The sequence below is a fragment of the Streptomyces sp. NPDC107538 genome, from assembly GCF_055657445.1.
In genome coordinates this window covers 513,107-625,482 of record NZ_JBVKAY010000003.1, presented here as the reverse complement: position 1 = coordinate 625,482, position 112,376 = coordinate 513,107, and the positions used below count along the sequence as shown (strand labels likewise).

Genomic DNA, 112,376 nt, shown 5'->3' with positions numbered 1-112,376 from the left:
GTACTCGTCGAGGTCGAACGTCGTCAGCACCAGCACCCTCGCCCCGCCGTCCGACGCCACGATCTCCCGGGTGGCCTCGATGCCGTTCAGCTCGGGCATCCGAATGTCCATCAGGACGACGTCCGGCGACAGCTCCCGGACCCGGTCGACCGCGTCCCGGCCGTTCACCGCCTCGCCGACCACCTCGATGTCCGGCATCGCGCCGAGCAGCACGGAGAAGCCCTCGCGGACCATCATCTGGTCGTCGGCGATCAGCACACGGATCGTCATGCGTCGGCCTCGCTCGCACTGGACACCGGCAGGAACACCGTCACCTCGTAGCCTCCGTCCTCCGTCTCGGCCGTCGTCATCTCGCCGTTCAGCATCGTGACCCGCTCGCGCATCCCGGTGAGGCCGTGGCCCGTGCCGTGGGTGGACTTCACCAGGGTGACCTCCGGCGACGGGCCGTTGACTATGCGCAGGCCGAGCCCGCCCAGGACGTAGCCGATCTCCACGCGGGCGGTCGCGCCGGGGGCGTGCCGCAGAGTGTTGCTGAGGGCCTCCTGCACGATGCGGTACGCCGACAGCTCCACGCCCTGCGGGAGTTCACGAACCGCTCCGGTGACCGCCTTGTCGACCGTGAGGCCGGCCTCCCGCACATTGGCGAGCAGGGCGTCGAGGTCGGCGAGGGTGGGCTGCGGGGCGTCCGGGGCCTCGTAGTCCTCGGCGCGGACCACGCCGAGGACGCGGCGCAGCTCGGTGAGCGCGGCCACCGCGTTCTCCCGGATCGTGGCGAAGGCCTGCTCCAGCTCCGGCGGCGGGTTCTCCACCCGGTAGGGCGCCGCCTCGGCCTGGATGGCGACCACCGACATGTGGTGGGCCACCACGTCGTGCAGCTCTCGGGCGATGGTGGTGCGCTCCTCCAGGAGGGTGCGCTTGGACCGCTCGTGCTCGGTCACCGTCTGCTGCGCGGTCACCTCGCGCTGGGCGTTGCGGCGTATGGTCAGCGCGGAGGCGGCCAGCAGGGACATCGCGGAGACGACCAGCAGCGGGCCCGTGTTCGACGCGTAGTGCCCGGCTCCGGGGAGGATCTCGGCGATCACGCCGTAGGCCGCGGTCAGTCCCCACATCCAGGCGGCTATGCGCGGCCGGGTGCGCAGGGCCACGACCGTCATCACCACGAGATGGGCAGCGAAGCTGCCGGGCGCCCACGGCCAGTCGCTCCACATGGTGCCGAACGCGGCGGTGAACGGGGTCGCCGCCATGGACACCCAGAAGGCCCCCACGGGCCGGATCAGCGTCAGCAGGACCGGGCAGAAGGCGAGGAGAGCCACCAGCAGCCCGCCGAGGTCGCCCGCGCTCTCGCTGGACGAGGCCGCGATGGTCGCCGTGAACAGGCCGGCCACCACGACGGCCGCGTGCGGCGCCCAGGCCGCGTACTCGCGGAGGCGGCCGGAGAGGCGTCCGGTGAACGGGCCGTCCATCTTCAGCGGCGGCAGTGGTCGGTAGGCGAACGCGTCGTGGAACAGGTCCTGCCGCAGCCTGCGCCACGCGTCCATCGCCATCTGGAACTCCGGGCTGCTCGGCCTGCCCCCGCCGCGCGAGGGCATCGTCTGCGTCTGGGTCGTCTCGGTCACATGGAAAACGGTAGGCGGAGGGCCGGGGCGGCGTCGTCACCAGTGAGGAGGGTCTGTCCGGGTCCGTCTCAGGTACTACGGGTACGGCGGGTACGACGGGTACGGGTACGCGAGTGGCTGTTCCTCAGTAGCCCGTGGGGCGGACGAGGCCCGACTCGTAGGCGAAGACGGCCGCCTGGGTGCGGTCGCGCAGGCCCAGTTTGACCAGGATGCGGCCCACGTGGGTCTTCACGGTCTGTTCGGCGACGACGAGGCGCTGGGCGATCTCGGCGTTGGACAGTCCCTGCGCGATCAGGCTGAGCACCTCCGTCTCCCGCTCGGTCAGATCGCCGACACGCTCCTTCAGCGGGGCGCGGGGTGTGGTGCCGAGACGGGAGAACTCGGCGATGAGCCGGCGGGTGATCCCGGGGGCGAGCAGGGCGTCGCCCGCCGCGACGACCCGTACCGCCTCCGCCAGCTGGTCGGCGGAGGCGTCCTTGAGGAGGAAGCCGGACGCGCCCGCGCGCAGCGCCTCGTACACGTACTCGTCGAGGTCGAAGGTGGTGAGGACGAGGACTCTGATGTGCGGGTGCTCGGTGGTGATGCGCCGGGTGGCCTCGATACCGCCCAGCTCGGGCATGCGGATGTCCATCAGGACGACGTCCGGGGCGAGTTCGGTGACCTTGTCGATCGCGTCGAGGCCGTGCACCGCCTGGCCGACGACGTCGATGTCGGGCTGGGTGTTGAGCAGCACCGAGAAGCCCTGCCGGACCATCTGCTGGTCGTCGGCGATCACTACACGAATGGCGCTGCTGGTCATGGACTCTGTTCTCCTGTCGTGTCCGGTGCGCGTTCCGAGGGATCGCCACCGGGGCCGCCGTTGCGGGGGAGGAAGGCCACGACGGCGAAGCCGCCGTGAGAGGTCTCGGTCGCCATGAGGGTGCCACCGAGCATGGCGACCCGCTCACGCATACCGAGCAGCCCGTGCCCGGCGCCGGGCGACGGCGGCGCCCTGTGCACGGGACGGGAGTTGATCACCCGCACCTGCAGCCCGCGCGGGAAGTGGGTCAGCTCCACCCGAACGGTCGACCCGGGCGCATGCCGCAGCGCGTTGCTCAATGCCTCCTGCACTATCCGGTACGCCGACAGCTCCACACCCGGCGACAGCGGTCTCACCTCCCCCTCGATCTCGGTGACGACCCGCAGACCGGCCGCGCGAGTGTTGTCGATGAGCGCGTCGAGCCGGTCCAGGGTGGGCTGCGGGGCGTGCGGGGCGGTGCCCTCGGCGGCGGCCGCCGCGCCGTGCGGGTCGTCGGGGCCGGTGTCCGACACGTTCTCGGAGCGCAGGACACCGAGGACCCGGCGGAGTTCGGTGAGGGCCTCCAGCGCGTTCTGCCGGATGCCTTGGAGGTTCTCCCTCAGCTCCTCGGAGGGGTTCTCCACGAGGTGCGGGGCGACCTGGGCCTGGATCGAGATCACCGACATGTGGTGGGCGACCACGTCGTGCAGCTCGCGCGCGATACGGCTGCGCTCCTCCAGGACGGTGCGGCGGGCGCGCTCCTCGGCGGTGATGCTCGTCTGCTCGACGAGCTGGGTGCGGGCCTCGCGACGGCCGCGCATGGCACTGCCGAGCAGGGCGGCACCGGCGAACAGGGCCAGCGCCAGCGGGCTCGTCGACGCGTACGGACGGGAGCCGGCGAGGCTCTGGAGGGCGAAGGTGCCCAGCGTGGTCAGCACCAGCACCTCGATCACCACGCGGTTGGGCAGGCGCAGCGCGAGGAGGAAGAGGATCAGCGCGTGGGCGACCAGCCCCATCGGACTCCACGGCCACGGCACGTCGTGGTCGACCGTGCTCTGGGGAAGCGGGTTGGTGAGGCCGGTGCCCGTCTCGGGGAAGTCCGGCCGCTGGAAACGCGAGCCGGTGTCGGTCTGTTCGGCGAAGAGCCGGGCCCGGACACCGAGGGCCACCACCGTGGTGACGACCATGGAGCCCCACCACGCCGGCACCGGCCACCACAGCGCGAGCACCACGGCCGCCGCCTGGGCCAGTGAGCACAACAGCGTGTACTCGCCGCCCAGTTGGTAGCGGTCGTCCATCTGGTCGATGTTGCCGAGCATGGTGACGAACGCGAGGACGACGACCAGACCGTGCGGAAGCCGGCGCAGCCGGGCGGAGGGTGGCAGCGGGTGCGGCCTGGCGCTCCCCAGGTCCTCGCGCAGCAGCCGTAGCCCTCCGGTCAGCCGCTTCTCCACCCCACTCATTCCCCACACCCTAGGCATGGCGCACCGCTTGGGCCGGTGAGTTCTGCGGTTGGGGGGTCGTACGGGACCGGGTCGTACGGGACCGGATCGCCCGGGAGGTCCGGCGCGGGCGGCGGTTCTCGTAGCCGTGGAACGCGGACCAGCAGAGCAGGAGCGCGAGCGTGAACACCGGCAGCCAGGCCAGGCGGGCGGCCACCCAGGTCAGGTCGTCGGGGAGGGTGTGCAGGCCGGGGAGGCGGCCCGCCGCCAGGCCCGTGGCGGTCGTCGCCATCATCGCCGTCTGGTGCCAGAGGAACACGGTCATCGCCGAGAGGTTGACCAGCGCCACCGCCGCCCAGGCCACCGGACGGCGGCGCAGCGTACGGCGGAGGGGGCCGCGCAGGAGCAGGGCCAGGCCGCACTGGGCCAGGCCGAAGGTGACGGCGGCCAGGGTGGGTGGGTTCAGGTTGGAGATCTGGGCGCCGGGGACGCCGACCATCGACGCCGGGTAGCCCGCCCAGAGGATCAGGGCGGCCGTCGCCGCCGTGCCGGACAGCAGCAGGGTCCAGCCCGCGCGCAGGCGTTCCAGTTCGCCTCGGGTCCAGGCCGCGCCCAGGGTGTACGGGACCAGCCAGCCCGCGGCCAGGTTGAGCCAGCCGACGGCCTGGGGGCCACCGAGGCCGAAACGGACGAGGTCGACGTGGAGGACCACGGCCAAGGGCCAGAGCGGGTTGAGGCGGGTGAGGAGAGGGGTTGCCGCGGTCAGCGCCGCGAAGACCAGGAGGAACCACAGCGGGGACAGGGCCAGCTTCAGGAGGGTGTGGACCGTGTCCATGCGGGTGCCGGTGGCCAGGAGGGTGAGCGTGATCGCCGTCCAGAGCGTCAGGAGGGCGGCGGCCGGGAGGAACAGGCGGGTCAGGCGGGTGCGGAGCCAGTGGGTGTACGGGGTGCCTCGGGATCGGGCGGAGGTGTAGCTCCTCGTGGCCACGTGGCCGCCCACCAGGAAGAAGACGGCGAGGGTCTGGAACAGCCAGGAGATGGGGGCGAGTTGGGGCATGTGCTGGAGGGGGCTGGTGGTGTGGAGGGTGGTGCCGTCGGCTACCAGGGCGGTGACCAGCCAGTGGCCCAGGATTATGCCGAGTATGGCGAGGGCGCGGAGGGCGTCTATGGCGCGGTCTCGGTGGGGTGGGGTGGTGGTGTCGATGTGGTGGACGGCTCGGTGGAGGGGGGTGGGGAGGAGCTTGGGGTTCTTGGGTGGCTTGGGGTGCCTGGGGTGCCTGGAGGGCTTGGGGTGGGGGGTCTGTGCGGGTGCGTTGGGGGGCATCCGGCCTTCGGCCGGATCTGGTTTCCCACCCGCACCGCCCGTGCGGGAATCGTCGTCGGGTGCGGGTGGCCCCTGTGGGGGTTGAGCGCCGTCGGCGACTGCGGGTTCGGGGCGGGTGCGTGCTGCGGGTTCGGGGTGGATGCGTGCTGCGGCTTCGGTTTCTCTGACCGGCGCAGTCCCAGGTGCGTTGTTCGTCGCGGTCCCGAGTGCGTCGTCCGTTGCGGGCTCAAGTGCGTTGTTCGTCGCGGGCTTGTGTGCCTTGCTCGTCGCGGGCTTGCGGGCGTTGTTCGTTGTCGGGTGGTGGTGGGCTGTAGCCGTTGGCGTTGGGGCGTGGGGGTTATGCATGGGTGGGCTCCGGGAGGGTGCCTTGGGCTATGTGGGCGAGGTTGTCGAGGGAGGTGGAGTGGGGGGTGAAGTAGTCGCTGTGGCCGGCGGAGCCCGCGGGGAAGACGTGGGCGCCGAAGGAGGGGGACGTGGGGTCGGGGCCGAAGCCGATGGTGGTGCCGAAGAGGGCGGCTCGGGTGTGGGGGACCATGGCGATCCAGTCGTCCGTGCCTCTGGCCGCCCAGACGCGGGCCGAGGTGTGCAGGGCCGCCGCGCTGTCCGCGCCCGTGCCGGGGCTGCCGATCAGGACCAGGTCGTCCATGTCGTCGAGACCGGTGGCCGCTCGGGCGCAGACGACCGAGCCGTAGGAGTGGCAGAGCAGGGCGATGCTGGTCGAGTCGCCCACCAGGCCCCGTAGTTCGCGGACGAACGTGCGCAGGTGAGGCGCCGCCCGGTCCGCCCGGGTCGGTGTGAGGACCGTCGTGCTGATCGTGCCCGGCGTCTCGTAGCCGAGCCAGGCGATCACCGCTGTGTCCGGGCCCGTGCGGTCGTGCAGGGCCGCCGCGGCCTCGTGGAAGCGGTCGTACGTGTCCAGGCTGGTGTCCGATCCCGGGACCAGGATCGCTATGTGGCGGGCCGTCAGCAGATCGCCCAGGACCTCCACGGCCTGGCCCGCGCCTCGGCCGTCGAACGCCAGGAGCTGTCGGGCGGGTGCCGCCAGCCACCGGTCCGTCGCTGCCCGGCTGCGGTCGCCGTGGGTGTCGGCCATACGGGACGCCTCCTCCGCGTTCGCGCGGTTGGCCTCGTACGTCGACCGGAGGGTCGTCGAGGTCGGTGGGGCGAGCGATGCCGGGAGCGGGGCGGGGATCCGGGGGTGGGCCGCGGCGGAGACCGGGACGGTCACGGCCGTGGCCACGAGGAGGGCGAGGAGTGTGCGGCGGAGGCGGGCCGGCCAGGGGGTGCGAGCGGACGGCGTTCGCGGTGGTGCCGGTTGCGGGCTCGGTTCCGTGGGTGGTCGGAGGTCCGCCTCCGGCCATGTCGCGACCCCCATGTCACCCGCCCCTTCCCCTCCGCGCCGCCCGTCCTTCGGGCCGCTCTGGGAAGGAAGTTATGGATCGGGGGGCGTCGTCGGCGTCCCGCCCGGGAGCTCACCTTGGAGGTAGCTCTCAGGTACTACGGGTATCTGCGGGGAGGAGTTGAGAAGGGGCTGAGGAGTCGGGAGGGGGCGGGAGGGCTGGGGAGGGGTGGGGAGGGGTGGGGAGGGGTGGGGAGGGGTGGGGGCGGTAGCTGGTCACCACGCCAGTTGTGCGATCTCCTCCACCACCACCGCGCATGCGTCCGCCGCCGGGTCGATGAGGGGGAAGTGGCCGACCTCCTCCAGCAGGGTCAGGCCCACGACCTCGCCCGCCTTGGCCGCGGCGTCGGCGTACGCCTCGGCGACGGCCTGGGGGACGACGATGTCGGAGCGGCCCTGTACGAGGGTGGTGGCGATGCCGGTCGGGAGCAGGAGGGCGGGGTCGGCGTAGGGGCGGCGGTCGGTGAACTTGTCCTGGCCGCCGAGGAGTTGGAGGGCCGCGCCGTTGCAGACGTCCAGCTTCTCGGCCACGGTGAGGTCGGCGATGGGGGCGAGGGCGACGACGCCGCGGAGGGGGGTGGGGCGGGGGGTGCGCCACGGGGAGTCGGGCGGGAGTACGTGGCGGGCGGCGGCCCACAGCGCGAGGTGGCCGCCGGCGGAGTGGCCGGTGAGGACCGTGCGGCGGGGGTCCGCCTGGGGCAGGGCCCGGCGTACGAGGTCCGGCAGGGCGTCCAGGGCGGTGGCGATGTCGTCGAACGTCTCCGGCCAGCGGCCCGCGACCGGGGTGGGGGCGCCGGTGGGGCCCGACTGGGTGGGGAGGGAGCTGCCCCGCCGGTACTCGATGTTGGCCACCGCGAAGCCGTGGCGGGCGAGGAAGTCGGCGAAGGGGGTGATGTGGTGGCGGTCGTGGGGGGTGCGCCAGGCGCCGCCGTGCAGGACCACGACGACGGGGGCGGTGGCGGTGTCTGTGCCTCCCCCGGTGCCTGTGCCTTCGGCCGGGGTGGGGGTGCGGGGGGCGTAGAAGTCGATCACCTGGTCGGGGTGGTCGCCGTAGGGGGCCGTGGCGTCGGGGGTGACCGGTGGGTGGGAGAAGGCGGATGCCTCTTCGGCGGCATCGCGGAGTGCGGCGTCGTCGTCGGGCATGCGCCCACCTCTCGGGGAAACTGATTTGGAAGGGTTTGGGTGGGCGGGTGCCTGGGAAAGGGGCGCCTGCCGTTGGCGGGGACGGTATCAGGCCCGTGACGTGCGCCTACACGGGGATGTGACGCTGGGTCAGGGGGTGGGGTCGGGGGTTGAGGGGTGGGCTCGGGGGTTGGGGAGCGGGGCGGAGGTGGGGCGGGGTGGAAGCGGTGCCCTCCGTCGGGGCTGGGCGGAGGGTGGTTTCGCTCACCGGCGCTTGCCGGGTGCCGCTGCGCCCACCCGTGCCGCCCCTAGCGGCACGACTGCCCGCAGTGAGGACGGGGCGGGGGCGGGGGGACGAGGCGACTGGCCCGAGTGAGGGCGGACCGCTGCTCCCAGCGCACCGGTTCGGCGGCCGCCTCGCCCGCCCCCGGCTAGCCCATCGACTTCAGCGTCTCCCCCAGTACTCTCGCGGCTCGTTCCACGTCGGTGAAGGTGACGTAGAGGGGGGTGAAGCCGAAGCGGAGGACGTCGGGGTGGCGGAAGTCGCCGATGATGCCCTGGTGGATGAGGCGTTTCATGACCTCGCCGGCGTCGTCGCAGCGGAGGGCGACCTGGCTGCCGCGTTCCTCGTGGGCGGTCGGGGTGAGGGACTCCACCCGGCCTTCGGGGACGTACGCCGCCACACAGCGCAGGAAGAAGTCCGTCAGGGCGAGAGACTTGGCGCGGACCGACTCGATCGTCACCGAGGTCTCGCCGACGGAACCACCGCCCCGCCCCGCAGCCCCACCGGCCGAAGCACCATCCCGCCCCGCGGTCTCGCCGAGGGAACCGCCATCCCGCCCCGCGACCCCGCCGACCGAACCACCGTCCGGCCCCGCAACCCCACCGACCGAACCGCCACCCAGCCCCGCGGTCTCGCCGACGGAACCACCGCCCCGCCCCGCGACCCCACCGACCGAACCACCAAACCCCCGCCCCGTGCTCCCGTCGGCGGAAGCGCCGTCCCGGCCGCCGTACCAGACGTCAAGTGCTGCCTCCAGGGACAGCATCGACAGGATGTCCGGGGTGCCCACTCGGCCTCGTAGGGCGCCCGGTGCGGGGGCGTAGGACGGTCGCATGGCGAAGGGGTCGGCGTGGGAGGTCCAGCCTGGGAGGGGGGAGTCGAAGCGGGGCTGGAGGTCGCGGCGTACGTAGAGGTACGCCGGGGAACCGGGGCCGCCGTTGAGGTACTTGTACGTGCAGCCGACCGCCAGGTCGACCCCGTGTTCGTCGAGGCCGACCGGAAGGGCGCCCGCACTGTGGCACAGGTCCCAGACGGCGTACGCCCCGGCCTCGTGGATCGCCGCCGTCAGGGCGGGCAGGTCGTGGAGGCGGCCCGTGCGGTAGTCGACGTGGTTGAGGAGGACGGCGGCCGTACGGTCGCTCAGGGCCGCCGGGACCTCGGACGGGGTCACGGGGCGGAGCGTACGGCCGGTCATACGGGCCGCGGACTCCGCTATGTAGCCGTCCGTGGGGAACGTCGTCGCGTCGACCAGGATCTCGTCGCGGCGGCCCTCACCCCGCTCCTCCCCCTCCTCCGCCATACGGACGGCCGCCACGACCGCCTTGAAGACGTTGACGCTGGTGGAGTCGCCGACCACGATCTGGCCGGGGGCCGCGCCCACCAGCGGGGCGATGCGGTCGCCGATCCGCTCGGGCGCGGTCCACCAGCCGCTCTCGTCCCAGGAACGGATGCGCAGCTCGCCCCACTCGCGGTACACGACGTCCGTGAGCCGTCCGGGGACCGACACCGGCAGTGCGCCGAGGGAGTTGCCGTCGAGGTACACGGCGTCGTCGAGGACGAAACGGGTGCGCAGACCGGACAGTTCGTCGACCGCGTCCAACTCCCTTGCCAGGGAGGCCAGCGCAGTGCCGATCAAGGTGGGCTCAGACATGGGACCGCGCCGTCCACAGCTCGGGGAAGACGTTCTTCCGGGCGCGCTTCTCCAGCCAGGCCACACCGGCGGAGCCGCCCGTGCCGGCCTTGGCGCCCATCGCGCGACGGGTGGCGACGAGATGGTCGTTGCGCCAGCGCCAGACGAGTTCGGCGACATCGGTCAACGCCTCGCCGAGACGGGCGAGTTCGTGGTCCGGGTCGCCGGAGTACAGCTCGGTCCACACCTCCTCGACCTCCGCGGAGGGCTCGTAGCGCTGGGAGACGTCACGGCGTACGACGGACTCGGGGATCGCGTGACCGCGCCGGGCCAGGAGCCGCAGGACCTCGTCGTAGAGGCTCGGCTCGTGCAGCGCCTTCTCCAGTTCGGCGTGGACGCGCGGGGCGCCCCGGTGCGGTACGAGCATGGAGGCGGACTTCTCGCCGAGCAGGAACTCCATGCGGCGGTACATCGCGGACTGGAAGCCGGAGCCCTCGCCGAGGGCGGCGCGGTAGGAGTTGAACTGGCCCGGGGTGAGCTGGCCGAGGGGCTTCCAGGAGGCGTTCAACGCCTCCAGTTCGCGTACGGAACGCTTCAGCGCGTCCTTCGCCGTCGCCACGTCGTCGTCGCGGATCGCGTTGGTCGCGGTCTCCCACTCGTGCACGATGACGGTGAACCACAGCTCCATGACCTGGGTCGTCACCAGGAAGACCATCTCTCCGGGGTCGTCGGAGAGGGGGTGCTGGAGGTGGGTGAGGACGTCCGCCTGGACGTAGTCCTCGTACGGGGTCGTGCCCTGGAAGTCGAGATGCGGGGTCTCGGGCTCCGAAGCCTCGTGGGGCTGAGCCGGAAGGGACATCGCTGTCTCCTGTTGTGTACTCCGGGTAGCGGTCCGCCCCTGCCGAATTCCGACACGGGGGCCCCGGTCCCCACCCGCATGTTCGGTCATACCCCCCGGTACCGCAAGGTCCGCCCGGTCACACCAGGCGGACCTGCACGAACATCCCTCCGATCAGCTGAGCGTCTGCGCCGCCGTCGGGGAGGAGTCCTTCAGGAACTGGGAGCAGCGCTCGTACTCCTCCTGCTCGCCGATGTCTCCCGCGGCGCGGGCGAGGGCGTGCAGGGCGCGCAGGAAGCCGCGGTTCGGCTCGTGCTCCCAGGGGACCGGGCCGTGGCCCTTCCAGCCGCTGCGGCGCAGGGCGTCGAGGCCGCGGTGGTAGCCCGTACGGGCGTAGGCGTACGACTCCACGACACTGCCCCGCTCATAGGCCTCGTCGGCGAGCTGGGCCCAGGCGAGGGAGGAGGTGGGGTACTTGGCGGCGACGTCGGAGGGGGCGGTGCCGTTCGCGAGGAGTTCGCGGGGTTCCGGGTCGTCGGGGAGGTGCGTCGGGGGCGGGCCCCCGAGGAGGTTCTCGTGAATCGTCATGGGTTCCAGTCTGGCGCATGGGTGCGGGTGCGCGTGCGGGGTGGGTGCGGGGTGAGTGGGCGGGTGCGGGTCCGGTGGGGCTTCTCGCGCAGTTCCCCGCGCCCCTTGAGGGCCTGCGGCCCTTTCGGGCCGAGAAAGCAGGGGCGCAGACCCGCTTTCTCAGGGGCGCGGGGAACTGCGCGACCAGCCCCCACCGCACCCGCAGACGACTACGCACCCCTCGGCTGCTCCCCCTGCTCCCCCTCCAGCGGCGGAGCCGTCACGCAGCCGTGGGTGCGGCATTCGGGGTGGTGGCAGTCGGGCGCGGGGCGGCGGACCGTGGCGTAGGCGAGGGCGGAGGCGGCGAGGAGGGCGACCGCGCAGGCGATCATGGCCGTGTCGAAGGCGCTGTCGAACTGGGTGGCCGAACGGTACGCCTCCGGTCCCATGCCCGCGATGAGCGGGAGCGCGGCCACAGCCAGGAGGCCCGCCGCCCGGGCGGCGGCGTTGTTGATGCCGCTGGCGAGGCCCGCGTGGTCGGTGGTGACCGAGGCGAGGCCCGTGGCGGTCAGGGGTGCCACGAGGGTGACCATGCCGAGGCCCATGACCAGCAGCGCGGGGAGGACGTCCGCGAGGTACGAGGCGTCGGGCCCCACACGGAGCATGAGCAGGACGCCCGCCGCGCACAGCAGGGGGCCGACGGTGAGCGGGATGCGCGGGCCGATGCGCTCGCCGAGGGCGCCCGCGCGGGCGGAGAGCAGCAGCATCAGGACGGTGATGGGGAGGAGGGCCGTACCGGCGCCGAGGGCGGAGTAGCCGGAGACCACCTGGAGCTGGAGGGCGGCGAGGAAGAAGAAGCCGCTGAAGGCCGCGTACACGAACAGGGTGACGATGTTGACCGCCGTGAACTGGCGGGACGCGAAGATCTCCGGCGGCATCATCGGGTCGGGGCGGTGGCGTTCGACCTGGACGAACGCCACGGCCGCCGCCACGCCCGCGAGAGCGGTGACCGCGACGGCGAGGGTGCCCGCACGGGCCTCGATCAGTGCGTACGTGATGAACGCGAGGGACGCGGCGCCGAGTACGGCGCCGAGGATGTCGAAGCCCCGGTCGTGGCTGCGGCCGTCCGCGGACTCCGGTACGTGGCGTACGGCGACGGGGACGCAGAGGAGGGCCAGGGGGACGTTCAGGAGGAAGACCCAGCGCCAGCCGGGGCCGTCCACCAGCCAGCCGCCCAGGAACGGGCCGACGGCCGCGCCTATGCCGCCGAAGCCGGACCAGAGGCCCACCGCCCTCGCCCGGTCGTCGGGGTGGAACGACGCCTGGATGAGGGCGAGGGAGCCGGGGGTGAGGAGGGCGCCGCCGACGCCTTGCAGGGCTCGGGCGGCGATCAGTACGCCGCCGTTGGGGGCGATGCCGCAGAGGAGGGAGGCGGCGGCGAACCAGACCACGCCGACGACGAACACCTTGCGCCGGCCGAAGCGGTCGCCGAGGGCGCCGCCGAGGAGGATCAGGCCGGCGAGGGTGAGGGTGTACGCGTTGACGATCCACTGGAGGCTCGCGAGGTCGGCGTCCAGGTCGAGGCCGATGCGGGGGAGGGCGACGTTGACGACGGTCGAGTCCAGCATGGCCATGCTGGAGCCGAGGATCGTGGTCAGGAGGATCCATCTGCCCTGGGGAGAGGCGAGGCGTACGTCGGCCATGGACGGATCATCCCGCGCGGGGGGTGTTTGGGCCAGGTGTACGGGTGGGTCGGTCGAGCGTGCCGGGGCGGGGGCCGGTGCCGGGGCGGGGGCAGGTGGGCGGGCCTCCCCGGGGCTGTGGGGCTGAGCGGTGCGGGTGCGGGCCTGGCGGGGTCACGCGGCCCGGCGCTCACGGGGTGCCGCCTGCGCCCACCCTTGCCGCCCCAGCGGCACGACCGCCCGCAGCCGAAGGGCGGCTGCGGGCGGTCGGAGTGAGCGCGGTGCGGGGGACGCTCCGTGTGGCGGTTACTTGATCTTCGTGCCCGCCGAGCGCAGGTTGCCGCAGGCCTCGACGACGCGGGCCGCCATCGACGCCTCCGCGAGCTTGCCCCAGGTGCGGGGGTCGTAGGTCTTCTTGTTGCCGACCTCGCCGTCGACCTTGAGGACGCCGTCGTAGTTCTGGAACATGTGGGCCGCGACCGGACGCGTGAAGGCGTACTGGGTGTCGGTGTCGATGTTCATCTTGACGACGCCGTTCTCCAGGGCCGTACGGATCTCGTCCTCCGTCGAACCCGAACCGCCGTGGAAGACGAAGTCGAACGGGGACTCCTTGCCGAAGCGGGAGGCCACGCCCTCGTTCAGCTCCTTGAGGAGGTCGGGGCGCAGGACGACGTTGCCCGGCTTGTAGACGCCGTGGACGTTGCCGAAGGACGCGGCCAGCAGGTAGCGGCCCTTCTCGCCCAGGCCCAGCGCCTCGGCCGTACGGATCGCGTCGTCGACCGTCGTGTAGAGGGAGTCGTTGATCTCGTGCGTGACGCCGTCCTCCTCGCCACCGGTCGGGGTGATCTCGACCTCCAGGATGATCTTCGCGGCGGCGGCGCGGGCGAGGAGTTCCTGGGCGATGGAGAGGTTGTCGGCGAGGGTCTCCGCCGAGCCGTCCCACATGTGGGACTGGAAGAGGGGGTTCCGGCCGGCCTTGACGCGCTCCTCGGAGACCGCCAGCAGCGGACGTACGTACCCGTCCAGCTTGTCCTTCGGGCAGTGGTCCGTGTGCAGGGCGACCGTGACCGGGTACTTCTCGGCCACGATGTGCGCGAACTCGGCCAGGGCGACGGAGCCCGTCACCATGTCCTTGCTGTACTGGCCGCCCAGGAACTCGGCACCGCCGGTCGAGATCTGGACGATGCCGTCGCTCTCCGCCTCCGCGAAGCCCCGCAGCGCGGCGTGCAGCGTCTGGGTCGAGGTCACATTGATGGCCGGGTAGGCGAACTTGCCTGCCTTCGCCCGGTCGAGCATCTCGTTGTAGATCTCGGGGGTTGCGATGGGCATGGTCCGCTCCTTGTATGTGCGGGTGGCGTTGTGCTTACGAGCCCTGACCTAGGGTTGCGACATCATCGTCGGCCCCATCCTTCCAGACGGGACCCGATGCTCCGGCCAGGGTGTCCGGAACTGTTCGGTAACCGTTCCTAGCGGCTGAGCGAGAGTGAGTCCTGTTGCCAGGTCTCATGCTCGGCCGAACGCCCCGGACGGTGTTGGGCGTTCTGGTTGCCGCGTTCGCTCCGCGTCCGGGCGGCACGGATCGTGTCCGTGGTCCGGGTGTGCGGGGGCGGGGTTCCTCACGCCCAAGGACTCCTGGTCGGGCCTGGACGGTCCGATGCCCCACCGCATCACTCCGGTGCGGTGGGGGCGGTGCCGTCCGTCGCCGGATCGGGTGTCCCTGGGCGCGCCTTCCGATCGCCACGGCGGCAGCCTCGTGGCGAGTGGTGGTGCGGGTGGTGCTGGTCAAGGGCTTCTGCCAGTGCTGGGCACCCCAGCGGCTGGTGTAGGCCGGGTCGACGGCGATGACCGAGATGCCTGTCTGATCCGCCATCGAGGCCAGCCGGGCACGGAGCTTCCCGGTGGGCATGCCGGAGATCAGCTGCCGGAAGCGTTTACGGCGGCCGTGCTTCTCCCTGGTCTTCTCCCCGGCGAAGTCCAGGTCCTCCACCGCTACCGCCTTCACACCGCAGGCGTGGGCCCAGTGCAGGAGGCGGGTGAGGGCGTGGCGGACCTGGGCGTCACGGTGTTCGGCGGTGCCGGTCAGGTCGTAGAAAAAGCGGCGCGGGCTGCCGGTCGGGTTGCCGTGGGTATCGAGGCGCCAGGCGGCCAGGTGATCGGCGTTCATGTCGACGCCGATCACACCGTGCGCGAGCGCGGCCTCGATCGGAAGGGTGGGGGTGGGCGGGATCTGCCAGGACGCGGTCAGGTACCAGCGGTTGCGGCCGGTGTCGTAGCGGATGCGGTAGGCGACGGCCCGGTCGGCCGCGACGCGGTCCGCCCACTCGCCGCCCCGGTGCGCGAACACGACCCGGCACGCCAGCGCGTACCGTCCATGCGGAGCGTTGGCCAGGTGAGCCAGCGGTGCGGGAAGCTTGATACTCACTTCTCCGTCGGGGCTGATGCGGATGGTCTCGTTGCCGTAGCGCTTGCCGGACTCACCGTCCGCCTGGCAGAACCAGCGCTCCGCCTCCCAACGCCCCCGCCACGCGGACTCCGTCAGCCCGGCCGCCTCCAGGTGGTGCCGGGTGCGGGCCAGCCGTCTGCCGCCGCGCACGACGTGCACGATGCCCGCCTCACGGTCGGCCCGCGCGGCCCTCAGCCGGTCTTCCAGTACCCGCAGCCGCCGCGACTTCGCATGCCACTCCCGCCGCGACCGATAACCCCCTGGCGCCTTCTTCGTGCCCTTCTGCCCGACCGGCAGGGACAGCCGGTCCTTGATGGTGCGGATACCGGCTTCCAGGGTGTGGATGTGTGCGAGCTGGCCCCGGCGGGCCAGCGCCCACTGGTCATGCGTGGCTTTGGTGATACTGCCCGCCCACCGCGACGACGACAACGGCGTCAGCTCCCGCTTGCGCATGGCCCACGCCTGACCGGAATGCTCCAGCCCGTCCCGGCAGCGCGCCCTGAGATCCCGCGAGGCCAGCGACCCCAGATGCGCGCCCACCAGACGCAGCACCTTCTCATCACCCGGCGTCAGCTGCTTGAGGCGAGTCCGCACGGCCACACCACTCGGGCCGGACGCGACGAAAGGCGACGCGATGCTCCGCAGCTCACCCACCCCGCCACCCCCGCCCGGCCCGACTCCAAGAACCCCTCACCCTGGAAAACGAGCTCCACCCAGCAAGGACACGTATGCGATGTGGGAACGCCAGTTCCCACCGCACCCAATCCAACTGCCGACGGGCGCGACACCCACCACTCCTACTCACTCCCGCTCACCAGAACGCATTCCAACGGCAGCGGCTCCAAACCCCTGACCTCGGTGTTCCTCCCGGCGTGCCGACGTCAGTCGAGACCCAGTTCGTCCTTCGAGAACGCGAACCGGTACGGGACCCCGGCGCCCTGCTCGATCTTCTCGGCGGCGCCGGTCGCGCGGTCGACGATGGTGGCGACGGCGACGACCTCGGCGCCGGCCTCGCGCACGGCCTCGACGGCGGTCAGCGGGGACCCTCCGGTGGTGGAGGTGTCCTCGACGACGAGGACGCGACGCCCGCTGATGTCCGGGCCCTCCACGCGGCGCTGCAGACCGTGCGCCTTGGCAGCCTTGCGGACGACGAACGCGTCTAGCCGGCGGCCCCGCGCGGCGGCGGCGTGCAGCATCGCGCCGGCGACCGGGTCGGCGCCCATCGTGAGACCGCCGACCGCGTCGAAGTCGAGGTCGGCGGTCAGGTCGAGCAGCACCTGTCCGACCAGCGGCGCGGCCTCGCCGTCGAGGGTGACGCGGCGCAGGTCGACGTAGTAGTCCGCCTCCAGACCCGACGACAGGGTCACCTTGCCGTGCACCACGGCCTTGTCCTTGATCTGCTGCAGCAAAGATCCACGTACGTCCACGTCAGTCATGGCAGCCAGCTTAAGGGGGCCCTTATGTCCCCTTACAGGCGCCGCCAGCTCCAGGTCGTGGTCGCCTCCAGCGGGTCGATGGGGGTGACGAGGCGGGGGTGGGTGTTGAGGCCGTTGGGCGGCCCGGTCTGCGGCTCCACGCAGACGGCCTCCGCCTGCTCGTCGTAGACGACGACCCACTCCTCCCGTGAGGCCACCTTGAGTTCCAGCCGCTCCGGCCAGGTGAGGGTGACGTCGACGCCGCCGGGCATGCCGAAGCAGTCGTCCCAGGGGCCGGGCTTGGGGTCGACGCGGTTGCCGGTGGGGAGGTGGTCGGCGCCGCGCTCCTCCTGCCAGGCGGGCGTGAAGTCGATCCGTACGTCCGTGTCCTCGCCGCCGCCGTCGCCCTCCAGGTTCCGGTTGAACCAGGGGTGCCAGCCGATCTGGGCCGGGAAGGAGGAGTCGTACGCCTCCACGGACATGGTGAGGGTGAGGCTGTCCGGGGTGAGGGTGAACACCTGGGTGACGCGGCCGGGGTAGGGCCAGGGGTCGACCAGGTCGTACGTGAGGACGGCCTCGGTGGCGCCGTGGCTCGCGACGCGCCAGGAGCCCTCGCGGGTGGTGCCGTGGATGGCGTGGGGCGGGGCGTTGAGGGGCAGCTGCCGGACGGTGCCGCCGTCGCGGAACCGGCCGTCCCGGATCCGGCCGCACCACGGCACCATCGGGAAGCAGCCGAACCGCTCGCCCTGCCGCAGCAGTTCGACCCCGCCGACCCGAAGCCCCGCCACCCGGCCCCCGTTCCCCGGCGCCAGCCCCACCTCCGCGTCACCCGCGGCCAACCTGATCTCTTCGCTACTCACCCCTCGACCCTACTGGCCCCCACCACCCACCAGTTGCCGAACACCAGGGCGCACACCGGGGCGCCGGTGGGTGCCTTGTGACGAAGGGTGGGGCCGGCCGCGCCGACACCACAGTGGCCGAACACGCCAAGAGGACGGGCACGGGGGGCCACGGTTGGCGCCATGGCCCGGACGCGGACCGGCGGCTCGCGCAACCCCCAGTCGGCGGCGGTCCGCAGCCACGGGCGGGCTTCTCAGCGACGTGCACGCACGCACGGCTCACGACGACGGCCGAGACCACCGCACGGGCGAGGACAGGAGCCGAAACCGCGAACCACCTCAGCTGCGGGCACGGCACCGGCTGCGGTCAAGGGCGGGGGCTCGCGCGCTGCCCAGCCAATGGCGGTCGGCGGCGGTTTCGGCGGCCATGGGCAGGCCCCTCAGCAGCGTGCACGCACGACACGGCTCACAAGGACGGCCGAGACCACCGCACGGGCGAGGACAGGAGCCGAAACCGCGAGCCGCCCTCAACTGCGGGCACGGCACCGGCTGGAGTCAAGGGCCGGGGGCTCGACCGCTGCCCAGCCAACGGCGGTCGGCGGCCGTAGGCAGACCCCTCAGCGGCGTTTGCGCAAGGCGCGGCTCACGATGATGGCCGAGGCTACGGCGAGGGCGGCTGCGGGGGCCGCCCAGCGGAGGGTGGCGGTCGCGGAGACGGTCTCGGGGGCCGGGACCGGGGCGTACCGGCCGCGTGGCGGGGCGTGGTCGACCTCCTCCGCGCTGCGGCCGATCATCGTCCGCCGTGCGTGCGCGGCCTCCGCGGGCGGCTCGCCCCCGGCGACGAAGTCCCCCTCGGCGTAAGGGTCCAGCGCCGACGGCGGAACGTCCGTCTCGAAGAGGGAGCCCGTGGGCTCGTCCTCCTCCCCCGGTTCACCACCCTCGCCCTCACCCTCGCCTTGCTCGTCCCGCACCCCGCCCTCGATCCCCTCGGCGGCCTCGCCGCCGTCCGCGGACCTCTCGGCCTCACCAGCCCCGACTTCACCACCCTCGGCCTCACCGGCGGCGGCCTCGCCGCTCTCCTCCCCGCCGCCCCCCGCCTTCGGCGTCCGCTTCGGCTCGGGCTCAGGCGGTGTCGCCAGGTTTTCCGTGAATCTGGTCAGCAGCCGGGTCAGGGCCGAGGAGATCGAGTCGGAGGGAAGCTCGGTGATGCGGCCGTCGGGGGTGGCGGTGGCGGTACCGGTGTACGTGAGGGTCGTGCCCTCGGACGCCGGGGCGAGGCGGAGCGTGAGCGTGAGGGTGACCGTGCCGGTGCCCCGGACCTCGGCGGCCTCGCCCTCCACGGCGTACGCACCGTCGTCCTGAGCCGTGACGCGGAGGGTGCCGCGATAGGTGATGGTGTGGCCGGCGACCCGTACCTTCAGGCGCCCGGCGACGGGTGGGGTGCCCGCCTCCTGCTGGAGCCCGGGGACCGCTCGGGCCACCCGCTCGGGGTCGGACAGCGCCTCCCGGAGGCGGCCGACGGGAACCGGAACGAACACCTCATGCTCCATGAAATCCCAGCCTACCCAGGTGGCACCGCCCCGCACCCGTACATACGCGTTCTTGCTCGTATTCCGCCCCTCCCGGGCCCACCCGCCCCACACACCCCACCTTCCCCACTCAGTCGGCGTACCGCGGGTGCACCAGAGTCGACGCCGGCAGATCCCGCATGCCGTCAGGGGCGATGAGGCGCGCGGTGCCGGTGCCGGTACCGGTACCGAGGTCAGGAAGGGCGCGGCGGGTGGCGAGGACGAAACCCCACTCGTGGGGGGCGCGGGAGGTGTGGGCCGTACGGTCGGGGCCGGTGACGAAGCCGGGGTCGGCGGCGCCGACCCGGTACGGCACGGTCCGCAGCCCCGTCGCACGGACGGTCGCGTCGACCGTCCAGAACACCTGCCGCCGCGACGCCACCGGCCCGGCGTGCACCACCATGCGCCCGCCGGGGGCCAGCACCTCCCGGGCCAGACCGTAGAACTCCTGTGAGTAGAGCTTGGTGCTCGCCGTGATCCCGGGGTCGGGCAGATCCGAGATCACGACGTCGTACGGCTGTGCCGGGCGGGCACCGCGCAGCCAGGCGAAGGAGTCCTCCGTGTGGACGCGGACCCGGTCGTCGGCGTAGGCGTGGCCGTTGAGCGCGGAGAGCGCGGGGTCCGTGCGGGCGAGCCGCACCACGCCCGGGTCGATCTCGACGACGTCCACCCGGCGTACGCCGTCGTGGCGGAGCACCTCGCGGGCGGCGAGGCCGTCACCGCCGCCGAGGACGAGGACGCGGGCGTGCGGGCCGGCGTTCAGGGCGGGGTGGACGAGGGCCCGGTGGTAGCGGTGCTCGTCGCGCCCGCTGATGCGCAGCCGGCCGTCGAGGTAGAGGGAGAGCGGGCGCCCGTCCCGGCCGCCGGTGAGGACGACCTCCTGGTGGCCGGTCTGCAGCGCGACCCGTACGTCCTTGCCGTACACCGCGCGCCGCGCCGCGCGTTCGAAGTCGTCGACGTGTAACGCGGCGGTGGCGAGGAGGCCGAGGACGGCGACGTTGGTGGTCACCAGCAGCCGGCGGGCGCGGCGGCTCAGGTCGTGGCGGAAGAGGCCGAGGACGAGGGCGCCGCCGACGAGGGCGTTGACCGTGCCGGTGAGCAGGGCGCCGGTCAACTGGCCGAGCCAGGGCAGGAGGAGGAAGGGGAAGGCGAGGCCGCCGACGAGCGCGCCCACGTAGTCGGCGGCGAAGAGGTCGGCTACCGCGCCGCCCGCGTCCTGGCGGCGGATGCGCTGGATCAGCTCCATCAGCAGGGGGACCTCGGCGCCGATGAGCAGCCCGATGGCCAGGGAGAACGCGACGAGGAGATAACGGGTTCCGCTCGCCCACATGCCGCCCCAGTCGCCGGTCCAGGCGAACGCCGCGTACAGCGCGAGGGCGCTGCAGCCGCCGACCAGGGCGAGGGCGGCCTCGATGGCGCCGAAGCCGAGGGCCGCGCGGGGGCGGAGGCGTTTGGCGGCGAGGGAGCCGATGCCCATGGCGAAGACCATGACGGAGAGGACGACCGAGGCCTGGGTGACGGAGTCGCCGATCAAGTACGAGGCGAGGGCGACGAGTTCGAGTTCGTACACGAGTCCGCAGGCGGCGCAGACGAAGACGCCGGCGAGGACGAGGAAGCGGCCGATTCCGGGGCGGACCGGCAGCCACGCCTGGGTGCCCGGGCCGCCCTGGCCCCGCCAGGGGGGAGGGGCGCCGGGGGGTGCGGGGGCGTGCGGCTCGATCACTCCTCGCACGCTACCGTCACGGTCGCGCTCCGCTGGGTCACCCACACGGGTGGTCTGCGACGCTGGGCCGGGTGCCTAATAGCTCGGGGGTTCGGGTGTCTTGGCGGGTGCGGGTCCGGTGGGGGCTGATCGCGCAGTTCCCCGCGCCCCTGAAAGGGCCGCAGGCCCTGACGGGCTGCGGCCCTTTCGGGCCGAAAAAGCAGGGGCGTAGCCCCGCTTTTTCAGGGGCGCGGGGAACTGCGCGAGAAGCCCCACGCACCCGCACCCGCCAAGACACCCGAACTCCCGAGCTATTAGGCGCCCTTCACAACGTCACCGCCACTCTCACCCCCACCCTCGTTCTCGTGGCGACCAGTTGCCCGTCCTGGGGGTACGCGTGCCAGGTGCGCCAGTGCACCTGCCCCTCGTACCGCTGCGCGAGCATCGCCGTGAAGGCGTGCGGGCTGCCGGGGAAGACACCGGCGAGACCGTGGGGATGGTCGGAGACGAGGGCCAGCAGCTCCTGCGCGCGGCCGGCGAAGGACCCCGGGGACAGGACCTCGACCCGCGCGGCGAACTCGTACTCCCAGTCGCCCACCCGTTTGGCCACACCGAGCGGCAGGGGCGTGCTGGACCCCGGGATACAGGCGACCGTCTCCGAACAGTGGCTGCCCCGCTCCTCCTCCAGGAGTACCTGGTGGGACGCGCCGAGCAGCCTCAACTGCAGTTTCGCGCCGGTGAGTTCGAGGTCGAGCGTGGCGAGCGCGGGCAGCGGTTCGCGCCCCAGGGCCCAGGCGAGGTCTGCCGCGCGCGTGTCGGTGTAGGCGGTGTTGAGGGTCGTGAGCATGGGTCGGCTCCGCAGCGACGCAAAAGAGAAGAGGAGTGGGTCCGGCGCGCACCCCGGTCGGCACCGGGAGATGGGGCCCGGTCAGCCAGGTCGGGTGAGGACGACGTCCCAGTCGGTCCGGTCAGCCGTGTCAGGCCTGCCGGGAGGGACGTCCGGGGGCTGCGTTGGCGATTTATAGGGAATCATGAACTGTGGCGCCACCACAGCGTTTTTACCCAATCTGACGTGCTTTCCATCCCCCCGAGGGCAGCCCAGCTCAACTGTTCAACCAGGCGTACGCCCCACCGGCCAACACGCTCCCCACGCGCCCGTCGAGCCAGGCGCGCGAACTCCGGGGAGCGCCCGCCGGACAACCGGGCCCACCCGGCGTACTCAGGCGTGAACGGATGCCACACCCGTGCGCCTGCCCGTTCCGAGGAGCGGTACACCCGCGAGTGGTACACACGGGAGCGGTACACACGCGAGCGGTACACACGCGAGCGCCCGCCGGGAAGTCGCGCTTCCCGGCGGGCGCTCGTGTCGTGAAGCTCAGCTGCCCCGTGTCAGCTGCCTCCACCGCATCCGCCCCCGCCTCCGCCACCGCAGGAGGACCCGCCGCCACAGGACGAGCCGCTGCTGCTGCCGCAGGAGGAGGAGCTGCTGCCGCAGGACGACCCGCCGCTCCCGGACGAACCCCGGTCGTCGTTCGACGAGGAGGACGAGCCGCTGTCACCGACACCGGCCGCCGCCCCGAGCACCCACCAGCTGCTGTCGGAACCGCTGTTGTCGGAACCGCTGTTGCCCCGGCTGCTCCGGTACGCGCCGCCGCCGCGGGCGGCCGAGGGACGGCGTCGCGCCGAGTGCCCCCGCCGGCTCCGGTTGTTGATGGCGACAATGCTCAACGTCCCTACGAAGAGCACCGCCAGGATGATGCCGATCACCGCGATCACGTTCATGGCGTTCACCCTCCCCTCTCCTTCTCCTGAATCCCCCGAAGCGACCCCCCATGGGCGCCTCGCCACTTGCCACTACCGGTACGCGCGGTCAGCTGCCGCCGCCGCACCCTCCGCCGCCCCCGCAGGAGGACCCGCCCCCACAGGACGAGCCGCTGCTGCACGACGAGCCCCCGGACGAGCCCCCGCCCGCCCACCAGCTGCCGCGCCGTCCGCGCCGCCGGGAACTCCTGACAACCCCGACGACGATGGCCAGACCGATGACGCTGAGCACCAGGACGACCCCGAATTCCGCCATGGCCCACCCTCCCCTCTCCCTTGCCTGTGTCCCCCGAAGCGACCCCCCGTGGGCGCCTCGCTCACCTGCGTGTAGCGGGGGATGCCCCCGCCGGTGACCGCTCAAAGCCGAGTTGAGCAAGTCCAGAGCTTGTGCCGCCCGGGCCGCGGTCGCCGGTCAGCTGCCGCCGCCGCACCCGCCTCCGCCGCCACAGGAGGACCCGCCCCCACAGGACGATCCGCCCCCGCAGGACACCCCTCCGCCGCCCCGGTGGGACGACCCGCTGTCGGCCCACCAGCTGTGCGAGCGGCGACGGCCTCGCCGTGAACCGCGGCCCCCCGACACCAGGCCGATCAGAACGACCGCGCCCATGAAGAGAAAGAAGAAGACCTCCATCGCGGCACCTGCCTTTCGTTCCCCCTTGCAGACCCCCCGTGGGCCGTGCGTGACGTGGGGATGCCCGGGCGTCTCACGAGTCAAAGCCGAGTTGAGCAAGTTCAGAGGGTTCTCACCGGTCAACACCTCCTGACCTGCGCAGACATACGGGTCGCGGGCCACCCGACTTGCGGCGCCGGTTGATCGCGCGAACGCTGGAGCGGAGGGGAGGGACGTGAACGCCTGCCTGGGCGTGGGAAAAGGAGACAGATCATATGTCTGTTCGAAGCATGGCGTCGGCGCGGCTCACGGACGGTCGTCCGCAGGTGTTCGCGGGTAGCAACCACGGGTTGTTCACCCGCTGGAAGGAGAGCGAGCACCCGGATGCCGGCTGGACCGACTGGCAGCTGTTCGACTTCGATCACGGCCGCGTGGTGTCGCTCGCCGCGGCCCCCCTCACGGACGAACGGCCGCAGATCTTCGCCGTGTCCGAGGGCGGCGAGCTGTGGAGCACCTGGAAGGTGACCACCGACCCGAGCGCCGCCTGGGCCGACTGGACGAAGTTCAACAACCTGCCGGGGTCGGCCCGCAGCGTGGGGGTGGCCACCCTGACGGACGGCCGTCCGCAGATCGTGGTCGGCACCGACGACGGTTCGGTGTCCTCGTGGAAGGTGAGCACCCACCCCGACGACGCCTGGTCGGAGTGGTCCTCCTTCGACGGTCCGCCCTCCTGATCCCGGGAGGCACGGTGCCCGGCCGGGGTTTCCCGGCCGGGCGGTGCGTGGGGCGACACCGCGGGCGCCACACTTCGAACGCGGGTTGAGGAAGTCCGGAGCTTCGGCGCAGGATGACGGCCATGACCTCCAGCGCAAGCCCCGCCCCCGCCCCTCGCCCCGCGCTCAACCGGCGGCTCGCCGAGTTCGGGACGACGATCTTCGCCGAGATGTCGGCGCTCGCCCTGAAGACCGGGTCGATCAACCTGGGCCAGGGCTTCCCCGACACCGACGGCCCCGAGGAGATCCGCGAGGCCGCCGTACGGGCGCTGCGGGACGGCCGGGGCAACCAGTACCCGCCGGGGCCGGGCGTCCCCGAGCTGCGCACCGCGATCGTCGACCATCAGCGGCGGCGGTACGGGCTGACGTTCGACCCGGACACGGAGGTGCTGGTCACGGCGGGCGCCACGGAGGCCATCGCGGCGGCGCTGCTCGGCCTGCTGGAGCCCGGCGACGAGGTGGTCGCCCTGGAGCCGTACTACGACTCGTACGCGGCCTGTATCGCGATGGCGGGCGGGACGCGCGTACCGGTGACGCTGCGGCCGTCCGAGGGGCTCCGCGACGGAGTCGCAGATCGACGCTTCCGGCTGGACCTCGACGAGCTGCGGGGCGCCGTCACCGACCGGACGCGGCTGCTGCTGATCAACACCCCGCACAACCCGACCGGGACCGTCCTCACCCGCGAGGAGCTGACGGCGATCGCCGAGCTGGCGGTGGAGCGGGATCTGCTGGTGGTGACGGACGAGGTGTACGAGCACCTGGTCTTCGACGACGCCGAGCACCTGCCGCTGGCGTCGTTCCCCGGCATGCGGGAGCGGACGGTGACCATCGGGTCGGCGGGCAAGACGTTCTCGTTCACCGGGTGGAAGGTGGGCTGGGTGACGGCCGCGCCCGCGCTGGTGACGGCGGTGCGCTCGGCGAAGCAGTATCTGACCTATGTGGCGTCGGGGCCGTTCCAGTACGCCGTCGCCGAGGCGCTCGCGCTGCCGGACAGCTACTTCGAGGGCTTCCGCGCGGACCTGCGCGCCAAGCGCGACCTGCTGGCGGCGGGGCTGACGGACGCCGGCTTCGAGGTGTTCCACACCGCCGGCACGTACTTCATCACCACCGACATCCGCCCCCTCGGCGAGACCGACGGCTTCGCCTTCTGCCGCGCCCTGCCCGAGCGCGCGGGCGTGGTGGCCATCCCGAACGCCGTCTTCTACGACCACCGCGAGGCCGGCGCCCCGTTCGTACGGTTCGCTTTCTGCAAGCGGGCGGAGGTGCTGGAGGAGGCGGCGAAGCGGCTGAAGGCGGCGTTCTGACGCGCCTCCGCGTGGCCACCGGGGGTGGACGGCCGCCGGTGGCCACGGAGGTGTGCGGGGCGGGGGCGGTTACGCGTCGCCCTCGTCGTCCTTCTCGTCCTTGGGCTTCTCGGCCTCGTCGACGTCCTCGGCCAGGCCGAGCTGCTCGACGAGCCACTTGTCGAACTCGATGGCGGCGCGCACCCAGCTGACCGTCGACGAGACGAAGTGCTCCAGGCTGACGCCGGTGCCGATCAGCAGCTGGGCCTCGCCGATGAGGCGGACCGTGCCGTCGTCGTGGGTGTGGCTGTAGACCTTGGGCCACAGGGTGCGGCGGTTCCAGTCGTCGATGGTCTCCAGCAGGGCCGGCTTCGCGTCGATCTGGTGCGGGCGGTCGTAGAACGTGCGCACCGAGAAGACCTGCTGGTCACCCTCGCCACGGAACATGAAGTACGTGCGGAATTCCTCCCACGGCGCCGCGAGGTCACCCTCGTCGTCGATGACGTACTTCAGCTCCATCTGGTCCAGGAGCTGCTTCACGAGGTCCTGATCCGGGACGACGGGGCCCGCCGGCCCTTGGGGCTGCGGCTCGGGCTGGCCCCCGAAGTTCGGAATCGAGGACGGGTCGATGCTCACCGTGATTTTCCCTTCGTACGGATTCCGCCATCCTCCCCCATGCGGGGGCGGGGGTGGCAACCCCAGCCCCGCGTGGTTCGTCGCCCTTGGCCGGATCCGGAAGGGGATTCAGCTACGAGCGTGGCAGGGAACCTTTCGGGTACCCCCGATCGACCCCGGTCACGGCTTCTTCTCCATCGACGGAACCGGTCCCACGATCAGGCCCTCGGCCTCTCCGAACGTGTCCACCCGCACCGTGTCGCCGTCCTTGACCTCGCCGGAGAGGATCTCCTTGGCGAGGCGGTCGCCGATGGCGGTCTGGACGAGGCGGCGGAGGGGGCGGGCGCCGTAGGCCGGGTCGTTGCCCTCCTCGGCGAGCCAGGCCAGGGCCTCGGGGGTGATCTCCAGGGTCAGGCGGCGCTCGGCGAGACGCTTGGACAGGCGGTCGATCTGGAGTTTGGCGATGCGCTCCAGCTCCGCCTTGTCCAGGGCGGAGAAGACGACCAGGTCGTCCAGGCGGTTGAGGAACTCCGGCTTGAAGGAGGCCCGCACCACGTCCAGGACCTGCCGCTTCTTCTCGTCCTCGGTGGTGACCGGGTCGACCAGGTACTGGCTGCCCAGGTTCGAGGTCAGGATCAGGATCGTGTTGCGGAAGTCGACCGTGCGGCCCTGGCCGTCGGTGAGCCGGCCGTCGTCGAGGACCTGGAGGAGGATGTCGAAAACCTCCGGGTGCGCCTTCTCCACCTCGTCCAGCAGGACCACGGAGTACGGGCGGCGGCGGACGGCCTCCGTCAGCTGGCCGCCCTCCTCGTAGCCGATGTAGCCGGGGGGCGCGCCGACCAGCCGGGCGACGCTGTGCTTCTCGCTGTACTCCGACATGTCGATGCGGATCATGGCCCGCTCGTCGTCGAAGAGGAAGTCGGCGAGCGCCTTGGCCAGCTCGGTCTTGCCGACACCGGTCGGGCCGAGGAAGAGGAAGGAGCCGGTGGGGCGGTCCGGGTCGGCGATGCCCGCGCGGGAGCGTCGTACGGCGTCCGACACCGCGCGTACGGCCTCGGTCTGGCCGATGAGACGGCGGCCCAGCTCGTCCTCCATACGGAGCAGCTTCTGGGTCTCGCCCTCCAGGAGGCGGCCCGCGGGAATGCCGGTCCAGGAGGCGACGACGTCGGCGATGTCGTCGGAGCCGACCTCGTCCTTGACCATGGTGTTCTTGGAGTTCTTGGACGCGGCGGCCTCCTCCTCGGCCTCGGAGGCCTCCTCCAGCGCCCGTTCCAGCGTGGGGATCTCGCCGTAGAGGAGCTTGGAGGCGGTGTCGAAGTCGCCGTCGCGCTGGGCGCGTTCGGCCTGGCCGCGCAGCTCGTCGAGCTTCTCCTTGAGCTCGCCGACGGCGTTGAGGGACTGCTTCTCCTTCTCCCAGCGGGCGGTGAGGTTGCGCAGGTCCTCCTCCTTGTTGGCGAGGTCGCGGCGCAGCTTCTCCAGACGCTCGCGGGAGGCGGCGTCGGTCTCCTTGTCGAGAGCCATCTCCTCCATGCGCAGCCGGTCCACGGACCGCTGCAGCTCGTCGATCTCGACGGGCGAGGAGTCGATCTCCATGCGGAGCCGGGAGGCCGACTCGTCGACCAGGTCGATGGCCTTGTCGGGCAGGAAGCGGGAGGTGATGTACCGGTCGGAGAGGGTGGCGGCGGCGACCAGCGCCGCGTCCGCGATCACGACCTTGTGGTGGGCCTCGTACCGGCCCTTGAGCCCGCGCAGGATCGCGATGGTGTCCTCGACGGTCGGCTCGGCGACCAGCACCTGCTGGAAGCGGCGCTCCAGGGCGGGGTCCTTCTCGATGCGCTCGCGGTACTCGTCGAGGGTGGTCGCGCCGACCATGCGCAGCTCGCCACGCGCGAGCATCGGCTTCAGCATGTTGCCGGCGTCCATCGCGGAGTCGCCGCCGGCGCCCGCGCCGACGACCGTGTGCAGCTCGTCGATGAAGGTGATGATCTGCCCGTCGGAGTCCTTGATCTCCGCCAGGACCGTCTTGAGCCGCTCCTCGAACTCGCCCCGGTACTTCGCCCCGGCGACCATCGCGCCCAGGTCGAGCGAGACCAGCCGCTTGTTCTTGAGCGACTCGGGCACGTCGCCCTTCACGATCCGCTGCGCGAGCCCCTCGACGACGGCGGTCTTGCCGACGCCCGGCTCACCGATCAGCACCGGGTTGTTCTTCGTACGGCGGCTGAGCACCTGGACGACCCGTCGGATCTCCTGGTCCCGGCCGATGACGGGATCGAGCTTGCCCTCCCGCGCGGCGGCGGTGAAGTCGGTCCCGAACTTCTCCAGGGCCTTGTACTGCCCCTCCGGATCGGCTGTGGTCACCCGGCGTCCTCCCCTTGCCTGCTGGAACGCCTCCTGCAGCTTTCCGGCGTTCGCCCCCTGCCGGGAGAGTACGTCCCCGGCCTGGCCGCCCTTCTCGGCGATCCCGATCAGCAGGTGCTCGGTGGAGACGAACTCGTCGCCCAGCTCCTTCGCCTTGGCCTGGGCGGCGGCGACCACGCCGAGCAGCTCGCGGTTGGGCTGGGGCGGCGAGACGGTGGCGCCGGTCACGCTGGGCAGGCCGGACAGGATCTTCTCCGCGCCGGCGCGGACCGCCGCCTGGTCGGCCTCGGCCGCGGCGAGCAGATCGATGATGTTCTCTGGTGCCTGTTGGCCTCGGCCCTGCAGCAGAGCCAGCAGCAGGTGGGCGGGGGTGAAGTCGGCGTGTCCCTCGGACACGGCCCGGTTGCTGGCCGCGTTGATCGCGTCCCGGCTCCTGTTGGTCAGCTCGGCGTCCACGTTCGCGTTTCCCTCCTTGCGTCAGCCGTCGCGCAGTCGTCGCACAGTCGTCGCTAACAGTGACTTGAGCAACGTACACAAAGTTGAGTCTATTCCACTCAAGGTGGAGCCGGGAGTGTTCCCGCTAGATTCCAGGACCGTGAGCACATACCGAGTGGATCCGGGGGATCCCGACGCCGCGTATCTCGCCTTCTGGCAGGAGCGCCACATCTGCACCCTCACCACCCTCCGCGCCGACGGCAGCCCCCATGTGGTGCCGGTCGGGGTCACATACGAGCCCGGGGCGCGCCTCGCTCGGGTGATCACCAGCACGACGAGCGCGAAGGCGCGGCATGTACGCCTGGCCGGGGAAGAGGGCGCCCGGGTCGCCGTGTGCCAGATGGAGGGCAGACGCTGGGCCACGCTGGAGGGACGCGCGTACGTCCGCACGGACCGGGAGCGGATCACGGAGGCGGAGCGACGGTACGCGGAGCGGTACGGCAGGGAGCCGCGGCCGAACCCGCACCGCGTGGTGATCGAGATCGAACTCACCGGGGCGCTGGGGCGCGGCTGACCGGCGGGGCGGACGGTGACGACCCGCTTCCGGTTGGCCTTTTTTCGGACAGATGAGCGGACGGGTGAGACCGTACCGATATCCGGGGGCATCCGGAAATGTCCCCCTAACCTGCAGCGGCGTCACCGTGTTCAGGTCACGGTGACGCCGCTGCTGGGGGGAAGCGCCTGAGCGATTTGAAACGACGGGGGAATCGCTTCAGGCACTGCGGGGGGTGGCTGAGACGGCCGCGGAGGCCGGGGTCTCCGGCTCGGCGAGCCGGTGGTCGCGCTGGTCGAGATTGACGAAGACCATCCCGTACCGGACGGCACACCGCACTGGCTGCGGCGCGCCGCGCGGGCGCCGCAGACACCGGTACGCCCGGATGTCCTCGTCCTCGTCCCGGGTCACCACCACCGGTTCGCCGAACACGGTCACCATCAACGAGTCACCGCTGTGGGGGATGGCGGTGGCCAGGTCGATGAAGTGCCAACCGGAGCGGTAGGCGGTGGCCATCTCGCGGCGGAAGGAGCGGTCGTCAGGAGGAGTCGTCATGTCAGTCAGTCCCAGACGCTGTCTTGTTCGCCTGTCTCTCCGGTAGCACCGGCTTCCACTGCCACCACGGCAGCCGTCGCCTCGTCACCGTTCGCCAGGCGATCACCGCTCTCCGCGCCGGAAAGGCCGCTCAGCGCTCCGAAAGCCACAACGGTGGAGAAGGCGGCGACAAGCACCGAGCGAAGCATTCTGTTACGCATAGTCGGCTTCGTCCTCACTTGAAGGTCCCCTCTTCCCCCGTCGGGTACGACGATGACTCATTCGGGCACGTCATGGCCACATAATCGATGCATCATGTTCCTGCATGTTCAGGACCCTGGGGGGTGGAGATTTAGTGACAGATCCGACTAAAGCGACACATCCCCATCCGGTGACAGAGTTGTGCGCGGAAGGCGGGCGCCTCTACGCGAACGCCCTGCGGGTGGGACGTATCGCCCGCGCGGACGTGGAGTCCGCGCCCTGCCTGATGGAGTTCGCACTCCTGCATCCCGACCCGGACGACACCGGCTGGCTGCGCCCCGTGGCCCCGCTGGTCGCCCTGGCCCAGCGACTGACCCCCATAGAGCGCGAAATCAGTGAGCGCCGACGGCTGTCCATCGAACTCTCCGACGTGTTCGAGCCCTTCATGGCCCTCACCGCCCAGGAGACCGCACCCACTCACTCGATCACGGTCCTGGAGGGCCTGGACCGCATCAACACGGCGCTCGACCTCGCCACCGCCGAGTGTCAGACCGAGATGCTGACGGTCCAGCCGAGCGGACGCCGCCGACCCGAGCAGCGGCTCATCGAGGGATTGGAGCGTGACCGGCCGCTGATCGAAAGGGGAGTGCGCCTGCGCACTCTCTATCAGCACACTGCTCGTTACAGCCCCGAACGTCTGGGTTACATCGACCAGATCGGCGACGGCAAAGTGGAGATACGCACGATCGACGAACTCGTCGAGCGGCTCATCATCTGCGACGAGAGCGTCGCTTTCATCCCCGTCAGGGACGACCGGCAGGTTGCCCTGGAACTGCGCCATCCCGGCCTTGTCCGCTACCTGGTCAAGGTCTTCGAGTTCATGTGGGGCCGTGCTGTCCCGCTGACCGCCGGCGCCCCCTACGAGACGGCCCCCGACGGCATCACGGACATCCAGCACTCCATCGCCAAGCTCCTCGTCGAGGGCCACGTGGACGAGGCCATAGCCCGCCGCCTCGGCATGAACGTCCGGACCTGCCGCGCCCACATAGCCAAGCTGGCGACCGCGCTCGGCAGCGGCAGCAGGGCCCAACTCGGCTATCTCATCGCGCAGTCGGGGATGCTGGAGCAGGGACAGAGCCACTGAGACGGCCGAGGAAAGCGAGTACAGGTGAGCAGCGAGGTCCACGGACATCGGACCGACGAACTGTGCGCAGTCGGCAGTGAGTTGTACGCGCGAGCGTTACGGGAAGGACGGGTGCGGGGCGAGGAGGCGTTCGCGGCGCCCTGTCTGGTCCAGGCTGGGCTGCTGCACCCGGTCGTCGAGGAACCCGACTGGCTGGAGCCGGCCACTCCCGCGGTCGCCCTGCACCGACTGATGCGCGGCATAGAGGATCGCATCGCCGAGGAACGGCACAGGGAGGAGCGGCTGGCGGCGGCATTCGAGCCGATGCTGCGCATCGCGGAGCAGCGCACGGCACCCACCGACAGCGGCACACAGGCGATCACTCTGCTGAGCGGGATCGAGCAGATCAACGCCGCCATCGCCGAGGCCATCGCCGGGGCATCCGAGGAACTGCTGTGTATCCAGCCGCACACCAACTACTACGCCCCGCGCGGCCAGCAGGGCCACGCCGTCGCCCTCGATCGGGATCAGTCCCTGCTGACCCGAGGCGCCCGCATCCGCACGCTCTACCCGCACACCCTCCGGCACTCCCCCTTCGTCCTCGACCGCTACGAGCGACTGCGCGGCGACGCCGAGGCCCGCACCCTGGACCAGGTCACCGACCGCCTCATCCTCGTCGACCGCACGGTGGCCTTCATCCCCGCCGACGCCGAGCGCACCTTGGCCCTGGAGATCCGCCACCCCACCCTGATCTCCTTCTTCGCCACCACCTTCGACCGCCTCTGGGCAGTGGCCACTCCCATGTACCCCGAGGCCGTCCGCCTCCCCGTGATCGATGGGATCACCCCGCGCCAACGCGCCATCGCCCACCTTCTCGTGGAAGGCCACACCGACACCGCCATAGCTGATCGTCTCGGACTCAACGTCCGCACAGCCCGTCTCCACATCGCCAAACTCGCCGCCCAACTCGGCAGTGAGAGCCGGGCTCAACTCGGTTATCTCATCGGGCGGTCGGGGATTCTGGAGCGGGAATCGGAGGCGTAGGCGCCGGGACCCGGAGCAGGTCGTCCGGTGGGGTGGTGCGGGGCGGGCCTTCGAGGCCGGCCTCGGCGATACGGACGCCCAACTGCGTACGGCTGGCCGCGCCGAGCCGTTCGGAGAGGCGGGCGATATGGGCCCGGCAGGTGCGGACGCTGATCCCCAGCCGCTCGGCGACCACCGCGTCCTGGTGGCCCTCCGCCAGCAGCGCCGCGATGGAGCGTTCCCGGTGGGTGATGCCCGCGACGCCGGTCGAGGGGAGGGACGTGGCCAGGGGGACGGCGAGACGCCAGAGGCGTTCGAAGACGGTGACCAGGTACTCCACCAGCGCCGGGTGGCGGATCTCCAGGGCCATCGTGCGGTCGGCGTTCGCCGGGATGAAGGCCACCGTGCGGTCGAAGACGATGAGGCGTTCCACGACCTCGTCCAGGGTGCGGGCCTCCGCCGACTCCCCCATCAGCTCCATGTAGTTGTGCAGGCCCTGCCCGTGCCGGGCCACATGCGTGTAGAGGTCCCGCATCCGCACGCCCCGGCGGCACATCGCCAGCGCCCGGTGCAGCCCCTCGCGCAGCTCGTCCTCGCGCCGGATGCCGCCCGGCTGCACGGTCAGCACCTCGGTCGTACAGCGGTCGGTGGCCTCGTCGATCGCCGCGCGGATCCGGGCCAGCCCGTCGAGCACCCGGATCGCCGTGCTCTCGCCCGGCTGCCGGGCCCGTGAACTGCCGAGACCCGCGTACCACTCGACGGCGTCCACCGCCGCGCCCATCCGGGCCTGGCTGGCACTGACCTCCGCGTGGACGCCGCGCAGCAGCCGGGTCATGACCTCCTGCGGGGAGGTGGGCACCAGCCAGCCCATGTCGTCGGGGTCGGGGTGCAGCAGGGCGAGTTCCAGCAGGCAGGGCACGGCGTCGGCGTCCGCGCGCGGGACGCGGCCCCGGCGTACCGCTCTGGAGTACACGCGGTCCCCGGCCGCGCAGAGCCGGTCGGCACCGTGTGGATGCTCCTCGGTCGCGTGCCCGGCCATCGCCCCATTCACCCCCGGTTCCAGCCTCTTCGCAGCGCAACTATGCGCGGCCCGCACCGGCACCGCAACACGGCGGCGGCGTGTTCTCGTCCGCATAACAGCCGTTGTGATCGGGTTTCTCCACCCCTCAGGCAGTGCGCCCTGCAACAAGCTGAAGTTCGCACGACGGTGGCGGCCGTGCGCTGCGGCAGTGGCGCGGGGAAGGGAACAGGCCCAGAAGCCGAAGGAGTTGGTCGTCGCCCTCGGAGAATCGCTCCGCCTGCCTGCCTGCCCGCCTCGGTACCGTGGCTTCGTATGACCGACACCGAGATCGATACCGAGACCGAGACCGACACCGAGATCGAGATCACCGCGGACCTGGTCCGCGACCTGCTGCGGGAACAGCATCCGGACCTTGCCGACCTGGCCGTCCTTGAGGTGGCGGGCGGCTGGGGCAACCAGATGTGGCGTCTCGGGGACGAGTTGGCCGTACGCATGCAGCGTATGGACCCGACCCCGGAGCTCCAGCTCAAGGAGCGGCGGTGGCTGCCCGTGCTGGCTCCGCGCCTGCCGCTCCCGGTACCGACGCCGGTGCGGTCCGGTGAACCGTCCGAGCGCTTCCCCAAACACTGGACCGTGATGACATGGGTGCCCGGCGAGCCGCTGGACCACGGCACGATCAGCCGCGGCGCCCACGCGGCCGACACGCTGGCGGACTTCCTCCGGGCGCTCCATGGGGAGGCGCCCGCCGACGCGCCGGTCGCCCGGGACCGGGGCGCCCATCCCAGGGACTGCACGGACGGCTTCGAGCACTTCTTCCGGGCCATGGCCCCCGGCGCCGTCCCTGCCGGGGTCCGGGCCGTCTGGGACGACGCCGCCGCGGCCCCCGCGTGGGAGGGCCCGCCGGTGTGGGTGCACGGCGACCTCCACCCCGCGAACGTCGTCGTCTCGGACGGGACGCTCTCCGGCGTCGTCGACTTCGGTGACATGTTCGCCGGAGACCCGGCGTGGGACCTCGCCGCCGCCTGGGTGCTGCTCCCCGCGGGCACGGCCTCCCGGTTCTTCGACCGGTACGCGCACGCGGACGAGGCGACGGTCCGGCGCGCCCGGGGGCTGGCCGCCATGAAGTGCCTCTTCCTCATGCTCATGGGGCAGAACGGCGACCGCGGCCTCCCCGGCGGCAAACCACACTGGGGCCCCGTGGGCCGCGCCGCACTCGACCGAGTCCTGAAGGACGCCTGACGCACGCGTGTGACGTGTGCCGCGTCGCCACCGGGGGGCGGTCGGGCCGGGCTCTCCGGGGCAGGGACGGGCGCGGCGTGGGAGCAAGCCTGCCGACAGCTCCTAGTAGTTCTCCTCCTCGTCCTCCCGGGCGTAGTCGGTGAGCACACAGCCCGCCTCGCCCTCGTCCTGCCGGTAGGTGTTCGGTATGTCCACGCCCGGGTCGCAGACGAGGTAGAGGAGACCGGCGTCGAGGAGGGCCTTGGCGGCCTTGTCGTCGTCGGCGTCGACGGCGAAGGTCATACCGACCATCAGGCCGGTGTCGTCGACGATCTCGGAGTTCACCACGTCCTTCTGGAAGTCGCCCAGCTTGAGGAAGTGCAGGAAGTCGATGTCGGTGTTCTCACTGACCTCGCACTCCCCGGCGCTGTCGACCGCGTAGCTGACCTCGGCGCGGAACTCCAGCAGGTCTTCGCCCACGTAGTAGTCGGTGTCCTGGCACCCGACGTGCTCGTCCAGGAAGAGGGCGACCTCCTTCGCGTCCTTGGCCAGGGGCAGCATCCCTCCGTCGTCGTCACCGCAGGCGGAGACGGTGAGGGCGAGCAGCAGGGCGCAGGCGGACGAGGTCACGGCGGTGGGCAGGCGGCGGCGGGTACGGGCAGCGGTGCGCAAGGGAGGGTTCCTCTGGGGAGCTCGGTGAGCGGAAGGGGAGGGTGGGGGGGTGGGGACGCCTGCGCCCTTCCGGTGCGCCGCGCGGCGGCCTCGCGCGCACGGCATACCTCACGTACAGCTGTCCCGCTGCTCCGAGACATGCGACAGTCGTCCCCCGTGATCACGACATGACAAACCGTCACCCTAGACCATGGGCGAACGGCGCGGCCCGGCAGGTGCACCGCCGGGTGGAGTCGCGACGGTGGCCCTGCCGGGCCGGAGGGGGTCCGGAGGTCCGGGGGTCCCGGGGTCAGTCCAGCTTGGCCGCTTCGCAGGCGGACTTGAAGTCGGTGGTGCAGATCTGCTTGACGGTGTAGATGCCGTCGGCGACGACCGTGTCCTTGATGTTCGACTTGGTGAGCGCGACCGGGGGCACCAGCTGGGCCGGGATCCGCTTGGTGGTCGGGGAGTCGATGCTGTCCTTGGCGAGGGCGTCGAACTCGATCGAGCGGCCTTGGACCTTGGCGACGGCCATCTCGGCCGCGGCCGCGGCCTGCGTCGGGAACGACTTGTACACGGTCATGTACTGGTCGCCCACAAGGATCCGCTGTACGGCGTCCAGGTCGGCGTCCTGCCCGGTGACCGGCGGCACCTTGGAGACCCCGGCGGTCTTCAGTACGTCGATGACGGCGCCGGCGATGCCGTCGTTCGCCGCGTAGACGGCGTCGATGTTGTCGGCGCCCAGCTTGGAGACGGCCTCTTCCATGTTGGCCTTGGCGACCTTGGGGTCCCAGTCCTTGGTGTCGTACGTCTCGGAGATCGTCACCTTGTCCTGCAGTTCGGAGAGCGCGCCCTCCTTGAACATGGCGGCGTTCGGGTCGGCGGGCGACCCGTTCATCATGACGATCTTGTTGGCGGCGCTGTCGCCCAGATCCTCCACCAGCGAGCGGCCCTGCACCTGGCCGACCAGCTCGTTGTCGAAGGAGACATAGCCGTCGATCGGGCCCTCGGCCAGCCGGTCGTAGGCGATGACCGGGATGCCCGCGTCGTCCGCCGTCTGCACGGCGGGCGCGATCTTCTTGGAGTCCACGGCGTCCACGATGATGATGTCGACCTTGTCGGCCACCATCTGTTCCAGCTGGGTGTTCTGGGTCTCCGGGTCCTTCTCCGCGTTGGCGTACTTGGTGACGCCCTTGTTGTCCGTGAGCTCGGCGATCTTCTTCTTGATGTTCGGGTAGTCGAACTGCTCGTAGCGCTTGGTGTCCTTGTCGGGGAACAGCACGCCCACCGTGATGTCGTCGCCCTTCGTGGGGCTCGCCTCCGCGCTGCCGCCGACGTCCACGACCCCGCAGGAGGCGAGGGAGACGGCCGCGGCCGAGGCGGCGAGGGCGGTGGCGGTACGGCGCAGAGCGGTGGTGCGACGACGTATCCGAGTGCTCGGGGTGGTGCGGGTGGTACGGGCGTTCACATCAAGGGCCTTCCGGGCGTGGGTGCAGCAACTGCGACCCAGGTGGCTGAAAGCCAACGCGGTGATCACCTCAGCGTCAAGGACTAATCACTTAACGAGATGACAACAGCCTTGTGTGGTCTCGGTGTGAAGAGGGTAAAGCAAAGGGCCCCCGCTGTCGCCGCGCGGCCTTCACGTGACACGAGACAGCGGGTGCGGCCGGGTGCCCCTTGGAAGGCAATGACGGCCGCACGAAATGGCGGTGGGAACGGGAGAGGTTCCTGCCACGGAATCTCGGCTTCCTCGCATGCGGGACGCCAGGTCAACGGGGCCCCCGACCACCGGCCCCAGCCTCCGCCGATATGCCACCTCCGGCCGAAACGGCCGCCGCCCCCGGCGACGCGGCACCGCTCACCGGCCGAGGGATGGAACAGGGATAGGTGGTGGACCTCACTACTTCCATGCCGTCTCGCCGCACACGCGGTCGTCCGCGACACCTACGACCATGTACGGAGGACCGGACCGCTGCCGACACTGGGATGGCGAGAAGAGCCACACAACGTACAGGGCGGCCGTGCCCCTGACCAGGTGGCGCTCCAGGACATCCTGTACGGGTAGCGAAACCCGGCTGGTTCGCCAAGACGGTTCCCCTCTGGCCTCGCGCTTTCGCGAGTGGGCCTGTCCGGGTCTTGATCAAATAAATGGAGAGTGCTGCTGACCTGCAACGATGGGACTTGTCGAGGGTCCTGTCAGCTGCAAGGAAAGAAGCACTCTCCAGGTGAAGAAGAGTAGCGGGTCGTACCCGCGTGTCCGTGTCGGGGGCGGGGGCCATGGGGTGGTCTCGCAGGCCGGGTCAGTGCTGCTGGTCGAGACGGTCCGCAAGTCCGGCCTGGACGCGGCAATATCGGCGGGACTCACGCCGTGGCGCAAGCCGCGGGCTGTGCACGATCCGGGAAAGGTACTGCTGGATGTGGCCCTGGCCGTCGCACTCGGCGGCGACTGCCTGGCCGACGTCGGCATGCTGCGGGCCGAGCCGGGCGTGTTCGGCCCGGTTGCTTCCGATCCGACGGTCTCCCGGTCGATCGACACCCTCGCCGCTTCGGGCGAGAAGGCGCTGACCGCGATCCGCGTCGCACGTTCCGAGGTCCGCAAAAAAGTCTGGGAGTTGGCTGGCGAGCAGGCTCCGGATGCCGGCGGGCAGGTGATCGTGGACCTGGACGGGGTCCTGGACGTCGCGCACTCGGACAGCAGGACGCCGCCCCCGCCTGGAAGAAAACCTACGGCCACCACCCGCTCATGGGGTTCGTCGACCACGGCCCCGGAGGAACCGGAGAACCCGTCGCGGCTCTCCTGCGCCCAGGCAACGCGGGCTCGAACACGGCCGCCGACCACATCACCGCCACCCGCCTCGCCCTCGCTCAACTGCCGGGGAAGTACCGGCGGGGGCGGCGGACACTGATCCGCTGCGACTCCGGTGGCGGCACCCATGAGTTCGTGGCCTGGCTCGCCCGGCGCGGACGCTGGCTGTCCTACTCGGTCGGCATGGTGATCACGAGGCCGTCCACCAGCACGTCCTGAAGATCCCAGCATCGGCCTGGACACCGGCCGTCGAGACAAGCGGCGAAGTCCGTGACGGAGCCTGGGTCGCCGGACTCACCGGTGACCTGCTCGACGGATGGGCGACGGGCATGCGGTTGATCGTCCGTAAGGAACGGCCGCATCCTGGAGCCCAGTTGAGAATCACGGACGCGGACGGCATGCGGATCACCTGCTTCGCCACCAACACCCCCGACCGGCCTACGGAACCTCCCCTTGCACGACACCGCGCAGAACAGGGTCTGGCTGGAGATCGTCCAGATCGCTCTCGACCTGATGGCCTGGATGCCCGTGCTCGGGCCGGTCAGCTCGTCACCACCGGCCGGCGCCGCTTCCTCCGCCTCGCCCACCACTGGCCCTGGACCCGCGAGATCACAGACACCCTCGAACGGCTTGCACTCCTGCCGAACCCCGGCTGACCGGCGGACTCGCCTGTCCCTACGAGAAGAGGATCCAGCCCGGAGCAGTGGAACCCGGCGTCCACCCGAGACGACACCCGGGCCCTTGGCCTGCCCGCCCCCGGCCACCGACAACAAAATGGGCCCCGACTCCGTCGGCGGCCCATCACGAAAGATCGAGGCTAGCATGTTCACGCCATTGACTGGGCGTCAAACCTCCTCGACGAAAGCGAAACATGCATCTCAAGCGGATAATCGCTGCGGCCGTCGGCCTTGCTTCCCTCTTTCTGATCGCGGCCTGCGAGGACTCCGACGCCGACCGCGCGAACGCCGTGACCGGCGCCACCGCGGGCAGCGGCGCCGACGCCGACACGCTCGAGCATGCGCAGAGATACGTTCAGCGGTACGTCTCTTGCGAGCGGATGGGCACGGATCCGAACGACAGCCGACTGCCGCTCACTGAATTCACCGCTGTAGGCAAGTGGTCGGTAACCGAACGTGGGGTATGCAGCGACCGTGTCGAGGACGGCGAGATCATTTTCTACATGTTCTCCGATATGAAGGCGTTCCAGGAGGGCTACAAGAAACGCGTTCTGGCAAAGATCGCCTCTGGTGACTCCGACTACGGCCTGTTCAGCCGCGTGCTCGTGGGGAAGAACTTCGCCGTCACGCCTACCGAGACCAAGACCGCGCTCAAGCTCTCCCGCTCGGACCTGCGCGTCCTGACCTGCAACCCGACGGCCCGCGTGCCCGAGGGCTATAAGCGGGAGAAAGCTCTGATAGAGGGCTGTGTCCTGAGCGACTTCGTGGCGGGCGACAGCGAGGACGACAGCCCCAACTTCGAGACCCCGCGGGACCCGGCCACGGAAGGCGAGTCCGAAAAGCCGGACCAGCCCTCTACGGAGAGCCTCGGCCTGCCGCGCGCCGGAAGCCTGACCGAGCTGAAGCAGCTGGTACACCCGCACACCGTCGACTGCACCGGCTACTCGACCGCCCCTGCCGCCCTGGCCGTCGAGTCGATCGACTACCAGCCGGTGATCACCGGCGACCACAAGCAGTGGGGCGTCGGGGAGCGGGCGATCTGCGGCGAGCCCGGTGGAGAACAGCGCGCCCACAACCTCAACTGGCTCGACATGGTGAGCGACATGGAACTCCTGCAGACTCGTGCGAAGGCCGCCCAGCAGGAGGATCTGAAGGACGACAACCGTCTGAGCGCCACTGCGAGCAGGCTGCTCGTCGGAGAGAACATCGCAGTGGAGACCAACGACCCGATCATCCGCGGCGGCCTGTACCAGCTTCAGTTCCTCTACCTGAACTGCGAGCCCGGCTTCTCCGCCCCGACCGGCTACCGCGCCGAGAAGGCGAGCGTCGAGGGCTGCGTGCTGACCAACTACGAGCCCGGGGTCGAGGTCGGTGGCAACTGACTGAACGTAATGAAATGAGGCCCGGAGGGGTGCAGGCGGATCGATGCTCCAGAACCGCAGCGACCTGCGCGACGGATGTGGCACTGGCCCGGCCTCACTTTGCCGACGTCACTGCGGCAACGTCATCAACGTCCGAGCGCCGTCCGCAAGTTCACCCCGTATTTCGTACGCAGACGCCGTATCTCCCACGCGGACAGTGCCGTCACCGACGACGGCCCGCCGAGCAGGAAGGAGTACTGCACGGCCGGCGGAGCCGCGACGTCGGGACTGTCGGAGAGGCTGATGAGGAACACCGACCAGACCAGCAACGGCGAGAGGAGTCCGGGCAGCGTCTCGTGCACATCGCCGACACGGAAGCACGAGTTCAGCGCCTTGAAAGTGGTCACCAGAGTAAGGAACGCGGCGGCGAGCATCAGAAAGAAATAGGCGATGGGAGCCACGAACGCCAGCAGGCCGAGCACCACCGCGACGATGAAGGTACCGGCCCCCGTTTCGGAACCTCTGGACTGGTAGTGCCGCGAGGCGAGTTCATCGAAGGAAAGGATGTTGCCGTGCACCGCCTGGAGCATGAGCCAGAACATGCCCATCTCCAGAGCTATGAGGCCGAGCACTGCGAGCGGACTCACCAGACGGCGTACGTACACGCGGCGCAGCGGCGGGCGCGCCGCGAAGATGAAGAGCGTGATCCCGACGGCTCCGGCGGTCACCAGAACGGCACAGCCCATCATCAGGTTCTCGACCTTGCCCAGGACGAAGTCCTCTCGTCCCTTCCGCAATGGGTAGGCCATCACCAGCCAGACGCCGGCCAGCAGCCCCAGCACGGTCCGAGCCTGCTGGAGCCGTTCGATGACCGGGTCCGCGATGCGGTCGGGACGGATCGGAGTACCCCACACCACCGGGGCGGCGATCGCCAAGCGGACGAAACCCCGCGTCCTCAAGCCGGTGTTCACGTGTGTCCTCCCCCGAGCAGGCCCAAACCGTCGCGCGTACGCGCGACGGCACCCGACCTTAATCGATCATGGCCACGTCATACATGCGGGCGGGCATTGCCTATCCTCACGCCTACGCGCACAGCTCCCCCACCAGCCCCACCTGCGTTGCAGCGCGGCGCCTCCCCCCATGCCGACACCGTTCGTTCCGTCCCCATGGGTCGCCGAAAGGGCCGCACGTCATGACCGAGGGTTCCTCTCCCCGGCGGGCAGGAGTGAAGCGACTCCGCCGCCGACGGGGCCGCACGCGCACCACGGCCCTCGCCACCGTGCTCACCGCCGCCACCGGCACCGTCTACGCGCTGACCGCCGAAGCGGCCTCGACCTGCGCTCCCCTCACCTTCAAGCGGCAGATGTACGCGAACACCACCTTCTCCGGTACGCCGAGGAAGACGGACTGCGATACGGCGATCAGCGAGAACTGGGGGACGGCGGCGCCCGCCGAAACCCTGCCCAAGGACCACTTCGGCGTCCGCTGGACCCTCACCCGCGACTTCAACTCCGGCGGCCCCTTCACCCTCACCGTCACCGCCCGCGACGGCATCCGCGTCCACGTGGACGGCGAACGCGAGGTGAACATCTGGAAGGACGCCTCCTCCCCCCACCGGAAGACCGTCGACATCACCATCCCCGCCGGCGAACACACCCTCCGCGTCGACTACGTGAACTGGACCGGCCCCGCCGACATCACCTGCACATACACGCCCCGCACTCCCCCGCAACACCCGTACAACCAAACCCCCACCCCAGCGGTCTGATCGGCGGCGGCACGCGTCCCCCGTCGCCGCCGATCAGATACACGCTCCCGGCGCCCCAGGACCTCCGAGGACCTCAGTGACCCCACCCAGACGTACGACGGCCCCCCGAACGACCGCCAGAACGACCGTCACCACGGCCGCCACCACGGTCGCCACGGCCACCGCCGTCGTGCTCGCCACCGCCGGCGGTCTGCTCGCCGCGACCGCCGCCCCCGCGTCCGCCGCCGTGACGTGCGCCTCGCCCGTCTACAAGCAGCAGTTCTTCGCCAACACCTCCTTCTCCGGTACGCCGAAGAAGACCGTCTGCGACAGCGCGATCGACCAGAACTGGGGCACCAAGGCCCCCGCCTCCGGTCTGCCGGCGAACAACTTCGCCGTCCGCTGGTCCGTGACCCGTGACTTCGGCTCCGGCGGCCCCTTCACGCTCTCCGCCTCCGGCCTGGACGGCATCCGCGTCTACGTCGACGGCGAGCGCAGGATCAACCTGTGGAAGAACGGCACGTCGACCGCCTCCAAGACCGTCGACCTGAGCCTCTCCAAGGGCAAGCACACCCTCCGCGTCGACTACGTCAACTGGACCGGCTCCGCCAAGGTCAAGTTCACCTACGCGCCCCGGACCCCGGCCACGGTCGACAAGGTCAAGCCGCTCGCCCCGACCGGGCCCAGAGCGGCCTACGACGCCACGACCGGCAAGGCCGCGCTCACCTGGACGTCCAACAAGGAGATGGACCTCGCCGGCTACCGGATCTACCGGCGGCTCGCGGACGGCGCCTACGGCACCAAGCCCCTGGCGACCACCACCTCCACCAAGTACACCGATACCCTCCCGATGACGGGCGACGCGTACGCCTACCAGATCCGCGCCTACGACAAGGCCGGGAACGAGTCGGCGGGTTCCGCCGATCAGGCCGTACCCACGGTCGACCGGACGGCCCCCGCCGCGCCCACCGGGCTGAGCACCGGCTCGCGGCAGAACGGGCTGAGCGTCGGCTGGGCCGGGGTCGCCGACGCGGTGTCGTACCGCGTGTACCGGGCGACGAGCGCGGACGGGACGTACACGCTGCTCGGCGACACGGACCAGGTGTCGTACCTGGACACCACGGCCGAGGAACGCACCGCCCACCACTACCGGGTGACGGCCCTGGACGCGGCGGGCAACGAGTCCGCGCGGTCCGCCGCCGTCAGCGGCACCCGCAAGGACCTCACCCCGCCGCCCACCGTCACCGGGCTGTCGGTCACCCCGACCGAGTACGGCTTCGAGCTGGACTGGGACGCCAACCCGGCGCCCGACCTGTTCCGGTACGTCGTCTACGCGGGCGAGCTGCTGCGCGACGAGGAGGACAGCGTCTGCTCCGCCCACCAGGAGGTGTGGCTGGGGACCGACGTCACCTCGTACACGTACACCACGCTCCCGGACGGCGTGGAGCGCTGCTTCCTCGTCGACGCCTACGACTCCTCCTGGAACTCCCCGTACGAGTGGAGCCGCGCGGGCGAGATCGTGAGCGCCACCGAGCTAGACATGACGCCGAGCGTGCCGACGTCCGAGGACTCGCCGCTCCAGCTGACGGCGGTCCCCGACGCGGAGGAGAAGACCGTCGACCTGTCCTGGTCCGCCGTGGACGACGCCACCGGCTACCAGGTCTACCGCTGGAACCCGGACACCGAGGCGTACGAGAAGCTGGCGGCCACCACGACGGCCACCCGCTACCTGGACACCGGCGCCGCCAAGGGCACCACCCACTTCTACCGGGTCACCGCGCTGTACGCCGACGGCACCGAGTCGGCGGCCGACGGCGACCACGCGATCCTGAGGCCCTGAACCCCCAAGTAGGGGTGAGGGCCCGGAGGTTCGTCGTGAACCTCCGGGCCCTCACCCCTACTCGAACCGGTCAGTCGGCGGACGGCTGGCGCCCCTTCGGCCGCCACACCACCAACGCGCTGCTCTGCTGCACTTCCTGATACGGCACCAGGTCGCGCCGGTAGGAGGCGTGGACCGCGGCCTCGCGCTGGCGCATGGCCGCGGCGGCGCCGTCGAGGGCGGCCTCCATCTCGGCCATGCGCGACTGGAGCGCGGCGACCTGGTTCTCCAGCTCGATGATGCGCTTGATGCCGGCCAGGTTGATGCCCTCGTCCTGCGACAACTGCTGCACCGTACGCAGCAGTTCGATGTCACGGGCCGAGTAGCGACGGCCGCGCCCGGCGGTGCGGTCCGGGGAGACCAGCCCCAGCCGGTCGTACTGACGCAGGGTCTGCGGGTGCAGACCGGAGAGCTGGGCGGCCACCGAGATGACGTACACCGGTGTCTCTTCCGTCAGCTCATAAGCCCGGTTACCGAATGAATTCTGCCTACGGCGGCCGTCCATCACCTTCATGCTCCCTTCGCGGCCTGGAACAGCTCCGCTCGCGGGTCCTCGCCCGCGGTCGCCTCGCGATACGCCTCCAGCGCGTCACGAGCCTTCCCCGACAGGTCCTGCGGGACACTCACCTCGACCGTGATCAGCAGGTCCCCACGGGTGCCGTCCTTGCGGAAGGCGCCCTTGCCCCGGGCCCGCATCGTACGGCCGTTGGGGGTGCCCGGAGGCAGTTTCAGGGTGACCGGCGGTCCGCCCAGGGTCGGGACCCGGACCTCACCGCCGAGGGCCGCCTCGGTGAACGTCACCGGGACGGTCACCGTGAGGTTGTCGTCCTTGCGGCCGAACACCGGGTGCGGGTCGACATGCACGACGACGTACAAGTCGCCCGCCGGGCCGCCCCGTTCACCGGGAGCGCCCTTGCCGCGCAGCCGGATCCGCTGGCCGTCGGAGACGCCCGCCGGGATCCGGACCTGCATGGTCCGGGACGACTTGGCGCGCCCCGAGCCGTGGCAGATGTCGCACGGGTGCTCGGCGATCAGGCCCCGGCCCTTGCAGTCCGGGCAGGGGTCGGTCAGGGAGAAACCGCCGCCGGAGCCCCGCGCGACCTGGCCGGTGCCGACGCACGTCGGGCACACCCGGGGGGTGCCGTTGGCGTCGCCGGTGCCCGAACAGGCCTTGCAGGGCGACTGCGAGGACATCCGCAGCGGGACGGTCGCGCCCTCGATGGCCTCGGTGAAGCTCAGCGTGACCTCGGACTCGATGTCCTGGCCGCGCCGGGGCTGCACCCGGGTGGTGCCGGAGCTGCCGCGATTGAACAGGCCGCCGAAGACATCGCCGATGCCCCCGCCGAAACCGCCCGCCCCCTGGCCGCCGCCCTGTGCGCCGCCGCCGAAGAGGTCGCCGAGGTCGAAGTTGAACGAGCCGCCGCCGGCGCCGGGTCCGGGGCGGAAGCCGCCGTTGCCGAAGAGGGCGCGGGCCTCGTCGTACTCCTTGCGCTTCTTGGGGTCACCGAGGATGTCGTTGGCCTCGGAGATCTCCTTGAAGCGCTCCTCGGCCTTGACGTTCCCCTTGTTGGCGTCCGGGTGGTACTCGCGGGCGAGCTTGCGGTACGCCTTCTTGATCTCGGCCTCGGTGGCGTCCTTCGGGACGCCGAGGACCTTGTAGTAGTCCTTCTCGATGAAGTCCTTGGTACTCATCCGCGACGTCCCTCCTTCCACTCACCTGGCTCACCCTGCGTGCCGTTGTCTCGGCCTGTGGCGTCAGCCCTCGTCCGGGCCACCGCTCTCCTTGTCGTCGGCACCGGAGGAACCGGAGGCACCCGCCGCCTGCTCCTCGGAGCCCTCCGCCTTGACCGCCTGCGCCCCCGGCTGGGGCTCGGCCACGGCCACCCGCGCGGGGCGGATGGTGCGCTCGCCGATGCGATACCCCGGCTGGAGAATCGCCACGCACGTCGTCTCGGTGACGTCGGGCGCGTAGCTGTGCATCAGGGCCTCGTGGATCGTCGGGTCGAAGGGCTCGCCCTCCTTGCCGAACTGCTGCAGGCCCATCTTCGCCGCGACGGTCTCCAGCGATTCCGCGACGGACTTGAAGCCGCCGACGAGTTCGCTGTGCTCCCGCGCGCGGCCGATGTCGTCGAGTACGGGCAGGAGTTCGGTCAGGAGGTTCGCGATGGCGATCTCCTTGACCGTGATCCGGTCCCGTTCGACCCGGCGACGGTAGTTCTGGTACTCGGCCTGGAGGCGCTGGAGGTCCGTCGTGCGCTCACCGAGCGCCGTACGCACCTGGTCCAGCTGGGCCGTGAGGCCGGCCACCTGGGCCGCCGCTGCCGCGTCCCCGGCCGGGGCCGCCCCCTCCTGGGGGGCGGCCTTCGGCTCGGCGTCGTTCGAGCCGGAGGGGACATCAGGCTGCTGCGGCTGAGCCGACTGCGGCTGCTGCTCGTCGAAGCCCGGGGTCTCCTCCGTCACGCGGCACCGTCCTTGCGGTCACGGTCCTCGTCGACGATCTCGGCGTCGACGACGTCGTCGTCGGCCTTGGCGTCACCGGCACCGCCGCCGGCACCGGCCTCGCCGCCGGCGGCCTGCGCGGCCTGGGCGTCGGCGTAGAGGGCCTGGCCGAGCTTCTGCGAGACGGCGGCGACCTTCTCCGTGGCGGTGCGGATCTCGGCGGTGTCCTCGCCCTTGAGCACGTCCTTCAGCTCGGCGACGGACGCCTCGACCTCGGTCTTGATGTCACCGGGGACCTTGTCCTCGTTGTCCTTGAGGAACTTCTCGGTCTGGTAGACGAGCTGCTCGCCCTGGTTGCGGGTCTCGGCGGCCTCGCGGCGGGCGTGGTCCTCCTCCGCGTACTTCTCGGCCTCCTGGCGCATCCGGTCGACCTCGTCCTTCGGCAGCGAGGAGCCGCCGGTGACGGTCATCTTCTGCTCCTTGCCCGTGCCGAGGTCCTTCGCGGTCACGTGCATGATGCCGTTGGCGTCGATGTCGAAGGCGACCTCGATCTGCGGGACACCGCGCGGGGCGGGCGGCAGACCGGTCAGCTCGAACATCCCGAGCTTCTTGTTGTACGCCGCGATCTCGCGCTCGCCCTGGTAGACCTGGATCTGCACGGACGGCTGGTTGTCCTCGGCGGTGGTGAAGATCTCGGACCGCTTGGTCGGGATCGTCGTGTTCCGCTCGATGAGCTTGGTCATGATGCCGCCCTTGGTCTCGATGCCGAGGGACAGCGGGGTGACGTCGAGGAGCAGGACGTCCTTGACCTCGCCCTTGAGGACACCGGCCTGGAGGGCGGCGCCGATGGCGACGACCTCGTCCGGGTTCACACCCTTGTTGGCCTCGTTGCCGCCGGTCAGCTCCTTGACCAGCTCGGCGACGGCGGGCATACGGGTGGAGCCACCGACGAGAACGACGTGGTCGATCTCGGACAGGGCGATCCCGGCGTCCTTGATGACGTTGTGGAACGGCGTCTTGCAGCGCTCCAGCAGGTCGGCCGTCAGCTGCTGGAACTGGGCGCGGGTGAGCTTCTCGTCGAGGTGCAGGGGGCCCTCGGCGGAGGCGGTGATGTAGGGCAGGTTGATCGAGGTCTCCGTGGAGGAGGACAGCTCGATCTTCGCCTTCTCGGCGGCCTCGCGCAGACGCTGCAGGGCCATCTTGTCCTTGGCGAGGTCCACACCGTGGCCGGCGCGGAACTGCTGCACCAGGTAGTCGACGACGCGCTGGTCCCAGTCGTCACCACCGAGGTGGTTGTCACCGTTGGTGGCCTTCACCTCGACGACGCCGTCACCGATCTCCAGCAGCGACACGTCGAAGGTGCCGCCACCGAGGTCGAAGACCAGGATCGTCTGGTCGTCCTTGTCCAGGCCGTAGGCGAGGGCGGCGGCGGTGGGCTCGTTGACGATGCGCAGGACGTTGAGGCCCGCGATCTCACCGGCCTCCTTCGTCGCCTGACGCTCGGAGTCGTTGAAGTACGCCGGGACGGTGATGACCGCGTCCGCGACCTTCTCGCCCAGGTAGGCCTCGGCGTCGCGCTTCAGCTTCTGCAGGATGAAGGCGCTCATCTGCTGCGGGTTGAAGTGCTTCCCGTCGAGCTCGATCTTCCAGTCCGTGCCCATGTGACGCTTGACGGACCGGATGGTCCGGTCCACGTTCGTGACCGCCTGGCGCTTGGCGACCTCGCCGACGAGCACCTCGCCGTTCTTGGCGAAGGCGACGACGGACGGCGTGGTCCTGGCGCCCTCTGCGTTGGTGATGACGGTGGGCTCGCCGCCTTCAAGAACGCTGACGACGGAGTTAGTCGTGCCCAGGTCGATGCCGACCGCACGTGCCATTTCAATTCCTCCAGCAATGACTTGAGTGGAACGGACTCAAGTGTGCACGACACCCCCCGATGGGTCAACAGAGCTGAGTCGAGGGGGCTCAACTCTTATGTTTTACTTACAGGCAAGGAGGCCTTGACCTGGAGGTATACGGCCACGGAGCGCCCCGTCAGGGGCGCGGGGAACTGCGCGAGAAGCCCCACCGGACCCGCACCTACCCCACCCACCCCCGCCGCCCCAACTCCGCAGCCTCCTGCTCACGGAACCGCCGCGACCGGGACGACGGGCTCGGGGCACGCCGCCCCGGGATGGGCCGGGGCCGGTGAACCCCCGTGGGAACGGCCCGCGCGGCCGTGGAAACGGCCCGCGCCGCCGTGGGCGCCGGCCGGGGCGGACCCACCGGCACGAAGAGCATCCCCAGCACCACCACCCCCGTCGCCCCCGCCACCCACCAGGCGAACCGCGGCTCCGTCCACAGCATGTGGATGGCGAGACCGACCCCCGTGGAGCCCGCCGCGCACGCCCCCAGCACGACCACCACCCCCGGCGGCGTGAGCCCGATCCGCCGCAGCCGGTGCGCGAGATGGTCGGGCCCGCCCCGCCACAGCTCCCGCCCCGCCCGCTTCCGCGAGACCAGCGCGAGGACGACATCGGCGGTCGCGACGGCCGTCAGGGCGAAGGGCGCCCCGACACCGGCCCCGTACCCGACGGCGTACACATGCAGCACACCCCCCGCGAGCACGAACCCCACGAACAGCGCCCCGCAGGTGCCGAGCAGGACGCGCGCGGGCGGCCAGTTGTGCATCAGGAACCCGGTGAGCGCGGCGGCCAGCACACTGAACAGCGTGGCCAGTCCGTCCATGACCTCGGCGGCCGCACACCCGCTCAGCGCGAACGCGGTGACCGCCCCGACCACCCCGAGCACCCCGTCCGACCGGGCCATCCCCTTGAACCCGTGCACCACGAGAGCGATCCAGCAGACCCCCGCCATCCCGCCCAGGACCCCCAGATCGCGGTACGGCACGACCAGCGCGGCGGCAACGACCACGCCCGCCGCCCCGACCACCGCCGGCAGCCGCCACACATCACCGACCAGCCCGAGCACCCCGAGCCCGGCCCCGACCACGATCAGCCGCCCGGCCTCCTCGCCCAGCGGGGCGACCCCGCTCCACTCCCCGACCCAGGCGACGGCCCCCACCCCGGCCATCACCGCGACACCGCCGAGCAACGGCACCCGCCGCCCCCGGCGCCGCTCGGCGATCCGCAGCCGCAGCGCGGGCACGCGGACGGCCGCCGAGAGCACGGCGGTCAGCAACAGGGCGGAGGCGGCGGCGAGGATTCCGTACAGCACGGATCCAAGTTAGGTGGGAATGTCACAATTTCGCACGAATAACACGATCGTTTTGAAATGGCATCATTGACAGAAGCGTGACAGGCCCGCACTCAGGCAACCCTCAGCGACGCAGATCACCGCCCCCCTGGCTACAGTGCGGCGGAAGAACTGGGTAGTCTCAGACGGACTGCATAAGTTACCGCTCAGTAATCACCCTCGCAGGCCCGAGGAGCCCCGAAATGCAACTCGCCGCGATCATCGTGTCGCTGGTCCTGACCGTGGTCGGCGTCGCGCTGATCTCGCGGGCCGTGGCGCAGATCTACCGGTTCGTGAAGCTCGGTCAGCCGGTGCCGGCGGGCAGCCGTACGGACGACCCGAAGGCACGCACGATCACCCTGGTCAAGGAGTTCCTCGGCCACACCCGGATGAACCGGTGGGGGATCGTCGGCTTCGCCCACTGGTTCGTCGCGATCGGCTTCCTGACGCTGCCGCCGACCCTCGCCCAGGCGTACGGCCAGCTGTTCCAGGCCGACTGGACGCTGCCGGTGATCGGCGGCTTCCTGCCGTTCGAGATGTACATCGAGTTCATCGGTGTGATGACGATCCTCGGCATCCTCGTGCTGATCGCCATCCGCCTGCTCAACCTGCCCTCCCGGGCCGGCCGCAAGTCGCGTTTCGCGGGCTCCAAGGCCTGGCAGGCGTACTTCGTCGAGTACGTCATCCTCACCATCGGCCTCGCCATCTACACCCTGCGCGGCCTTGAGGGCGCCCTCCACCACGTGGAGCACTACGAGGCCGGGTACTTCGCCTCGTACCCGCTGGTCGTGGCCTTCCGGGACCTGGACCCGAGCACCCTGCAGACCCTGGTGTACTTCACCGCGATGATCAAGATCGGTGTCTCGCTGATCTGGATGATCACGGTGTCGCTCAACACCAACATGGGTGTCGCCTGGCACCGCTTCCTCGGCTTCCCGAACATCTGGTTCAAGCGCAACGCCGATGGTGCGACGGCGCTGGGCGGTCTCCAGCCGATGACCTCGGGCGGCAAGCCGATCGACTTCACCGACCCCGGTGACGACGACGTCTTCGGTGTCTCCCAGGTCGAGCAGTTCTCCTGGAAGGGCATCCTCGACTTCTCCACCTGCACCGAGTGCGGTCGCTGTCAGTCGCAGTGCCCGGCCTGGAACACCGGCAAGCCGCTCTCCCCCAAGCTGCTGATCATGTCGCTGCGCGACCACGCGCACGCCAAGGCCCCCTACCTGCTCGCCGGTGGCGGCAAGAGCATGGAGGGCGAGGAGAAGGCGTCCGAGGAGCAGCTGAAGGACGTGCCCGCGGCGGCCCTCGTGGAGGCCGAGCGCCCCCTCATCGGCACCGTCGAGGAGAACGGCGTCATCGACCCGGACGTCCTGTGGTCCTGCACCACCTGTGGCGCCTGTGTCGAGCAGTGCCCGGTGGACATCGAGCACGTCGACCACATCGTCGACATGCGCCGCTACCAGGTGATGATCGAGTCCGCGTTCCCGTCCGAGGCGGGCACGATGCTCAAGAACCTGGAGAAGAAGGGCAACCCCTGGGGCCTGGCGAAGAAGCAGCGCCTGGAGTGGCTCAAGGAGGTCGAGTTCGAGGTCCCGGTCGTCGGCAAGGACATCGAGGACCTCACCGAGGTCGAGTACCTGTACTGGGTCGGCTGCGCCGGCGCCCTGGAGGACCGCGCCAAGAAGACCACCAAGGCCTTCGCGGAGCTGCTGCACATGGCGGGCGTCAAGTTCGCCATCATGGGCGGCGACGAGAAGTGCACCGGCGACTCGGCACGGCGACTCGGCAACGAGCCGCTGTTCCAGGAGCTGGGCATGGAGAACGTCGCCGCGCTGAACATGGCCTTCGGTGAGGAGATGGACGACGAGGGCAAGGTCGTGCCCGAGTCGGCGAAGCCCAAGTCGGCCAAGAAGATCGTCGCCACCTGCCCGCACTGCCTCAACACCCTCGGCAACGAGTACCCGCAGCTCGGCGGCGACTACGAGGTCATCCACCACACCCAGCTGCTCCAGCACCTCATCGACGAGGGCAAGCTGATCCCGGTGACCCCGGTCGAGGGCCTGATCACCTACCACGACCCCTGCTACCTGGGCCGCCACAACAAGATCTACACGCCCCCGCGCGAGATCATGTCCGCCGTCCCGGGCCTGCGCCAGCAGGAGATGCACCGCCACAAGGAGCGCGGCTTCTGCTGCGGCGCCGGCGGCGCGCGCATGTGGATGGAGGAGCGCATCGGCAAGCGCATCAACAACGAGCGCGTGGACGAGGCGCTGTCGTTGAACCCCGACATCGTCTCCACCGCCTGCCCGTTCTGCCTCGTCATGCTGACCGACTCGGTCAACGGCAAGAAGAACGACGGCAAGGCCAAGGAGTCCATCACGGTCGTCGACGTCGCCCAGCTGCTGCTGGAGTCGGTCAAGACGCCCGTCCCGGACGAGGACGAGCCCCCGGCGGGCGAGGCGGAGACGGAGAGCGAGCCGGAGCCGCAGCCGGTGAAGTAACCCCGGCCCAGGTGTCACGGCCGTTCGACGCCCCCGGTCCCAGCGGACCGGGGGCGTCGCTCATTTCGCCGGGAGGCGTGCCTCGACCTCCGCGGGCAGCTCCTTGCCCTGCCGCACCATGAAGAACGTCTCGTCCTCCGGTGACCTGCGCACCGCGATGGCGTCGGCGGGGTCCAGCCCGTCGATGGCGTACGCCTCGTACGTCTCGTACGTCTCCGGCTCGGGCGCGGAATCGTCGTCGTTGGGGGTGTCGTCGCAGTACGCCGAGCGGGCGGTGCCCACCTTGTCGCCGAGCTCGAACTCGATGGTGGCCAGGTCGTGGTAGTCGCGCTCGCCGTACTCCACCACGAACGCGCACGAGGCCGAGGCTTCCCCGCCGCCGCTGAGCGCCGTACAGCCGACGGCCGGCGGAGCCGTCACCACGGCCAGCGCGGCCAGGGCGGCCCTCGTACGGCAACCGAACGTCTTCGTCATCGTCACCTCATCGCCGGTGGGGGCCGCCGACGGCCCCCTCACACCCCCGACGCCGCACCCCCGGGAAACGTTCGGCCGCCCTCCCCAAAAAACCCAGGAACCCCGTACAACCCTCCCCCACCCTTATCGGTCTCCTGTTCGCCAACTTCCCGTGAACCCCGGGACAACTCCGGGCGAACACGAACAGGAAGGGCACCCCATTGACTGCGGACGTCTGCCAGGCGTCCCGCATGCAGCAGGAGATTCCCGCATGCACAAGCATCTGCGACTCGCCCTCGCGACGGCCTCCGCGGCCGCGCTGACCGGCGGTCTGCTCACCTTCTCGGCCGCGACGGCGACGGCGGCCGACTCGGTCCACCAGCCGGTGGCCGACTTCAACGGCGACGGCTTCGGCGATGTCGCGTACTCGGCGGGCAACGCCACCGTCGGCGGCAAGAGCGGCGCCGGCCAGATCGTCGCCCTGTACGGCTCGGCGAGCGGTGTGACCTCGTCGAAGCGCACCACGATCAGCCAGAACACCACCGGCGTGCCCGGCGGCGCGGAGAAGAACGACGCCTTCGGCTGGGTCAGCGCCTACGGCGACTACAACGGCGACGGCTTCGACGACCTGGCCGTGTCCGCACTGGCCGAGGACGTCGACGGCGACACCGACGGCGGCACGGTCGTCATCGTCTGGGGCTCGGCGAAGGGCCTGTCCGGCGCCACCACCGTCAAGGACCCGGCGACCTCCTCGCACGACTACTGGGGCACCGCGCTGGCGTCCGGCGACTTCGACGGCGACGGCAAGGAGGACCTCGCGGTCGGCTCCTCGTCGAACCGGGTGTACGTCTTCAAGGGCGGCATCAGCAAGTCGGGTACGGCCGCGGGCCGCTACAGCTTCACCACCGACATCCTCTCCGGCAAGGACACCGGCACGCTGGTGCTCACCGCGGGCGACGTCAACGGCGACAAGCGCACCGACATCGTCGTCAACGGCTATGAGACAGACGGCAGTTACCACTACAACACCAACTGGTACGTGCCCGGCACCGCCTCCGGTCTCAGCGCGTCCGGGGCGCAGGAGCTGAAGCGCGGCATCATCACCGGTATCGGCGACATCAACGGCGACGGCTTCGGCGACATCGTCACCGGCCAGGACTGGGACCCGTCGAAGGACGGCAGCGAGCCCTCCGTGCCCGAGTCGTCCACCGGCGGCAAGGTGCACATCGTGTACGGCAGTGCGGACGGTCCGGGCACCACGGTCGCGGTGACGCAGAACAGCGGCAACGTGCCCGGTTCCTCCGAGCGCGGCGACTGGTTCGGCAGCGAGCTGTCCCTCGGCGACATCAACGGCGACGGAAAGACCGACCTGGTGGCCGGCGCCCCCGGCGAGAACCTCGGCGGTGTCGTCAACGCGGGTGCCCTGACCATCCTGTACGGCGCGGAGTCGGGCCTGAACACCACCTCCGGCTACCAGTACTTCGCCCAGTCCACGGCCGGTGTCCCCGGCTCGGACGAGAAGGACGACCTCTTCGGCAGCGACGTCAAGCTCACCGATGTCACCGGCGACGGCAAGGCCGACCTGACGGCCGGCGCGTACGGCGAGAACGACTTCAACGGCTCCGTGGTCTATCTGCCCTCCAACGGCACGAAGATCACCACGACCGGCTCGCGTTCCCTCGCCCCCTCCGCGGTCGGCGTCTCCACGTCCGGCCAGCCGGTGTTCGGCGCGAACGCGGCCAACTGAGCCCACCCGCCCGCTGTTCGGGCCCGCACCCGGCAAGGGTGCGGGCCCGTCCGCACGGCACGCGCCCTCCCTCCTCCCTCCTCCCCCCTCTCTTGCTTCCTGGAGCCCTCTTGCGTACTCGCTCCCTTCTCCTGACCGCCGCCCTCACCACCGGCCTCCTCACCGCGCTCCCGGCGACCGCCGTCGCGGCGCCCTCCGGTCTCTCCGGTGACTTCAACGGCGACGGCTACCGCGACCTCGCGATCGCCGCTCCCATCGCCAAGGTCTCCGGCAAGAAGGGGGCCGGTTACGTGGCGGTCGTCTACGGCACCGCGAAGGGCCTCGGCACGGCCAAGCGCCAGATCATCAGCCAGGCCACGGCCGGTGTGCCCGGCTCCCCGCAGTCGTCCGGCTACTTCGGCGACCGTCTGACCACGGGCGACCTCGACGGCGACGGCTACACGGACCTGATCGTGGGCGCGCACGGCCGTTCCCTCGGCTCGTCCGGCGATTCGGGCGCCCTCACGGTGCTGTGGGGCGGCGCGAGCGGTATCAAGACGGCCACCGACATCACCTCGCCCCTCCCCGAGAACCGCAACGAGCTGGGCTGGTCCGTGGCCACCGGTGACTTCGACGGCGACGGCGACACCGACCTGGCCGCCGCCAACCTCGCGTTCCCCGAGCTGAACATCTTCAAGGGCCCGATCTCCCGCACCGGCAAGGCGACGGGGCTCGTCGGCATCGACACCTACGGGCAGACCGGCATCAACACCGACAAGCTCGTCGCGGGGGACGTCACCGGCGACGGTACGACGGACCTGCTGGTCATGGGCCAGCAGGAGATCAAGAACGGCTACCGCACGCGCAGCGTCCTCTACAAGGGCTCCGCCTCCGGCCTCAAGGCGGGCCCCAAGGTCGCCGGCGGCTACGACGCCGTCATCGCCGACGTGAACAAGGACGGCCGGGGCGACATCGTCACCGGCAACTTCATGGAGAAGTCCACCGACGAGCCGAACGGCGGCCTCGGCGGCGCGATCACCGTCACCTACGGCAGCGCCACGGGCATCAGCTCCCGCACCCCGGTCCGGATCGGCCAGAACACCGCGGGCGTGCCCGGCACGGCGACGAGGAACGACAGGTTCGGCTGGAGCCTGTCCGCGGGAGACGTCAATCGCGACGGGTACACCGACATCGCGGTCGGCGTCCCCCAGAAGACCGTCGGCGGGAAGCAGCACGCCGGTGCCGTCGTCGTCCTGCGCGGCGCGAAGTCCGGCCTCACCGGCAGCGGCGCCAAGTCCTACTCCCAGAACACCTCGGGCGTCCCCGGCGCCGCGGAGGCGTACGACTACTTCGGCGCGGCCGTCCGCCTCACCGACAGCAACGGCGACGGCTACGCGGAACTGGTCGCCGGCGCCTACGCCGAGAACTCCGCCGACGGTGCCGTCTGGACGCTGAAGTCCGGCAAGTCCGGTATCACGGGCACCGGCGCGAAGTCCTTCAACGGGCAGACCGTGGGCGGCCCTTCGGGCGACGCGTACTTCGGGGACGTACTCGCGGGCTGATGCTCAGTAACGCGGCCCGCGTATCGCACGTATGAGTGCGGAGAGCCCGGCGGGGGTGGCCCGAACCACCCGGCCGGGCTCTTCGCTCTCGCGGAGGTGGAGGGTTTCGCGCTGGGCGGCGATCTCAAGGCAGTTGGGAGCGTCCTCGTCCTCGGAGAACGAGGACTTCTGCCACGCGGGAACAGCTGCCATGTCGCCCTCAGATCTCTTCAGCCAGGTCGCGCAGGAAGTCCCTCGACTCTACGACGCCGAGCGCGGCCTTCTCCGCCACGGCGATCCTGCGCCGATAGGTGGCCAACTCCGCCTCCGCGTCCAGGAAGGCGCCCCCATGGGGAGCGTCGCGCAGGACAGTGTCCAACTGCGGAACGGGCCCGTCCAGCAGCAGAATCGGACTGCTGATCGTGAACCCGTCCCGGTCGAACGGCACGACACGAACGGCGACCTGGGGCCGCTCCGACTGTTCGAGCAGGTGTCGCAACTGCCGCCGCGCGACCCCGCGATCGGCCTTCCTGATCCGCAGCGCGGCTTCATGGATGACGACCGCGTAGACGAAGTCGTCCCGGTCGAGGACCCGCTGCCGACGCAGGCGGAACTCCACGCGCAGGTCCCGCTGTTCCCGGCTCATCCCTGGCGGAGAGCCCTCATAGAGCGATCGGACGTACCCCTCCGACTGCAACAGCCCCGGAACGCTCACGATTTCGAACGACCTCACGTGCCGCGTGTGGTGCTCAAGTTCCGCGAGGTCGAGAAACCCACGCGGGAGCAGCCCCCGGGAGTCCTCCCACCAACCCCGCCCGCGCTCGGTCGCCATGGCGGCCAGCGCCTCCACCAGCGCGGCGTCATCGCTGGCGTACTGACTCGCGAGGTACCGAACACGATCCGCGCTGACGCCGACACGCCCCCCTTCCGTGGCGGAGAGCTTGCTTTCGGCGATCCCCAGCGCCCGCGCCGCCTCCCGACCGCCGAGCCCTGCCCGTTCCCGGAGTTTGCGCAGCTCAGCGCCGAGCCGCTCCTGACGTGCGGTGACGATGCTCCGTGCCGGCATGTACGCGTTCCCTCCCGAAAGTCGGCTCCTCATTATCCCGGTTCACCTTGACCGGGTTCAACTGAACCCCATACCGTCAGTGACGCGACGCACACGCTGCGGAACCCCGGGACCCCGGAAGCGCACCGCCCCGCCCTGCCACGGCGGCGGCGACAGAGCCACCGCCCGCCACCCCAGCGCCCCCACCCCTCCGCACCGGGAGACCCCATGCGCACCGACTGGGAGTACACCCTCTACATCCCCCACGACCCCCGAGCCGTGGCGATCAGCCGCCGCACCCTGCGCGACATCCTCACCACCCACACCCTCCCCGCCCTCCTCGAACCGGCGGAGCTCCTGGCCTCCGAACTCCTCACCAACGCCCTGCGCCACACCACCGGCCCCGCGGCCCTCAAACTCCGCCAGTCCGGCCACTCCTTCCGCCTCGGCGCCTGGGACACGGACCCCACACCCCCACGCCTCACCGCCCCACCCTCCCCCACGGCAACCTCCGGCCGAGGCCTCCACCTGGTCAACTCCTGTGCGGACGACTGGGGTTGGTTCACCGTGAACGGGACGGACGGCAAGTACATCTGGTGTGAACTGGGTACGGAGCCGAAACCGGACTGACGGTGGATGGCCACGGGGGTGGGGATGACGGACTCGGCTCATCCCCCTTGCGCCAAACGATCCCCAGCCAGCTCCTCCTCCTCGCCCGCACCCAGCCCTGGCCACGCCCTAGCCGGCCATGCGCTGGCTGGCGAAGCACCCCGCACGGGAAGACAATTCGAACAAGGGAACATCGCAGCCAGAAACCCGGAAAGCCGGCGATCACCATGGCCGAACACCCGAACGCAGCGCTCGTCCGCAAGGGCTACGAAGCCTTCACCCGAGGCGACATGGACACTCTCCGCGGCCTGCTGGCCTCGGACTGCACGCATCACGTCCCCGGCAGCCACCTCCTGTCGGGCGACTACAAGGGCCAGGACTCGATGATCGGCCTCTACCAGCGGCTCTTCGAGGAGACCGGTGGGACCTTCGACGTCCGGCTGAGCCACATCTGCGTGGACGGCCGGGGCCACGCGGTCTCCGTGCACCGCTACACCGCCGAGCGGGGCGACCGGCGGATCGAGCAGAACGGCTGTCTCGTCTTCCGGATCGTCGGCGACCGGATCACGGACATCGACGAGTGCCAGGAGGACCTGGACAAGGAGAGCGAGTTCTGGTCGTAGGCCCCGGCCCTCGACCACCCGACCTCTGCCCCCCCGACTCCAGACCCCTGACCCCGCCCGCACAACCCCACGAGGCCTCCAGGTGTCACACAGGTGAACCAGCCGAACCAGCCACCACCCCACCCCGATATTCGGCCATCACCTGGAGCCCCCCGTGCACAGACGGACGTACGCCCTGGCCGCCACCACCGCGGCCACGGCAGCACTCGCCCTGGCCCTCGTCCCGCACCCGGCGACCGCCCGCCCCGCCACCACCGCCGCGCCCACCACCCCCCTGACCAGCGACTTCAACGGTGACGGCTACGCGGACCTGGCCGTCGGCGTACCCGACGCGACCGTGAGCGGCAAGGCGAAGGCCGGTTATGTGAACCTCGTCTGGGGCGGAGCCAAGGGCCTCGGCCGGTACGGGAGCCTCCGGGTCAGCCAGGCCACCGCCGAGGTCCCCGGCAGCCCGGAGGCGGGCGACCGCTTCGGCGCGTCCGTCCTGCTGCGCGACCTGAGCGGCGACGGCCTCGCGGAGCTGATCGTCGGCGCGCCCGGCGAGGACGTCGACGGCCGCGGCGCGGACGCGGGCGCGGTCGTCGTCGTCGGCGGCGCGAAGCGCGGCACCGGCCCGGGCTCCAACGCCCTGCTCGGCCCGTCGGCGAAGTCGGCGTACGGCTGGTCGGTCGCGGCGGCCGACCTGACCGGCGACGGCGGCCGGGACCTCGTGATCGGCGGCCGGGACAAGGTCGTCATGCGCGCGGCCGTGGACAACGGCGAGAACCTCGTCGTCACCACCGTCCTCGCCACCCCGATGGGCGGCCGCGCCCCGCTCCTGGCCACCGGCGACTTCACCGCCGACGGCACGGACGACCTCGCCCTCGCCTACCACACGGTCGACACCCCCTCCACCCAGTCGCACGTCCGGCTGTGGACGTGGGACGAGGCCGAGCGCCGTATGGCCAACACCTGGAACTCCGACAACGGCGCCGCCTCCGCGCTCGCCGCCGGCGACTTCGACGGCGACGGCCTGGACGACCTGGCCCTCGGCGAGTGCCGCGAGATCGCCGACGAGAACATCGACGACCCGTGCGGCCCGGAGTCGTACGCCAAGGGCGGCGGCATCCACATCGAGTACGGAGACGGGAAGGGCTCCTTCGGCCTGCGCTCCCAGACCCTCAACCAGGACACCGTCGGCGTGTACGGCGTCGCCGAGACCGGCGACCGCTTCGGCGCCTCCCTCGCCGTACTGGACTGGAACCGCGACGGCCGCGACGACCTGATCGCGGGCGCCCCCGGCGAGGCCATCGGCAGCCGCAAGGCGGCGGGCGCGGCCACGCTGCTGCTGGGCCACGCCGGCGGCCTCGTCGACGAGTTCGGCGAGGCGACCTCCGTCCCCTACCACCAGGACCGCCCCCGCGTCCCCGGCGTGGCGGAGACGAACGACGCCTTCGGCACGGCCGTCGCGACCGGCGACTACGACAAGGACGGCGTCCCGGACACGGCCGTCGGCGCCCCGGGCGAGAACGCGAAGTCCGGCGGCGTCTGGGTCTTCCCGAAGACCTCCGTCACGAACTCCGTCGCCCTCACCCCGAAGAACCTGGGCCTGCCGTCCCCGTCGTCGGCCCTGTCGTACGGCAGGTACGTCAGCAGTCACTGAGGCAGCCACTGGAGCGGTCACCGAGGCAGCCGCTGGAGCGGTCACCGAGGCAGCCGCCGAGACCCGCGCGGGCCTGCGGGAACGCCTCCCCGGGGCTTCCCTGACGCCTCCCTGACGATCCCTTAGGGGATGTCACAGCTCGGCCGCAAAGCCGGGCCGGTTGCCCCCGGCCCGGCACGCGGCCGCCCGGGACCAGGTACGTTCGATGACGTGGCTGGATTCAGGATCGGACGCGGCCGGGACAACGGCGCTCCTCAAGCGCGACCGCACAACCCTCCGTACGGACAGCAGGCCCCGCAGGCCGGCGGCCCGTCGTACGGCTACCCCCAGACGCCCCCCGGGCCGCCGTACGGCGGTGGCCGGGGCGGCGCCCAGGGCGGCTGGCCGCAGACGCACGGCGGCGGGCAGGGCGGCGGACATCGCGGCGGTTACGGGCCTCAGGGCAACCACGGGGGTCACGGCGGCCAGGGCAACCACGGCGAGCCGGAGTACTTCGGCGACGACGGCGGGCACCCGCACGGCGGCGGCGTGGACCCCTACGCGGCCAACAACCCGGGGCACACCCAGATGTTCGCCGTCGGCGAGGACCCGTACCAGCAGGGCGACACCTACCGCGCGGGCAACGCCCCCGCGGCCCCGATCGGCCCGCGGCTGCCCTGGAAGGCGCTGCTGAAGGGCATCGTCACCAGCCCGAACCAGACGTTCCTGGTGATGCGCGACTACGCGGTGTGGGGCCCCGCCCTGATCGTGTCGTTCCTGTACGGCCTGCTGGCGGTCTTCGGCTTCGACGGCGCCCGCGAGGACGCGATCAACGCGACCCTCTCGAACGCCGTACCGATCGTCCTCGTCACCGCCGTGACGATGGTGGTGAGCACCTTCGTCCTGGGCGTGGTCACCCACACCCTGGCCCGCCAGCTCGGCGGCGACGGCGCCTGGCAGCCCACGGTCGGCCTCTCCATGCTGATCATGGCCCTCACGGACGCGCCCCGCCTGGTCGTCGCGATGTTCGCGGGCGGCGACGCCTCCTTCGTCCAGATCCTCGGCTGGATCACCTGGGTCGCCGCGGGTGCCCTGCTGACGCTGATGGTCTCCAAGTCCCACGACCTTCCGTGGCCGAAGGCGCTGGGCGCCTCCGCGATCCAGCTGGTGGCGATCCTGTCCCTGATCAAGCTGGGCACGTTCTAGTCGACCAGGAGTCCACCAGCAGTCCACCAGGAGAACCCCTCCGCCTCATCTACGGCAGGGCCCCGGCGCAGTCACTGCGCCGGGGCCCTGCCGTATGCCAGCAAATAACCTAAATGCACGATTACACGATGAGTCATCACCATTTATTCACATACCGTCAGATAACGTGACCGAGTCCTGAAACCTGAACACCTCCACAAGGAGTGCGTGTGAAAGCTCGCTTTGGCATCCGCCGGGGAACGGTGCTCCTGGCCACACTGCTCGTCGCCGTCTCCACCGCCGCCCTCCCCGGCAGCGCGTCCGCCGACGGAGACGGAAACGGAAACGGAAACGACCAACACGCCCGCTCCTCGGACCACTGGGGTGTCATCACCCGCAACACGATCGGCTCCCCCGTGGCCGAGTTGCGCAACGGCCCGTTCGGTTCGTACGACGCGCCGAGCGCGGCGCAGCGGCCGCCGTACGGCCGGGGCAGCCTCGGTATCGAGGTGGCGGACAAGTCCACCACCCTGACCACCCCCAGCGAGAAGGTCGACTTCGGCAACGAGATCGACTTCTACGGCAAGCCGGTGGCGGGCCTGCGGGAGGTCGGCTTCCACGTGTTCCAGACGGCCGAGAACATCAGCTACGGCGGCCCGACGAACATGCCGAACATCAGGTTCGAGATCGACCCGAACCTGACCACACTCCCCGCTGTCGAGTACTCCACGCTGGTCTGGGTGCCGCCGGCCTCCCCGGCGACGAACCGCTGGAGCCCGTTCCTCGACGCCGCCACGAGCGGCTACTGGTACCTCACGAATGCAGCGGCGGCCACCGCGACCGGCTGCACCCAGGCAGCGCAGTGCACCCTCGCCGCGGTGAGGACCGCACTGCAGGACGGCGGCGCCCCGGCGACCCTCTACAGCGCCGCCGTCGGCAAGGGCCGTGACTTCATGTGGATCGGCGCCGTGGACGGCTTCCGCATCAACGAGACCATCTACGACTTCGAACGGTGGGGCGTCCGGGCCCTCCCCGCCGACTGACCACGCTTCACAGGCCCGCTCGGGGGCCGATTCGGGCTGTGTGATGATGCACGGACAAATGACCGGCCCCCGGGGAGGGGCCGGTCGCACGAGAGGGGCGGGGGCCGTCGTGGGCAAGGGTGGGGAGTCCGGGGAGTCCATACCGGACGAGGAGTGGGAGCGCTTCCTTCGCGAATCCGAAGCCGGGACCACGGACGCGCCCCAGGAACCGTCGGCGCGGGCCCGCATGGTGGCCGGCCGGCTGCGGGAGGAGACCGCGCGGCCGGAGCCGTGGCGCGGTCACGCACCGCCGGCCCGCCGGCGGGGAGGCAGAGGCTGGTACGCCGTCGGCCTGCTGGCCGCGGTCGCCCTGCTGGTCGTGGCGCTGGCTCCGGGGCGGGTGACCGGATGGTTCGGCGGCGGAGGCGGAGGGGACGGCGAGAGCGGGCCCCTGGCCGTCGAGTCGGAGCGTCCGGATCAGGCGCCACCGGCGGAGGCGGCGGCCGGGGCCCCGACCTTGGAGCAGCCGTTCAAGGGGTCGCCCGCGGCACGGTGGGGCGACGGGACGGCTGGGATCGGCGTACCCGAGGCACGGGCGACCGGCTGGATGAGCAAGGCGGAGGTCGCGCGGGCGCTGGAGGAGACCCGGGACTTCCTCGCCGAGTCGAGCCTGGATCGCGGTGTGCTGCGCGGGGAGCGCCCGAAGAAGGCGATCGCGTCGATCAACCCTCATCAGCGGGACGTCCAGGACTTCCTGAAGACCGCGTTGCGCTCGCCCAGCGAGGACGACAACCCGCTGCTGCTGTTCAGCCGGTTCGAGAAGGGGAAGGTCCGGCTCGTCGGGGACGTGGTCAAGACCCGGGGGCGGATCACGTACCGGGAGGGCGAGCGCGGTGCGGTGGAGGTGACCACCGACGTGACGTACGTCTATCCGGTCGTCCGCGCGGCGGCGGGGAGCGACGAGGTCGTGCGCACGATCGTGCGCCGCGAGGTCGTGATGAGCTGGGACGACCCGGCGAAGATCGTCATCGAACCGGGTACGTTCTCCCTCGTCTCCTACAAGCTGGACACCACCAACGGCGGCTGCGACACCTACACCGGCTACCTCACCCCCGAGTTCGGCGCGGACCGCGCGACGTCGTCCCCGGGAGGCGGTCAGGAGGTCGACCCGTACGACCGGAGCACCTCGATGGAGGAGCGCGTGCGGGGGGCCGACGAGCCGGGGTGCCGGACCGCGTCACGGTCGTGACCGGGCGGTGGGCCACGCGACCGGCTGCCGGTCCGCCTTCCCCGGCTGCAGGGTGACGCGGCGCGTGGAATCTGCCTGTGTGGATGTCCAGGCAGACGAGGCGGGATCTCGCGGCGCCGACCGGTCGGCGCCGATGGCGGTGCTGATCGCGACGTGCGTCTCGACTCCGGTCGTCAACGCCAACACCTCGGCGGTGAGAGCAGCCTGCTTCCGGCGATCAGTGCGGACACCGGCACGTCGCTCGATGTCCTGCAGTGGGCCGTCACCGGATATTCGCTGGGGGGGGAGCGGCGGTCGTCGTCACGTCGGGGGCCCACTGTGTGGGGTGGCGCGTCAGCGGTGGGGCCGCTGCTCGGCGGTGTCCTGGTGGACGGCACAGGATGGCAGGGCCTGTTCTGGATCGACGCGGCGATCGTTCTGGATCGACGCGGCGATCGCGCTCGCCTGCGTGCCGCTCACGCTGATAGGCGTCGCCGAATCCCGCGATCCGGACCGCAGCCGCTCGATCGACTTCGCGGGGACCGTACTGATCGCCGCCGTGCTCGCCCCGGCGCCGCTCGCGCTCAGCGAGGGGCCACATGGGGGTGGACGTCAGCCGCGATGCTGGGATGCTCGCACTCGCTCTGGTGTCGTGCGTGGCGTTCGTCGCGGTGGAACGGCGGGTCGAAGCACCTTCGGTCGAGCTACGCCTGCTGAAGGATCGCGTACCGATCGGGGCGACGATCGGAATCCTGCTGAGCCCGGGCGTGATCAACGCGCTGATGTATCTGGTCAGCCTCTACTTCCAGGACCCCAGCACGCTCTCGCTGAGCCCGTTCCAGGCGGTCCTGGCCACGCTGCCCGCGACAGTGGGCCTGATCGGGGTCACGCCCCTTGTGCCCCGGATGGTTCAGCGGCTGGGCATCGGGCCCGTGATCGCGGCCGGTTTCGCGGTGGCGACGGCCGGTTGCGTACTGCTGTCGTTCGTCCAGGGCGACTGGCGGTACGTGGCGTTCGTCCTGCCGCTCGTGCTCCTGGCCGGAGGCCGGGGACTCGTCAACGGTCCGGCGAGTTCGGCATCCACATCGTCGGTGTCCACATCGTCGGTGTCCGCCGACGAAGTCGGAGCAGCATCAGGTATTTCGAACATGGCTCGATACATCGGCGCGGCAGCGCTCACGGCGGCCGTGGCGACGGTCAACGCGGCGGTGGGAGAGTCACGGCGCTCGGAGGGGGACGGGGCGGCGGACGCTCTGGCGGCGGGCCTGTCCAGCGCGTGTCTGCTGCTCGCGGTCGCGTCCGGGGTGGGCATGTTCCTGTCGGTACTGGCGGTCCGCGCCCGCCGACGCCGGGTCGGACCAGATGCCTACGGAGCGGCTGCGGCGTCGCACGCACACACCCTCCCCGTCGAAGACCCATGACAGGGTGCCTCGGCCGGCCTGACATCGACGGGAGCACACGGCCACGGTCCCCCTGAGCGGCACTCGCCGATGACCACGAGGGTGCCGGCGGCCCCCTCGCGCCGGGCGGGGATCGTCCGATGCCCCATCGTGATGCGCCGGCGTACAACCCCGTACGGATGCCGGGCGTCTGTAAGGCGCTGGAGGGATGAGCCTTCGGTGCCGTTCCGTAAGGAGATGGGGGATCAGGTGGGGAAGCAGGTCTGGAGAGTCGTCGTGGCGGGTGGTGCGGCGGCGGTGTTCACGGCCGTGGCTGCGGCGCCGGCCGGGGCGGCGGAGGGTGGGGTCTCGTTCACCCGTGTCCAGGTGAACGGCGGCAAGCCGATCGTGATCGGTGTGTCGAAGGAGGTCGCGGCGCCCGCCTCCTTCCGGATGGCGACCACTCGCAAGTGGAAGTGGCCGGCGGTCTTCCTGTACCGGGATGGTGCGGATGACCGGCTGTGGCACGCCGTCGAGACGAGCGACTGCGTCAAGGTGAGCTCGGGCGTCTGCGACTTCAACGAGACGATGTACTTCGACCCGAGCGTGTGGGACATGCGTAACAGCGAGGCCGGGGCCTGGAAGGTCGGGGCCGAGGTGTACTTCGAGGGCGGCGGCGGCGACACCGACGACAAGGGTCTGACGGTCCACGTCAAGCGGAACTCCCGCCTGACCGTGAACGCCTCGCCCGAACCGGTGTCCAAGGACAGGACCATCACCGTGACCGGAAAGGTCACGCGCGCCAACTGGGAGACCAGGAAGTACGCCTCCTACGGAGGCCGCCAGGTGAGCCTGCAGTTCAAGCCTGCCGGCACCGCCTCCTACACCACGGTGAAGAAGGTGTACGCGAACAGCTCCGGTGACCTCAGGACGACCGTGAAGGCCTCCAAGACGGGTACGTGGCGCTGGGTGTACTACGGCAACACCACCACCGGGCCGTCGACATCGCCCGGGGACAACCTCGTGGTGAAGTGACGTCCGTGAAGGCGTCGGGTCCGCCACGATCGTGGCGGACCCGACGCCTCGCGCCGACCGACCACGAGCGAGATCCAGGTCAGAGGGCTTCCTTGGACGGCGTGACAGGCTCCCCCGACTTGCGTACTACGGGGAGGACACTCCAGGGGAAGTTGATCCACTCGTCGGTCCGCTTCCACACGTACTCGCATTTCACGAGGGAGTGGGACTTCTCATAGATGACGGCCGACCGGACCTCGGCCACCGCGTCGAGGCAGAAGTCGTGGACGAGCTTGAGCGTCTTGCCCGTGTCGGCGACGTCGTCCGTGATCAGGACCTTCTTGTCGGAGAAGTCGATCGCGTTCGGGACGGGGGCGAGCATGACGGGCATGTCGAGGGTCGTGCCGACGCCGGTGTAGAACTCGACGTTCACGAGGTGGATGTTCTTGCAGTCGAGGGCGTACGCGAGCCCGCCCGCGACGAAGACCCCGCCGCGGGCGATGCTGAGCACGATGTCGGGCTCGTACCCGTCGTCGGCGATGCTCTGCGCGAGTTCGCGTACGGCGGTGCCGAAGGCCTCGTAGGTGAGGTTCTCGCGGACGGTCGGGGCGGCGCTCATACCTGGGTCCGGTGGAAGTTGAGGAAGGACCGGGAGGCGGTGGGCCCGCGCTGCCCCTGGTAGCGGGAGCCGTACCGCTCGCTGCCGTACGGGAACTCGGCCGGCGAGCTCAGCCGGAACAGGCACAGCTGCCCGATCTTCATGCCGGGCCAGAGCTTGATGGGGAGCGTGGCGAGGTTCGACAGCTCCAGCGTCACGTGCCCGGAGAAGCCGGGGTCGATGAACCCGGCGGTGGAGTGGGTGACGAGCCCGAGACGACCGAGGGAGCTCTTCCCCTCCAGCCGCGAGGCGAGATCGTCGGGGAGCGTGATGACCTCGTAGGTGCTGGCGAGCACGAACTCACCGGGGTGGAGGATGAAGGGCTCGTCGCCCTCGGGTTCGACGAGCCGGGTGAGGTCCGACTGCTCGACGGAGGGGTCGATGTGCGGATACCGGTGGTTCTCGAACACCCGGAAGAAGCGGTCGAGACGCACGTCGACACTCGACGGCTGCACCATGGATTCGTCGTACGGATCGATCCGCACCCGACCGGCGTCGATCTCGGCCCGGATGTCCTTGTCTGAGAGAAGCACGACCCGAGGATACGCAAGACGCGCGGGCCGCCCACCATCAGGACGGACTCCGCGCGCCTCGACGACCGCCGGCCGTGGTGGCCGACTGCCACTTCTTCTGTGACTACCGTTGTAACTACCGCTGTAACTACCGCTGCGACTACCGCTTCTGCAACGCCACCGGTACGACGCTGCGCAAGCGCGCGCAGCGTGGGCAGCGCATGAGCCGCCCGGGGCCGAGGCGTTCGGCCTGCTGCATCGGGAACGAAGCGGTGCTGAACACGTGCCCATCGGCACAGCGGACGACGGTGCGCTCCATCAAGTCCAAGAGTCCCTTCCCCAAGAGCCGCGTCTGGCTGTCGACCTACCTACTACCTACGTCGACCTGACGACGAACCGCCACATTACGGGATGATTGGGACGGCCCTCCAGGCGGCACTCCGATCCCGCCGAGCCCCACCCAGACCCTCTTCCGCGTCTCCACGGTACGCCCCAACTCCCGCGCCCCGCAGCCCCGTCCCCACCCCGGAAACACCACCGGGCCCCATGCGTTCAGCACGCGGGGCCCGACATGAGGTAAAGTAACGACGCGTTCCGACATCGGCACCGACCGGCGTCTTACGCGGGTGTAGTTTAATGGTAGAACATCAGCTTCCCAAGCTGAGAGCGCGAGTTCGATTCTCGTCACCCGCTCTATGTGAAACCCCCAGGCCGTCGGCCTGGGTTTTTTGTTGTTCAGACCCGTGGGCCGGTCGCGCACCGCAATCGCACCACTACGCCTCACGCACTACCTAGGGGTGCTTTCAAGGCGTCGCCCTCTGGTCCACCCACTGATCCGGCGGGGACCAGAATCTGGCGATTTCTTGCCGTCGCCGTGTGGCGGGAATCCAGGCTCCGTCGCCCGCCGGCGCCGGCCTGGCGGCCGTCCGGACCGGCGGGCGGCGGAGCGACGTCACGCAGACACGGCGAGCGGCGGGTGCTCGAGCACGCGGGGCTTGTACTCGACCAGTTGGATGCGGCCGTCGAAGGTGCGGTGCTCCGTCATCTCGAGGGCAACGTCCGGATAGCCGTCGTAGATGCGTTCTTCGCCCGTGGCCCCGGTGATCACCGGGAACATCACGACCCGGAAGCGGTCGACGAGTCCGGCTCGTAGCAGGGACCGGCTCAGGCTGAGGCTGCCGATCGTGCTGAGGAGCCCCGAGCCACTCGACTTCATGGCGCGGACCGCCTCGACGGCGTCGTCGCGGACGAGCGTGGAGTTGGCCCACGTCAATGGCTCCTCGAGTGAGGAGGAGAACACCACCTTGGACGCTTGCGTGAGCTCGTCGACGGACGCCTCTTCCTCGGGCCGGAACTCGTCCTGGCCACTCGGGACCTCGCCTGCGGCGAAGCCCGACATCAGGCGGTAGGTGTTCGCTCCCATCAGGTAGGTGACCTCGGGCTGCTCGCCGAGCCACGCGAGGTACTCCGGGCCCTCAAGGCCCCAGAAGCCGGGCCATCCCTCGCCCGATGCGCAGCCGTCGAGGGAGGTGATGAAGTCGACGAGAAGCTCCGACATGGCAGTGTCCTTTCCTGGGGTGTCACGAGCTTGGACCGGCCGGGAGCCACAAACTCATCGGCCACGCTGTGGAGTGACGAGAAAGCGCATGACGCTGCAGCCGATCAGGTCTGCGGCGCCGCCGTGCAGGCGCGCACCGCGACGCGCATTGGCCGTCACCCCGTTCAGCGCCCGCATCCTGCTCGATGACAATGCCTCACGCCGGGCGCCGCGAGCACAGCTGGAGCCGCACGGGCGTGGCTCCGTTCTCTCCCCCACTCCGTGCCCTCCGCGTGCCCTCAAGAGCGGAGAACCACAGTCAACAGCGGTAGTTTGTTGTCTAGACCGGTGGGCGGGTGGCGCGCGGAGATGATGACCTGATGCAGCACATCCTCAACGCACCGGGACGACTGACGGACAGGGGGCGGCGCTTCTTCGCTGCACGGGCCCTCTTTCCGGCCTCTCAAGACAGCTCGCCTCAGAATGCTCAACAGCGTGGCCCAGTCGGCGAGTTCGAAGCGGTCCACGAGTCGCGTGGCCCCGTCGGTCAGCAGACTCACGGAGTTGAGGGGGTCGAGCGGCACAGACCCGGTCAGTGCGTGCTCAGCCGCACGGGGTTGCCGTCCGGAGCGAGTGCGCCGGTGTGCTGCGACGTGGGCCGGCCAACCGGCTCAGCAAGGTCGTCTGTCGTCGACCGATGCTAGTATCCGCCCGCTTGTTCGGGGGGATGGGGCCCTCCGTCGGGGAGGGGAAGCAAGTGACTCGTCATACCTTCGTGCGTGGCTGCCTTGTCGCGCTGACCGGGTTGGCGCTCTCTGTGTCCGCGCTGCCGCTGGTGGCGCCCGCGCACGCGGATGCCGCGACGGAGATCGTCGTTCCGGCCACCATGCGCACGACTCCGCGCACGGCGTATCTGCAGAGCGCGGGGGCTACCGGCTTCCTCGAGTACCGCTCCACCGCCGAGGGCTACGGGCTCTGGTGGACGAGCTACGACGGCAGCCGAAAGCCTGTGGAAGGTGGTGAGCGGCTCGAACCGCGCACCGCAGGGTCGTACGGCACCGCTTCGGACGTCGTCGCCCTTCGCCCGTCCCCGAGCAGTGGTGGGCAGGTCGTGCTCCGGGACATGGGAACCGGTACGACCGAGACCGTGGCCGTCCCGGTGGGCCAGAATTACATGCAGACGTACGGACGTACGGTCCTGACCAGCACGTCGACAGGTGGGGAACGGACTCGGCTGTTCCTGCTGCGCAACGAGAACGGCAGTACGGTGCAGAGGCCGGTCACCGGGCTCCCGGACGGGACGGTCTTCCCCTTCTTCACCAGGGGTTCGGCCTCCGGCATCCTCGTCAACTACTTCGGCTACGACGGCCCGAACCGGGTCCTCCGGTACGCCTGGGTGGACGCGGAGACCGGTGCCGCCACGATCCTGCCGCCACTGGTGGCGAGCACGGCCAGCGTGGTGGGACCCGACTACCTGGTCAGCTGGTACGGCACGTCCCGGGTGCGGGTGTACGCCGAAGGTGCCTACGACGCACCCGCTCACGAGGTCGCGTTCCCCCACACCTCGGAGCACATGATCCTCGGCGTCGTCGGTGACGCGGTCGTCGTCGCGCGGCGCGACGCGTCCTCCGTCTGGAGTGTGTCGGCGCTGCCCTTCGACGGCTCCGCGGAGCTGCCCCTGTTCAAGCGGGCCGATCCCGCTGCCGTCGTCAGCCCCGACGGCGGCCTGGTCATCGCCGGCGGAGAGTCCGCTCTGGACTACGGCATCGCCAAGGTCGAGGCGGGCGCCGACGGTCTGCCCCGGGCCCGCCGGATCGTGGACCTTCCGGCCGTGCCCCTGGGGATCGAGTCGCTCGATCTGAGCGGCGGTGAGCTGATGACCTACGAGTCCGGCGACCGGGCGACGCATCTGTACAGCCGCTCGCTGACCACGGCGGGGGCCCTGACGGCGGGCACGCGCACGGATCGGGGAGCGACCCGGCAGTGTGGGGTCATGGCCGGGGACCACGGGGACTGTCCCGACCTGCTGGGTACGGGTGACGGCCGGGCGGTCATCCGGACCACGGCCGGGGAGGTCCAGGTACTGGACCGGGGTCAGTCCCTTCCCGGAACCGTGATGGGTTCGGGCCTCCAGGACAACCATGGTCTGGTGGACGTCGCGGGCCGGTATGCGGCCTGGCGTGGGCCCTCGCCCGCGGGAGACGGCCTGACGGTGGCGGATCTCGACACACGGAAGGTCGTGCTCACCCGGACGGGCGCGGCCGGTGCGGTCCCCACTCGCCTGTGGGGGGAAACGCTGTGGACGGCGGCCGATGGCGGCGTGGTCACAGCCAAGGATGTGCGTTCGGGCAACACGATCACGTCGTTCCGGGTGTTCGGCAGTGGCAGCGGCTGCGCTCGGAGCGGCTTCCGGGCGGTGGGACGCTGGGTGCACTGGTCGGGCTCGTGCAGCACTCCCCAGGGCAGCGAGTCGAAGGCGTACGTGTACGACACCCGCAGGAAGAAGCTCATCGACGTGCCCACGGGCGGAGAGGCGCGGCTGGGCGACGGCTTCCTGGTCACGCGTGACTCCACGTCCGGGGCGCTGGTTCTCACGGACGTCACGAGCGGCTCCGCGGTGAGCCGGACCCTGGCGGCCAAGGCCGGGAAGTGGGACGTCGATCCGTACACCGGCCTGGTCGGCTACGTGGACCCGGCCTCCCAGGACATCCACGTCCTGCGCAGTGGCATCCCCGCCACGGACATCGCGGTCCTGGGAGCGAGGACGGAACCTTCGGTCGACCTGTTGGACTCGTCGGCCTCGTGGGACGGCACGTGGTGGCTGTCGAAGCCGACCGCGTCGTGGACGCTGGTGCTCAGGAACAAGGCGACCGGCGCCACCGTGCGCACGCTGACGGGTGGCGCCGCGCGCGACGCGGTCCGCACGTCCTGGAACGGCAGGACGTCGACGGGCGGGTACGCGCCGAACGGCACGTACAACTGGACGCTGACGGCGGCCCCGGCCGACCGGCGCGGTGCGGCGGCGACCGTGTCCGGCTCGCTGAAGCTGACCGGTGGTGCCGCGGTGAGACGCGACCATGTCGGATCCGACGGCATCGGTGACCTGGTCACGCTCACCTCCAAGGGTGCGCTGTCCTTCCATCGGGGTGACGGCACGGGGAAGTTCTCGACGAAGACCTCGGCTTCGGGCTGGCCGGCCTCGATCGCGGTGGTGCCCTTCGGAGACCTGAACGGTGACCGCTGCGACGACGTGCTCGTGCGGTTCGGCAGTGGTGCGCTGCGGGCGTACCGCCCGGGGTGCGGCAAAGCCCTGACGACATCCACGCCGTACACCACGCTGGGAGCGTCGGGGTGGAACCAGTACGACGTGCTGACCTCACCGGGCGACATCACCGGTGACGGCCGGGCGGACCTGATCGCCCGCCGGGCGTCCACCGGTGACATCTACCTGTACAAGGCCACGAGCGGCGGAAAGCTCTCGGCACGCGTGAAGATCTTCTCCAAGTGGTCCGGCTACAAGAAGATCATCGGCGTCGGCGACCTCAACGGTGACGGGTACGGAGACCTGCTGGCGCAGGACAAGTCGAACAAGCTGTGGCGGTACGCGGGCACGGCGAGCGGTGGCTTCAAGGCGCGGGTCAAGGTGGCCGACAACTGGGGTGCCTCCTACAACGTCGTGGTGGGCGCCGGTGACATCAACGGGGACGGGAGGGCGGACATCGTCTCCCGTGACACCTCCGGCAGGCTGTGGCGCAACAACGGCGACGGCAAGGGCTCGTTCGGGCCACGCGTACAGATCGCCGCCGGGTGGCAGGGGTACAAGGCCCTGTACTGACCGCTCGTGCCAGGTCACGTCCGAGGAGTGCCCAGCCCGTGACCACAGAGTCGGCGAACTCACCGGGGCCGATGGGTGAGTTCGTGCCGTGCTGTCGCGCGAACCCCACAAGTCGCCGTGCGGGAAGCCGAGTTGCCACGTCCGTCAGAGCGCACCAGAGACGGCGGACAGCCCGTTCCCGCTCGCGGACTTCGCCGACCGGACCGGGGCCAAGAGGTGCACCGATGGGAGTGACGAGACTGTACGTCCACCTTCAAGGAAGCCATCGGCCCGAAGATCACCGTGCAGATGTCCCTTCGGAGGGTGAACGCTGTGCAAGCGCAAGTGGCGGGCCAGGAGAGGGAGCTTCCTCTCCGCTTCAAGCGGCCCTTCCTGGTCTGGTCCTCATTCACCACGCTGCTCGTGTCGGACGGCTGGGACTCGCTCCGCGTTCGCGAGGATCGACTCACGGCAACTCGCACCGCAACCGCCGCATCGCGCCGCGCGCACTGCTTCGCACACCTGCCACCGTCATAGGGATCGAGGCGCGCGGCGCAGACCGGCATTTTTGATCTTGCAGACCAGAGCCGTGCCCATAGCGTGGCCTTCAGGGCGGACAACCACGGTCGGCAGGGGTGCCACCAAGCACTCACGCTTGCTCTGGCATGACGAATCTATGCAGGTCAGAAGCCGCATGGGTGCCCAAGCGCCGTCGCTTCCCAAGCTGAGAGCGCGAGTTCGATTCTCGTCACCCGCTCCAGAGAGAAACCCCCCGGTCAGCGACCTGGACGAGGGGTGATTCGCCCTCGTCCAGGGGCGGGGTCCGGCGACGGAGGATCAGTGTGCGGCGCGGCGGGCCAGTGCCCCGCGTGAGCGGGTCACCAGTGCGGCCAGCAGGGCGGCGCCGAGGGGCACGACCACCAGGAGGGCGGCGAGCGTCTCCCAGGGGACGACGATCGGCACGTACGGCGGGGCGTCACCGGCGCCGCCCCAGCCGTTGTCGAGAGCCTCCTGGTAGGAGCGCAGCTGCTCGCGCTCCTCGGTGAGCCGCAGCCCGACCGCGGGCAGGACACCGGCCGCCGAGCCGAGGACCACACCCATCGCGGCGACCACACCGCACTGGAAGCCGCTGAGCGTGCGGCGCACCCGGGGCGGGGCTCCGACCGCTGCGAGCGTCTTGAGATCGGCCTCCGCGTCGGCCTGGGCGAGACCGGTGGCGATGCCGGCCGCACCGATGGTGACCAGGCCGGCGAAGACGGTCAGCGCGAGCAGGACGAGCCCGTTCTCGTCGACCCAGCCCTGCTCCACGGTCAGCTCGACGTTGCTGCCGAGCTTGGCGATCTCGGCGTCGAGCTTCTGCCGCTCCTCGGTGCTGGGGATCCGGTCGGTGCTGAAGAAGGCGCCGAGGGGGACGGTGGTCAGTCCGGCGGCCTTGGCGGCGGCGGGGCTGAGCACGCTCTGCACTCCGTAGGCGTCGGGCGAGCCCGGCACCTGGTAGGCGGGGAAGGACTTCAGCTCGCCCGGGACCGGCTTGTTCTGCGCGGCGGCGCGGTCGGCGGCCTTCGGGTCGGCGATCAGCTTGATGCCGACGGCGCCGTTCCTGTCGACCTGGGGCTTGTGGAAGCTGACGAGCTTTCCGTCGGCGAGGGCCTTGGCCGCGCCCGGGTCGTCGATGCCGAGGAGCTTCAGGAGCGGGGCGTCGGCGATGAGGAGACCGCCGTCGACGTAGACGCCGTTGCCGTCGGGCGAGAGGCAGCGCCAGTCCTTGGCGAGCGCGCGCCGCTGCTCCTTGCTGTACTTCTCCGCGGGGTCGGAGCCGTCGGGGGTGCTGGCCCACAGCGGGCACTCGTTGGCCGGCGGGGTGACGATCTCGAAGCGGCCACAGCCCTCGCCCTCGTCATACGGGGCGCAGCCGGGCTTGCCGACGGCGATGCGGAACACGTCGGCGCGGACGTCGACGGGCAGCGTCCGCTGCACGGCGTCGCGGACCTCGGGAACGTCCCGGCCGCCCTCCTCGGGGACGAGCGCGGCGACGGCCCCGTACGGCAGGCTGGCCCGGTACTCGGCCTGACTCTGGGCGTCGCTGCTCGCGGCGTACGTCGAGACGGCGACGGTGCCCGCGACGGCGGCCAGGACGGCGGCGACAGCGGGTGCCGTACGGCCCCGGTTGCGGACGGCGTCCCGCAGGGCGAGGCGCGGCGAGAGCGGCAGCCAGCGGCTGGCCCGGCCGAACAGGCCGACCAGGGCGGGCGTCATGGCGACCACACCCAGCTCGGCGATGGCCGAGCCACCCGCGACCAGGACGAACTGGTCGGAGACGACCGAGCCGTACAGGGCGATGGCCGCGCCGAGCAGGACGGCGCCGAAGCCGATCAACGGCAGCACGCGGTTGCTGCGGCGCACGCCGCGACGGCCGGTGAGGGAGGCCAGGACGGTCTGCCGGGAGGCGGTGACGGCCGGGACGATCGCGGAGAGCAGGCCGGTGAGGACGGCGAGCGCGGCGATGGCGAGCAGTTCCAGCGGTCTGACGGTGAAGCCGCCGAACCGCTGCCCCATGTAGTCCTCTAGGAGTGGCCGGAGGGCGAAGGTAAGGATCAGGGCGAGGACCATGCCGACCAGGGCCGCCGCGAAGCCGATGACGAGGCCGCCGCTCAGCACGATGGCCCGGATGTGGCTGCGGGCACCGCCGTTGGCGCCGACCAGGCCCAGCTGGCGGCGGGAACGGCGGGCACCGACGGCGAAGGCGGGACCGGCGAGCAGGCAGATCTCCAGCATCGCCAGGCCGACGACCGTGCCCACGGCGGCGAGTGCGGCGGCGTCGGTGCTCCCGCCGCTCTCGTAGTCGGCCCAGCCTTCCTTCTGGTAGAGCGGCACCTCGGAGTCGGCGGGCGGGTCGAGGGCCACGGCCCGGGAGGTGACCAGGACGCCCTTGGTGTTGATCGCCTGGACCGTGTTCCACGTGAAACCACCGGACTTCTTCACCAGGTAGGTGGTGGAGTCCTCGGGCTTCGGCAGTCCGGCCTTCTCGACCGCCTTGGCGTACGGCGCGAGGAAGGCCCCCGGCAGGGCGTTGACCTGCTGTGCCGTGAGGTCGCTGGGCAGCTCGTACGAGCCGCTGATCACATAGGTGCGGTCGAAGCCGCGGGCGGTGAGGGTGGAGCCGACGGACAGCCCGCTGCTCTCCAGGAACCGGGTGGTCGCGGCGATCTCGTCGTTCTTCTCGGGGAAGCGGCCCTCCTGCAGTCGCATGATGCCCCGGGCGACGGGATCGACGGCGGCCAGCTCACGGACCTCGGCCTGGAGCAGACCGTGCCTGGTCGTCAGCTTGGCGCTGCCCCTGCTGTCGGTCAGTACCGTCGAACCGGCCGGAATGCTCTTGGTGACATCGGTCGGGCCGTCCGGCCAGGACTTGCCCGGCGAGTCGTAGTCCCCGGCCGGGGTGTGCTGCTCGCCCTCGGGGTCCTGCAGGATGGCCACGCCGGCCACTTGGGCATCGGAGAAGCGAGCGTCGGCGGCACCCAGGGTGCGCTCCATCCGCTGCGCGGGGGTGAGTTCGGCGCTGCGCAGGGTCAGGTCCAGGGCGCTCACGCCCAGGATCGGCAGCGCGATCATGGCGAGGACGAGGAAGCTGCGGCCCTTGTAGCGCCAGGCGTCACGGCGGGCGATGCGGACCGCGGCCCGCCAGGAGTGGAACCAGGTCGTCACCGCTGGGCCGCCCGGCCGGTCAGGAGCGAGTCGGCGTCGCTGCGTACGGTCTGGTCGACGACGGCGCCGTCCCGCAGGAAGACGACCCGGTCGGCCCAGGCGGCGAACCGCGGCTCGTGGGTGACCATGATGCCGGCGGCTCCGGCGTCGCAGCGGGAGCGCAGCAGGGCCAGCACGGACTCGCCGGTCTCGGAGTCGAGGGCGCCGGTGGGCTCGTCGGCGAGGACGAGTCGGCGGTCGCCGACGAGGGCGCGGGCGATGGCCACGCGCTGCTGCTGGCCGCCGGACATCTCGTCGGGGAACCGGTCGGCGAGATGGCCGAGGTCCATCTCGGCGAGGGCGGCGAGGGCCTCGGTACGGGCCTTGCGGGCCGATATGCCGTCCAGTTCGCGGGGCAGGGCCACGTTCTCGGCGGCGGTGAGGGCCGGGATGAGGTTGTAGTCCTGGAAGACGTAGCCGATGCTGCGGCGGCGCAGGGCGGCGAGCCCCTTGATGCCGAGGGCGGTGATGTCGGTGCCCTCGACGAAGACCTGCCCGGAGGTGGGGGTGTCGAGGCCGCCGGCGATGGTGAGCAGGGTGGACTTGCCGGAGCCCGACGGGCCCATGACGGCGACGAGTTCACCGGGGTGGACGTCGAGGTCGATGCCGCGCAGGGCGTGTACCTCGGTGGCGCCGGAGCCGTGGACGCGGGTCAGGTTCCGCAGACTCAGCGCGGGCTGCTGCTGTGTGGACATGGTTCCCCCTCGGGCGTACGCCGGCGAACGGCCGGACGTCTGTGCGACGGACGGTCGTTGGCAGCGCCGTGCGTACGGTATGGGTCTGGTCGGGTGGTTCGGAGTCTTCAGGTGCTATGGGTGGGTCGGGTGGAGCCGGTGGGTCGGGTGGACCCGTCGGGGCGCGTGGACCCGGTGGGTCGGGTGGTTCGGGTGAGCCCGGCGGACTCGGTCGGCCCTGTGGATCCGGTCGGCCCTGTGGATCCGGTCGGCCCTGTGGATCCGGTCGGCCCTGTGGATCCGGTCGTTCGGGTGCTCAGGGCCGGTCGTGCAGGGCGGTCGTCACGGGCGGACGTCACGGGCGGTGGCGTGCGGCCTCCTCTGCCCCGGCCCCGGCCCCGGCCCCCGCCCGCGCTCCCATCCCCGCCGCTCCCGCTACCGCCCCCGGGGAGGCCGGCTCCGGCGGCCCCGCCGCCGGGGCGGTCGACGAGAGACGGATCAGCCGGGACTCGCAGTGGTCGAGCCAGCGCGCCTCGGCCTCGGTCTGGAAGATCAGCTGCTCCAGGACGAGGAGCCAGGCGATGTCGTCCCGCTCCCGGGCCCCGTTCTTCTCCACGGCGGCGAGGGCCTGCGCCTTCAGCCGGGTGTAGTCCTGCATGGCCTTCAGGGTGTGCCGGCGCTGGGACTGGATGACATCACGGATGTCGACCCCGGGCGCCCCGACGGCCATGGCCAGCTTGATGGCCAGCTCGTCACGGGCCGGGCTGGTGCGGTCGACGGGGTTCTCGAACCAGCTGCGCAGTTCGACGCGACCGCTGTCGGTGATCGTGTAGAGCGGGTGGCCGGCCTCGTCCTCGCCGTTCTGCACGACCATGCCGTCGCGTTCGAGCCGGCTGAGCGTCGTGTAGACCTGACCCACGTTGAGCGGCCAGGTGGAGCCGGTGCGGGACTCGAACTCCGTACGGAGCTGTGAGCCGTAGCGCGGGCCGCGTTCGAGGAGGGCGAGAAGCCCGTGACGGATGGACATACCGAGTATGTATACCGAGTAAGTCCGCGTGGGCAAGCGTCCTGAGGCGGACCCCGGAGGTCCGACTCAAGGGGGACCCGGGCCGCCGCCAGCCGCTCAACGGCGGCGCATCCGCACCCCGAGGAAGCCGATGCCGAGGCCCACCAGAGCCAGCCCCCCGCCCGGTGCGAGCACGGGAATCCGCCGGTCGGAGAGGTCGAGGGGGCCTCGGTGCCGGTCCGGTGAGCGGCCGCCGGCAGCTCCGCGGGCGAGCTCTCGGCGGGCCGGGGCGTCCGTCTCGGGTACCACCTCGACCCCCTCGTCCGGCTCCTCCGCGGACTCCTCCTCTGTTGCCGTTTTAGTACGAGCGGGCTCCACCGGGCTCGTGGAGCACGGCGAGCCGGAGGGGTCGGCCGGTCGGCCGGGCCGCTCCCGGCCCTCCCCCGCCGACCGCCCCGCGAGGGAGGCGGAGTCGCTGGGCGCGGGCGCGTCGGGCGGCCCCGACGGCTCGGGGGCCGCCGGACGGGCGGGTCCGGCGGGTCCGGAGGAGGGCGACGCCGACGGGCGGACGGGCGATCGGGCGGGGTGGGTGCGGCGGCCGTTGCCGCCGAACCGTTCGGAGCGGGGCGTGGGCCTACGACTGCGGAGTCGACGGGCACGCGAACCTTGCGAGGTCACGCCATCAGCAGCCCGTCTGCGGTGGGCCCGACTTCCCCCGAGCCCGACGTCAGCAGACGGACCAGGGTCGACCCTGAAGTCCACGAGAGGCGAGCTCTCCGCCCACTCTTTGCCCAGCGCACTGGAAGAGTTACCGTTCCTATATGAGCGATTTGATACAAGAAGTGCGTTTGGTCCTGTCGGGGCGCATTGAGTTCCAGCAGGACATCAGCGTGGCCCAAGGAGCTCGCGTGATCAGTCTTCTGCAGGCTTCTCCCGAGCCCGATCTCCCGCCTTCGCGCCCCGAGCCGGTGGCACTTCCCCCTCCACCCGCCCTGGACTCGGAAGAAGCTCCCCCCGAGCTCCCGGCGCGTGAGAGTGCTCCCCCGCGGAAGCACATCGAGGGGCCCCGTCAGGCCCTGGAACTCTCCGGCGCGAGAACCATTCCGGAAAGAATGACAGCCTTTGCCGCATACCTCCTTGAGGCGGAAGGGCACGAGACGTTTACACAAGGTGACATCCGCAGGCTTTTCCAGCGCGCACGGGATCGTGTTCCGTCCCACTTCACCCGCGAGTTCGACAAAGCCGTGCATGCGGGCTGGATTCACGAAGGGCAGACCAAGGGCGAGTTCTATCTGTCACAGGCCGCCCAGGGTGTGTTCGAAGATCGCTTCGACGCCCTTCGTGGCAAGCGCGGTCGCAAGCCGGACAGCGCCGCTTCGTCGTCGAGAGGATCCGCGCGGAGAGCACCACGCCCGGTCTCAGCACCGGAGCCCTTCTCCAGCCTTGACCACGTACCCACGACTCTGGACGGGGTGATTCCCTACCACAAGGTGAAACTGAAGCGGGACAAGCTCCTCTGGGCCCTCAAGCTGGCCAAGCAACTCGGCGTCGACGCCCTACAGGGTCCGGAAGCCGCATGGCTCACCGACAAGCTGGGAGAGGGGCTCCCGACCCGGGACATGTACGGCCACTTCATGGGCCTGAGTCGACAGGGATACGCCAACCGCTCGATGATCGGCAACGCCATGCGGATCACCGAAACGGGAGAGGAGTACCTCGCATCACTGTGACTCCGGGCATCGCTCGGATCGGCGGGCGGCGGCGGCCAGACGGGCCCATCCCAGGGGGGAGCGTTCGAGACGCCGTGGACCGCGACGCGTTCTGCATGAGGCGTGTTCGCGCCGGGGACGGAGCACGTCAGAGTGGCGACGCGGGCCGCGAAGGTGCAGACGTCGGTTACGTCTTCGAGGACAGCGTGCCGAGCCGGCCGCCGAGGTGATCGAGTGCGGAACATGCCTGCTGGGAAGGAGTCTCCGGCGCCGATGGTGTCGACGACGTCCCCGGCCGGGGTCGGGACGGCGGCGCGTGGGCTGTCGAGATTGCTGAGCATTTCGCGCGCGACGCAAACCGGACATCGACGTCTGGCAGCAACGGCGGTGACCGATGACGGACGGCAGCGGCCGTAGTCGGAGCGGCGAGCGACCGACGAACGGTGCTTCGCAAGGCCGCGCCGCAGGGTGATCGAGCTCTTGATGCGGTGGTCACACCTATCTGCGACGCCAGACGTACCAGCCCACGACCAGCACGACCAGAAGCGACAGCACGAACGCCCAAACGGTGGTCGATGCGTCGTAGGACCGATACACGATGGCCAGCATGCGGCAGCGGGTACCCGGCAGGTGGCGTTGCAGCCCTGCACCGCCAGCGCACCGGCATCCCAGAGATACGCGACTGGGAGTTGGGGGCGGTCGGGCAGTTGCGCCCTTTTGCGCTGGAGTCCCTTGGGTGTGCTCGTGGTCGAGGTGGGGACGGGGACGAGACGGGGGTGGGAAGGGGATGTCGACGGAGCCGATGGCGGCGGGGGCGCTGCCCGGTGTGGTGCACCGTGCCGTCCGTGCCGTCCGTGGTGGTCAGGTGGCGGTGAGTTCGGCGGCGGCGAAAGAGACGTCGAAGCGGTCGCACCAGATGGTGACGCTGGTGTAGTGGGAGGGATCGATGTCCTCGGGCAGGGGGTAGTTCTGGTTTCCCTTGTTGCCCTTGAGCTTGCCGAGGCTGATGTGCTCGCCGTCGTCGAAGACGTGCCAGCCGGCCCGTCCCTCCCTCACCGGGGCGTCGGTCAGCCACACGCGCAGATCCGGGCCGTTGCTGGTGTCCAGCCGCTCCAGGCGGAGCACATGGGTGCCGTCGGCGAGCCGTACGAGCCTCACCGTGCCCGATGTCGTGTGCTCGTGGCTGATCAGCTCAGCGGTGGCCAGCGTCGACGGTCCGGGATCCGGTCCGGGAGTGCGGGAGGCTTCCACGACGGTGCCGGGCAGTGACTCCGTCACCGTCTCGTCCTGCCAGAGCTTCCACGGCTGGAACCAGTACAGCCCGGCGCCCGCTCCCACGACCGCCGCCACCACCGCCGCCGCCACCGCCACCGCCGCGAGCGGCCCGATGGCCGAAGGGCCTCTCCGTACATGCCCCATGCCGTCCCTCTTCTCGCTCCGTCGGTCCATGCCGTCACTCCATTCAACGAGGAGAGCGATCGGCCCGGCCCAGGGCGGGCGATGACGAAATCCTTACGTCCCGGCGGCGGGGCCGGCGTCTTACGGAACCGTGACGTGCCTGGTGTGGCCGGGGGAAGTCGTGGGTGCGCCGCCCTAGCGTGGGCTCATGCGTGTACTGGTCACCGGCGGTGCCGGGTTCATCGGGTCCCATGTCGTCGAGGCGCTGGCGGCGCGTGGGCACGAGCCCGTCGTGTTCGACGTGCGGGAGGACGCGCGCGCGGACGTGCGGGACGGGGAAGCGGTCCGCCGTGCCCTCGCCGGAGTCGACGCCGTGTGCCATCAGGCGGCCATGGTCGGCCTCGGCACGGGCTTCGCCGACGCGGCGGAGTACGTCTCCCGCAACGACCTGGGGACGGCGGTGCTGTTGTCCGTGATGGCGGACGTCGGCGTGCGGCGGCTCGTACTGGCCGGGTCGATGGTCGTCTACGGGGAGGGCCGGTACGTCTGCGGGCGGCACGGGGTGGTCCGGCCGGGTCCCCGGGCCGTCACCGAACTCGACGCCGGCCGCTTCGAGCCGCTGTGCCCGGAGTGCGGCGCGGAACTGGCACCGGGGCCGGTGGGCGAGGACGCTCCGGTCGACCCGCGCAATGTGTACGCGACGACCAAGCTCGCCCAGGAGCATCTGGCGGCGGCCTGGGCCCGGGCGACGGACGGGGTGGCCGTCTCGCTGCGCTACCACAACGTGTACGGGCCGCGGATGCCCAAGGACACCCCGTACGCCGGTGTCGCCTCCTTCTTCCGCTCGGCGCTCGCGCGAGGGGAGAGCCCGCGGGTGTTCGAGGACGGTCGTCAGCGGCGCGACTTCGTGCACGTACGGGATGTGGCGGCGGCCAACGTGGCGGTGCTGGAGGCGGGTTCGGCCCGGGGCGCGCTGACCGCGTACAACACCGGGAGCGGTGAGCCGCACACCGTCGGGGAGATGGCGCGGGCGCTGGCCGCCGCGTACGGCGGGCCCGAGCCGGTCGTCACCGGGGAGTACCGGCTGGGGGACGTCCGGCACATCACCGCCGACTCGTCGCGGCTGCGGGCCGAGCTGGGCTGGAAACCGGATGTCGGCTTCGCGGAGGGGATGCGGGAGTTCGCGCGTTCCGGGATGCGGGGCGCGTAGATCCGTACGGGGCGCGTGGATCCGTACGGGACGCGTGGCCCCGGTGCGGGGTCGGGGCCCGTAGGCCCGGTACGGGGCGCCCCCCATGGGACCGGTGGTGCTGCCCGTGATCAGGAAGCGGTGGCGGGCAGCACCACCTCGAAACGGCAGCCGCCGGGGATGTTGCGTACGGTCGCGGAGCCTTCGTGCGCCTCCACGATGCCCCGGACGATGGCGAGGCCCAGGCCCGCGCCGGCCGGGGGTGTGCGGGCGTGGGTGCCGCGCCAGCCGGTGTCGAAGACACGGGGCAGGTCCGCCTCGGGGATGCCGCCGCAGCCGTCCGTCACGGACACGACGACGCCCTCGGGCGAGCGTCCGGCGGCGACGGCGACCGTGCCGTCCGCGGGGGTACGGCGGATCGCGTTCACCAGGAGGTTGCCGAGCACCCGGCTCATCTCCCTGCCGTCCACCTCGACCGGCACCGGCTCGATGCGGTCGCCGACCAGTCTCACCTCGTGCTCACGGGCGAGCGGGTCGGCGCCCGCCATCGCGTCGCCGACCAGGTCGTACAGCGAGATCCGGGAACGGGTGAGGGCGAGGGCCCCCGCGTGGATGCGGGAGAGTTCGAACAGGTCGCCGACCATGTCGTTGAGGCGCTCCACCTCGGTGCGGATCTGCCGCAGATAGCGGTCGGGGTCGGCGGCCACGCCGTCCTCCAGCGCCTCGGCCATGGCGCGCAGTCCGGCGAGCGGGGTGCGCAGGTCGTGCGAGATCCAGGCGACGAGTTCGCGGCGGGAGGACTCCAGCGCGCGCTCGCGTTCCCGCGATGCGGCGAGTTTGGCGCTGGTGGTGGCCAACTCGGCACTGAGCGCGGCGAGTTCCGCGGTGGCCGGGCCGTCGGGGGCGGCGAAGTCCCCGCCGTCGCCGAAGGAACGGGCGGCGAGTTGGAGGGCCCGGCTGCGGGCGACGACCCAGCGGCCGAGCAGCAGCGCGGTGATCAGGGAGACGACGGCGGCCATGGCCACGACCGTGGTGACGACGGTCAGGTCGTGCGGGGAGAGGAACATCGCCCAGGCCACGGCGAGGGTGCCCGTGAGCATGGCGGTCACGGCGACGGCGGCCACGACGGTCAGCGACGCGGTGAGCGAGCGGCGGCGCAGCGGCCACAGCGCGAGCGCGCCCAACAGTCCGGCCGCCACGGCGCCGAGGAAGGCGTACAGGGCGATGAGGAGGGTGTCGCGCATCGTCAGTCCGTCCGGCGGGCGGTGTGGGTACGGGCGTCGGCGTCGGCGTGGGTATGGGGGGCGGGGGCGGGGTGGGGGTCGGGGGCGGGGTGGGTTTGGCCTTCGGCGTCGGTACGGGCGTCGGTGACAGCGTCGGTGTGGGCGTCGGCCTTGGGACGAGCGTCGCCTTCGGCTTCGGCTTCGGCGTCGGCGTCGGCGTCGGGGTCGGGGTCGGCGTCGATACGGGCGTCGGCGCCGGTATGGGTCTGGGCTTCGGCCCCAGTACGGGCATTGGCGTCAGCGTCGGTACGGGCGTCGGCCTCGGTACGAGCGTCGCCTTCGGCGTCGGCGTCGGCGTCGGCGTCGGCGTCGGCGTCGAGGTCGGCGTCGGCGTCGATACGGGCGTCGGCGTCGGCGTCGGTACGGGCGTCGGCGTCAGCGCGCGTCGGGTCGAAGCGGTAGCCGACGCCCCATACCGTCTGGATCAGCCGGGGGCGCGCAGGGTCGTCCTCGATCTTGCCGCGCAGTCGGCGGACGTGGACGGTGACCGTGGAGAGGTCGCCGAAGTCCCAGCCCCACACCTCGCGCATCAGGTCCTCGCGGCTGTACGCCCGTCCCGGGTGCCGCAGGAAGAAGGCGAGGAGGTCGAACTCGCGGAGGGTCAGGGCGAGTTCGGCGCCGTTCCGGGTGGCGCGGCGGGCGGCCGGGTCGATGGCGAGACCGGCCGCGCTCAGGGGCCGCGCGCCCGCGCCGGGCCGGGTGCGCCGCAGGACGGACTCCACCCGCAGGACCAGCTCCCGGGGGCTGAAGGGCTTGGTGACGTAGTCGTCGGCCCCCACCTCCAGGCCGAGGATACGGTCGTCCTCGTCGCCCCGGGCGGTGAGCATGATGACCGGTACCGGCCCCCGCCCGCGCAGTCGGCGGCACACCTCCAGGCCGTCCATGCCGGGCAGCATCAAGTCCAGCACCACCAGGTCCGGCCGGTGCGTGGCGGCGCGGGCGAGCGCGGCCGGGCCGTCGCCGACGCGGTCCACCGTGTACCCGGCCCGGTCGAGGTAGCCGGCGACGACCTCGGCGACCGTGGGGTCGTCGTCGACGACGAGGACGCGGGCCGCGCCGACGGCCCCCGGCCCGGGTGACCGCCGTACCGTCCCCGGCTCATGTGACTGCTGCTCCATGCGCCCAGCCTCGCACCGCCCGGCCACCGGCGGGCTTCCACCGGCTCGCACGGGCACGGACGTCCGCGTTTCGTAAGGAGCGGACGTCCGATACGTCCTTTTCGTGCTCGTAGGGTGAAAGCCGTGACGACCTCTCCCACCTCACCCGACCTCGATGCCGATGCCGATGCCGATGTCGATGTCGTGCTGCCGTGTCTCGACGAGGCCGGGGCCCTGCCCTGGGTGCTGGCCCGGATCCCGCAGGGCTGGCGCGCCCTGGTCGTGGACAACGGCTCCACCGACGGCTCGGCGGAACTGGCCCGCGAACTGGGGGCCACCGTGGTCCACGAGCCGCGCCGGGGTTTCGGCGCCGCCTGCCACGCCGGTCTGACCGCCGCCACGGCCGACATCGTGTGCTTCTGCGACTGCGACGCCTCGCTCGACCCGTCGCTGCTCGTCCCCTTCGTCCGCGAAGTGGCGGACGGGCGGGCCGACCTGGTGCTCGGCAGACGCCGCCCGCGGAGCCACGGGGCGTGGCCCGCGCACGCGCGGGCGGGCAATCTGGCGCTCGCCCGGATGCTGCGCCACCGCACCGGACTGCGCCTGCGCGACCTCGGCCCGCTGCGCGCCGCCCGCCGCGAACCGCTCCTCGCCCTCGGGCTGACCGACCGGCGCAGCGGCTATCCGCTGCAGATGGTGGTGCGCGCCGCCGACGCGGGCTGGCGCGTCACCGAGCACGACGTGCCGTATCTGCCTCGCACCGGAGCCTCCAAGGTCACCGGCACCTGGCGGGGCACCTGGCAGGCGGTACGGGACATGCGGCGCGTCCTGAACGAACCGCCCACGCCCGTCCCGGCGGAAGGAAACCGCCGATGACCACCCGTCCCGTCCCGACGACCACCCCTCCCGACCCCATGACCACTCCTCCCGTCCCGACGACCACCCGTCCCGACCCGACGACCACGCTCCTCGTCATCGCCAAGGAGCCGGCGCCGGGGCGGGTGAAGACCCGGCTCACCCCGCCCTTCGCTCCCGAGGAGGCGGCGGCGCTCGCCGAGGCGGCCCTGGTGGACACCCTGCGTGCCGTGGCCGCGACGCCCGCGCGCCGCCGTGTCCTGGTGCTCGCCGGGGAGGCCGGCCCCTGGCTGCCGCCCGGCATCGACGTCGTACCGCAGTGCGCGGGCGGGCTGGACGAACGGCTCGCGGCGGCCTTCGCCGGCTGTGACGGCCCGGCGCTGCTCATCGGCATGGACACCCCGCAGGTCACCCCGGAGCTGCTGACCGTGGACTTCGCCGACTGCGACGCGTACTTCGGTCCGGCCGAGGACGGCGGCTTCTGGGCGCTGGGGCTGGCCGAACCGGATCCCGGCCTGCTGCGCGGGGTTCCCATGTCGACGCCCGCCACCGGCGCCGTACAGCGCCACCGGCTGGTCGCCGCCGGACTGCGGGTGCGTGACCTGCCGCGGTTGCGTGACGTCGACACGGCCGCGGACGCGGAGGCGGTCGCCGCGACGGCACCGTACGGCCGGTTCGCCGCCGAGCTGGCCCGACTGCGGACGGTCGGCAGCCGATGACCACCGCCCGGCGGGAGATCGGGGCCGAGGTCGGGGCCCGGGACGAGGTCGAGGCCGGGGGCGGGAGCGGGGCCCGGGACGGGATCGGGACCCGAGGCGGGAGCGGGACCCGGAACGGGATCGGGACCCGAGGCGAGACCGGGACCCGGAACGGGATCGGGACCCGAGGCGAGACCGGGGCCCGGGGCGGGAGCGGGGCCCGGGACGGGATCGGGACCCGAGGCGAGACCGGGACCCGGAACGGGAGCGAGACCCGAGGCGAGACCGGGACCCGGGACAGGAGCGAGACCCGAGGCGAGACCGGGACCCGGGACAGGAGCGAGACCCGAGGCGAGACCGGGACCCGGGACAGGAGCGAGACCCGGGACGGGAGCGAGACCCGAGGCGAGACCGGTACCCGGGACGGGAGCGAGACCCGAGGCGAGACCGGTACCCGGGACGGGAGCGAGACCCGGTACGGGAGCGCGGCCGGGGGTCGGGCCTGGGGCATGGGTCCGTATGCCGACGCTCTGCGCACCGGTCGCGGTCCGCTCTTCCTGCGCCGCGGTGACGGATGGCTGCTGCCGCTGGAGGTCGAGCGGTGGTGCGGCCGCGCCGACAGCGTCGACCGGGAGGTCCTCGCGCGGTGCGAGGGTGCCGTACTGGATGTGGGGTGCGGGCCGGGACGGCTGGTCGTGGAACTCGCCGCCCGGGGCCGGCCCGTCCTCGGCATCGACGTCAGCGAGGCCGCCGTCGCCCACACCGTCCGGCTCGGCGGACAGGCCCTGCGGCGCTCGGTCTTCGCCCCGCTGCCCGGCGAGGGCCGCTGGGGCACCGTCCTGCTCCTCGACGGCAATCTCGGCATCGGCGGAGATCCCTACGCCCTGCTCGGCCGGCTCGGCGAACTGCTGCTTCCCGGCGGCCTGTTGATCACCGAGACGGTCGCGGCGGACGTGGACGAACGGGTGGAGGTCCGGCTCGTGGGAGCCACCGGCGGCGCCGATACCGACGGCGGCGGAGCCGGTACGGACGGCGGCGGCACCGGTACCCACGGCGGTGGCGGCGCCGACGACGCCCCGTTCCCCTGGGCCCGGCTCGGCACCCCGGCGCTGCTGCGGTGCGCCCGCCCGTTGGGCTGGCGCACCGCCGGTCAGTGGACGGCCAGCGGCCGGTCCTTCGTCGCCCTGCGCAGCCGTGTCCGCAAGCCCAGCAGCAGCGCCGAGCCGGCGAACAGCAGGGCTGTGATCAGCAGCCAGCGGGACAGGAACCCCTCGGCCGACAGCGCGGTGGCGGACTCGTAGCGGTCCGCCACCCGCCCGCTGATCAGCGGGAACCACACCAGCAGGAGCAGCCCGGAGAAGAGGGCGGGCACTCGCGCGTACACGGCCCACTCCCGGTGGCCCGTGGCACCGGATACCCGTACGAGCGCCCGGTCGGCCGCCGCGTACAGCGGCACCAGCACGAGATCGTGCACCACCGCCGCGCCCACGAACCACAGCGCGACCCCGAACCAATCGTCCGCGAGCAGCCGCACCCCCGCGTACCCGGCGAGCGCGAACGAGGCCGCCAGGAGCAGCAGTTGGAAGGGGCTGCCCAGCGGCAGACGGAACAGCTCGAACAGCTTCCCCATCACAGGTCTCCGAACGTCATCCGCGCCACCCACTTGGTGTTGAGCACACCGGGCGCGGCGGGCACGATGATCCGCGCCGGGTAGCCGTGGTCGGGGGACAGCGGCTCGCCGTTGACCTCCAGGGCGAGCAGCGAGCGCGGGTCGCGCACCTGGTTGGCGCGCAGGGCGGCCCGGCGGAAGGCACCGCGCCGTTGGAGGGACTCCACCAGCACGTCGGGGGCGGCACCGGCCTCGTATCCGACGAGGGCGGCGAGGTCCCGCAGCCGCACGCCGCGCCACCACTGGTCGGAGGTGGACCAGCCCTCCACACAGGCGATCGGCAGGGCCGAGCTGTGCAGGGACAGCCCCAGCAGCTCGGGGCGGCTGATCCGGACGGTCCCCGAGGGGCCGGTCACGGCGAGCCGCCACGCGTCCTCGCTCGTCTCCGCCGCGCTGATGCCCCTCGACGCGGCCGTTTTGTTGATCTGGAATCCGTTCGGCCCGCTGCCCGGCCCGGCGCCACCGTGCGGCGCGAGGAGAGCCGTTCGCCGCAGCGGGCCGTCGAAGTTCTGGCCCACGGTCGTCCCGAACAGCAGCAGCGAGCCGCCCCCGACCAGCCACACGGCCCCACGCCGGGACACCGTGGGCTCGGCGGGGTTCGGGGACACGAGGGAGGGCTCGTTGACGGACACCGGTGGCGGCGCCCCTTCCTCCTCGCTTCCCCGCATCCGGCGCAGGTTGCGTACGGCCGTCGGCGCCCGCAGGACGACATGGACCGCGAACGCCGCGAAGAACACCCACGCCCCGTAGAAGTGCAGGGGGTAGAAGGAGCCGGGGAAGAGGTAGTCGAGCTGGATGTTGAGCACGCCGGTGACGAACTCGAAGAGGGCGCCGCCGACCAGCAGAAGCAGCGAGAGGCGCTCCAGCGCGTGGGCGAGCGATCTGACGGGCGGCAGTTGGAACAGCCTCGGCAGCACCGACCACAGCTTGGCCAGCAGTACGGGGACGAGGGTGATGCCGAGCGTGACATGCGCTCCCTGGTTGAGGCGGTAGAGCCAGGGCGGGTCCGTCGGCCAGGCGAAGAGGTAGAAGCCGAGGATCCCCTTGTCGGGGGTCTTGTCGTTCACCGGCGACAGCCCCGGGTTGTACGCCGCGTACGACAGCAGCCCCGTCACGAACAGCACCGTGATCCCGGCGAGCAGCACCACACCGAGCACCGAGGTGAACCAGGGGCCACGCAGCGGGCTGCGCCAGAACGCGGGGGAGAAGGGAGTCCGTGCCATGCCCCGACCGTAGGTCCGCGGCACCGGGTGGGAGGGGCCGCGACCCATGACGAAACGCTGACGTTCGCGCCTGTCGGGGCGGTGCGGGGCGCCGTCCGGCCTAGCGTTCCCGCGTGACCCGCGATCTCCGCCACCACGACCCCGGCGGCGCCGAACCCGACCCGGACCTCCGTGACGGCGACCGCCGCCGTGACCTGCGCCATGACCTGCGCCGTGACCTGGGCGCCGCCCTGGCGGCTGTGCTGCTCGTCGTGGCCGCCGCGGTGGTCGGCGTCGTCATCAAGCGCGCCGAGGACGTTCTCCATGTGGGCTGGCCGCCGCTGTACGCCAACTGGGCGCCGCACACCGGCCCCGGTACCCCGGCGGCACTCGCCGTCGCGATCGCCGTCGTGGTGTACGGCCCCCCGCTCGCCGCCCGGCTGCCCTGGCGCCGCCTGCTGTGGACCACGTGGGTCACCACCATGGCATGGACCTTCTCCCTCGCCCTCGTCGACGGCTGGCGGCGCGGGATCGCCCGGCGGCTGACGACCAGGTACGAGTACCTCCAGGTCATCGACCGCTTCGACGACATCCCCGGCACCCTGCGCACCTTCACCGACCACATCCTGCTGGGCTCCCCCGACCACTGGCCCCCGCACGTCGCCGGCCACCCGCCGGCGGCCACCCTCACCTTCGTCCTCCTCGACCGGATCGGCCTGGGCGGCGGGGCGTGGGCCGGCGTCTGGTGCGTCACCGTCGGCGCCACGGCGGGCGCGGCCGTACTGGTCACGGTCCGCGCCCTGGCCGGGGAGGGACCGGCACGGCGGGCGGCACCGTTCCTGGTCCTCGCGCCGGCCGCGGTGTGGATGGGCACCTCCGCCGACGGCTACTTCGCGGCGGTCGCCGCCTGGGCCGTCGCCCTGCTCGCGCTCGCCCTGACCGGGCGCACGGGGCGCCGGCGGCGGACAGCGGCGTTCGGCTCGGGACTGCTCTTCGGCCTGACCTGCTACCTGTCGTACGGACTCACCCTGTTCGTCGTCATCGCGGCGGGAGTGGTCCTCCTGGGCCGAACCGGCCGGGGCCGGGGCCAGGGCTCCGTGAGCGGGCTGCCCTTCCTGGTCTGCGGACTCGCCGTCGTCCCGCTGCTGTTCACCCTCGCCGGATTCGACTGGTGGGAGGCGTACCGCCTCCTGGTCCGGCGCTACCACCAAGGCGCCGGGGGCTTCCGCCCGTACGCCTACTGGGTGTGGGCGAACCTCGCCTGCACGGTGTTCGTCGTGGGCCTGGCGACGGTGGCGGGCCTGCGGCGGGCGGGTGCCGCGCTCATCCGGGAGCGCCACCGCCTCACGCCCCGACGGCGGGACGGCCTCCCGCCCCGCCCGGACCGGCCCGGCGACTCCGACTCCAACTTCGACTCCGATGCCGATGCCGATGTCGATGCCGCGTTCCGCCTCGCGCTGCTCGTGTCGGCCGCGGCGCTCGCCCTGCTGGTCGCCGACCTGTCCGGGATGAGCAAGGCGGAGACCGAACGGATCTGGCTGCCCTTCGCGCTCTGGCTCCTGCCCGCCTGCGCGCTCCTCCCCCGTCCGCGTGCCTGGCTTGCCGCCCAGGCCGTCCTCGCCCTGCTCCTCAACCACCTCCTCCTGACCGGCTGGTGACCGGCCTTCGTCTGTCCTCGTTCAGCCGGGGGGCGGGTTGGGGTGCGTCTTGAACAGGGCGGCCAGATGCATCAGGTTGCAGCGGCTCGGCGGTAACAGGCGTACCAGCCCCGGGAGTTGAGCAGCCCGGAGCACCCGTACGGCCGCTCGATCACCTTCTTCGACACCGCCTCCCTCGGCGCACTCGCTACCGACGGCCGGGGTGGTCACCTGTGGGCGGCGCGGTTCATCTCGACGATGTCGTCCAGCGTGGGATCGGCACCGAGGGCGGCGAAGCGCTCCCCCATGCTCTCCCGGACCGCCGTGTCCTTGACGCGATCGGCCGCGGCCAGGGCTGCCGGCAGCTCGTCCAGGGTCAGCTCGGTGCAGTAGGCGGGGCCCATCGGCTGCTGACGCCAGGAGTCGGCCAGTGCTCCCGCGTCGTAGGGGTCGAATCCGGTGTCGTCCACCAGCCGCATTGCCACACGCTTAGCCTCCTCGGAATCGCCCGCGACCGGGAGGGCGATGCGGCCCGGAGTGCCCGCCGGGACACCCTTCGTCCGCTGGGTTCCGGCCAGGGCGGCGTTCCACGCCTTGACCACGGGACGCCCGAGGAGCTCGGCGGTGTGCACGCTCTCGATGGCGCCACCCTCCACTGCCTCGATCCGGCCGCTGAGGTGCGGGTAGTAGTTGGAGGTGTCGATGACCACCGTCTCGGCGGGGACGGAGGCGAACAGATCGGCCAGCTGTCCCGCCACCCCGAAGGGGATGGCCAGGATGACGGCGTCCCTGTCCTTGACGGCGGCCTCAAGAGCGACGGCGCGGGCGCCGGTCTCCAGTACGTCGGACGCGACGGCCTCGGGCCCGCGGGCGTCGGCCACCTGGACGTCGTGACCGGCCTCGCCGAGCTTGCGGGCAAGATTGCCGCCGATCGCTCCCGCTCCGATGACAGAGATTTTCATGAGGTGTCCTTTCAGGGGCGCACCGCTCCGGGGCGGCGCCATGCGGTCACTTGGGGCTGTCGAGCGGAGGCGGGGGTGACCGCCCGGAGTCCGTTGATCAACGGAGCATCCGGGCGTCCGGGGATCCCTGCATGCTCCGGACGTCCGGGGGTCCCCGGGCGCTCCCGGCGTCCGGGGATCCCCGCATGCTCCGGGCGTCCGGGGATCCCTGGACGCCCGGATGCTCCGGTGATCGCCCGGCAGAGGCCTACGCCTCGGCGTTCGTGTTCCGTTCGCGGCAGCCGGCGGCGATGAGCGGGCGGACGAGGTCCGGCGACTCCGCGGTGATGACGGTGTCGCAGTGCATGGTTCAGCGGGTCCCGGGGGAGGTCAGGCCACCGCGTTCAGCAGGTCGGCCAGCACGTCGGGCCGTTCCAGGGCGATGAAGTGGCCGGCCTTGGGGACCTGGGTGAAGTCGGCCGCCGGAAGCAGTCGCTTGTTGGCTTCCCGGTCCGAGGGGCGGGACCAGTCCTTCTCCCCGTAGACCAGGTGGACGGGCGCCTTGACCTCGGGGTAGCGCGGGCGGGCCGCGATGAGGCTGGGCAGGGCCTGGTACACGGCCCGGGCGACGGTCGGGTAGCCGGGACGGCTGCCCACCCGGAGGAGTTCGTCCACGTAGTCGTCCCGCAGCGCGCCCTTGTCGCCGAGGCCGCCCTGAAGGATCGTACGCAGGGCGGGCCGGGGCTCCACCCCGGCGATCACGGGGCCGACGCCGGGCGCGAGGACACCGCCGACCACCACACGGGCGAGGAGGCTGGAGCGGGCGATGCCACCGCGGAAGTCGTAGGTGTTCACCGCGACGACGCGTCGGACGCGCTGCGGGAGATCGGCCGCAGTGGTCAGGGCGAGCACCGCTCCCATGGACTCCCCCAGCAACGTCACGTCGTGGAGGTCGAGTTCGGTCAGCAGCCGCTCGACGCCCGCGCGCATGGCCGGCTCGTCGTACGACGCGCCAGGCACGATCTCGGAGTAGCCCATCCCCGGCAGGTCGAGGGCGTACACGGTGTACCGGTCCGCGACCAGCGGGATGAGGTGGCGGAAGTGCTCGGCCTGGGTGCGCACGGTGTGCAGCAGGACCAGGGGGGCGCCGGTCCCCGCCTGGAGGTAGCGCAGGGTTCCCGCACGGCCGCCGGATCCCGCGCGCGGGGCGATGGTGTGGCTGGTGGTCCCCGGAACGCGCATCGTGGGACGTGACTCTCGGCTGGACATCTCGCCGACTCCTCGGGTGTGAAGGGGTTGCTTCGCCAACTGGGCGGACAGCGCTGCCAGGTCGCCCGCGAGGCCCGCCTCCCGTCCTCCGGAGAGCGAGAAACCGACCGGTTTCCACCAAGGTAAACCGGTCGGTTTCAATTGGCAAGCCCGGTCCACTTGCACCCAGGAAACCGATCTGTTTCCCTAGATGGAAACAGATCGGTTTCCAACCGATGTCGGCCCATGACCAGCGACTAAGGGGAAAAGTGAGTACCACCTTCGACCACGGGGCGCCCGCCTCCGGGAAAACAGACTCGGGCCGCCGCGGCTCACATGCCGTGCGCTGGTGGGTGCTCGTCGTGCTGGGCGTGGCGCAGCTCATGGTCACGCTCGACGCGACGGTCGTGAACATCGCGCTGCCCGAAGCGCAGCACGACCTCGGTTTCAGTGACGGCAGCCGGCAGTGGGTGATCACGGGGTACGCCCTGGCGTTCGGCAGCCTGCTGCTGCTCGGGGGCCGGCTCGGTGACCTGTTCGGCCGACGTACGACCTTCGTGACCGGCCTGATCGGTTTCGCGGTCGCGTCCGTCGTCGGCGGCGCGGCCGGCAGCTTCGAGATCCTCGTCGCGGCGCGCGTGGCCCAGGGCCTCTTCGCCGCGCTGCTCGCGCCCGCGGCGCTCTCCCTGCTCAGCGTGACCTTCACCGAGCCGGCCGAACGGCCGAAGGCCTTCGGCATCTTCAGCGCGTTGTCCGGTGCGGGGGCCGCGGTCGGACTCCTGCTCGGCGGCATGCTCACCGAATGGGCGTCGTGGCGCTGGGTGATGTACGTCAACGTCGTCTTCGCGGGCGTCGCGCTGGTCGGTGCGCTGCTGTTGCTGGCCAAGCCCGCGCACGCCGAGCGGCCCAAGATCGACATTCCCGGCACCGTCGTGGTGAGTGCGGCGCTGTTCGGCATCGTCTACGGGTTCGCGCACGTGGAATCCACCAGCTGGACCGACCCGGTCGCCCTCGGCTCCATGATCAGCGGCGTGGTGCTGCTCGGGGTGTTCGTCTGGCTGGAGCTCAGGGTCGCGCAGCCGCTGCTGCCGCTGCGCGTCGTGCTGGACCGGACCCGGGGCGGTGCGTTCCTGGCCGTGTTCGTCCTGGGCATGGGGATGTTCTCGATCTTCCTGTTCCTGACCTACTACCTGGAGGCCAGCATCGGCTACTCGCCGATCGAGGCCGGGCTGTCCTTCCTGCCGATGGTCGGCGGCATCGTCGCCTCGTCGACCACGGTGCCTTCGCTGCTGCTGCCCAGGGTCGGCCCCAAGGTCGTGGTGGTCGCCGGCTTCCTGGTCTCCGCGTCCGGTATGGCCCTGCTGACCCGGCTCACGCTGGACAGCGGCTACGTCGCCGACATCATGCCGGGCATGATCCTGCTCGGTCTCGGTATCGGTGCGGTGATGACCACCTCGTTCCAGGGTGCGACCGCGGGCGTGCACCACGAGGACGCGGGTGTCGCCTCGGCGCTGATCAACACCAGCCAGCAGGTGGGCGGTTCGATCAGTACGGCGCTGCTGACCACCGTCGCCTCATCGGCCGCGACGGACTACCTGTCCTCGCACAAGCCGGGCGCGCTGACCGTGGCCCAGGCCGGCGTCGAGAGCTACACGGCCACCCTGGCGTGGGGCGCCGGGATCTTCGTGGTCGGTGCGGTGCTCACGGCGTTCCTGATGCCGAACGCGGCTCTGGCGCCGTCGGAGGGCGAGCCTGTGATCGCCCACTGAGCCCGGATCTCCCGTGGCGGGAAATGTCCTGCGCTGATCGGTGGCCTCCGGGCACGCATCAGCGCGGGGCGGGGGGCGAGGACGGTGTGCGGGGCCGGTGTGCGGGGCGCCGGCGTGCGAGGCCGCGGCGTGCGAGGCCGGTTAACAGGTCGCGTGCGAGGCCGGTGGACAGGTCGGTGTGCGGAGGCCGGTGGACAGGTCGGCGCGCGGAGGCCGATGGACAGGTCGGCGATCGGTAGGCGACCGGTGGGCGCCGTCGTGGCGCACCCCGACCCGCACCGAAAACCGATCGGTTTCCCCTGGGTCGGAAGCGAGTTAACCTCGGAATATGACCACCGAAGCAATGCCGAGCTCCCGCGAGCGACTGCTGGAGGCGGCGGCCAGGCTCACCTACCGAGACGGCGTCAACATCGGCGTCGACGCGCTGTGCAAGGCGGCGGGGGTGTCCAAGCGCTCCATGTACCAGCTGTTCGAGAGCAAAGGCGAACTGCTGGCGGCAAGCCTGGAGGAACGCGCCTCCGCCTACATGACGGCACTCCTCCCCTCGGCGGACGACAACCGTTCCCCCCGCGAGCGGATCCTGCACGTCTTCGAACGGGCGGAGGCACAGGCGGGTGCGCCCGACTTCCAGGGCTGCCGGTATCTCGTCGTGCAGATCGAGCTCAAGGACCCGGACCACCCCGCGAGCCGGGTGGCCCATCGGGTCAAGGAGAACCTGGCGGCCTTCTTCCGCGCCGAGGCCGAACAGGGAGGGGCGAGCGACCCGGACCTGCTGGCCCGTCAGCTGATCCTGGTCTTCGACGGCGCCAGCGCCCGTGCGGGAATCAAGGCCGACACCCGGGCCGGGCTCACCACCCCCACCGTGTCCGCCCTGCTCGACGCGGCGGACATGCGCTGACGCGTCGCGCGACGAGCGGTCGCGGGGAGCGAGATGCTCGACGGGCGGCTGCGATGAGCGGGTTCACCGACTGGGCGCAGACCGTGGCCGACAGCGAGGACGCCGCCGACTACCGCTCCCGGGTCACCGATTCCGAGAGCGCCTCCATGCGGCAGAGCCTGAGCTCGCCGCCCGGCTACAAGTCCGGCTACTGCCTAGCCGTCTGCCCCGCCGGAGAGGACGTCCTGGGCCAGTACCTGGACGACCGCATGACGCTCATGGACACCGTGCTGCGGCCACTCCAGGACAAGAAGGAAACCCTGTACGTCCTGCCGGGCTCCCACGCGCAGGAGTACGCCCGGCGAGGCGCTCCGCGCCCACCGACCGAGGGAACCAAGCGAACCGAGAGAGCCGAGAGACACGTACGCCATGAGCGACAGCCGGAAACCGATCGGTATTCCATGCGTCCGCTCCGGGTAACCTCACGGCATGAGCACCGAAGTGAAACTGAGCTCCAGGGAGCGCCTGCTGGAGGCTGCGGCCACGCTCACCTACCGGAACGGCGTCAACATCGGCGTCGAGGCGCTGTGCAAGGCGGCGGGGGTGTCGAAGCGCTCCATGTACCAGCTGTTCGAGAGCAAGGACGAACTCCTGGCAGCGAGCCTGAAGGAGCGCGCCTCCGCCTACGTGGCCACTCTCCTGCCTGCGACGGACGACGGCCGGTCACCCCGCGAGCGGATCCTGCACGTTTTCGAGCAGGTGGAATCGCAGTCGGGGGAGCCCGAGTTCAGGGGCTGCAGGTATCTGGCCGTGCAGGTCGAGCTCAAGGACCAGAGCCACCCGGCCAGCCGTGTGGCCCACCAGGTCAAGGCGAATCTGACGTCCTTCTTCCGCACCGAGGCCGAGCAGGGCGGTGCGACCGATCCCGATCTGCTGGCCCGACAGCTCAGCCTGGTCTTCGACGGTGCCAGCGCCCGCGCGGGCATCCAGGCCGACCACCTGACCGGCCTCGTCGCCCCCACCGTGACGACCCTGCTCGACGCGGCAGACATGCGCTGACACCTCGGACACACACGGGAGAGCCCGCTGACCGCGAGCGCGTCGCCGCCCCCGCTGTCGCCGCCCAGACGATCGTGGCGACCGCGACCGCGACCGACTCCGAGCCGAGGCCCTGACGAAAGATCGAGGCTAAGAGCTGCCCCGTAAAAGAGTGCGGTTCCCGGCGAGCGGCCGGCCGACCACGACGACCAGGCGGGTGTCGGCGTCGATGACGGCCTGGTGGCTGGTGGAGTACCGATGGTTCTTCGACCGCTCGGCGATCCGTGTGGTCACGGGTGTGTGGGGACCCACGTGCCGGCCACGATGAGCACAGCGAGGCGAGCTGGCGCATCGTCAAGTTCGTTCGCCAGTACGGGGTGACCAGCATGGCCCGGTCCTCCAGCGGAAGGCTCCGACGCCGCGATCACACCGGTCACTGCATGATCATTCCACTGCTTCAGGTTCCCCCTGCTCGAACGCGATACGGCAGCGTTCCACCTGGTCGGCAACCTGCTCCATGAACCAGCGCATGACCTCGTAGGGGACGACGCGCTCCTCCGGGCTGTAGACGCGGACGGTCGGTTGCAGACTCGGGTCCTCGTCCGGGACGAGCGCTACCAAGAAGGCAGAGCCGGGCAGGTGGGTCACCGCGGCGTCGGGGTTCTCGGCCCTCTTGGCCGACGCAGGCACAGCCTCGCTCAGCTCCACGGCCCAGGCATCGTCGGGCAAGGCGTAGTGGAACAGGACGGCGTAGTGACAGCCTGCATGTTCTCGCAGCTCCCATGGCATGCCAGCAGGCTGCCACAGTTGCGTGTCGGAGGCTCGCGGATATCCCGGCTCTCACCTGGACGCAATCCCGGCCAGCGTTTTACGGGACAGCCTCAGGGCCTGAGCACCGCCAGTACATCGTCGAGCGAAACGTCGGTGGGGTCGCTCATGTCGGAACCGTCGAACGTCTGCCAGACATAGGACGCCGTCCCGCTCTCCCGCAGCGGGTGCAGGTCGGCCAATTCCGGATCGTCACGGAAGCTGTTGAACGCCTCTTCGGACTCCCATTCGACGAGGAACAGAACCTGTCGTGGCGTGAGGTCACCGGCCACGTTGTCCCGGAATCGACCGAACGCCACCATGCGGCCCCCGTACTGCGGAGCCGCTTCGGGCAAGCGGCTGAAATACGCGAGATATTTCTCCAGGTCGACCACGTCGAACATATTCAGGGCGTAGAACTTCTTCTTCTCTGCATTCACAGCCATTTCCCCTACCCTCGCCCTCGCCGGATTCCGGGCTACTTGGCGAGCTGGGGGTACAGCCCCGCCAGGTCGCCGGCCAGGCCGGCCTTGACCTGCCGGGAGATGTCGTCGGCGAGCACCTCGTACGCGCCCGCCTCGACTCCGTCGAGGGCGAGGGAGGCGACGTCGCGCGGGTCGGACTTGGGTGCGTCGACGTCGGCCGCGAGGTCCGTGTCGACGTAGCCGACATGCAGCCCGGTCACCGCGATGCCACGCGGCTGGAGTTCGATGCGCAGGGAGTTGGTCTGCGACCACAGGGCGGCCTTGGAGGCGCTGTAGGAGCCGCCGAGGGCCAGCCAGGACAGCACGGAGTGCACGTTGAGGAGGTGGCCGCCGCCGTTGCGCTCGATGACCGGCACGAAAGCCCGGGTGACCAGGAGCGGGCCGTAGAAGTTGGTCTCGAACTCCCGGCGTACGTCGTCGACCGGGGAGCCGAGGAAGGACGCGCCGACCGAGGCACCGGCGTTGTTGATCAGCACGGTCACATCCGGCGCCTGCGCGGCGGCGTCCGCCACGGAGGCCGGGTCGGTGACCTCCAGCGCCACCGGGACGGCATCGGGGTGCGTCACGCCGCGCGGGTCGCGGGCCGTGGCGTAGACCTTGCCGGCACCGCGTGCGTACAACTCCTCCACCAGCGCCTTGCCGATACCCCGGCTACCGCCGGTGACGAAGACGTTCGCGCCCTTCAGAACAGTCATGACTCTCCCCAGAGAATGGTAAACCGATCGGTTTCCACGAAAGAGTAAACCGACGGTTTCCCAGCGCAAGCCCAAGCGTCCGGCCGATCCCCGTCGGAAGACCGGGCAGCCGGGTGAGCGGTCCGATCGCCCGGCTGCCACGATGCACCCCATGGATCTTGAGAGCCCCGGCACCCTGGCCATTCGCCGCGCGCACGCCTCGGACTGGACCGGCTTGGCCGGGATCGACTCCATCGCGGCATCGGGCGACGAGGCGCGACGTGCCGGCATCCGACGCTGGTGCGAAGAGGGCCTGGCCCTCCTCGCCGAGGATGCATCCGGCCCCTTGGGCTACAGCGTGCTGGAGTACACCTTCTTCGAGCAGGGTTTCGTCACCATGCTGATGGTCGCGCCCACCGCCCGCCGACAAGGCGTGGGCGCCCATCTCCTCAAGGCCACCGAAGCCGCGTGCACCACCCAGAAGCTGTTCACCTCGACCAATGTCTCCAACCACCCCATGCAGCACCTGCTTCAGCGCATCGGCTGGAACCCGGTCGGCCTCCTCCACGGCTTGGACGAAGGCGATCCTGAACTCTTCTACCTGTGCCCAGGCGTCCGACTGCGCGGCACAGCCGCGGCCGAACGTTGAACGGCAAGGTCAGAGCTTGTACCGCGACGGAGCAAGGACGGCAAGACCAAGCCCACCCGCGAGGTGAAACCCGGAGACGAGGTCACGTCCGCCGACCCGGCACGGGCAGACGCCAGGGCGGGAACCCCGTCACCGACCGCTTCGTCCTCCGCACCACCGCGGACCCTGGTACGCCAAATTCGGGGACACCGTCTCCAGTCCCTTCGGAGGGTGAACAGTGTGCAAGCACAAGCGGCGGGCCAGGAGGGAGAGCTTCCTCTCCACTTCAGGCGGCCTTTCCAGCTCTCTCTGGTCCTACGAGGCGTCCCATCGCCGCCTCGTGCTGCGGACACACCCTGGAGGCGGACCGGACGAGTCAGTGGAAGTCGAGTTCCTGAACGTCCTGGGCATGAAGCTGAAGTCCCAGTACCCCGAACTCCGGATCTCCGCCGCCCCCAACGCAGACACCACCAGCATCGACGAGTTCGTGGCCATCCCGACCAGACATCGGTCCAGATTCACCACGCTGCTCGTCTCTGACGGCTCGGACGACGGTTTCGTCGTCTGCGGCTCACTCCGTGTCCACGGGGGCTGACTCACGAGAACTCGACCACAACCGACCACTCCCGCACCCGGCCGCACCTGGGCTGAAGCCACGGTCAACTGCGGTGAGACACGAGGTGATCACGATGGACGGACAGAGCCGGGCCTATCTGCTGTGGCACGTCCGGCACGCCGAGCCGGCCGACGGGTCGGAGGGCGGGTCCGAGGGCGGGTCGGAGGGCCGGCACTTCGCCGCCGACGACGACTTCTGGGCCGACGAGGAGGAGGGCGACGACGTCAAACTCCTGGGTGTCTACTCCAGCCGCGACAAGGCCCAGGAGCGCATCGTCCGGGCCCGTCCGCTCCCGGGTTTCCGTGACGAGCCGCGGTGCTTCTACGTCGAGGAGTTCACCGTCGACGCCGACGAGTGGGAGGACGGCTTCGAGACCGTCCCGACCGGTGACGAGGACTCCGACCGGACGGAGGACTCGGACTGACAACCCCGGGCCGGGGTACGGCCCGACGAACTGCGGGGTGCGGTGCCGGGTCGGCACCGCACCCCGTTGCGCATCCCGGCGGCCTGATCCGGGGGCGTCCCGGCGGCACCCTCCTCCGTCGTCCGTCCGTCCGTCCGGATGAGTCACGCCGGCAGCACGCCGGCGGACAGTCGAACGGGCGTCGCCGGCCAGGGCCTCGCCGAGGTCGTCGGTGCCGCGCAGACCGGCGGCCGCCGCCGGTCAAGGGACCTCGGTGGCGGTATGGCCACCTGTGACGCGAAGAAGGTCGAGTTTCCCCGCTTCGCTGCTTCCGGTCGCTGCCGTGTAGGTGACCATGCGCAGGTCGGCGCCGGGGACGATGAGGACGTCGCAGTCGAGCTGGATGTCGCCGATCTCCGGATGCCGGATCGTCTTGCGGTCGGTGGTGTGTTGGGCGGCGGTCGTCTGCGTGGCCCAGTGATGGGCAAAAGCGTCGGACACGCCTCGCAGTTCGTGCACGAGACGATCGAGCTGGGCGTCCCCGGGATAGCGGGACAGCGCGTCCTTGAGGTCGGCGACGATCGACGCCTCGAAGACGTCTGGTCCGCGCTCGGATTGGACGGGCGGCATCGAGGCGTGTGCGAGGCCGTTGCCGAAGAGCGCACGGGCGAGGTTCCGTTCGGCGGGCGGGACGACGGCGGCGTCGCCGAACACGGCGCTCCACATGGTGTTCCACCACACGAGGGTCCAGTCTGCGCTGAACACGCCGATCGGGATGTCACCCAGACGCGCGGCGAGCCGTTGGATGCCGGCGGGCACATGGGTGCTGACCGTCCCGTCCTGCGGCGGCAGGAGCCCGGCGCTTCGGTGAAGCTGGTCGCGCTCGGTGCGGGAGAGCTGAAGGGCTCGGGCGAGGGCGCCGACGACCTGGGCCGAGGGGTTCTTCGCGCGTCCCTGTTCCAGGCGCAGGACGTAGTCGACGGAAAGCCCGGCCAGTTGTGCGAGCTCCTCGCGGCGCAGTCCCGGGACACGACGGATGTCCGTCACGGCGAAGCCGGCGTCGGCCGGAGCGAGGCGGTCTCGCCAGGCACGTATGAGGGCGCCGAAGACGGAGCGGGAGGAAGCCATGGGGGTCATTCTCGCCGCGCGGCCCAGGATGAGCCTGGGTACTGCCAGTCCTAGTGACGGGGACGGCACTGGTTGGCGGTGGCGCGCGCGGCGAACGTGGACGTGTGCCCGAGCCGGACGCCATCGGCCGGCCGGTGAAGGAGCCTTCCATGAAGCACACCATCGTGATGACGGGCGCGAGCCGCGGGATCGGCTGCGTCGCCGCCAGGCACATCCTGCGACGGTCGCCGCAGGTTCACCTCCTCGTCGTCGCCCGCGGATCCTCCGGCGCACGGCTCGCTGCGGAACTCGCTACGGAACTCGCTACGGGCGGGCACACGGTGTCGCACGTCTCGGCGGACCTCGGCTCGCTGGACAGCGTTCGCTCGGCCGCCACCGAGATCCGTGACCGGCTCGATCGCGGTGACCTCCCGCCGCTGCGCGGCTTCGTGGGTAACGCGGGCATGCAGTACACGAACGCGCTCACCGAGACACCCGACGGGTTCGAGTCCACCTTCACGGTCAACGTGCTCGCCAACCACCTGTTCGTCCGCATGCTCCAGGACCACTTCGCCGCTCCCGCCCGGATCGTGATCACCGTCAGCGACACCCACTTCGGCGACTTCAAGCACAACATGGGCATGGTGCCCGGCCCGGCCTGGAAGTCCCCGGACGTTCTCGCCCGCACCGGCGCCTTCCCCAGGCCGGACACCGTGTTCGCCGGGCGCACCGCATACTCGACGAGCAAGCTGGCCGCCATCTACCTCGTGCACGCGTACGCGCGTCGTCTTCCGGCCGGGATCGACGCCGTCGCCTACAACCCGGGCTTCGTCCCCGGCACCGGCCTCGCCCGCAATGCCGACCCCGTCTCCCGCTTCGCGATGCGGCGCATCCTGCCGGTGATGACCCTCACCCCGTTCGCCACCAGCCGCAACGCCGCGGGCCGCTGTCTCGCTGACGTCGTCCTCGGCACGCCCCAGGCGCCGACCGGCTCCTACGTCGACCGCAGCCGTGTGGACCGCTCGTCCAAGGAGTCCTACGACCCACGGCGCGAAGGCGAACTCTGGGATGCCGCCGAACGGTTCACCACGGCGTGAGCAGCCAGGACGGATGCGCTGACGTGCGGCTCCTGTTCGGCTGGGTCCCGGTCGACGACCGCGCCTACGACCGCGCCTGGCAGGTCCAGGAGATCCTCACCCAGCGCGGACAGCACCGCAGCGCCGGTCCCGTCGACCTCGTCGTGGCCGCCACCGCCGAGCTTCAGGGCCTGACCCTCCTGCACCGCGACCGGGACTTCGAGTGCATCGCCGCCGTCACCAACCAGGCACTCCAGTGGTACGGCCCCGCGGCCCGCAAATGAGTGGTGCGCCCGGGGTGTGCCCGGGGTGTGCCCGTAAGAGCGGACGACTTCGGTCGACAGCGGTACGGTCCGGTCGCCGCGATCACCGGTGGCGTGCCCCACTTGCGGGCGGGCAGCGCGGCTTGCCCGCATCGCCGTGGCCGCGCGCCGCGCTGACTGACGCTTCAGGGCTCCGTGGCCGCCTCCCGCGTCGGCTCGACGCAGCTGCGCCGGCGTAGGCACCGTCGGCGTCGCGATCCTCGCTTGGCGCCGATGCTGGTCAGAGAGGCGGATCCGGCGGTCCCACGATCGCCCGGAGTGCCGCGAGGTGTCCCTGATACGCGTCCCGGCCTCGACGGGTCAGCCGGAGCCACACCCGCTGCCGGGTGTCGCGGACGGCCTTGCGCTGCTCGACGTAGTCGGCGCCCATCAGCACGGTGACGTGTTTGCTCAACACGGAGGCGGAGAGGTCGAGTTGCTTTTGGACCAGGCCGAACTCCGCCTCGCCCGCGGCGTCCAGGAGGGCGCAGATGCGCAACCGGTTCGGGGCGTGGATGGTGACGTCGAAACCCTCCAGCCCGTCGTCGGTCTCGGCGCTCACGGGGTCTTCCGGTGCAGGCGGACGAAGGCGAGGTGGAAGCCGACGGACACGGCGGCACCGATCAGCGAGGCCGCGATCAGCCAGACCGGCTGTCCCGTGACGCGGAAGGCGAACGGCGCACCCACCAGCACCACGGGCAGGCCGACCGCGAGCGGCACGGTCGCCCGCTTCGGCAGCACGTCGAACCGTAGCGCCACCCCGGTCCTGTCGCGCCAGGCCCTCGCCGCGACGGCGAAGAGCGCCATGTACGCCGCGGTGCTCGTCAGCAGGACGGCCAACCAGGCGGGGCGCGGCAGCAGCCAGTCCGAGTCGGCCATGACGCCTCCGTAGGTGATCGGGAGCGCGGCGATGTAGAGGGTGAGCGCGGCGAAGAACCAGTTCGGCCATGGTGTGGCTGACAGCGCGGCGGCGGAGGCCCGGACGCGCGCGGTGTCGGCCAGGGCGGCATGGGCCTGCTCCGGCGACAGTCGTACCCCGTGAGTTTCCATACCGGAAAGAGTAGCTGACAGTTTCCGGCATGGAAAGAGACAAGTTTCCGATACGGCAAGTCACCGGCTCGGCGGCGCACTTCCGGGGAGGATCGCCGCCCGCTGGTTCAGGTGCCGGTCGCCCGGGCCGAGCGGGGTCGCGCGCGCAGGTCAGGGAGCCGGGCACAGTCCTCGGATTCGGCCAGACCCTCGCCCACGGCCAGCAGCGACAGGAGCCGCACCGGGCGGGCAGCCGCGGCCGCGGCCTCCAGTTTGTGGTGACCGTCGAGCAGGAAGTGCGTCAGGCCCCAGTGCCGGTAGTGGTCCGCCGGCAGGCCGGAGGCGGGTTCGCAAACGTCCAGCGTGGAGACCGCCACGGCGGTCGGGACCGCTCCCCGGCTCATGAGTCCGATGTACTCCTCGACGCGCTCCCTCGTGTTCCACGTCGGGGGAACCATGGGCACGACGAACTCATAGAGGTGAGCTGACGCGTCGACCGCGGTCTCGAAGGTCCGGTAGTACGGGGTGTGCGGGTACTCCGGGAGGCCCCAGAACTGGTCGAGTCCCCACGTGGCCACCTGCTCCTCGCCGAAGTAGTCGCCTTCGCGGCCGGGGACGACCAGGCGGGGCTCCACGTGGAGCAGCAGCGGAAGGTACTCGCCCTCCGGCAGCAGCGCACCGAAGGCATCGATCACGCCGTCGTCGTCCGGATCGGCCGGCTCTCCGGTGAGCCGTTCCCGCACGCTCTCCAGCGACAACGTCTGCCGGGCGCTCTCCAGTCGGCGGAACAGGAACGGGCAGGTTCCGCACCAGAAGCTGAGTTCGAAGGCGGGCTCCCCGTCGACCACGAGCAACCTGCGCCCCGGCCCACCCCCGCTCGTCCGCTGCTCCGTCTCGAAGCGCAACCGCGACGCGGGGGCTGGGACACCGAGCCTGCGGGGCCTGCCCGATTTGATCATCACGGACCGACCGTAGGGGACGTCGCTGCTCGGCACCACCGGCTACTGGCGTGCACCCGTGTACCTGTGTCCCCGTGTACCCGTCCGCCTGGCGCGGTTACTCGGAGGCCGCCGTGACGAGGCCGTCCAGCCAGGCATGGTGGCCGTTGAGCATGGGGTTCGGGCGTTCGTTCGCGAGGGCCGCGGCGAGGCGGCCGATCTGGGTCTCCTGGGTCAGGACGCGGACCCGGCCGCCGGGCAGGTCCTCGACCAGCCAAAGTATCTGCTGGTCGCGCATCCGGTGTGGGCACGGCGGGTCGCCGAGCATCCCGAGGCCGGTGACCTGTGTGCCGCGCTGCGGGAGGTGCCGATGGTGACCTATGCCGAGGACCTGCCGATCGTCCGCCGCTACTGGCGCAATGTCTTCGGCAAGCAGCTCACCGCCCGCGCCGCGGTCACCGTGCCCAACCTGTACGCGGTGCTCTCGGCCGTGAACTCCGGCGCCGGTTACAGCGTCCTGCCGCGTTCGCTGTGCCAGGAGCACCTCGACTCCGGCCGCCTGGCCCTCCTGCACGAACCGGAGGAGCCGCCCCTGAACACCCTCTTCCTCGTCCAGCGCCCCGGCACCGAGACCAACCCCGACGTGACCCGCGTCCGCACCCTCCTCCAGACCACCGCACGGGGCTGGTAGCGACGCGACGGCGCCTCAGCTCCGTACCGCTGTCGAGGTTCTCGAAGCCGAGGTCCATCGCGCCGACCAGCGGATGACGCAAGTGCTTCACCCCGGAGGTCCAGGTACGCACCGGGTGCCGGGCCCAGCGAGAGGCGAACTCGTCGCAGTTCATGGCGAGTTGGCGGAGCCAGGGGGCCGGCGGGGGATCAGTAGGAGCCGTTGGCCTGCCAGAACGTCCATGCTTCGCAGGGGCTGCCGTAGCGGTCGTTCATGTAGTTCAGGCCCCACTTGATCTGGGTGGCCGGGTTGGTCCGCCAGTCGGCGCCGGCGGACGACATCTTGGAGCCGGGGTAGGCCTGGACGAGACCGTAGGCGCCCGAGGAGGGGTTGACCGCCTGGTGGTTCCAGCCGGACTCGTGGTCGACGATGTTGCTGAAGCACTGGAACTGATCGCCGGGCACCATCTGCCGTGCGATGGCCTGGACCTGGGCCACGGTGTACGAGGACGAGGACGAGGACTGCGGCTCGGTATCGGAGGAACCCGTCGACGCGCTATCCCCGGTCTGCCGTTGGGATTTCTGCTGTAACTTTCGCTGTGCCTCCTGGCGCTCCTTCGCGTCCTGCTGGGCCTTTTTCCGTTCGGCCTCCTTCTGTTTGGCGATCGCGTCCTTGGCGGCCTGTCTGCGGGCCGCCTCCGCCGCGGTTTCCCTCGCGCCGGCGTCCGCGGCGATGGACTGGGCGTCCGCCTGTTGGGTCAGGGAGGCCGTCTGGAGCCGCGCCTGCTGACCCATGGGTATGTCCGCGAGGAGGGTCGTACCGCTCGCCGTCGTCCCGGCGTCGTTCACCGCCCGGCCGGTGCCGCTCTGGCCGACTCCCACGACGGCACCGACAGTGGTGACCGCGGTGGCAGAGACCACCGCCAAGTCCCGGACCAAGTTCCCGCTCACACAGTGTCCTTCCAGTTTCGTCGGATCAAAGGTTGGGCTTCGCGGGAGTAAGACGGTGGATCGGCCGCACTGGTGGCAGGACGATGTCCGGGACGCCGGTCCAGATGCCGAAGGCGCGGCGGATGACGAAGTCGAAGGCGCGGTCGGGGAGCAGCCAGCGCAGGAACATCGTGGGGGCGGCGCCGAAGCCGACGCGGTAACGGGTGCGCGGGCGGCGGGCGCCTGCGGCCTTGAGGATGGTCCTGCCGATGACCGACGGGGCGGAGGTCATCTTCGCGTCGGGCCGCGAGCTGGCGGCGAGGGTCGTGGCGACGCCTTCGGCGAGGGTGGCGTACGGGCCCTTGCCGGACGTCTCCTTGAGGGTCTCGGCGGCGATGGCGCCCCATTCGGTGCGGATCGAGCCCGGTTCGACGACCACCACGTTGATCCCGAACTGCCTGGTCTCCATGCGCAGGGCGTCGCTGAGGGCTTCGACGGCGTACTTGCTGGCGTGGTACCAGCCGCCCAGCGGGGTGACGAGCTTGCCGCCCATGGAGCTGATGTTGATGACCGTGCCGCTGCGCTGGCCGCGCATGTGGGGCAGCACGAGCTGGGTCAGGTGGGCCAGGCCGAAGACGTTGACCTCGATCTGGGCGCGGGCCTCGGACAGGGGGACGTCTTCGAGGGAGCCGTAGGAGCCGTACCCGGCGTTGTTGACCAGGACGTCGATGCGGCCGGACTCGGAGACGATCCGGTCGATCGCCGCGCGGATGGAGTCCTCGTCGGTGACGTCGAGGCCGAGGACGTGTACGCCGGCGGCGCTCAGTGCGGTCATCCGCTCGGTGCGGCGGGCGGCGCCGTAGACGACGTAGCCGGCTTCGCGCAGACGCAGTGCGGTGTCGGCGCCGATTCCGGAGGAGGCGCCGGTGACGAGGGCGACCTTGGTGGTGCTGGACATGAGGGTTCCTTCGGTTCGAGTCGTTGTCCGCTTGCCGTTCTTCATCACACAATGACAAAGCTGTCATCGAGTGTCAACTATGGCTGTGAGTGATAACCTGAGGCGATGACGACGGAGAAGACGAGGCCCGGACTGCGGGAGCGCACACGGCAGGCGGTCCGGCGCGAGATCACGGAGGCCGCCAACGCCCTGTTCATCGAGCGTGGCTACGAGGCGACGACCATCGACGACATCGCCGAGGCGGTGGGCATGTCGAAGCGGAGTGTGTTCCGGTACTTCCCCACCAAGGAGGACCTGGTCGTCGGCAAGGTCGACTACCTCGCCGAGGAGATGCTTCAGGGGCTGCGCGCCCGTCCGGCCGGCGAGCCCGTCTGGCAGTCGCTGCGCGCGCTCTTCGACCTGCTGGTGCCGCACGTCGACGACCTCGACAAGGACTCCGTCGCGGCGCCGATCCAGCGGGTCATCTTCGGCACGCCGAACCTGCTCGGCAGCTACCTGGAGAAGCAGCAGCAGATGCAGGAGGTGGTCGTCGCCGCGCTGAGCGAACGCGCCGCCGCGGCCGGCGCGCCCTGCCCGGCCGGCGACCCGACCCTGCGCGCGATCACCGCGGCCGCCTTCGGCTGCCTCGTCGCCGCCCAGCGGGCGTGGCTCGAAAGCGGCTCCAGCGGCACCTTCGCCGCCGCCCTCGACGAGGCGATGGCCGCGGTGGCCCCCCGGGCCCGGCCGGAACCCCGCTGATCCCGACCCCGGCCGGAACCCCACTGACCCCGACCCCGGCCGAAACCCCACTGACCCCAGGCCCGGCCGGAACCCCACTGACCCCGACCCCGGCCGAAACCCCACTGACCCCAGGCCCGGCCGGAACCCCGCCGCCCCCGACCCCAGCCGGAACCCCGCTGCCCCCGACCCCGCACCCCCGCCTACGCCGCCGGGGCTCAGCAGGGCGGAACCCGATCCGTCACCCCGCCCCGCCCCGCCCCGCCCCTCACCCGGCGGTCTCCGGCGCGGGCACACCTCCACCCCCGGAGGCCGGTCGATCCGCGCGGTACTGCCGCGGGCTGACCCCGTGGCGGGTCTTGAAGGCACGGGTGAAGTGCGAGGCGTCCTTGAAGCCGACCGCGTAGGCGATGTCCGTGACGCTGCGGTCCGTCCGGGCCGGGTCGGCGAGCAGCCGGGCGGCGAGGTCGATCCGCCGGCGCAGGATCCAGCGGGACGGTGAGGTGTCCTCGGTCCGGAAGATCGTATGGAGGTAGCGGACGGAGATGCCCAGCGTCTGGGCGATCGCGGCGGGTGACAGGTCGGGGTCGGCGATGTGGTCGGCGATGTACCGGCGGGCGCGGTCCATGTGGGCGGCTCGGGGCAGGGCGAGCCGGACGCCCGAGCCGCTCTCGTCGTAGGCGTACAGGGCCGTGGCCAGCAGTTCCAGCAGCGTGGCCCCGAGCCGCGCGCTCACATCGGCGGTCAGACCGGGCGCGTGGTCGCTCAGGGAGCGGAGGAACGGTGCGAAGAGCGCGCCGACGCCCCGGTCCCCCGGCACCGGCGTGGCCATCGCGTCCCGGGCCAGCGGGCAGTGCGCGTCGAACAGCGGGCGCGGCACCTTCAGGACGAGCAGTTCGAAGGGGTCGGTGCAGGCGATCCGGCAGGGGCGGGCGCTGTCGTAGACGGTGAAGTCGCCCGGGCGCAGGACCGCGTCGCGCCCCTGCTGCGTGACCGTCATACGGCCCCGGACGGCCAGGTTGACCAGGAAGTCGTCCTCGCCCGCCCGGCGGATCAGCGTCGGCGAACGGAACACCGTGTGCGGGTCGGAAACCACTCGCGCGATGCCCACGCCGCCCAGCGTCCGGGCCGTGACCTGCCCCCGGAAGCCGGGGGACGAACCCCGCGGCACATCCATCTCGTACTCGACGAACGTCGAGCGGACCACCTCGCGCCAGTAGTCCAGCTGGGCCCGGCTGTCGAGCGGCGCGGTGGAGAAGTCGAGCGTCGAGAAACTGAGCGTCATACCGGTGCCACCTCGCATCGCACCTTCCGGGGGACCCGGCGGCGGGTGCGCTCAGGGTCAAGTAACCGTGCCGCGTCAGTCAAGCCCTCGCGGCGGGCCGGACCGTACGTTCACAGCCACACCCACCGAGGCGATGGAGCAGGTGACATGACGACGTCCGAAGAGATCATGGCGCAGTACGTGGCGACCGAGGCACGCGTGGACCGGATGCGGGACAAGTACGCCTTGGAGGAGGGGTACATCAGCGAGGACAGCAGCCCCTGGGTGCCGTTCGTGCCGGGCGTGTTCATCAAGCACCTCACCTTCGACGTGCGCGGCAGCAGCGCCGCGAACGTGCTGTGGGTGCAGGAGGGCGGCACGCTCGGCCGGCACCGGCACCGCGGCCCGGTCTCCGGCTACGTCATCGAAGGCAGCTGGCGCTACCTGGAGTACGACTGGGTCGGCAAGCCCGGCGACTTCGTCCGGGAGAGCCCGGGCCGCAGCCACACCCTCTACTCCGAGCACGGCATGAAGACGATGTTCTGGCTCAACGGCGCGCTGGAGTTCCTCGACGAGGAGGGCCGGGTCATGGAGACGGTCGACGTGTTCTGGTTCATCGACCACTACGAGACGTACTGCCGCGAGAACGGCCTGAAGATCAACGAGCGGCTCTACCTCTGACCGGCTCCGGGCACCTCGCCGGTGTCGTCCGTGTCGCCCCACCGGCGACCACGTCATCGTCGACGCCGAGGGCCGGGTCGTCGGGATGATCGCGAGCGGCAGGCTCGACCAGCGGGCCGGTCTGCCGGAAGCGGGGCTTTCGGCAGACCGGCCCGTCCTCTCATCTCATCTCAACTCATCTCAAACCATCTCAACTCATACGCGTGCTCCGCTAGGCGGCGTCGCGGACCGTGCCGGTGAACTCCGGGCCCTCGACCGGTGCTCCCTCGGGGTCGTAGGTCCACAGGTGCCACCTGAGGGACTCCGGGTCCTCGCTGAGCTGGTCCGTGACCGTCGGCACGGGCACGTCGACGCTCAGGTCGCCCGCGGGGACCTCGGACATCAGCAGTGCGCCGTCCGGCAGGGCGGACAGGGGGAGTTCGGGGTCCGGTGAGGCTTCGAAGTACTCTTCCAGCCAGGTCGCGGGGACGTCCTTGGTGGACAGTTCGGGGCCGGCGGAGACGGGCAGCAGCTGCAGGTCCGTCCAGGTGGCCACCTCGGCCGCCGCGGAGAGGCCGATCCGCCAGACCAGCGGCTGTCCCTCGGTGACCTGGTCGGCGACCGGTGTCACCGTCACCGTGGGCTGGGGGTCGTCGTTCTCCGCGGTGACGCCGCCCCGGTAGGAGCCGACCACGGTGCCGCGTACGGCCTTGACGGCCACCCCGTGTGCCTCGTCGGAGCCGTAGCGGGTGTCGCCCTCGACCGTCACCGGGATGTCGACGCGGGTGCCGGCCCGGACCGTCACCGTACGCGCGACCGGGAAGTCACCGCCCGGCTCGTCCACGAACAGCCGGACCTGGCCGCTGCCCGACCCGGACACCTGTACCGGCACCTGGTAGGTGCGCGATCCGGAGTCGCCCTCCTTGACGGTCAGCCGGCCGACGTCCACCCGCGCAGGCCGCGCGGGCTCGACGGCGGGGGTGCCGGGGCGCCAGCCGTACGCGTCCACCAGCCAGGCCGTCCCGGACGTGGTGCGCGGGGTCAGGTGCAGGGTCTTGACGTGGCCGAGGTCGAGGCCCGCCCGGGTCGCGGCGGACAGCGGTACGCGGACCTCGCGCGCCCAGTAGGAGGAGGTGCGGGAGGTGCCGGGCAGGCCGTCGACGGTGACCCGGCCGAGGTCGGCCCGCGCGCCGGAGGTGTCGGTGAGGGCGATGTCCAGCTCGGTGCCGGTGGTGTTCGGCGGGACGATCACCCGCAGGCTCAGCGACTTCGCGCCGGTCAGGGAGACCGGGCGGGCGGGGCTGAGCGTGGTGGCGGTGCCGGCGCCGCTCCAGTTCATGGCCAGCGCGTAGCGGTCCGGCTCCTTGCCGGGGGCCACCCCGCGCCACTGGGTGAAGTGCGGGGAGGCGGTGGTGAGTTCGGGGTCCAGGCAGGAGACGTCAGGGTCCGGGTCCACCTGGGCGCAGAGCCGGCCGCCGCCGACCGTGGCGGTGGAGTCGGGGAGGAACGCCCCCGAGCGGGCGGCGCCGACGGCGTGGGTGGCGACGCGGGCGGGCCCGGCGGAGGCGGCGCGTGCGGAGGAGCCGTCGAGCAGCGGGCGGGCGCGGTCGTCACCGGCGACGAACAGCCGGGCCGCGGCGGCTATGTACGTCGAGCCCGCCTTCTGCTGCTGCTCGGCGGTGAGCCGGGTGGCGGTGCCGGGCGAGCACAGCGGGTCGTGCTCGTCGCCGCCGTAGAGGAAGTCGTCGTTGGCCGGTGCGGTGGCCTGGCCGGGGGTCCACTCGGTGTTGAAGTAGTTGTGGTTGGCGCCGGTCATGTAGACCGCGCTGTGCAGGGCCTTGCCGCGGCTGACGCCTCGGGTGCCGTCGACGTAGTACTCGCCCTGGAGGTCGATGACGTCTCCGTCGCAGCCCGGCAGGATCGTCATGGACGGCACGTCGGGGGCGGGGTTCTGGCCGAAGATCGTGGGGCCTATGAGGACGGTCCCGCGTATCGTCCAGCGGGTCCTGCCCCGGTAGCCGTCCTGGTCGGCGGGCGGCGGAGTGAGGCTGTCCAGCGCGGCCCGGTCGGCGCCCTCGCCGCCCCGGGAGTGGCCCACCAGCAGCACCCGGCCGAGGTCGGCGCGGGGCGCCCGGCGTACGACGTCGGGGGCGGTGGACGGGTCGGCGGCCCAGTCGGCCCAGTGGGCGAGGTGCAGCCGTATCAGCGAGGAGCGGGCCTGGGCGCCGGCGTCGTCGGCCTGCCAGTCCTGGGCGTTGACGGAGTTGGCGGAGATGGAGACCGTCACATAGCCCTGGGAGGCGAGGAGTCGCTGGTCGTGCTGGTAGCCGCGGTAGCTCGGCACCGACGCGTAGTCGGCCGGGCAGGGCCACTCCAGGGTCACGTCGTCGCCCTTGAAGCAGCTCACGTGGCGCCCGTGGAGGAACAGCGCCAGCGGGCGGCTGCCGGTGGCGCCCTCCGGCGCGACGACGACGGCCCGCATCTCCACGTCGGTGTCGTAGCCGGGCAGGTGGACCGCCGGGAGGGAGTACTCGCCGGTGGTCGTACGGTACGGGCCTGGCACACCGGGGTCGATGCCGTTCAGGTCCGCCGTGCGGGGCGGGCGCGACGGGCCCGAGGGGGTGTCGAGTGAGCGGCGCTCACGGGCGTCGGCCTTCGCGCCGGCCGCGTCCAGGCGCCGTCCCGCGGCCTCGACCCGCAGATCGTCCGTCCTGTCGAGGCGCACCCCGTCCAGCGGCAGCCGGAAGGTACGGCCGTCCGCGGCGGGTCTCGGGATGCCCAACAGGCGTTCCCCGCTGCGGAATTCGACCTGGGCGTCGCCCACCGGCACCTGATCGGGCGAGCGCCACACCAGCTCCGCCGACTTCCCGGTGCCGGTGGTCCGCCAGCCCTCGGGAAGTCCTGCGGACGCGGCGGCGGGCGATCTCCCCGGCGGCAGTTCCGGCGCCGCCTGCGCCGCCCCCGGCGACGCGAGCGCCAGCGCGAGGACCGCTGTCACAGCGGCCGTCACGCGCGAGACACGGATCACTTCTGTTCCTCCTGGTGGTCAGTGCCCTGGGACCCCCACGGGCCCCGGGCTCCCCCGACGGGCCAAATGCATCACATTCGATCACCAAGTCGCCTTCTCGCACAGCATTCGCACAACTTCCGCCCTGACTGCTCAACAAGACACGTGCAACCAGGGCCGCCTGGGCTGCCGATCGGGCCAACACCGTTGTGCGTGACGGTCGTTGACGCCCCCTCCCGGCCGGTCGAGACCCGCCGGGAGGGGGCGTGCGAGGATGGCGGCCGTGAGTGGATCGCCGTCCTTGCCTGATTCCGAGAGCGGGTCCCAGGCGCGCGGCCTGGGTTCGCGGGCCGCCGTCGCGCTGGTGTTCGGGGCGTCGGCCGCCGTGCTGGTGGTCGAGATCGTCGCTCTGCGGCTGCTGGCCCCCTATCTGGGGCTCACGCTGGAGACCAGCACCATGGTGATCGGGATCGCGCTCACGGCCATCGCCGTCGGCTCGTGGCTCGGCGGTCGCGTCGCCGACCAGGTCGATCCGCGGCGGCTCCTGGGCCCTTCGCTCGGGGTGTCGGGGGCGGTGGTGGCGCTCACCCCCGC

At 71.0% G+C, this 112,376-nt stretch carries 99 protein-coding genes, 1 tRNA gene and 8 pseudogenes (2 of these 108 running past the window's edge); 41 read left to right on the top strand and 67 right to left on the bottom strand.

Annotated elements, in window-relative coordinates:
- The 20 genes and pseudogenes from ACZ7MG_RS13325 to ACZ7MG_RS13230 form a co-directional block, all read right to left on the bottom strand.
- Positions 1 to 270: the 5' end (the start) of a response regulator gene (locus tag ACZ7MG_RS13325; RefSeq protein WP_471390052.1), read on the bottom strand. Its footprint begins 396 nt before the window's first position; only the first 270 of its 666 coding nucleotides appear in the window; it begins with the start codon at positions 268 to 270; the stop codon falls past the left edge of the window.
- A complete protein-coding gene (locus tag ACZ7MG_RS13320; protein WP_471390050.1) occupies positions 267 to 1,616 on the bottom strand; it encodes a sensor histidine kinase in 1,350 nt (449 codons plus the stop codon). Before ACZ7MG_RS13320 ends, ACZ7MG_RS13325 begins: the two co-directional genes overlap by 4 nt.
- Positions 1,617 to 1,740: 124 nt before the next feature.
- A complete protein-coding gene (locus ACZ7MG_RS13315; protein WP_471390047.1) occupies positions 1,741 to 2,415 on the bottom strand; it encodes a response regulator in 675 nt (224 codons plus the stop codon).
- A complete protein-coding gene (locus tag ACZ7MG_RS13310; protein WP_471390044.1) occupies positions 2,412 to 3,857 on the bottom strand; it encodes a sensor histidine kinase in 1,446 nt (481 codons plus the stop codon). The genes ACZ7MG_RS13315 and ACZ7MG_RS13310 overlap by 4 nt, the downstream gene beginning before the upstream one ends.
- Before the next feature lie 10 nt (positions 3,858 to 3,867).
- A complete protein-coding gene (locus ACZ7MG_RS13305) occupies positions 3,868 to 5,160 on the bottom strand; it encodes an acyltransferase family protein (RefSeq protein ID WP_471390041.1) in 1,293 nt (430 codons plus the stop codon).
- 337 nt (positions 5,161 to 5,497) lie between these two features.
- Positions 5,498 to 6,400, bottom strand: a complete 903-nt coding sequence (locus ACZ7MG_RS13300) for an alpha/beta hydrolase (RefSeq protein ID WP_471390039.1) — start codon at positions 6,398 to 6,400, stop codon at positions 5,498 to 5,500.
- 375 nt (positions 6,401 to 6,775) lie between these two features.
- The gene (locus ACZ7MG_RS13295; protein ID WP_471390036.1) at positions 6,776 to 7,702 is read right to left on the bottom strand and encodes an alpha/beta hydrolase; all 927 of its coding nucleotides are present in this window, start codon (positions 7,700 to 7,702) and stop codon (positions 6,776 to 6,778) included.
- Positions 7,703 to 8,112: 410 nt separating this feature from the next.
- Complete coding sequence (locus ACZ7MG_RS13290; RefSeq protein ID WP_471390033.1) at positions 8,113 to 9,615, bottom strand: kynureninase; 1,503 nt, start codon at positions 9,613 to 9,615, stop codon at positions 8,113 to 8,115.
- The gene (locus ACZ7MG_RS13285) at positions 9,608 to 10,453 is read right to left on the bottom strand and encodes a tryptophan 2,3-dioxygenase family protein (protein WP_471390030.1); all 846 of its coding nucleotides are present in this window, start codon (positions 10,451 to 10,453) and stop codon (positions 9,608 to 9,610) included. The genes ACZ7MG_RS13290 and ACZ7MG_RS13285 overlap by 8 nt, the downstream gene beginning before the upstream one ends.
- Before the next feature lie 153 nt (positions 10,454 to 10,606).
- Positions 10,607 to 11,020: a DUF3151 domain-containing protein gene (locus tag ACZ7MG_RS13280; RefSeq protein ID WP_216591827.1), complete on the bottom strand. Its 414-nt coding sequence runs from the start codon at positions 11,018 to 11,020 to the stop codon at positions 10,607 to 10,609.
- 209 nt (positions 11,021 to 11,229) lie between these two features.
- Positions 11,230 to 12,702 (bottom strand): MFS transporter, encoded by a 1,473-nt coding sequence (locus ACZ7MG_RS13275; protein WP_471390026.1) that lies wholly within the window; start codon positions 12,700 to 12,702, stop codon positions 11,230 to 11,232.
- 285 nt (positions 12,703 to 12,987) lie between these two features.
- Positions 12,988 to 14,010, bottom strand: a complete 1,023-nt coding sequence (fbaA, locus tag ACZ7MG_RS13270; protein WP_471390024.1) for a class II fructose-bisphosphate aldolase — start codon at positions 14,008 to 14,010, stop codon at positions 12,988 to 12,990.
- Between the two features lie 137 nt (positions 14,011 to 14,147).
- Positions 14,148 to 15,778 (bottom strand): annotated as a pseudogene (locus ACZ7MG_RS13265) (nuclease/transposase family protein).
- A 227-nt stretch (positions 15,779 to 16,005) separates the two neighbouring features.
- Positions 16,006 to 16,560, bottom strand: coding sequence for an orotate phosphoribosyltransferase (gene pyrE, locus ACZ7MG_RS13260; protein WP_471390022.1), 555 nt, complete (start codon positions 16,558 to 16,560; stop codon positions 16,006 to 16,008).
- A 32-nt stretch (positions 16,561 to 16,592) separates the two neighbouring features.
- Positions 16,593 to 17,399, bottom strand: a complete 807-nt coding sequence (locus tag ACZ7MG_RS13255) for an aldose epimerase family protein (RefSeq protein WP_471390019.1) — start codon at positions 17,397 to 17,399, stop codon at positions 16,593 to 16,595.
- A gap of 596 nt (positions 17,400 to 17,995) precedes the next feature.
- A complete protein-coding gene (locus ACZ7MG_RS13250; protein WP_471390016.1) occupies positions 17,996 to 18,928 on the bottom strand; it encodes an SRPBCC family protein in 933 nt (310 codons plus the stop codon).
- Between the two features lie 109 nt (positions 18,929 to 19,037).
- A complete protein-coding gene (locus tag ACZ7MG_RS13245) occupies positions 19,038 to 20,669 on the bottom strand; it encodes a polyamine aminopropyltransferase (protein WP_471390014.1) in 1,632 nt (543 codons plus the stop codon).
- Positions 20,670 to 20,973: 304 nt separating this feature from the next.
- Positions 20,974 to 21,495 (bottom strand): DUF2617 family protein, encoded by a 522-nt coding sequence (locus ACZ7MG_RS13240; protein WP_471381772.1) that lies wholly within the window; start codon positions 21,493 to 21,495, stop codon positions 20,974 to 20,976.
- Between the two features lie 542 nt (positions 21,496 to 22,037).
- Positions 22,038 to 22,439, bottom strand: a complete 402-nt coding sequence (locus tag ACZ7MG_RS13235; RefSeq protein WP_471381773.1) for a hypothetical protein — start codon at positions 22,437 to 22,439, stop codon at positions 22,038 to 22,040.
- Positions 22,440 to 22,518: 79 nt separating this feature from the next.
- Positions 22,519 to 22,725 carry a hypothetical protein gene (locus tag ACZ7MG_RS13230; protein WP_471381774.1) on the bottom strand — a complete coding sequence of 69 codons (207 nt, stop codon included), beginning with the start codon at positions 22,723 to 22,725 and terminating at the stop codon, positions 22,519 to 22,521.
- A gap of 629 nt (positions 22,726 to 23,354) precedes the next feature.
- Here ACZ7MG_RS13230 and ACZ7MG_RS13225 point away from each other — a divergent pair.
- Positions 23,355 to 23,813, top strand: coding sequence for a DUF8189 domain-containing protein (locus ACZ7MG_RS13225; RefSeq protein WP_471381775.1), 459 nt, complete (start codon positions 23,355 to 23,357; stop codon positions 23,811 to 23,813).
- Positions 23,814 to 23,926: 113 nt separating this feature from the next.
- A complete protein-coding gene (locus ACZ7MG_RS13220) occupies positions 23,927 to 25,156 on the top strand; it encodes a pyridoxal phosphate-dependent aminotransferase (RefSeq protein WP_471381776.1) in 1,230 nt (409 codons plus the stop codon).
- 69 nt (positions 25,157 to 25,225) lie between these two features.
- Here ACZ7MG_RS13220 and ACZ7MG_RS13215 read toward each other — a convergent pair whose 3' ends face one another.
- A complete protein-coding gene (locus tag ACZ7MG_RS13215; protein WP_471381779.1) occupies positions 25,226 to 25,771 on the bottom strand; it encodes a type III secretion system chaperone family protein in 546 nt (181 codons plus the stop codon).
- Positions 25,772 to 25,930: 159 nt separating this feature from the next.
- Positions 25,931 to 28,564, bottom strand: a complete 2,634-nt coding sequence (gene clpB / locus ACZ7MG_RS13210; RefSeq protein ID WP_471381782.1) for an ATP-dependent chaperone ClpB — start codon at positions 28,562 to 28,564, stop codon at positions 25,931 to 25,933.
- 139 nt (positions 28,565 to 28,703) lie between these two features.
- Between clpB and ACZ7MG_RS13205 the strand changes: the two genes are divergently transcribed.
- The gene (locus ACZ7MG_RS13205; protein WP_471381783.1) at positions 28,704 to 29,117 is read left to right on the top strand and encodes a pyridoxamine 5'-phosphate oxidase family protein; all 414 of its coding nucleotides are present in this window, start codon (positions 28,704 to 28,706) and stop codon (positions 29,115 to 29,117) included.
- A gap of 198 nt (positions 29,118 to 29,315) precedes the next feature.
- Here ACZ7MG_RS13205 and ACZ7MG_RS13200 read toward each other — a convergent pair whose 3' ends face one another.
- On the bottom strand, positions 29,316 to 29,651 hold the full coding sequence (locus ACZ7MG_RS13200) for a Rieske (2Fe-2S) protein (protein WP_152170537.1): 336 nt from the start codon (positions 29,649 to 29,651) through the stop codon (positions 29,316 to 29,318).
- A gap of 5 nt (positions 29,652 to 29,656) precedes the next feature.
- Complete coding sequence (locus ACZ7MG_RS13195) at positions 29,657 to 29,851, bottom strand: hypothetical protein (protein WP_471381786.1); 195 nt, start codon at positions 29,849 to 29,851, stop codon at positions 29,657 to 29,659.
- 104 nt (positions 29,852 to 29,955) lie between these two features.
- Here ACZ7MG_RS13195 and ACZ7MG_RS13190 point away from each other — a divergent pair, with 104 nt between their 5' ends.
- On the top strand, positions 29,956 to 30,975 hold the full coding sequence (locus ACZ7MG_RS13190; protein ID WP_471381788.1) for a helix-turn-helix transcriptional regulator: 1,020 nt from the start codon (positions 29,956 to 29,958) through the stop codon (positions 30,973 to 30,975).
- A gap of 24 nt (positions 30,976 to 30,999) precedes the next feature.
- Entirely contained in the window at positions 31,000 to 31,998 is a 999-nt protein-coding gene (locus ACZ7MG_RS13185) for a helix-turn-helix transcriptional regulator (protein WP_471381790.1), read from the top strand.
- Here the strand turns inward: ACZ7MG_RS13185 and ACZ7MG_RS13180 are convergent.
- Positions 31,955 to 33,016, bottom strand: a complete 1,062-nt coding sequence (locus ACZ7MG_RS13180) for a helix-turn-helix transcriptional regulator (protein WP_471381791.1) — start codon at positions 33,014 to 33,016, stop codon at positions 31,955 to 31,957. The two genes, ACZ7MG_RS13185 and ACZ7MG_RS13180, sit on opposite strands and share 44 nt — an antisense overlap.
- 294 nt (positions 33,017 to 33,310) lie before the next feature.
- On the opposite strand from ACZ7MG_RS13180, the gene ACZ7MG_RS13175 reads away from it, so the two are divergent.
- Positions 33,311 to 34,237 (top strand): aminoglycoside phosphotransferase family protein, encoded by a 927-nt coding sequence (locus ACZ7MG_RS13175; protein ID WP_471381792.1) that lies wholly within the window; start codon positions 33,311 to 33,313, stop codon positions 34,235 to 34,237.
- Positions 34,238 to 34,339: 102 nt separating this feature from the next.
- Here the strand turns inward: ACZ7MG_RS13175 and ACZ7MG_RS13170 are convergent, their stop codons facing one another.
- On the bottom strand, positions 34,340 to 34,888 hold the full coding sequence (locus ACZ7MG_RS13170; protein ID WP_471381795.1) for a hypothetical protein: 549 nt from the start codon (positions 34,886 to 34,888) through the stop codon (positions 34,340 to 34,342).
- 289 nt (positions 34,889 to 35,177) lie between these two features.
- A complete protein-coding gene (locus ACZ7MG_RS13165) occupies positions 35,178 to 36,335 on the bottom strand; it encodes a sugar ABC transporter substrate-binding protein (RefSeq protein ID WP_471381798.1) in 1,158 nt (385 codons plus the stop codon).
- A 757-nt stretch (positions 36,336 to 37,092) separates the two neighbouring features.
- On the opposite strand from ACZ7MG_RS13165, the pseudogene ACZ7MG_RS13160 reads away from it, so the two are divergent.
- A pseudogene (locus ACZ7MG_RS13160) lies at positions 37,093 to 38,329 on the top strand (IS1380 family transposase).
- A gap of 215 nt (positions 38,330 to 38,544) precedes the next feature.
- The gene (locus ACZ7MG_RS13155; RefSeq protein WP_471381801.1) at positions 38,545 to 39,732 is read left to right on the top strand and encodes a hypothetical protein; all 1,188 of its coding nucleotides are present in this window, start codon (positions 38,545 to 38,547) and stop codon (positions 39,730 to 39,732) included.
- Between the two features lie 125 nt (positions 39,733 to 39,857).
- Here ACZ7MG_RS13155 and ACZ7MG_RS13150 read toward each other — a convergent pair whose 3' ends face one another.
- Positions 39,858 to 40,646: a hypothetical protein gene (locus tag ACZ7MG_RS13150; protein WP_471381803.1), complete on the bottom strand. Its 789-nt coding sequence runs from the start codon at positions 40,644 to 40,646 to the stop codon at positions 39,858 to 39,860.
- 257 nt (positions 40,647 to 40,903) lie between these two features.
- On the opposite strand from ACZ7MG_RS13150, the gene ACZ7MG_RS13145 reads away from it, so the two are divergent.
- Together ACZ7MG_RS13145 and ACZ7MG_RS13140 are read left to right on the top strand one after the other, a co-directional pair.
- Positions 40,904 to 41,479, top strand: coding sequence for a PA14 domain-containing protein (locus ACZ7MG_RS13145; RefSeq protein ID WP_471381805.1), 576 nt, complete (start codon positions 40,904 to 40,906; stop codon positions 41,477 to 41,479).
- A gap of 169 nt (positions 41,480 to 41,648) precedes the next feature.
- On the top strand, positions 41,649 to 43,298 hold the full coding sequence (locus ACZ7MG_RS13140; protein ID WP_471382927.1) for a fibronectin type III domain-containing protein: 1,650 nt from the start codon (positions 41,649 to 41,651) through the stop codon (positions 43,296 to 43,298).
- Positions 43,299 to 43,368: 70 nt separating this feature from the next.
- On the opposite strand, the gene ACZ7MG_RS13135 is transcribed toward ACZ7MG_RS13140, so the two are convergent.
- From ACZ7MG_RS13135 to ACZ7MG_RS13115, 5 genes are all read right to left on the bottom strand, one after another.
- Complete coding sequence (locus ACZ7MG_RS13135; protein WP_471382929.1) at positions 43,369 to 43,842, bottom strand: heat shock protein transcriptional repressor HspR; 474 nt, start codon at positions 43,840 to 43,842, stop codon at positions 43,369 to 43,371.
- 5 nt (positions 43,843 to 43,847) lie between these two features.
- Positions 43,848 to 45,029, bottom strand: coding sequence for a molecular chaperone DnaJ (gene dnaJ / locus ACZ7MG_RS13130; RefSeq protein WP_471381808.1), 1,182 nt, complete (start codon positions 45,027 to 45,029; stop codon positions 43,848 to 43,850).
- Positions 45,030 to 45,092: 63 nt separating this feature from the next.
- Positions 45,093 to 45,797 (bottom strand): nucleotide exchange factor GrpE, encoded by a 705-nt coding sequence (gene grpE / locus ACZ7MG_RS13125; RefSeq protein WP_471381811.1) that lies wholly within the window; start codon positions 45,795 to 45,797, stop codon positions 45,093 to 45,095.
- Positions 45,794 to 47,653, bottom strand: coding sequence for a molecular chaperone DnaK (gene dnaK, locus ACZ7MG_RS13120; protein ID WP_471381812.1), 1,860 nt, complete (start codon positions 47,651 to 47,653; stop codon positions 45,794 to 45,796). The genes grpE and dnaK overlap by 4 nt, the downstream gene beginning before the upstream one ends.
- Positions 47,654 to 47,855: 202 nt before the next feature.
- A complete protein-coding gene (locus ACZ7MG_RS13115; RefSeq protein ID WP_471381814.1) occupies positions 47,856 to 48,992 on the bottom strand; it encodes an MraY family glycosyltransferase in 1,137 nt (378 codons plus the stop codon).
- A gap of 221 nt (positions 48,993 to 49,213) precedes the next feature.
- Between ACZ7MG_RS13115 and ACZ7MG_RS13110 the strand changes: the two genes are divergently transcribed.
- A complete protein-coding gene (locus ACZ7MG_RS13110; protein ID WP_471381817.1) occupies positions 49,214 to 51,511 on the top strand; it encodes a (Fe-S)-binding protein in 2,298 nt (765 codons plus the stop codon).
- Between the two features lie 60 nt (positions 51,512 to 51,571).
- Here ACZ7MG_RS13110 and ACZ7MG_RS13105 read toward each other — a convergent pair whose 3' ends face one another.
- Positions 51,572 to 51,985, bottom strand: coding sequence for a DUF6281 family protein (locus ACZ7MG_RS13105; protein ID WP_471381819.1), 414 nt, complete (start codon positions 51,983 to 51,985; stop codon positions 51,572 to 51,574).
- A gap of 250 nt (positions 51,986 to 52,235) precedes the next feature.
- On the opposite strand from ACZ7MG_RS13105, the gene ACZ7MG_RS13100 reads away from it, so the two are divergent.
- Together ACZ7MG_RS13100 and ACZ7MG_RS13095 are read left to right on the top strand one after the other, a co-directional pair.
- The gene (locus tag ACZ7MG_RS13100; RefSeq protein ID WP_471381821.1) at positions 52,236 to 53,711 is read left to right on the top strand and encodes an FG-GAP and VCBS repeat-containing protein; all 1,476 of its coding nucleotides are present in this window, start codon (positions 52,236 to 52,238) and stop codon (positions 53,709 to 53,711) included.
- Between the two features lie 110 nt (positions 53,712 to 53,821).
- Complete coding sequence (locus ACZ7MG_RS13095; RefSeq protein ID WP_471381823.1) at positions 53,822 to 55,252, top strand: FG-GAP and VCBS repeat-containing protein; 1,431 nt, start codon at positions 53,822 to 53,824, stop codon at positions 55,250 to 55,252.
- 3 nt (positions 55,253 to 55,255) lie between these two features.
- Here ACZ7MG_RS13095 and ACZ7MG_RS13090 read toward each other — a convergent pair whose 3' ends face one another.
- Positions 55,256 to 55,444, bottom strand: coding sequence for a DUF397 domain-containing protein (locus ACZ7MG_RS13090; RefSeq protein WP_471381825.1), 189 nt, complete (start codon positions 55,442 to 55,444; stop codon positions 55,256 to 55,258).
- 7 nt (positions 55,445 to 55,451) lie between these two features.
- Positions 55,452 to 56,297, bottom strand: coding sequence for a helix-turn-helix domain-containing protein (locus tag ACZ7MG_RS13085; RefSeq protein WP_471381826.1), 846 nt, complete (start codon positions 56,295 to 56,297; stop codon positions 55,452 to 55,454).
- Positions 56,298 to 56,504: 207 nt separating this feature from the next.
- Between ACZ7MG_RS13085 and ACZ7MG_RS13080 the strand changes: the two genes are divergently transcribed.
- The 6 genes from ACZ7MG_RS13080 (at position 56,505) to ACZ7MG_RS13055 (ending at position 62,585) form a co-directional block, all read left to right on the top strand.
- Complete coding sequence (locus tag ACZ7MG_RS13080; RefSeq protein ID WP_471381829.1) at positions 56,505 to 56,906, top strand: ATP-binding protein; 402 nt, start codon at positions 56,505 to 56,507, stop codon at positions 56,904 to 56,906.
- Positions 56,907 to 57,112: 206 nt separating this feature from the next.
- Entirely contained in the window at positions 57,113 to 57,508 is a 396-nt protein-coding gene (locus ACZ7MG_RS13075) for a nuclear transport factor 2 family protein (protein WP_471381832.1), read from the top strand.
- A 154-nt stretch (positions 57,509 to 57,662) separates the two neighbouring features.
- Positions 57,663 to 59,150 carry an integrin-like protein gene (locus tag ACZ7MG_RS13070; RefSeq protein WP_471381834.1) on the top strand — a complete coding sequence of 496 codons (1,488 nt, stop codon included), beginning with the start codon at positions 57,663 to 57,665 and terminating at the stop codon, positions 59,148 to 59,150.
- A gap of 129 nt (positions 59,151 to 59,279) precedes the next feature.
- On the top strand, positions 59,280 to 60,335 hold the full coding sequence (locus tag ACZ7MG_RS13065) for a Yip1 family protein (protein WP_471381835.1): 1,056 nt from the start codon (positions 59,280 to 59,282) through the stop codon (positions 60,333 to 60,335).
- 209 nt (positions 60,336 to 60,544) lie between these two features.
- Entirely contained in the window at positions 60,545 to 61,357 is an 813-nt protein-coding gene (locus ACZ7MG_RS13060) for a hypothetical protein (protein ID WP_471381837.1), read from the top strand.
- Positions 61,358 to 61,466: 109 nt separating this feature from the next.
- A complete protein-coding gene (locus ACZ7MG_RS13055; protein WP_471381838.1) occupies positions 61,467 to 62,585 on the top strand; it encodes a hypothetical protein in 1,119 nt (372 codons plus the stop codon).
- Between the two features lie 333 nt (positions 62,586 to 62,918).
- Here the strand turns inward: ACZ7MG_RS13055 and ACZ7MG_RS13050 are convergent, their stop codons facing one another.
- Positions 62,919 to 63,044 (bottom strand): hypothetical protein, encoded by a 126-nt coding sequence (locus ACZ7MG_RS13050; protein ID WP_471381840.1) that lies wholly within the window; start codon positions 63,042 to 63,044, stop codon positions 62,919 to 62,921.
- 149 nt (positions 63,045 to 63,193) lie between these two features.
- Here ACZ7MG_RS13050 and ACZ7MG_RS13045 point away from each other — a divergent pair, with 149 nt between their 5' ends.
- Together ACZ7MG_RS13045 and ACZ7MG_RS13040 are read left to right on the top strand one after the other, a co-directional pair.
- Positions 63,194 to 63,985 (top strand): MFS transporter, encoded by a 792-nt coding sequence (locus tag ACZ7MG_RS13045; protein ID WP_471381841.1) that lies wholly within the window; start codon positions 63,194 to 63,196, stop codon positions 63,983 to 63,985.
- A 228-nt stretch (positions 63,986 to 64,213) separates the two neighbouring features.
- Positions 64,214 to 64,978 (top strand): hypothetical protein, encoded by a 765-nt coding sequence (locus ACZ7MG_RS13040; protein WP_471382930.1) that lies wholly within the window; start codon positions 64,214 to 64,216, stop codon positions 64,976 to 64,978.
- 79 nt (positions 64,979 to 65,057) lie between these two features.
- Here the strand turns inward: ACZ7MG_RS13040 and ACZ7MG_RS13035 are convergent, their stop codons facing one another.
- Both ACZ7MG_RS13035 and dcd read right to left on the bottom strand, forming a co-directional pair.
- Positions 65,058 to 65,576: a phosphoribosyltransferase gene (locus ACZ7MG_RS13035; RefSeq protein WP_471381842.1), complete on the bottom strand. Its 519-nt coding sequence runs from the start codon at positions 65,574 to 65,576 to the stop codon at positions 65,058 to 65,060.
- Entirely contained in the window at positions 65,573 to 66,148 is a 576-nt protein-coding gene (dcd, locus tag ACZ7MG_RS13030) for a dCTP deaminase (protein WP_050398817.1), read from the bottom strand. The genes ACZ7MG_RS13035 and dcd overlap by 4 nt, the downstream gene beginning before the upstream one ends.
- A gap of 601 nt (positions 66,149 to 66,749) precedes the next feature.
- Here dcd and ACZ7MG_RS13025 point away from each other — a divergent pair.
- Positions 66,750 to 66,820 (top strand) — tRNA-Gly (locus ACZ7MG_RS13025).
- Positions 66,821 to 67,079: 259 nt separating this feature from the next.
- Here ACZ7MG_RS13025 and ACZ7MG_RS13020 read toward each other — a convergent pair.
- Together ACZ7MG_RS13020 and ACZ7MG_RS13015 are read right to left on the bottom strand one after the other, a co-directional pair.
- Entirely contained in the window at positions 67,080 to 67,685 is a 606-nt protein-coding gene (locus ACZ7MG_RS13020) for a dihydrofolate reductase family protein (protein WP_471381844.1), read from the bottom strand.
- Positions 67,686 to 68,143: 458 nt separating this feature from the next.
- Positions 68,144 to 68,293, bottom strand: a pseudogene (locus ACZ7MG_RS13015) (integrase); the annotation flags it as partial.
- Positions 68,294 to 68,421: 128 nt separating this feature from the next.
- On the opposite strand from ACZ7MG_RS13015, the gene ACZ7MG_RS13010 reads away from it, so the two are divergent.
- Complete coding sequence (locus tag ACZ7MG_RS13010; protein WP_471381845.1) at positions 68,422 to 71,499, top strand: FG-GAP-like repeat-containing protein; 3,078 nt, start codon at positions 68,422 to 68,424, stop codon at positions 71,497 to 71,499.
- A gap of 816 nt (positions 71,500 to 72,315) precedes the next feature.
- Here the strand turns inward: ACZ7MG_RS13010 and ACZ7MG_RS13005 are convergent.
- The 4 genes from ACZ7MG_RS13005 to ACZ7MG_RS12990 all read right to left on the bottom strand — a co-directional run bounded on the left by ACZ7MG_RS13005 (position 72,316) and on the right by ACZ7MG_RS12990 (position 77,211).
- On the bottom strand, positions 72,316 to 75,183 hold the full coding sequence (locus ACZ7MG_RS13005) for an ABC transporter permease family protein (RefSeq protein ID WP_471381848.1): 2,868 nt from the start codon (positions 75,181 to 75,183) through the stop codon (positions 72,316 to 72,318).
- Positions 75,180 to 75,917: an ABC transporter ATP-binding protein gene (locus tag ACZ7MG_RS13000; RefSeq protein ID WP_093791308.1), complete on the bottom strand. Its 738-nt coding sequence runs from the start codon at positions 75,915 to 75,917 to the stop codon at positions 75,180 to 75,182. Before ACZ7MG_RS13000 ends, ACZ7MG_RS13005 begins: the two co-directional genes overlap by 4 nt.
- Before the next feature lie 334 nt (positions 75,918 to 76,251).
- The gene (locus ACZ7MG_RS12995; RefSeq protein ID WP_471381851.1) at positions 76,252 to 76,923 is read right to left on the bottom strand and encodes a PadR family transcriptional regulator; all 672 of its coding nucleotides are present in this window, start codon (positions 76,921 to 76,923) and stop codon (positions 76,252 to 76,254) included.
- A gap of 96 nt (positions 76,924 to 77,019) precedes the next feature.
- The gene (locus tag ACZ7MG_RS12990; protein WP_471381854.1) at positions 77,020 to 77,211 is read right to left on the bottom strand and encodes a hypothetical protein; all 192 of its coding nucleotides are present in this window, start codon (positions 77,209 to 77,211) and stop codon (positions 77,020 to 77,022) included.
- 512 nt (positions 77,212 to 77,723) lie between these two features.
- Between ACZ7MG_RS12990 and ACZ7MG_RS12985 the strand changes: the two genes are divergently transcribed.
- Entirely contained in the window at positions 77,724 to 78,632 is a 909-nt protein-coding gene (locus ACZ7MG_RS12985; RefSeq protein WP_471383005.1) for a hypothetical protein, read from the top strand.
- 110 nt (positions 78,633 to 78,742) lie between these two features.
- Here the strand turns inward: ACZ7MG_RS12985 and ACZ7MG_RS12980 are convergent.
- Positions 78,743 to 78,952 (bottom strand): annotated as a pseudogene (locus tag ACZ7MG_RS12980) (PfkB family carbohydrate kinase); the annotation flags it as partial.
- 520 nt (positions 78,953 to 79,472) lie between these two features.
- Positions 79,473 to 80,030: a DM13 domain-containing protein gene (locus ACZ7MG_RS12975; RefSeq protein ID WP_471382931.1), complete on the bottom strand. Its 558-nt coding sequence runs from the start codon at positions 80,028 to 80,030 to the stop codon at positions 79,473 to 79,475.
- 187 nt (positions 80,031 to 80,217) lie between these two features.
- On the opposite strand from ACZ7MG_RS12975, the gene ACZ7MG_RS12970 reads away from it, so the two are divergent.
- Positions 80,218 to 81,219, top strand: coding sequence for an NAD-dependent epimerase/dehydratase family protein (locus ACZ7MG_RS12970; protein WP_471381856.1), 1,002 nt, complete (start codon positions 80,218 to 80,220; stop codon positions 81,217 to 81,219).
- A 110-nt stretch (positions 81,220 to 81,329) separates the two neighbouring features.
- Here ACZ7MG_RS12970 and ACZ7MG_RS12965 read toward each other — a convergent pair whose 3' ends face one another.
- Both ACZ7MG_RS12965 and ACZ7MG_RS12960 read right to left on the bottom strand, forming a co-directional pair.
- On the bottom strand, positions 81,330 to 82,442 hold the full coding sequence (locus tag ACZ7MG_RS12965; RefSeq protein WP_471381859.1) for a sensor histidine kinase: 1,113 nt from the start codon (positions 82,440 to 82,442) through the stop codon (positions 81,330 to 81,332).
- A gap of 419 nt (positions 82,443 to 82,861) precedes the next feature.
- A pseudogene (locus ACZ7MG_RS12960) lies at positions 82,862 to 83,599 on the bottom strand (response regulator transcription factor); the annotation flags it as partial.
- 114 nt (positions 83,600 to 83,713) lie between these two features.
- Here ACZ7MG_RS12960 and ACZ7MG_RS12955 point away from each other — a divergent pair.
- From ACZ7MG_RS12955 to ACZ7MG_RS12945, 3 genes are all read left to right on the top strand, one after another.
- On the top strand, positions 83,714 to 84,454 hold the full coding sequence (locus ACZ7MG_RS12955; protein WP_471381860.1) for a glycosyltransferase family 2 protein: 741 nt from the start codon (positions 83,714 to 83,716) through the stop codon (positions 84,452 to 84,454).
- Positions 84,455 to 84,492: 38 nt separating this feature from the next.
- Positions 84,493 to 85,152, top strand: coding sequence for a TIGR04282 family arsenosugar biosynthesis glycosyltransferase (locus ACZ7MG_RS12950; protein ID WP_471382933.1), 660 nt, complete (start codon positions 84,493 to 84,495; stop codon positions 85,150 to 85,152).
- A 488-nt stretch (positions 85,153 to 85,640) separates the two neighbouring features.
- The gene (locus ACZ7MG_RS12945; RefSeq protein ID WP_471381862.1) at positions 85,641 to 86,432 is read left to right on the top strand and encodes a class I SAM-dependent methyltransferase; all 792 of its coding nucleotides are present in this window, start codon (positions 85,641 to 85,643) and stop codon (positions 86,430 to 86,432) included.
- Between the two features lie 328 nt (positions 86,433 to 86,760).
- On the opposite strand, the gene ACZ7MG_RS12940 is transcribed toward ACZ7MG_RS12945, so the two are convergent.
- Entirely contained in the window at positions 86,761 to 88,023 is a 1,263-nt protein-coding gene (locus tag ACZ7MG_RS12940; RefSeq protein WP_471381865.1) for a molybdopterin-dependent oxidoreductase, read from the bottom strand.
- 194 nt (positions 88,024 to 88,217) lie between these two features.
- Between ACZ7MG_RS12940 and ACZ7MG_RS12935 the strand changes: the two genes are divergently transcribed.
- Positions 88,218 to 89,660, top strand: coding sequence for a hypothetical protein (locus ACZ7MG_RS12935; protein ID WP_471382934.1), 1,443 nt, complete (start codon positions 88,218 to 88,220; stop codon positions 89,658 to 89,660).
- A gap of 206 nt (positions 89,661 to 89,866) precedes the next feature.
- On the opposite strand, the gene ACZ7MG_RS12930 is transcribed toward ACZ7MG_RS12935, so the two are convergent.
- Both ACZ7MG_RS12930 and ACZ7MG_RS12925 read right to left on the bottom strand, forming a co-directional pair.
- On the bottom strand, positions 89,867 to 90,601 hold the full coding sequence (locus tag ACZ7MG_RS12930) for an NADPH-dependent F420 reductase (RefSeq protein WP_471381866.1): 735 nt from the start codon (positions 90,599 to 90,601) through the stop codon (positions 89,867 to 89,869).
- A gap of 369 nt (positions 90,602 to 90,970) precedes the next feature.
- The gene (locus tag ACZ7MG_RS12925; RefSeq protein WP_471381869.1) at positions 90,971 to 91,849 is read right to left on the bottom strand and encodes an alpha/beta fold hydrolase; all 879 of its coding nucleotides are present in this window, start codon (positions 91,847 to 91,849) and stop codon (positions 90,971 to 90,973) included.
- A 215-nt stretch (positions 91,850 to 92,064) separates the two neighbouring features.
- Between ACZ7MG_RS12925 and ACZ7MG_RS12920 the strand changes: the two genes are divergently transcribed.
- Together ACZ7MG_RS12920 and ACZ7MG_RS12915 are read left to right on the top strand one after the other, a co-directional pair.
- Positions 92,065 to 93,597, top strand: coding sequence for an MFS transporter (locus ACZ7MG_RS12920; protein ID WP_471381872.1), 1,533 nt, complete (start codon positions 92,065 to 92,067; stop codon positions 93,595 to 93,597).
- A gap of 328 nt (positions 93,598 to 93,925) precedes the next feature.
- The gene (locus ACZ7MG_RS12915) at positions 93,926 to 94,495 is read left to right on the top strand and encodes a TetR/AcrR family transcriptional regulator (RefSeq protein WP_471381875.1); all 570 of its coding nucleotides are present in this window, start codon (positions 93,926 to 93,928) and stop codon (positions 94,493 to 94,495) included.
- Positions 94,496 to 94,689: 194 nt separating this feature from the next.
- Here ACZ7MG_RS12915 and ACZ7MG_RS12910 read toward each other — a convergent pair whose 3' ends face one another.
- On the bottom strand, positions 94,690 to 94,818 hold the full coding sequence (locus tag ACZ7MG_RS12910) for a hypothetical protein (protein WP_471946131.1): 129 nt from the start codon (positions 94,816 to 94,818) through the stop codon (positions 94,690 to 94,692).
- A 145-nt stretch (positions 94,819 to 94,963) separates the two neighbouring features.
- Between ACZ7MG_RS12910 and ACZ7MG_RS12905 the strand changes: the two genes are divergently transcribed.
- A complete protein-coding gene (locus tag ACZ7MG_RS12905; RefSeq protein WP_471381877.1) occupies positions 94,964 to 95,533 on the top strand; it encodes a TetR/AcrR family transcriptional regulator in 570 nt (189 codons plus the stop codon).
- A gap of 153 nt (positions 95,534 to 95,686) precedes the next feature.
- On the opposite strand, the pseudogene ACZ7MG_RS12900 reads toward ACZ7MG_RS12905, so the two are convergent.
- From ACZ7MG_RS12900 to ACZ7MG_RS12885, 4 genes and pseudogenes are all read right to left on the bottom strand, one after another.
- Positions 95,687 to 95,924, bottom strand: a pseudogene (locus ACZ7MG_RS12900) (helix-turn-helix domain-containing protein); the annotation flags it as partial.
- A 32-nt stretch (positions 95,925 to 95,956) separates the two neighbouring features.
- On the bottom strand, positions 95,957 to 96,301 hold the full coding sequence (locus ACZ7MG_RS12895; protein ID WP_471381880.1) for a hypothetical protein: 345 nt from the start codon (positions 96,299 to 96,301) through the stop codon (positions 95,957 to 95,959).
- Between the two features lie 92 nt (positions 96,302 to 96,393).
- Entirely contained in the window at positions 96,394 to 96,765 is a 372-nt protein-coding gene (locus ACZ7MG_RS12890) for a DUF1330 domain-containing protein (RefSeq protein ID WP_471381882.1), read from the bottom strand.
- Between the two features lie 32 nt (positions 96,766 to 96,797).
- On the bottom strand, positions 96,798 to 97,499 hold the full coding sequence (locus ACZ7MG_RS12885; protein ID WP_471381884.1) for an SDR family oxidoreductase: 702 nt from the start codon (positions 97,497 to 97,499) through the stop codon (positions 96,798 to 96,800).
- Positions 97,500 to 97,650: 151 nt separating this feature from the next.
- On the opposite strand from ACZ7MG_RS12885, the gene ACZ7MG_RS12880 reads away from it, so the two are divergent.
- From ACZ7MG_RS12880 to ACZ7MG_RS12870, 3 genes are all read left to right on the top strand, one after another.
- On the top strand, positions 97,651 to 98,127 hold the full coding sequence (locus ACZ7MG_RS12880) for a GNAT family N-acetyltransferase (RefSeq protein WP_471381886.1): 477 nt from the start codon (positions 97,651 to 97,653) through the stop codon (positions 98,125 to 98,127).
- A gap of 358 nt (positions 98,128 to 98,485) precedes the next feature.
- Positions 98,486 to 98,701: a hypothetical protein gene (locus tag ACZ7MG_RS12875; RefSeq protein WP_471381888.1), complete on the top strand. Its 216-nt coding sequence runs from the start codon at positions 98,486 to 98,488 to the stop codon at positions 98,699 to 98,701.
- 94 nt (positions 98,702 to 98,795) lie between these two features.
- Complete coding sequence (locus ACZ7MG_RS12870; protein WP_471381891.1) at positions 98,796 to 99,146, top strand: DUF7336 domain-containing protein; 351 nt, start codon at positions 98,796 to 98,798, stop codon at positions 99,144 to 99,146.
- Between the two features lie 240 nt (positions 99,147 to 99,386).
- Here the strand turns inward: ACZ7MG_RS12870 and ACZ7MG_RS12865 are convergent, their stop codons facing one another.
- On the bottom strand, positions 99,387 to 100,253 hold the full coding sequence (locus ACZ7MG_RS12865) for a helix-turn-helix domain-containing protein (protein ID WP_471381894.1): 867 nt from the start codon (positions 100,251 to 100,253) through the stop codon (positions 99,387 to 99,389).
- Between the two features lie 149 nt (positions 100,254 to 100,402).
- On the opposite strand from ACZ7MG_RS12865, the gene ACZ7MG_RS12860 reads away from it, so the two are divergent.
- On the top strand, positions 100,403 to 101,329 hold the full coding sequence (locus tag ACZ7MG_RS12860; RefSeq protein ID WP_471381897.1) for an SDR family NAD(P)-dependent oxidoreductase: 927 nt from the start codon (positions 100,403 to 100,405) through the stop codon (positions 101,327 to 101,329).
- A gap of 11 nt (positions 101,330 to 101,340) precedes the next feature.
- A pseudogene (locus ACZ7MG_RS12855) lies at positions 101,341 to 101,592 on the top strand (PIN domain-containing protein); the annotation flags it as partial.
- A 259-nt stretch (positions 101,593 to 101,851) separates the two neighbouring features.
- Here ACZ7MG_RS12855 and ACZ7MG_RS12850 read toward each other — a convergent pair.
- From ACZ7MG_RS12850 to ACZ7MG_RS12835, 4 genes are all read right to left on the bottom strand, one after another.
- Complete coding sequence (locus tag ACZ7MG_RS12850) at positions 101,852 to 102,172, bottom strand: transcriptional regulator (RefSeq protein WP_471381898.1); 321 nt, start codon at positions 102,170 to 102,172, stop codon at positions 101,852 to 101,854.
- The gene (locus tag ACZ7MG_RS12845; RefSeq protein ID WP_471381900.1) at positions 102,169 to 102,660 is read right to left on the bottom strand and encodes a hypothetical protein; all 492 of its coding nucleotides are present in this window, start codon (positions 102,658 to 102,660) and stop codon (positions 102,169 to 102,171) included. The genes ACZ7MG_RS12850 and ACZ7MG_RS12845 overlap by 4 nt, the downstream gene beginning before the upstream one ends.
- A gap of 107 nt (positions 102,661 to 102,767) precedes the next feature.
- On the bottom strand, positions 102,768 to 103,598 hold the full coding sequence (locus ACZ7MG_RS12840; RefSeq protein WP_471382936.1) for a hypothetical protein: 831 nt from the start codon (positions 103,596 to 103,598) through the stop codon (positions 102,768 to 102,770).
- Positions 103,599 to 103,695: 97 nt separating this feature from the next.
- The gene (locus ACZ7MG_RS12835; protein ID WP_471381903.1) at positions 103,696 to 103,875 is read right to left on the bottom strand and encodes an SRPBCC family protein; all 180 of its coding nucleotides are present in this window, start codon (positions 103,873 to 103,875) and stop codon (positions 103,696 to 103,698) included.
- On the opposite strand from ACZ7MG_RS12835, the gene ACZ7MG_RS12830 reads away from it, so the two are divergent.
- Positions 103,798 to 104,268, top strand: coding sequence for a LysR substrate-binding domain-containing protein (locus ACZ7MG_RS12830; RefSeq protein WP_471946132.1), 471 nt, complete (start codon positions 103,798 to 103,800; stop codon positions 104,266 to 104,268). The two genes, ACZ7MG_RS12835 and ACZ7MG_RS12830, sit on opposite strands and share 78 nt — an antisense overlap.
- Positions 104,269 to 104,356: 88 nt before the next feature.
- On the opposite strand, the pseudogene ACZ7MG_RS12825 reads toward ACZ7MG_RS12830, so the two are convergent.
- The 3 genes and pseudogenes from ACZ7MG_RS12825 to ACZ7MG_RS12815 all read right to left on the bottom strand — a co-directional run.
- Positions 104,357 to 104,422 (bottom strand): annotated as a pseudogene (locus ACZ7MG_RS12825) (hypothetical protein); the annotation flags it as partial.
- A 34-nt stretch (positions 104,423 to 104,456) separates the two neighbouring features.
- Positions 104,457 to 105,197: an aggregation-promoting factor C-terminal-like domain-containing protein gene (locus ACZ7MG_RS12820; RefSeq protein WP_471381906.1), complete on the bottom strand. Its 741-nt coding sequence runs from the start codon at positions 105,195 to 105,197 to the stop codon at positions 104,457 to 104,459.
- 25 nt (positions 105,198 to 105,222) lie between these two features.
- A complete protein-coding gene (locus ACZ7MG_RS12815; RefSeq protein ID WP_471381908.1) occupies positions 105,223 to 106,134 on the bottom strand; it encodes an oxidoreductase in 912 nt (303 codons plus the stop codon).
- A gap of 105 nt (positions 106,135 to 106,239) precedes the next feature.
- Between ACZ7MG_RS12815 and ACZ7MG_RS12810 the strand changes: the two genes are divergently transcribed.
- Entirely contained in the window at positions 106,240 to 106,872 is a 633-nt protein-coding gene (locus ACZ7MG_RS12810; protein ID WP_471381911.1) for a TetR/AcrR family transcriptional regulator, read from the top strand.
- A gap of 247 nt (positions 106,873 to 107,119) precedes the next feature.
- Here the strand turns inward: ACZ7MG_RS12810 and ACZ7MG_RS12805 are convergent, their stop codons facing one another.
- Positions 107,120 to 108,136: an AraC-like ligand-binding domain-containing protein gene (locus tag ACZ7MG_RS12805; RefSeq protein ID WP_471381913.1), complete on the bottom strand. Its 1,017-nt coding sequence runs from the start codon at positions 108,134 to 108,136 to the stop codon at positions 107,120 to 107,122.
- 147 nt (positions 108,137 to 108,283) lie between these two features.
- On the opposite strand from ACZ7MG_RS12805, the gene ACZ7MG_RS12800 reads away from it, so the two are divergent.
- Positions 108,284 to 108,796: a 2,4'-dihydroxyacetophenone dioxygenase family protein gene (locus ACZ7MG_RS12800; protein WP_471381916.1), complete on the top strand. Its 513-nt coding sequence runs from the start codon at positions 108,284 to 108,286 to the stop codon at positions 108,794 to 108,796.
- A gap of 211 nt (positions 108,797 to 109,007) precedes the next feature.
- On the opposite strand, the gene ACZ7MG_RS12795 is transcribed toward ACZ7MG_RS12800, so the two are convergent.
- On the bottom strand, positions 109,008 to 111,803 hold the full coding sequence (locus ACZ7MG_RS12795) for an alpha/beta hydrolase (RefSeq protein ID WP_471381919.1): 2,796 nt from the start codon (positions 111,801 to 111,803) through the stop codon (positions 109,008 to 109,010).
- Between the two features lie 253 nt (positions 111,804 to 112,056).
- Here ACZ7MG_RS12795 and ACZ7MG_RS12790 point away from each other — a divergent pair, with 253 nt between their 5' ends.
- A protein-coding gene (locus ACZ7MG_RS12790) for a fused MFS/spermidine synthase (protein WP_471381921.1) crosses the window boundary here: on the top strand, positions 112,057 to 112,376 show its beginning. 1,225 nt of this gene lie beyond the right edge of the window; the window shows 320 of its 1,545 coding nt (coding positions 1-320); it begins with the start codon at positions 112,057 to 112,059; its stop codon lies off the right edge, out of view.

What these genes read in the sequence shown, in the direction of transcription:
- ACZ7MG_RS13075 (WP_471381832.1), top strand. Translation starts at nt 57,113, where the DNA reads ATGGCCGAACACCCGAACGCAGCGCTCGTCCGCAAGGGCTACGAAGCC.
- ACZ7MG_RS13105 (WP_471381819.1), bottom strand. Translation starts at nt 51,985, where the DNA reads ATGACGAAGACGTTCGGTTGCCGTACGAGGGCCGCCCTGGCCGCGCTG.
- ACZ7MG_RS13240 (WP_471381772.1), bottom strand. Translation starts at nt 21,495, where the DNA reads ATGCTCACGACCCTCAACACCGCCTACACCGACACGCGCGCGGCAGAC.
- ACZ7MG_RS13225 (WP_471381775.1), top strand. Translation starts at nt 23,355, where the DNA reads ATGTCTGTTCGAAGCATGGCGTCGGCGCGGCTCACGGACGGTCGTCCG.
- ACZ7MG_RS13065 (WP_471381835.1), top strand. Translation starts at nt 59,280, where the DNA reads ATGTCACAGCTCGGCCGCAAAGCCGGGCCGGTTGCCCCCGGCCCGGCA.
- ACZ7MG_RS12845 (WP_471381900.1), bottom strand. Translation starts at nt 102,660, where the DNA reads ATGGAAACTCACGGGGTACGACTGTCGCCGGAGCAGGCCCATGCCGCC.
- ACZ7MG_RS12840 (WP_471382936.1), bottom strand. Translation starts at nt 103,598, where the DNA reads ATGATCAAATCGGGCAGGCCCCGCAGGCTCGGTGTCCCAGCCCCCGCG.
- ACZ7MG_RS13280 (WP_216591827.1), bottom strand. Translation starts at nt 11,020, where the DNA reads ATGACGATTCACGAGAACCTCCTCGGGGGCCCGCCCCCGACGCACCTC.
- ACZ7MG_RS12810 (WP_471381911.1), top strand. Translation starts at nt 106,240, where the DNA reads ATGACGACGGAGAAGACGAGGCCCGGACTGCGGGAGCGCACACGGCAG.
- ACZ7MG_RS12870 (WP_471381891.1), top strand. Translation starts at nt 98,796, where the DNA reads ATGGACGGACAGAGCCGGGCCTATCTGCTGTGGCACGTCCGGCACGCC.
- ACZ7MG_RS13200 (WP_152170537.1), bottom strand. Translation starts at nt 29,651, where the DNA reads ATGACGACTCCTCCTGACGACCGCTCCTTCCGCCGCGAGATGGCCACC.
- ACZ7MG_RS12950 (WP_471382933.1), top strand. Translation starts at nt 84,493, where the DNA reads ATGACCACTCCTCCCGTCCCGACGACCACCCGTCCCGACCCGACGACC.
- ACZ7MG_RS13295 (WP_471390036.1), bottom strand. Translation starts at nt 7,702, where the DNA reads ATGCCCGACGACGACGCCGCACTCCGCGATGCCGCCGAAGAGGCATCC.
- ACZ7MG_RS13155 (WP_471381801.1), top strand. Translation starts at nt 38,545, where the DNA reads ATGCATCTCAAGCGGATAATCGCTGCGGCCGTCGGCCTTGCTTCCCTC.
- ACZ7MG_RS13090 (WP_471381825.1), bottom strand. Translation starts at nt 55,444, where the DNA reads ATGGCAGCTGTTCCCGCGTGGCAGAAGTCCTCGTTCTCCGAGGACGAG.
- dnaJ (WP_471381808.1), bottom strand. Translation starts at nt 45,029, where the DNA reads ATGAGTACCAAGGACTTCATCGAGAAGGACTACTACAAGGTCCTCGGC.
- ACZ7MG_RS13220 (WP_471381776.1), top strand. Translation starts at nt 23,927, where the DNA reads ATGACGGCCATGACCTCCAGCGCAAGCCCCGCCCCCGCCCCTCGCCCC.
- ACZ7MG_RS12890 (WP_471381882.1), bottom strand. Translation starts at nt 96,765, where the DNA reads ATGGCTGTGAATGCAGAGAAGAAGAAGTTCTACGCCCTGAATATGTTC.
- ACZ7MG_RS13190 (WP_471381788.1), top strand. Translation starts at nt 29,956, where the DNA reads ATGTTCAGGACCCTGGGGGGTGGAGATTTAGTGACAGATCCGACTAAA.
- ACZ7MG_RS12920 (WP_471381872.1), top strand. Translation starts at nt 92,065, where the DNA reads ATGTCGGCCCATGACCAGCGACTAAGGGGAAAAGTGAGTACCACCTTC.
- ACZ7MG_RS13180 (WP_471381791.1), bottom strand. Translation starts at nt 33,016, where the DNA reads ATGGCCGGGCACGCGACCGAGGAGCATCCACACGGTGCCGACCGGCTC.
- ACZ7MG_RS12945 (WP_471381862.1), top strand. Translation starts at nt 85,641, where the DNA reads ATGGGTCCGTATGCCGACGCTCTGCGCACCGGTCGCGGTCCGCTCTTC.
- ACZ7MG_RS13000 (WP_093791308.1), bottom strand. Translation starts at nt 75,917, where the DNA reads ATGTCCACACAGCAGCAGCCCGCGCTGAGTCTGCGGAACCTGACCCGC.
- fbaA (WP_471390024.1), bottom strand. Translation starts at nt 14,010, where the DNA reads ATGCCCATCGCAACCCCCGAGATCTACAACGAGATGCTCGACCGGGCG.
- ACZ7MG_RS12905 (WP_471381877.1), top strand. Translation starts at nt 94,964, where the DNA reads ATGAGCACCGAAGTGAAACTGAGCTCCAGGGAGCGCCTGCTGGAGGCT.
- ACZ7MG_RS12880 (WP_471381886.1), top strand. Translation starts at nt 97,651, where the DNA reads ATGGATCTTGAGAGCCCCGGCACCCTGGCCATTCGCCGCGCGCACGCC.
- ACZ7MG_RS13020 (WP_471381844.1), bottom strand. Translation starts at nt 67,685, where the DNA reads ATGTCGGAGCTTCTCGTCGACTTCATCACCTCCCTCGACGGCTGCGCA.
- ACZ7MG_RS12995 (WP_471381851.1), bottom strand. Translation starts at nt 76,923, where the DNA reads ATGTCCATCCGTCACGGGCTTCTCGCCCTCCTCGAACGCGGCCCGCGC.
- ACZ7MG_RS12865 (WP_471381894.1), bottom strand. Translation starts at nt 100,253, where the DNA reads ATGGCTTCCTCCCGCTCCGTCTTCGGCGCCCTCATACGTGCCTGGCGA.
- ACZ7MG_RS13145 (WP_471381805.1), top strand. Translation starts at nt 40,904, where the DNA reads ATGACCGAGGGTTCCTCTCCCCGGCGGGCAGGAGTGAAGCGACTCCGC.
- ACZ7MG_RS12915 (WP_471381875.1), top strand. Translation starts at nt 93,926, where the DNA reads ATGACCACCGAAGCAATGCCGAGCTCCCGCGAGCGACTGCTGGAGGCG.
- ACZ7MG_RS13290 (WP_471390033.1), bottom strand. Translation starts at nt 9,615, where the DNA reads ATGTCTGAGCCCACCTTGATCGGCACTGCGCTGGCCTCCCTGGCAAGG.
- dnaK (WP_471381812.1), bottom strand. Translation starts at nt 47,653, where the DNA reads ATGGCACGTGCGGTCGGCATCGACCTGGGCACGACTAACTCCGTCGTC.
- ACZ7MG_RS13110 (WP_471381817.1), top strand. Translation starts at nt 49,214, where the DNA reads ATGCAACTCGCCGCGATCATCGTGTCGCTGGTCCTGACCGTGGTCGGC.
- ACZ7MG_RS13310 (WP_471390044.1), bottom strand. Translation starts at nt 3,857, where the DNA reads ATGAGTGGGGTGGAGAAGCGGCTGACCGGAGGGCTACGGCTGCTGCGC.
- ACZ7MG_RS12805 (WP_471381913.1), bottom strand. Translation starts at nt 108,136, where the DNA reads ATGACGCTCAGTTTCTCGACGCTCGACTTCTCCACCGCGCCGCTCGAC.
- ACZ7MG_RS12965 (WP_471381859.1), bottom strand. Translation starts at nt 82,442, where the DNA reads ATGCGCGACACCCTCCTCATCGCCCTGTACGCCTTCCTCGGCGCCGTG.
- ACZ7MG_RS12970 (WP_471381856.1), top strand. Translation starts at nt 80,218, where the DNA reads ATGCGTGTACTGGTCACCGGCGGTGCCGGGTTCATCGGGTCCCATGTC.
- ACZ7MG_RS13045 (WP_471381841.1), top strand. Translation starts at nt 63,194, where the DNA reads ATGCTCGCACTCGCTCTGGTGTCGTGCGTGGCGTTCGTCGCGGTGGAA.
- ACZ7MG_RS13035 (WP_471381842.1), bottom strand. Translation starts at nt 65,576, where the DNA reads ATGAGCGCCGCCCCGACCGTCCGCGAGAACCTCACCTACGAGGCCTTC.
- ACZ7MG_RS12815 (WP_471381908.1), bottom strand. Translation starts at nt 106,134, where the DNA reads ATGTCCAGCACCACCAAGGTCGCCCTCGTCACCGGCGCCTCCTCCGGA.
- ACZ7MG_RS12885 (WP_471381884.1), bottom strand. Translation starts at nt 97,499, where the DNA reads ATGACTGTTCTGAAGGGCGCGAACGTCTTCGTCACCGGCGGTAGCCGG.
- ACZ7MG_RS12930 (WP_471381866.1), bottom strand. Translation starts at nt 90,601, where the DNA reads ATGAAAATCTCTGTCATCGGAGCGGGAGCGATCGGCGGCAATCTTGCC.
- ACZ7MG_RS12835 (WP_471381903.1), bottom strand. Translation starts at nt 103,875, where the DNA reads ATGCGCGACCAGCAGATACTTTGGCTGGTCGAGGACCTGCCCGGCGGC.
- ACZ7MG_RS13285 (WP_471390030.1), bottom strand. Translation starts at nt 10,453, where the DNA reads ATGTCCCTTCCGGCTCAGCCCCACGAGGCTTCGGAGCCCGAGACCCCG.
- ACZ7MG_RS13230 (WP_471381774.1), bottom strand. Translation starts at nt 22,725, where the DNA reads ATGGCGGAATTCGGGGTCGTCCTGGTGCTCAGCGTCATCGGTCTGGCC.
- pyrE (WP_471390022.1), bottom strand. Translation starts at nt 16,560, where the DNA reads ATGACTGACGTGGACGTACGTGGATCTTTGCTGCAGCAGATCAAGGAC.
- ACZ7MG_RS13250 (WP_471390016.1), bottom strand. Translation starts at nt 18,928, where the DNA reads ATGGAGCATGAGGTGTTCGTTCCGGTTCCCGTCGGCCGCCTCCGGGAG.
- ACZ7MG_RS12800 (WP_471381916.1), top strand. Translation starts at nt 108,284, where the DNA reads ATGACGACGTCCGAAGAGATCATGGCGCAGTACGTGGCGACCGAGGCA.
- ACZ7MG_RS13305 (WP_471390041.1), bottom strand. Translation starts at nt 5,160, where the DNA reads ATGCCCCCCAACGCACCCGCACAGACCCCCCACCCCAAGCCCTCCAGG.
- ACZ7MG_RS13195 (WP_471381786.1), bottom strand. Translation starts at nt 29,851, where the DNA reads ATGCGTAACAGAATGCTTCGCTCGGTGCTTGTCGCCGCCTTCTCCACC.
- ACZ7MG_RS12895 (WP_471381880.1), bottom strand. Translation starts at nt 96,301, where the DNA reads ATGCCATGGGAGCTGCGAGAACATGCAGGCTGTCACTACGCCGTCCTG.
- ACZ7MG_RS13135 (WP_471382929.1), bottom strand. Translation starts at nt 43,842, where the DNA reads ATGGACGGCCGCCGTAGGCAGAATTCATTCGGTAACCGGGCTTATGAG.
- ACZ7MG_RS13175 (WP_471381792.1), top strand. Translation starts at nt 33,311, where the DNA reads ATGACCGACACCGAGATCGATACCGAGACCGAGACCGACACCGAGATC.
- ACZ7MG_RS12975 (WP_471382931.1), bottom strand. Translation starts at nt 80,030, where the DNA reads ATGGGGCATGTACGGAGAGGCCCTTCGGCCATCGGGCCGCTCGCGGCG.
- ACZ7MG_RS13085 (WP_471381826.1), bottom strand. Translation starts at nt 56,297, where the DNA reads ATGCCGGCACGGAGCATCGTCACCGCACGTCAGGAGCGGCTCGGCGCT.
- ACZ7MG_RS12940 (WP_471381865.1), bottom strand. Translation starts at nt 88,023, where the DNA reads ATGGCACGGACTCCCTTCTCCCCCGCGTTCTGGCGCAGCCCGCTGCGT.
- ACZ7MG_RS13080 (WP_471381829.1), top strand. Translation starts at nt 56,505, where the DNA reads ATGCGCACCGACTGGGAGTACACCCTCTACATCCCCCACGACCCCCGA.
- ACZ7MG_RS13315 (WP_471390047.1), bottom strand. Translation starts at nt 2,415, where the DNA reads ATGACCAGCAGCGCCATTCGTGTAGTGATCGCCGACGACCAGCAGATG.
- ACZ7MG_RS13100 (WP_471381821.1), top strand. Translation starts at nt 52,236, where the DNA reads ATGCACAAGCATCTGCGACTCGCCCTCGCGACGGCCTCCGCGGCCGCG.
- ACZ7MG_RS12985 (WP_471383005.1), top strand. Translation starts at nt 77,724, where the DNA reads ATGAGCGATTTGATACAAGAAGTGCGTTTGGTCCTGTCGGGGCGCATT.
- ACZ7MG_RS13275 (WP_471390026.1), bottom strand. Translation starts at nt 12,702, where the DNA reads ATGGCCGACGTACGCCTCGCCTCTCCCCAGGGCAGATGGATCCTCCTG.
- ACZ7MG_RS12925 (WP_471381869.1), bottom strand. Translation starts at nt 91,849, where the DNA reads ATGTCCAGCCGAGAGTCACGTCCCACGATGCGCGTTCCGGGGACCACC.
- ACZ7MG_RS12860 (WP_471381897.1), top strand. Translation starts at nt 100,403, where the DNA reads ATGAAGCACACCATCGTGATGACGGGCGCGAGCCGCGGGATCGGCTGC.